This is a genomic window from Niabella digestorum, from assembly GCF_036409055.1.
GTDB classification, from domain to species: domain Bacteria; phylum Bacteroidota; class Bacteroidia; order Chitinophagales; family Chitinophagaceae; genus Niabella; species Niabella composti.
Genome location: NZ_JAZGLY010000005.1, coordinates 1 through 115,343, shown reverse-complemented (window position 1 = coordinate 115,343; position 115,343 = coordinate 1). Strand labels below are relative to the sequence as shown.

The 115,343-nt window shown below is 40.7% G+C and carries 90 protein-coding genes, 2 tRNA genes and 1 pseudogene (1 of these 93 running past the window's edge); 57 read left to right on the top strand and 36 right to left on the bottom strand.

The window, feature by feature from the left end:
• The 3 genes from V2H41_RS09910 to V2H41_RS09900 form a co-directional block, all read right to left on the bottom strand.
• Positions 1-647 carry the start of a RagB/SusD family nutrient uptake outer membrane protein gene (locus V2H41_RS09910; protein WP_330974997.1) on the bottom strand. It extends 832 nt beyond the left edge of the window, so the window shows 647 of its 1,479 coding nt (coding positions 1-647); the start codon lies at positions 645-647; the stop codon falls past the left edge of the window.
• A gap of 18 nt (positions 648-665) precedes the next feature.
• Positions 666-3,803, bottom strand: coding sequence for a SusC/RagA family TonB-linked outer membrane protein (locus V2H41_RS09905; RefSeq protein WP_330974996.1), 3,138 nt, complete (start codon positions 3,801-3,803; stop codon positions 666-668).
• 207 nt (positions 3,804-4,010) lie between these two features.
• Complete coding sequence (locus V2H41_RS09900; RefSeq protein WP_330974995.1) at positions 4,011-8,123, bottom strand: hybrid sensor histidine kinase/response regulator; 4,113 nt, start codon at positions 8,121-8,123, stop codon at positions 4,011-4,013.
• 295 nt (positions 8,124-8,418) lie between these two features.
• Between V2H41_RS09900 and V2H41_RS09895 the strand changes: the two genes are divergently transcribed.
• Positions 8,419-8,862 (top strand): hypothetical protein, encoded by a 444-nt coding sequence (locus V2H41_RS09895; protein WP_330974994.1) that lies wholly within the window; start codon positions 8,419-8,421, stop codon positions 8,860-8,862.
• 8 nt (positions 8,863-8,870) lie between these two features.
• On the opposite strand, the gene flxY is transcribed toward V2H41_RS09895, so the two are convergent.
• On the bottom strand, positions 8,871-10,181 hold the full coding sequence (gene flxY / locus V2H41_RS09890) for a flexirubin biosynthesis putative acyl-CoA ligase FlxY (RefSeq protein WP_330974993.1): 1,311 nt from the start codon (positions 10,179-10,181) through the stop codon (positions 8,871-8,873).
• A 160-nt stretch (positions 10,182-10,341) separates the two neighbouring features.
• Between flxY and V2H41_RS09885 the strand changes: the two are divergent.
• The 3 genes and pseudogenes from V2H41_RS09885 (at position 10,342) to V2H41_RS09875 (ending at position 13,798) form a co-directional block, all read left to right on the top strand.
• A pseudogene (locus V2H41_RS09885) lies at positions 10,342-11,790 on the top strand (circularly permuted type 2 ATP-grasp protein).
• Positions 11,791-11,884: 94 nt separating this feature from the next.
• Complete coding sequence (locus V2H41_RS09880; protein WP_330974992.1) at positions 11,885-12,583, top strand: alpha-E domain-containing protein; 699 nt, start codon at positions 11,885-11,887, stop codon at positions 12,581-12,583.
• A gap of 225 nt (positions 12,584-12,808) precedes the next feature.
• The gene (locus tag V2H41_RS09875) at positions 12,809-13,798 is read left to right on the top strand and encodes a transglutaminase family protein (protein ID WP_330974991.1); all 990 of its coding nucleotides are present in this window, start codon (positions 12,809-12,811) and stop codon (positions 13,796-13,798) included.
• 15 nt (positions 13,799-13,813) lie between these two features.
• On the opposite strand, the gene V2H41_RS09870 is transcribed toward V2H41_RS09875, so the two are convergent.
• Positions 13,814-16,078: a hypothetical protein gene (locus V2H41_RS09870; RefSeq protein WP_330974990.1), complete on the bottom strand. Its 2,265-nt coding sequence runs from the start codon at positions 16,076-16,078 to the stop codon at positions 13,814-13,816.
• 205 nt (positions 16,079-16,283) lie between these two features.
• On the opposite strand from V2H41_RS09870, the gene V2H41_RS09865 reads away from it, so the two are divergent.
• Positions 16,284-16,964, top strand: coding sequence for a response regulator transcription factor (locus tag V2H41_RS09865; RefSeq protein ID WP_330974989.1), 681 nt, complete (start codon positions 16,284-16,286; stop codon positions 16,962-16,964).
• 37 nt (positions 16,965-17,001) lie between these two features.
• On the top strand, positions 17,002-18,051 hold the full coding sequence (locus V2H41_RS09860; protein ID WP_330974988.1) for a sensor histidine kinase: 1,050 nt from the start codon (positions 17,002-17,004) through the stop codon (positions 18,049-18,051).
• A 7-nt stretch (positions 18,052-18,058) separates the two neighbouring features.
• Here V2H41_RS09860 and V2H41_RS09855 read toward each other — a convergent pair whose 3' ends face one another.
• A complete protein-coding gene (locus V2H41_RS09855; protein WP_330974987.1) occupies positions 18,059-18,880 on the bottom strand; it encodes a DUF3108 domain-containing protein in 822 nt (273 codons plus the stop codon).
• Positions 18,873-19,874, bottom strand: coding sequence for a lysylphosphatidylglycerol synthase domain-containing protein (locus tag V2H41_RS09850; protein WP_330974986.1), 1,002 nt, complete (start codon positions 19,872-19,874; stop codon positions 18,873-18,875). Before V2H41_RS09850 ends, V2H41_RS09855 begins: the two co-directional genes overlap by 8 nt.
• A 25-nt stretch (positions 19,875-19,899) precedes the next feature.
• On the opposite strand from V2H41_RS09850, the gene ruvC reads away from it, so the two are divergent.
• The 5 genes from ruvC (at position 19,900) to atpH (ending at position 23,339) form a co-directional block, all read left to right on the top strand.
• Positions 19,900-20,457 (top strand): crossover junction endodeoxyribonuclease RuvC, encoded by a 558-nt coding sequence (ruvC, locus tag V2H41_RS09845; protein ID WP_330974985.1) that lies wholly within the window; start codon positions 19,900-19,902, stop codon positions 20,455-20,457.
• A gap of 197 nt (positions 20,458-20,654) precedes the next feature.
• Complete coding sequence (gene atpB, locus V2H41_RS09840; RefSeq protein WP_330974984.1) at positions 20,655-21,785, top strand: F0F1 ATP synthase subunit A; 1,131 nt, start codon at positions 20,655-20,657, stop codon at positions 21,783-21,785.
• A gap of 40 nt (positions 21,786-21,825) precedes the next feature.
• Entirely contained in the window at positions 21,826-22,077 is a 252-nt protein-coding gene (gene atpE / locus V2H41_RS09835) for an ATP synthase F0 subunit C (protein WP_330974983.1), read from the top strand.
• Between the two features lie 162 nt (positions 22,078-22,239).
• Positions 22,240-22,734: a F0F1 ATP synthase subunit B gene (gene atpF, locus V2H41_RS09830; RefSeq protein WP_330974982.1), complete on the top strand. Its 495-nt coding sequence runs from the start codon at positions 22,240-22,242 to the stop codon at positions 22,732-22,734.
• Positions 22,735-22,775: 41 nt separating this feature from the next.
• Positions 22,776-23,339 carry an ATP synthase F1 subunit delta gene (atpH, locus tag V2H41_RS09825; protein WP_330974981.1) on the top strand — a complete coding sequence of 188 codons (564 nt, stop codon included), beginning with the start codon at positions 22,776-22,778 and terminating at the stop codon, positions 23,337-23,339.
• 83 nt (positions 23,340-23,422) lie between these two features.
• On the opposite strand, the gene aqpZ is transcribed toward atpH, so the two are convergent.
• The 3 genes from aqpZ to hemH all read right to left on the bottom strand — a co-directional run bounded on the left by aqpZ (position 23,423) and on the right by hemH (position 25,896).
• Positions 23,423-24,142 (bottom strand): aquaporin Z, encoded by a 720-nt coding sequence (gene aqpZ / locus V2H41_RS09820; RefSeq protein WP_330974980.1) that lies wholly within the window; start codon positions 24,140-24,142, stop codon positions 23,423-23,425.
• 109 nt (positions 24,143-24,251) lie between these two features.
• Positions 24,252-24,815: a CopD family protein gene (locus V2H41_RS09815; protein ID WP_330974979.1), complete on the bottom strand. Its 564-nt coding sequence runs from the start codon at positions 24,813-24,815 to the stop codon at positions 24,252-24,254.
• A gap of 34 nt (positions 24,816-24,849) precedes the next feature.
• Positions 24,850-25,896, bottom strand: coding sequence for a ferrochelatase (hemH, locus tag V2H41_RS09810; RefSeq protein ID WP_330974978.1), 1,047 nt, complete (start codon positions 25,894-25,896; stop codon positions 24,850-24,852).
• A 316-nt stretch (positions 25,897-26,212) separates the two neighbouring features.
• On the opposite strand from hemH, the gene hemA reads away from it, so the two are divergent.
• The 11 genes from hemA to V2H41_RS09755 all read left to right on the top strand — a co-directional run bounded on the left by hemA (position 26,213) and on the right by V2H41_RS09755 (position 38,673).
• Positions 26,213-27,454, top strand: a complete 1,242-nt coding sequence (gene hemA, locus V2H41_RS09805) for a glutamyl-tRNA reductase (protein WP_330974977.1) — start codon at positions 26,213-26,215, stop codon at positions 27,452-27,454.
• Positions 27,454-28,404: a hydroxymethylbilane synthase gene (gene hemC / locus V2H41_RS09800; RefSeq protein WP_330974976.1), complete on the top strand. Its 951-nt coding sequence runs from the start codon at positions 27,454-27,456 to the stop codon at positions 28,402-28,404. The genes hemA and hemC overlap by 1 nt, the downstream gene beginning before the upstream one ends.
• A 64-nt stretch (positions 28,405-28,468) precedes the next feature.
• Positions 28,469-29,155 (top strand): uroporphyrinogen-III synthase, encoded by a 687-nt coding sequence (locus V2H41_RS09795; RefSeq protein WP_330974975.1) that lies wholly within the window; start codon positions 28,469-28,471, stop codon positions 29,153-29,155.
• Entirely contained in the window at positions 29,155-30,198 is a 1,044-nt protein-coding gene (gene hemE / locus V2H41_RS09790; RefSeq protein ID WP_330974974.1) for a uroporphyrinogen decarboxylase, read from the top strand. Before V2H41_RS09795 ends, hemE begins: the two co-directional genes overlap by 1 nt.
• A 31-nt stretch (positions 30,199-30,229) precedes the next feature.
• Entirely contained in the window at positions 30,230-31,168 is a 939-nt protein-coding gene (hemF, locus tag V2H41_RS09785) for an oxygen-dependent coproporphyrinogen oxidase (protein WP_330974973.1), read from the top strand.
• Positions 31,169-31,220: 52 nt separating this feature from the next.
• Positions 31,221-32,210: a porphobilinogen synthase gene (hemB, locus tag V2H41_RS09780; protein ID WP_330974972.1), complete on the top strand. Its 990-nt coding sequence runs from the start codon at positions 31,221-31,223 to the stop codon at positions 32,208-32,210.
• Between the two features lie 50 nt (positions 32,211-32,260).
• Positions 32,261-33,625 carry an oxygen-independent coproporphyrinogen III oxidase gene (gene hemN / locus V2H41_RS09775; protein ID WP_330974971.1) on the top strand — a complete coding sequence of 455 codons (1,365 nt, stop codon included), beginning with the start codon at positions 32,261-32,263 and terminating at the stop codon, positions 33,623-33,625.
• A 9-nt stretch (positions 33,626-33,634) separates the two neighbouring features.
• Positions 33,635-34,168 carry an STM3941 family protein gene (locus V2H41_RS09770; RefSeq protein WP_330974970.1) on the top strand — a complete coding sequence of 178 codons (534 nt, stop codon included), beginning with the start codon at positions 33,635-33,637 and terminating at the stop codon, positions 34,166-34,168.
• Positions 34,169-34,199: 31 nt separating this feature from the next.
• Positions 34,200-35,492: a glutamate-1-semialdehyde 2,1-aminomutase gene (hemL, locus tag V2H41_RS09765; protein WP_330974969.1), complete on the top strand. Its 1,293-nt coding sequence runs from the start codon at positions 34,200-34,202 to the stop codon at positions 35,490-35,492.
• Positions 35,493-35,561: 69 nt separating this feature from the next.
• A complete protein-coding gene (locus V2H41_RS09760; RefSeq protein WP_330974968.1) occupies positions 35,562-38,303 on the top strand; it encodes a family 78 glycoside hydrolase catalytic domain in 2,742 nt (913 codons plus the stop codon).
• A 58-nt stretch (positions 38,304-38,361) separates the two neighbouring features.
• Positions 38,362-38,673 (top strand): c-type cytochrome, encoded by a 312-nt coding sequence (locus V2H41_RS09755; RefSeq protein ID WP_330974967.1) that lies wholly within the window; start codon positions 38,362-38,364, stop codon positions 38,671-38,673.
• A gap of 64 nt (positions 38,674-38,737) precedes the next feature.
• Here V2H41_RS09755 and V2H41_RS09750 read toward each other — a convergent pair whose 3' ends face one another.
• The 3 genes from V2H41_RS09750 to V2H41_RS09740 all read right to left on the bottom strand — a co-directional run bounded on the left by V2H41_RS09750 (position 38,738) and on the right by V2H41_RS09740 (position 40,099).
• Positions 38,738-39,388, bottom strand: a complete 651-nt coding sequence (locus V2H41_RS09750; protein ID WP_330974966.1) for an NAD(P)-dependent oxidoreductase — start codon at positions 39,386-39,388, stop codon at positions 38,738-38,740.
• 38 nt (positions 39,389-39,426) lie between these two features.
• Positions 39,427-39,837 carry an Rrf2 family transcriptional regulator gene (locus V2H41_RS09745; RefSeq protein ID WP_330974965.1) on the bottom strand — a complete coding sequence of 137 codons (411 nt, stop codon included), beginning with the start codon at positions 39,835-39,837 and terminating at the stop codon, positions 39,427-39,429.
• Positions 39,838-40,024: 187 nt separating this feature from the next.
• Positions 40,025-40,099, bottom strand: a tRNA-Val gene (locus tag V2H41_RS09740).
• Between the two features lie 203 nt (positions 40,100-40,302).
• Here V2H41_RS09740 and V2H41_RS09735 point away from each other — a divergent pair.
• Both V2H41_RS09735 and smc read left to right on the top strand, forming a co-directional pair.
• A complete protein-coding gene (locus V2H41_RS09735; RefSeq protein WP_330974964.1) occupies positions 40,303-41,799 on the top strand; it encodes an APC family permease in 1,497 nt (498 codons plus the stop codon).
• Between the two features lie 198 nt (positions 41,800-41,997).
• Positions 41,998-45,531: a chromosome segregation protein SMC gene (smc, locus tag V2H41_RS09730; RefSeq protein ID WP_330974963.1), complete on the top strand. Its 3,534-nt coding sequence runs from the start codon at positions 41,998-42,000 to the stop codon at positions 45,529-45,531.
• Between the two features lie 126 nt (positions 45,532-45,657).
• On the opposite strand, the gene V2H41_RS09725 is transcribed toward smc, so the two are convergent.
• Positions 45,658-46,350, bottom strand: a complete 693-nt coding sequence (locus V2H41_RS09725) for an outer membrane beta-barrel protein (protein ID WP_330974962.1) — start codon at positions 46,348-46,350, stop codon at positions 45,658-45,660.
• A gap of 218 nt (positions 46,351-46,568) precedes the next feature.
• Here V2H41_RS09725 and thrS point away from each other — a divergent pair, with 218 nt between their 5' ends.
• The 6 genes from thrS (at position 46,569) to V2H41_RS09695 (ending at position 58,643) form a co-directional block, all read left to right on the top strand.
• The gene (gene thrS, locus V2H41_RS09720) at positions 46,569-48,506 is read left to right on the top strand and encodes a threonine--tRNA ligase (RefSeq protein WP_330974961.1); all 1,938 of its coding nucleotides are present in this window, start codon (positions 46,569-46,571) and stop codon (positions 48,504-48,506) included.
• A gap of 358 nt (positions 48,507-48,864) precedes the next feature.
• Positions 48,865-50,193: a TolC family protein gene (locus V2H41_RS09715; RefSeq protein ID WP_330974960.1), complete on the top strand. Its 1,329-nt coding sequence runs from the start codon at positions 48,865-48,867 to the stop codon at positions 50,191-50,193.
• Positions 50,194-50,215: 22 nt separating this feature from the next.
• Positions 50,216-51,349 (top strand): efflux RND transporter periplasmic adaptor subunit, encoded by a 1,134-nt coding sequence (locus V2H41_RS09710; RefSeq protein ID WP_330974959.1) that lies wholly within the window; start codon positions 50,216-50,218, stop codon positions 51,347-51,349.
• 135 nt (positions 51,350-51,484) lie between these two features.
• The gene (locus tag V2H41_RS09705) at positions 51,485-54,634 is read left to right on the top strand and encodes an efflux RND transporter permease subunit (RefSeq protein WP_330974958.1); all 3,150 of its coding nucleotides are present in this window, start codon (positions 51,485-51,487) and stop codon (positions 54,632-54,634) included.
• A gap of 247 nt (positions 54,635-54,881) precedes the next feature.
• Positions 54,882-55,502 carry a translation initiation factor IF-3 gene (gene infC / locus V2H41_RS09700; protein ID WP_330974957.1) on the top strand — a complete coding sequence of 207 codons (621 nt, stop codon included), beginning with the start codon at positions 54,882-54,884 and terminating at the stop codon, positions 55,500-55,502.
• Between the two features lie 453 nt (positions 55,503-55,955).
• Complete coding sequence (locus V2H41_RS09695; protein ID WP_330974956.1) at positions 55,956-58,643, top strand: 4-alpha-glucanotransferase; 2,688 nt, start codon at positions 55,956-55,958, stop codon at positions 58,641-58,643.
• A 51-nt stretch (positions 58,644-58,694) separates the two neighbouring features.
• Here the strand turns inward: V2H41_RS09695 and deoC are convergent, their stop codons facing one another.
• Together deoC and V2H41_RS09685 are read right to left on the bottom strand one after the other, a co-directional pair.
• Positions 58,695-59,363 (bottom strand): deoxyribose-phosphate aldolase, encoded by a 669-nt coding sequence (gene deoC, locus V2H41_RS09690; protein WP_330974955.1) that lies wholly within the window; start codon positions 59,361-59,363, stop codon positions 58,695-58,697.
• 165 nt (positions 59,364-59,528) lie between these two features.
• Positions 59,529-60,764 carry a disulfide oxidoreductase gene (locus V2H41_RS09685; protein WP_330974954.1) on the bottom strand — a complete coding sequence of 412 codons (1,236 nt, stop codon included), beginning with the start codon at positions 60,762-60,764 and terminating at the stop codon, positions 59,529-59,531.
• A gap of 262 nt (positions 60,765-61,026) precedes the next feature.
• On the opposite strand from V2H41_RS09685, the gene V2H41_RS09680 reads away from it, so the two are divergent.
• Positions 61,027-62,619 (top strand): M20/M25/M40 family metallo-hydrolase, encoded by a 1,593-nt coding sequence (locus V2H41_RS09680; RefSeq protein WP_330974953.1) that lies wholly within the window; start codon positions 61,027-61,029, stop codon positions 62,617-62,619.
• Positions 62,620-62,704: 85 nt separating this feature from the next.
• On the opposite strand, the gene V2H41_RS09675 is transcribed toward V2H41_RS09680, so the two are convergent.
• Positions 62,705-63,238 carry a hypothetical protein gene (locus V2H41_RS09675; RefSeq protein ID WP_330974952.1) on the bottom strand — a complete coding sequence of 178 codons (534 nt, stop codon included), beginning with the start codon at positions 63,236-63,238 and terminating at the stop codon, positions 62,705-62,707.
• Positions 63,239-63,410: 172 nt separating this feature from the next.
• On the bottom strand, positions 63,411-65,939 hold the full coding sequence (locus V2H41_RS09670) for an ATP-dependent Clp protease ATP-binding subunit (protein ID WP_330974951.1): 2,529 nt from the start codon (positions 65,937-65,939) through the stop codon (positions 63,411-63,413).
• 185 nt (positions 65,940-66,124) lie between these two features.
• Between V2H41_RS09670 and V2H41_RS09665 the strand changes: the two genes are divergently transcribed.
• Both V2H41_RS09665 and V2H41_RS09660 read left to right on the top strand, forming a co-directional pair.
• Entirely contained in the window at positions 66,125-66,508 is a 384-nt protein-coding gene (locus V2H41_RS09665) for an STAS domain-containing protein (protein WP_330974950.1), read from the top strand.
• Positions 66,509-66,537: 29 nt separating this feature from the next.
• Positions 66,538-67,446, top strand: coding sequence for a ribonuclease Z (locus tag V2H41_RS09660; protein WP_330974949.1), 909 nt, complete (start codon positions 66,538-66,540; stop codon positions 67,444-67,446).
• Between the two features lie 2 nt (positions 67,447-67,448).
• Here the strand turns inward: V2H41_RS09660 and V2H41_RS09655 are convergent, their stop codons facing one another.
• Together V2H41_RS09655 and mnmA are read right to left on the bottom strand one after the other, a co-directional pair.
• Positions 67,449-68,201 carry a hypothetical protein gene (locus tag V2H41_RS09655; RefSeq protein WP_330974948.1) on the bottom strand — a complete coding sequence of 251 codons (753 nt, stop codon included), beginning with the start codon at positions 68,199-68,201 and terminating at the stop codon, positions 67,449-67,451.
• Between the two features lie 62 nt (positions 68,202-68,263).
• Positions 68,264-69,367 carry a tRNA 2-thiouridine(34) synthase MnmA gene (gene mnmA / locus V2H41_RS09650; protein ID WP_330974947.1) on the bottom strand — a complete coding sequence of 368 codons (1,104 nt, stop codon included), beginning with the start codon at positions 69,365-69,367 and terminating at the stop codon, positions 68,264-68,266.
• Positions 69,368-69,611: 244 nt separating this feature from the next.
• Between mnmA and V2H41_RS09645 the strand changes: the two genes are divergently transcribed.
• The 4 genes from V2H41_RS09645 to V2H41_RS09630 all read left to right on the top strand — a co-directional run bounded on the left by V2H41_RS09645 (position 69,612) and on the right by V2H41_RS09630 (position 73,749).
• A complete protein-coding gene (locus tag V2H41_RS09645) occupies positions 69,612-70,058 on the top strand; it encodes a single-stranded DNA-binding protein (RefSeq protein WP_330974946.1) in 447 nt (148 codons plus the stop codon).
• Positions 70,059-70,379: 321 nt separating this feature from the next.
• A complete protein-coding gene (locus V2H41_RS09640; protein WP_330974945.1) occupies positions 70,380-71,468 on the top strand; it encodes an Ldh family oxidoreductase in 1,089 nt (362 codons plus the stop codon).
• Positions 71,469-71,629: 161 nt separating this feature from the next.
• The gene (locus V2H41_RS09635; RefSeq protein WP_330974944.1) at positions 71,630-72,952 is read left to right on the top strand and encodes an aspartate kinase; all 1,323 of its coding nucleotides are present in this window, start codon (positions 71,630-71,632) and stop codon (positions 72,950-72,952) included.
• A gap of 122 nt (positions 72,953-73,074) precedes the next feature.
• Positions 73,075-73,749 (top strand): alpha/beta fold hydrolase, encoded by a 675-nt coding sequence (locus tag V2H41_RS09630; protein WP_330974943.1) that lies wholly within the window; start codon positions 73,075-73,077, stop codon positions 73,747-73,749.
• Here V2H41_RS09630 and V2H41_RS09625 read toward each other — a convergent pair.
• Positions 73,746-74,174 carry a CBS domain-containing protein gene (locus V2H41_RS09625; protein ID WP_330974942.1) on the bottom strand — a complete coding sequence of 143 codons (429 nt, stop codon included), beginning with the start codon at positions 74,172-74,174 and terminating at the stop codon, positions 73,746-73,748. The two genes, V2H41_RS09630 and V2H41_RS09625, sit on opposite strands and share 4 nt — an antisense overlap.
• A gap of 67 nt (positions 74,175-74,241) precedes the next feature.
• Positions 74,242-75,396 carry an aminofutalosine synthase MqnE gene (mqnE, locus tag V2H41_RS09620; protein ID WP_330974941.1) on the bottom strand — a complete coding sequence of 385 codons (1,155 nt, stop codon included), beginning with the start codon at positions 75,394-75,396 and terminating at the stop codon, positions 74,242-74,244.
• A gap of 289 nt (positions 75,397-75,685) precedes the next feature.
• On the opposite strand from mqnE, the gene V2H41_RS09615 reads away from it, so the two are divergent.
• On the top strand, positions 75,686-76,930 hold the full coding sequence (locus V2H41_RS09615; protein ID WP_330974940.1) for a nucleoside permease: 1,245 nt from the start codon (positions 75,686-75,688) through the stop codon (positions 76,928-76,930).
• 132 nt (positions 76,931-77,062) lie between these two features.
• Entirely contained in the window at positions 77,063-77,383 is a 321-nt protein-coding gene (gene trxA, locus V2H41_RS09610) for a thioredoxin (RefSeq protein ID WP_330974939.1), read from the top strand.
• A gap of 113 nt (positions 77,384-77,496) precedes the next feature.
• Here trxA and V2H41_RS09605 read toward each other — a convergent pair whose 3' ends face one another.
• A complete protein-coding gene (locus tag V2H41_RS09605; protein ID WP_330974938.1) occupies positions 77,497-78,732 on the bottom strand; it encodes an S-adenosylmethionine:tRNA ribosyltransferase-isomerase in 1,236 nt (411 codons plus the stop codon).
• A gap of 321 nt (positions 78,733-79,053) precedes the next feature.
• Between V2H41_RS09605 and mraZ the strand changes: the two genes are divergently transcribed.
• The 13 genes from mraZ (at position 79,054) to ftsZ (ending at position 96,161) form a co-directional block, all read left to right on the top strand.
• Positions 79,054-79,503, top strand: coding sequence for a division/cell wall cluster transcriptional repressor MraZ (gene mraZ / locus V2H41_RS09600; protein WP_330974937.1), 450 nt, complete (start codon positions 79,054-79,056; stop codon positions 79,501-79,503).
• A 37-nt stretch (positions 79,504-79,540) separates the two neighbouring features.
• On the top strand, positions 79,541-80,518 hold the full coding sequence (gene rsmH / locus V2H41_RS09595; protein ID WP_330974936.1) for a 16S rRNA (cytosine(1402)-N(4))-methyltransferase RsmH: 978 nt from the start codon (positions 79,541-79,543) through the stop codon (positions 80,516-80,518).
• A 28-nt stretch (positions 80,519-80,546) separates the two neighbouring features.
• Positions 80,547-80,891 carry an FtsL-like putative cell division protein gene (locus V2H41_RS09590; protein ID WP_330974935.1) on the top strand — a complete coding sequence of 115 codons (345 nt, stop codon included), beginning with the start codon at positions 80,547-80,549 and terminating at the stop codon, positions 80,889-80,891.
• Positions 80,892-80,960: 69 nt separating this feature from the next.
• Positions 80,961-83,093: a penicillin-binding protein gene (locus V2H41_RS09585; protein ID WP_330974934.1), complete on the top strand. Its 2,133-nt coding sequence runs from the start codon at positions 80,961-80,963 to the stop codon at positions 83,091-83,093.
• Positions 83,094-83,135: 42 nt separating this feature from the next.
• Positions 83,136-84,599: a UDP-N-acetylmuramoyl-L-alanyl-D-glutamate--2,6-diaminopimelate ligase gene (locus tag V2H41_RS09580; RefSeq protein ID WP_330974933.1), complete on the top strand. Its 1,464-nt coding sequence runs from the start codon at positions 83,136-83,138 to the stop codon at positions 84,597-84,599.
• Positions 84,600-84,673: 74 nt separating this feature from the next.
• Positions 84,674-85,945, top strand: coding sequence for a phospho-N-acetylmuramoyl-pentapeptide-transferase (gene mraY / locus V2H41_RS09575; RefSeq protein WP_330974932.1), 1,272 nt, complete (start codon positions 84,674-84,676; stop codon positions 85,943-85,945).
• Positions 85,946-85,948: 3 nt separating this feature from the next.
• The gene (gene murD, locus V2H41_RS09570) at positions 85,949-87,337 is read left to right on the top strand and encodes a UDP-N-acetylmuramoyl-L-alanine--D-glutamate ligase (protein ID WP_330974931.1); all 1,389 of its coding nucleotides are present in this window, start codon (positions 85,949-85,951) and stop codon (positions 87,335-87,337) included.
• A 40-nt stretch (positions 87,338-87,377) separates the two neighbouring features.
• Positions 87,378-88,700 carry an FtsW/RodA/SpoVE family cell cycle protein gene (locus tag V2H41_RS09565; protein WP_330974930.1) on the top strand — a complete coding sequence of 441 codons (1,323 nt, stop codon included), beginning with the start codon at positions 87,378-87,380 and terminating at the stop codon, positions 88,698-88,700.
• Positions 88,693-89,787 (top strand): undecaprenyldiphospho-muramoylpentapeptide beta-N-acetylglucosaminyltransferase, encoded by a 1,095-nt coding sequence (murG, locus tag V2H41_RS09560; RefSeq protein WP_330974929.1) that lies wholly within the window; start codon positions 88,693-88,695, stop codon positions 89,785-89,787. The genes V2H41_RS09565 and murG overlap by 8 nt, the downstream gene beginning before the upstream one ends.
• 42 nt (positions 89,788-89,829) lie before the next feature.
• Positions 89,830-91,236, top strand: a complete 1,407-nt coding sequence (gene murC, locus V2H41_RS09555) for a UDP-N-acetylmuramate--L-alanine ligase (protein WP_330974928.1) — start codon at positions 89,830-89,832, stop codon at positions 91,234-91,236.
• On the top strand, positions 91,233-92,681 hold the full coding sequence (locus V2H41_RS09550) for a cell division protein FtsQ/DivIB (RefSeq protein ID WP_330974927.1): 1,449 nt from the start codon (positions 91,233-91,235) through the stop codon (positions 92,679-92,681). The genes murC and V2H41_RS09550 overlap by 4 nt, the downstream gene beginning before the upstream one ends.
• A gap of 65 nt (positions 92,682-92,746) precedes the next feature.
• Positions 92,747-94,117, top strand: coding sequence for a cell division protein FtsA (gene ftsA / locus V2H41_RS09545; RefSeq protein WP_330974926.1), 1,371 nt, complete (start codon positions 92,747-92,749; stop codon positions 94,115-94,117).
• Positions 94,118-94,292: 175 nt separating this feature from the next.
• Entirely contained in the window at positions 94,293-96,161 is a 1,869-nt protein-coding gene (gene ftsZ / locus V2H41_RS09540) for a cell division protein FtsZ (RefSeq protein ID WP_330974925.1), read from the top strand.
• Between the two features lie 84 nt (positions 96,162-96,245).
• Here ftsZ and V2H41_RS09535 read toward each other — a convergent pair whose 3' ends face one another.
• From V2H41_RS09535 to abc-f, 5 genes are all read right to left on the bottom strand, one after another.
• Positions 96,246-97,466 carry a DUF2130 domain-containing protein gene (locus V2H41_RS09535; RefSeq protein ID WP_330974924.1) on the bottom strand — a complete coding sequence of 407 codons (1,221 nt, stop codon included), beginning with the start codon at positions 97,464-97,466 and terminating at the stop codon, positions 96,246-96,248.
• Positions 97,467-97,664: 198 nt separating this feature from the next.
• A complete protein-coding gene (locus tag V2H41_RS09530) occupies positions 97,665-97,958 on the bottom strand; it encodes a hypothetical protein (RefSeq protein WP_330974923.1) in 294 nt (97 codons plus the stop codon).
• A 365-nt stretch (positions 97,959-98,323) separates the two neighbouring features.
• Positions 98,324-98,743 carry an SH3 domain-containing protein gene (locus V2H41_RS09525; protein ID WP_330974922.1) on the bottom strand — a complete coding sequence of 140 codons (420 nt, stop codon included), beginning with the start codon at positions 98,741-98,743 and terminating at the stop codon, positions 98,324-98,326.
• 63 nt (positions 98,744-98,806) lie between these two features.
• Entirely contained in the window at positions 98,807-99,289 is a 483-nt protein-coding gene (locus V2H41_RS09520; protein WP_330974921.1) for a BON domain-containing protein, read from the bottom strand.
• A gap of 92 nt (positions 99,290-99,381) precedes the next feature.
• A complete protein-coding gene (abc-f, locus tag V2H41_RS09515) occupies positions 99,382-101,382 on the bottom strand; it encodes a ribosomal protection-like ABC-F family protein (protein ID WP_330974920.1) in 2,001 nt (666 codons plus the stop codon).
• 48 nt (positions 101,383-101,430) lie between these two features.
• On the opposite strand from abc-f, the gene V2H41_RS09510 reads away from it, so the two are divergent.
• Complete coding sequence (locus V2H41_RS09510) at positions 101,431-102,051, top strand: DUF3347 domain-containing protein (RefSeq protein ID WP_330974919.1); 621 nt, start codon at positions 101,431-101,433, stop codon at positions 102,049-102,051.
• Positions 102,052-102,060: 9 nt separating this feature from the next.
• Positions 102,061-102,133: transfer RNA gene (locus V2H41_RS09505), tRNA-Lys, on the top strand.
• A gap of 75 nt (positions 102,134-102,208) precedes the next feature.
• On the opposite strand, the gene V2H41_RS09500 is transcribed toward V2H41_RS09505, so the two are convergent.
• The 3 genes from V2H41_RS09500 to V2H41_RS09490 all read right to left on the bottom strand — a co-directional run bounded on the left by V2H41_RS09500 (position 102,209) and on the right by V2H41_RS09490 (position 104,844).
• The gene (locus tag V2H41_RS09500; RefSeq protein WP_330974918.1) at positions 102,209-102,871 is read right to left on the bottom strand and encodes a metal-dependent transcriptional regulator; all 663 of its coding nucleotides are present in this window, start codon (positions 102,869-102,871) and stop codon (positions 102,209-102,211) included.
• Positions 102,872-102,966: 95 nt separating this feature from the next.
• Entirely contained in the window at positions 102,967-103,527 is a 561-nt protein-coding gene (locus V2H41_RS09495; protein WP_330974917.1) for a PhnA domain-containing protein, read from the bottom strand.
• A 21-nt stretch (positions 103,528-103,548) separates the two neighbouring features.
• Positions 103,549-104,844 carry an HAD-IB family phosphatase gene (locus V2H41_RS09490; RefSeq protein ID WP_330974916.1) on the bottom strand — a complete coding sequence of 432 codons (1,296 nt, stop codon included), beginning with the start codon at positions 104,842-104,844 and terminating at the stop codon, positions 103,549-103,551.
• Positions 104,845-105,139: 295 nt separating this feature from the next.
• Here V2H41_RS09490 and V2H41_RS09485 point away from each other — a divergent pair, with 295 nt between their 5' ends.
• Positions 105,140-105,493: a hypothetical protein gene (locus V2H41_RS09485; RefSeq protein ID WP_330974915.1), complete on the top strand. Its 354-nt coding sequence runs from the start codon at positions 105,140-105,142 to the stop codon at positions 105,491-105,493.
• A gap of 90 nt (positions 105,494-105,583) precedes the next feature.
• Here V2H41_RS09485 and pdeM read toward each other — a convergent pair whose 3' ends face one another.
• From pdeM to V2H41_RS09465, 4 genes are read right to left on the bottom strand one after another with little or no spacing between them, the layout of a single operon-like run.
• A complete protein-coding gene (gene pdeM / locus V2H41_RS09480) occupies positions 105,584-106,222 on the bottom strand; it encodes a ligase-associated DNA damage response endonuclease PdeM (RefSeq protein ID WP_330974914.1) in 639 nt (212 codons plus the stop codon).
• A 3-nt stretch (positions 106,223-106,225) separates the two neighbouring features.
• Positions 106,226-108,682 carry a ligase-associated DNA damage response DEXH box helicase gene (locus V2H41_RS09475; RefSeq protein WP_330974913.1) on the bottom strand — a complete coding sequence of 819 codons (2,457 nt, stop codon included), beginning with the start codon at positions 108,680-108,682 and terminating at the stop codon, positions 106,226-106,228.
• Complete coding sequence (ctlX, locus tag V2H41_RS09470; RefSeq protein ID WP_330974912.1) at positions 108,683-109,609, bottom strand: citrulline utilization hydrolase CtlX; 927 nt, start codon at positions 109,607-109,609, stop codon at positions 108,683-108,685. It abuts the gene before it with no gap.
• 32 nt (positions 109,610-109,641) lie between these two features.
• Positions 109,642-111,081, bottom strand: coding sequence for an arginine deiminase family protein (locus V2H41_RS09465; protein ID WP_330974911.1), 1,440 nt, complete (start codon positions 111,079-111,081; stop codon positions 109,642-109,644).
• A 153-nt stretch (positions 111,082-111,234) separates the two neighbouring features.
• Here V2H41_RS09465 and V2H41_RS09460 point away from each other — a divergent pair, with 153 nt between their 5' ends.
• Complete coding sequence (locus tag V2H41_RS09460; protein WP_330974910.1) at positions 111,235-112,134, top strand: DMT family transporter; 900 nt, start codon at positions 111,235-111,237, stop codon at positions 112,132-112,134.
• Here V2H41_RS09460 and V2H41_RS09455 read toward each other — a convergent pair whose 3' ends face one another.
• A complete protein-coding gene (locus V2H41_RS09455) occupies positions 112,135-113,442 on the bottom strand; it encodes a dihydrolipoamide acetyltransferase family protein (protein ID WP_330974909.1) in 1,308 nt (435 codons plus the stop codon). It abuts the gene before it with no gap.
• Between the two features lie 383 nt (positions 113,443-113,825).
• Here V2H41_RS09455 and V2H41_RS09450 point away from each other — a divergent pair, with 383 nt between their 5' ends.
• Positions 113,826-114,722, top strand: coding sequence for a glycerophosphodiester phosphodiesterase family protein (locus tag V2H41_RS09450; RefSeq protein ID WP_330974908.1), 897 nt, complete (start codon positions 113,826-113,828; stop codon positions 114,720-114,722).
• Positions 114,723-115,343 lie beyond the last annotated feature (621 nt).

Below are 115,343 nucleotides of genomic sequence, written 5' to 3'. Positions count from 1 at the left end.
GGTTTGGCGGCAGCTAAGTCGGTTTTGATCTGATTCCATACATCTTCTTTCGGAGCGCGTACGGCCACATCAAAAGCCTCCTGATAAGACTCCACGGTTTTGGTAATTAACGGAACGTCTCCAAAATTGATCACTAGAGAGAAATAGTAGTAGGCTCTTAAGAAATAGCTCTCACCTAATAATTGGTTTTTTCTGGCGGTGGAAATTCCTGTTATTTGTTCTATGGAAGGATTGGTCAAATGTCCGATGGCAATGTTCAGCCTTTTGATGCCTTCATAGTTGTATTTCCACAATCCGTTTGGACCACCATTAGATGCTGTGAAGGTAAAGTTGTTGATCTCGTCCATCCAAGGTTGGTCTCCATCTGATACCCATTTTTTCTCCATATCGTCGGAGGCGATATCGGACAACACTATATCGTTTTGAAATACCAAGCCGCCGGCCCAATCCCACTCTCCTAAAATGTTTAAGGTATTGGCCAGCATCTTATACGAAGATCTTACTGCCGTTTCTACAGTTGTTTGTGTGGGAGTGGTATTAGCTTGTTCCTGTGTTAGAAGACCTATAGATTCTGATGTAAGTTGTTTTTTGCAACTTGTTGTAAGCATGCAGGTGATAATGCCTATATATATGTAACTTCTTTTCATTGCTGTTAGTTTGAATTGTTAGAAATTGAATCTAGCTCCAAGAATAAATCCTTTCAATTGCGGATAGGTCCCCTGATCTTTTAATAAAGTAGATTCAGGGTCCAGACCACTATATTTTGTGAAGGTGAGCAGATTTTGTCCAGAGAGATACACACGGCACTTATTGAGATTAAGTTTATGGATGCTGAAAGTATAGCCCAGTTCTATGTTTTTCAAACGCAGATAAGAAGCGTTTTCTACAAAGATGCTGGAGATTTTGCTACCCCCGTTATCATTAAAGGTCAATCTTGGCGTAGTATTAGTGGAACCTTCGCCGTTCCAAGAATCCAGCACAGCTGTTGTGGAGTTGAACGGACGTGTGTCATAGTTCAATATTTGTTTCAAATCATTGTATCTATGCACCCCTTGTACACCTTGGAATAGGAACGAAAGATCGAAGTTTTTGTACGATGCATTGAAATTGAAACCGTAGAACAGCTTAGGAATATTGTTACCCAGCACCACACGGTCGTTATCGTCGATTTGTCCGTCATTGTTTACATCTCTGAATTTGATGTCGCCTGGTTTAGCACCGTTGGTGTTGCTGAATAAATAGTTGTCGATTTCGCTTTGATTTTGATAGATACCTACAAACTCCAGTCCGTAGTAGGAGTTAATTGCATAACCGGGTAATGTAATGGTTCTGCTGTTATTGTCGATAATATTGGGTACAAATTCGTAAAGTTTATTTACGATATTCTTTTGTGTGGTAACATTGGCACCTATTTCGTATCTAAATGCATGCTGTCTATTACTGCGATATAATATGGCAGCTTCAAAACCTTTGTTAGTGACTACTCCTGCATTTACATAAGTAGGCTGAATTACACCTACTGATACGGCCGGCAACGGGACTGCCAACAAAATGTCTTCAGTACGTTTGTGATAGTAGTCGGCTGAAATGAAGAGTCGGTTGTTAAAGATGTCTAAGTCGAAACCGATATCGGTTTGCTTGGTAGCTTCCCATTTCAAGTCGGGGTTGCCGTAGCGGATGATATTGACAACTCCACCCACTTGTGATACTACGGTTTGGTAAGCATCATTCGGAATTTCCTGATTACCGGATACACCCCAGCTTGCTCTTAACTTTAGGTTGTTGATCCAGTTAGCAGATTGCATAAAGTCTTCTCTCGAAACTACCCATGCTGCTGCAATAGACGGGAAAAACGCCCATTTATTGTTAGGTCCGAACTTAGAAGAACCATCAGCACGTAGTGTTCCGTTCAGGTAATATTTGTTATCGAGACCATAGTTGGCCGAAGCAAAGAAAGACATCAACGCCCAGTTATTGGGTTGTGTACCACCGTTCCAGAGGCCGGTGGTAGTATTACCGTAGTCTAAGAATCTGAATGCCGGATCATCCTTATCAAAGTCGATTCTGCTACCACTTAAATTGTCTTCTTTGTTTTTGATGTATTCGTGACCTAGCAGCACATTCAAGCTGTGTCTGTCTTGTAGTAGTTTCTGATAGTTTAAAGTGTTACTGATAACCAATGTACTTACCTGACTTCTTAATTCTACCAAGCTGTTAGGTCTGTTCTGACGTCCCATACCGGCATATTGACCGCCACCCCCATCATCATCACCGAAGTTGGGATAGAAGGCTTTGTTATGGAAGAAGATAATGTCTCCGCCATAGCTAGAACGCAGTTTTAATGATTTGTCAGGCAGAAAACTGTATTCCAGATATGCATTTCCGAAGTTTCTAAAGTTTTTGAGTTTATTGTCGGTATAATGTACTAAAGCAATAGGGTTGGCTGTAAATTCAAAATAGTTTTGCGCACCATTCCAACGTCCACCGTTGGCAGCCAGATTTTGTGCATAGAAAGGCAAATCGGTAAAAGGATCTGATGCTTTATATGTAGGATCAGATGGGTCTTTATATACAGAAATTACCGGTGGACGTAATAAAGCATGCCTGATGATACCGGGTGCATCGCCACTGGATGAAAGTTTATCTTGTGTAGCATTGATCAACTGAAAATTGACGCCTGCGCTTAACCTATCGGTTATGTTAGCATTGATATTGGCGCGCATATTGAAACGCTTGAAAGCGTCGTTTTTCTTTATAATGATACCATTGGCATAATAGTATCCTGCCGATAAGTAGTATTGTACTTTGTCTGAGCCTCCACTAGCCGAAACGTTCAGTTTGTTCGATGTACCGGTAGTGAAAAGTTCATCTAGCCAGTTGGTATTAGCATAATTGCCTGATGCTTTTAATGCTGCATAAGGACTGGTAGCTGCAGGATCATTTCCGGCGGTATTGTGCCAAGCTATATCTTTTACGGTTAAATATTGTTCGGCATTGAGCATTTTCGGCAAGCGAGAAGGACGGGTGATGCCTGTATAATAGTCTACCACTACATTACTTTTCCCTTTGCTACCCCTTTTGGTGGTAAAGATTACCACACCATTTGCCGCTCTTGAACCATAAATGGCAGTGGCCGAAGCATCTTTTAATACCGACATGCTTTGAATGTCGGCGGGATCCAAAAATGTGAGATTTTTGGTAGGAACGCCATCGACAATATATAGTGGATCTACATTACCTATGGTTCCAATACCGCGGATGCGGATTTCGATAGCATCTCCCGGCTGTCCGGTGCTACTTTGAATCATTACCCCGGATACCTGACCTTGTAAGGCTTGGATTACATCTGGAGACTTGGTTTTTTGTAGATTGTTAAGATCTACAACCGTTACGGAGCCCGTTACACTGGCCTTTTTTTGCGATGTATACCCCATTACTACCACATCGGTAAGGGCTCCGCCGGTAGGAGCTAAGATAAAAGTGAAACTATTGATGTTTTTTATTGGTGATTCGTAAGGATTATATCCTACATAATTGATAACTAATGTGTTGTTTTCGCTAGCTGTAATAGTGAAATTTCCTTCGGCATCGGCCACCACCGTTTGAGCCGTTTCTTTAATAGAAATGGTAGCCCCGGCCAATGGTTCGCCGGCAAGGTTGATTACTTTTCCACTAAGCTGATTGTTGGTAAACTGAGCATACATTGAACCTCCTGTCAAAAGCATTATGGCTAATAATACTTTTTGCAACAGGGAATGCAGGTGCATTTTTGCGAGAAAACAGATTCCAGTTTTTCGTTTCATATGCGTGTTTTAGAAGTTATCGTTATGGTTACTCCCTCTAGCAGCTTTACGGCAAGCCGATAGTTAGGTAAGATGTGAAGCCTCCAAGATACGGGTGGAGACAAGCATCGTTATGTGACATCAAACCTACGAACGAGGCCAGTGGGCAGCACTGTACTATGATATCAAATTACTGTACAATAGTATCAATATGTGATAATCAATGATTTATGCCTTATTTAGGAATTTTTCTCTGTATTCATTTGGAGATAGTTGATATTTCTTTTTAAACTCTCTGAAGAAATAAGACTGGTTATTAAAACCTGTTTGATAGAAAATATCCGCAACGGGAAGTTTGGTGGTTTGAAGTAACTTGGCCGCTGTGGTCAATCTTACATTTTTGATAAATTCATTTGGAGTCATGTTGCTGAGGCTTTTTAATTTTCGGTAAAGCTGCATGCGACTCATACACAATTTTTTTTCCAGGAATTGTGCATTAAGATCGGGGTCGATTAAGTGATCTTGTATGATTTCATATACTTTCATTAAAAAGGCTTCGTCTTCGTTCTGAAGCCCCAGAGTTTTAATGTCTGCACCTAGATTGTTTTCTTTTAAAACCGCATGAACTTTTTTTCTATATTCGATAAGTTTTTTGACACGTATCAATAAATGTTTGGGATTGAATGGTTTAGGGATATAAGCATCGGCTCCGGCATCATAACCCTGTAGTTGTTGTTCATCGGTACTTTTAGCTGAAAGCAGGATAACGGGGATATGACATATCGCATTCGTGTTTTTGATAATATTACAAAGTTCCAACCCGTCCATTTGTGACATCACAACGTCGGAAATGACCAGAGCAGGGCGGTATTGATGTATTAAATGAAGGCCTTCCGAACCGTTTTCTGCTTCGTAAATATGATAATGCTCTTTTAAAATATCCCTTAGCAGATAGCGTATTTCGGCTTCATCTTCCACTATAATAATAGTGTCCTTATCTTCTTCAACAATGGTGTTGAGAACAGTATTTTTATTGATACTAGTAGGCGGTTGATAATGGAGCTGCTTTTGCGAGCGTGTAAGAATGTTATATAAATAGGAAGGTTGTACATTATCGGATAATAAATGAATATGGTCAGCTTCCTGTATGGGAAGGTTTACTTCAAAGCATACTCCGTCTTCTTTGTTATAAACGCGAATTGAGCCCTCCATTAAGTCAACGAGTTGTTTGGTAAATGCTAAACCAATGCCGGTGCCGAATCTGTCGGTGTGATTTTTTCGGTCGTATGATGTGTAGAAAAGATCGAAAAGTTTTTGTACCTGCTCGTTGTGGAGTTGTATGCCCGAATTAAACACAGAAATGTGCAGCTGCTTGTTAATTTTTGATGCTTCGAAACGGATACTTTCGTGGTCCGGTGTGTATTTGAATGCATTGGATAAGAGATTGAATACGATTTTTTCTATTTTATCCTTATCCAGACCTCCCTGAATATTTTCTTCAATATGATATTCGTAATGAAGTTGTTTATTATCGCTGATGGGCACAAAAGGTTCAGCAAGGTTTTTCAACAATGCCGTGATATCTATATAATGAATGTCTTTTTGAAAGTAGGGTGTTTCAATTTTTCTGAACTCAAATAATTGTTGCAGCAGATAAGTAAGCTTGGCTGTCTGTTGTTGAATCAGATTTTTGTAAAAAAGGTTTTTACGATGTTCGTTAGAGTCTGCGCCGGTATCATTTTTTTTGTCCAATATGCGATCAAAACATCCCATAATGATGGTGAGTGGTGTTTGTAATTCGTGCGCAATGTTTGTAAAAAAGCTGATTCTATTTTGGTGAATTTCTTCTTCTTTAGCTCGTTCTAATTTTTCTTTTTCGAGTTTATGTTTTTCGGCAATGCTATCTCTTCTATATTTATAAATGGTATAAACAATAGCCGCTACTACGATGCTGTAAAGAAGTAATGCCCAGTTGGTGAGCCACCAGTATTGTTTCACGGTGAGTTGTAGAATTTCTTTTTCTTCCGACCAAGTGTTTTCGCCGTTGCTCCATTTGACTCTTAATTTGTAACTACCTACCGGAAGATTGCTGTAAGTGATTTTAACCGTTCCTTTTTCGGTATGCCAGCTTTTATCATATCCTACCAGTTGATAGCTGATGGCGCATTTTTCGGCTTTGTCAAAGTTGATGGGTTTTAGACTTAGTTCGAAATAATTACTTTTTCGTTCCAATTGCTGAGAGATAAAACCGAAGGTAGTTTTAGGAGGAATGACGAGCAGTTTGTGCGGGTTATCTGCAACACCACCTAAAATCAGATTATTGATTAAGAGATTGGGCAAAAATGGGTCGGAATGGATTTCGGCAGGATCGAAGTTGTTGAATCCTGCAATTCCGCCGAAAAAGATTCTATTGTTTTCATTTTTCCATACGGAGCCATCGGAAAACTCACTGCTTTGCAACCCATCCGATTCTTGATAAGTAATGATGATTTTACCTAGCTGAGTAATTTTGGCTATTCCTTTATTGGTACTAATCCATATATTGCCCTGAGCATCTTCGGTAATACCATGAATCGTATTGTTGGGCAGTCCTTCTTCTTTACCCAATCGGATAATTTCTGCTCGATCTCGGAGTGTTTGCGCATTCTTCAACAGATTTAAACCATAGCTCGTGCCCACCCAAATATTTCCTTTGGAATCGTTATAGACGTACAGTACATCGTTATTGGATAGGGCTTTGTCTTCGGGAACACGAGTGAATTCTTTAAATAGTTTTCGTTGTTTGTGAAACAAGTTCAAACCTCCGTATCGGCAGCCTATCCATAAATAATCATTACCGCCATCAGCAATAGTATAGATGATGTTGTTGATGGGCCCTTTTTCGCTACCGTTGGCTACGAATTTCTCATAGCGAGCAATACTGATTTTACTATGCTGAATGTTGAATTTGATATGGATGAGACCGTAGCCGCTAGTGCCTAGCCATAGAGAGCTATCCGTATCTTCAAAAATGGTGTACACCGAACCGAAACTGCCTATCTGTTCATGACCCTCGATGTCTTTCCATTTATAAAAGCGGTTGGAGGGTTTATGAAAAATACCTAGCCCTAGCGCATCGCTTCCTATATAAATTAAAGGGTAATAACGGCTGGCTTTGAGCGCATATACCGAGTTGTTGTCTAATTCGGAAGGATAAGAAAAGGTTTTGTATGCCGATTGTTGTAAGGTAGGAGAAGTGGCAAAGTCTTTTAAAACAATGATGCCTTTTCCTTTTGTTCCTACCCACAAATCGTTGTCTTGCTGGCAAAATGTTCGCACGGGAACATTGTAAGGGATGTTCAAATTGGTAAAGCTGATTAATCCAAATGCTTGCGAGCGTGGTGTAATCTTTAATATTCCGTTGCCATCGGTACCTATCCAAAGCGACCCGTCTTTATTGCTGCCAAATGCTGTTATTTTTATTTCGCTATAAGTGCGAGTTAAATCATTCATGTAAGACGAAGCTCTAAAAGTACTGTCATATACGGCAAATCCTTTTTCAGCCCAGGAAAACAGATAATGTTGCTTGTAATAACCAATGGCATTAATGTAGTCTGGTATGATTAGTTTTTGTAAGAGTACATCATTGTGATATATGTTCAGAAATTTATTGGCATCTGTTACAAATAATTTATTCTCTACGATAAAACAATTTTTTATGCCTGACAAAACATGTTTGTGTTGTAGCTGATGGTTGTTAATGGCGAACGTGTGAAGTGTGCCTTCCGTGTTTAAGAGATAAAGATGCGAGCCCTGCGTCAACAGTTTTACTGGTTTTCCGTAATGCACAGGAACTTTGATGGGAATAAATTCTAGTTTTTGATTGTCATAAAACAGTAAACCCTGTCTGGGGCTGTATGCATATATCAGATTATTTTCTCTATTAACAGCAAGACCATATTCGTGTTCGCTTAAGCTTTCATTAGGGTTGGTGTTATAAAAGTAATTATATATAACTCCTGTTGTTTTATTAAGTCTGGATATTCCTCCTATTGTAGTAATCCATATATTATTAGAGGCATCTTCCTGCACATATTGTATTACGTTATGGCTAATACCTGAATGATTTTCTGGTCTTGCATAATTGACATGTTGAAATGAGGAACCGTCGTAATAGTTCAGTCCATCCCAGGTACCTATCCACAAAATCCTATCCCTATCTATAAATAAATGATTAATGGCACTGTTGGAAAGCCCATTTCGATTATCGTATTGTTCTATATTAAATACTGGATTGTGAGCATAAGTCAGTGTGAAGGTACACAAGCATATAACCATTACCCAAAAGCATCTCTTTCTCATTGCAACCGTTTATCTGCTACAATTTAAATAAAATACAGAGTATAAAAAAGTGCATTGTTTGTCAAATAAATAATATCACAAATAGCTTAATAACTATTTCTTCAATAATAGTTCTATTCGCTATTAGTCGATACTTAATTAATCGCTGACTGTACTAAACAGGTCGCCTGAGTGATTCGAGTGTATCTTGGATATATTATAGTTTCTTCTATGTCAAAAAATAAATCAATTTTTTGGGGTTTCACTGCAGCAATCTGATTCGGCTGTCCGTCTTTAATTGTAAAATGCTATGAATATGAAAAACGGATTTCTTTTATTACTGTCGTATGTTGTATTAGTCGGTTTTGCATGTGGAACTAAGTACAGAAATGTAATAAGCAGCGACGAGCGTCTGATGATTAATAACAATTTTTATAAACAGGCAGAGAGTGACTCCTATAGTATTGATGATGTAAAGCTGACGGATAATACGCTTTCTGTTACTATTACTGCTAACTCCTGTAACGATGCCTCTTGGGAGGTGAAATTGTTAGACTCTGACCGTGTGGCCGAATCTGCACCACCTCAACGCTATCTAAAGCTGTATTTTAAATTGCAAGAGAGTGGCGATGAGCCGTGTGATAAAGATAAAGTTTCTCGTACCTACAGTTTTAATATCTCTTCCCTAAAGGTAAAAGGATATAAACACCTTCGTTTAAACCTGCAAGGTTATAAAGAGGCTATTGATTATAAGTATTAATTATACAGCTATACCTGCTGCGTAGTTTTTCGTTTGTCTACAAATTTTACGGGTTTTCTTACGCCATCAGGAAATTGCATTTTCTGCATTGTGTCGGCATCGACAACTTTGATATGTGGTGTTACACGCAACTTGGCCTGTAGGTAGGCTTTGATCTTGTTTAGTGTTTCTTCCTGATTATCGGTAGGAACAATGTGTAGCAACACCTCGTCGGTGCCGATTTCATTACTATAAACTTCTACAACGTATTCTTTAACCGCATCGGTGCGATGAATAATTTCAAAAAGTGCCGGTGCAAAAAGGGTGGTTCCTTTGTACTTAATCATCTGCTTTTTACGGCCGATAACTGGAGACAGTCTTAAAGTATGACGCCCGCAAGAGCAGGGCTCGTTGTAAGCAATGCAGATGTCGCCGGTTTTATATCTCAACAAGGGTATACCTTCCACTCCTAAAGTGGTAATAGTTACCTCGCCCGGTTCACCGTAAGGGACCTGCTGTCCTGATTCGTCCAAAAGTTCAACAATCAGTAGTTCGGGATTCAGGTGTCCGCCTCTTCCTGCTTCACATTCGGTAAATGCCGTCTGCATTTCCGTAGAGGCGTAGGTAGAAAATAGCTTGATATTCCATTTATCGATAATTTTCTGATGCAGTATATTGGGCTGCAGTTTTTCGTCGCGGATATTCTCTCCAATACATATAGCTTTCTTTACTGAAGTTTTGTTAACATCAATCTGATGTTCCTCTGCATATTGAATGAGTTTGATGATAAATGACGGCACTGCAACAATGGCTGTAGGTTTTAAACGTTCAATGGTTTCCCATTGTAACGATGGGACGCCTGGTCCTACCCGTACTACACCCGCTCCCAGCTTTCTGATACCACTGTAATAAGCCATGCCTGCCATGAACTGACGATCCAATGTCAGCATTAGTTGATATACGTCCTCAGAGGTGCCATTGGCACAAACAAAGGAACAATACTCATTATAGGCGAGACGCTGTAAATCGTTTTCGGTAAGGGCAACCGTTACCGGACTTCCTACAGTGCCGGATGTAGCTGTATATTCTATAATCTTATTTCGAGGTACACATATAAATTGTTCGTTATGTAATTGCAGATGTTCTTTTTCGGTAGGAGGAATATGAACAAGATCTTCTATAGTTTTTATTTTCTGTATCGCGATGTTATTTTCCTCAAACAGTTTTTTGTAAAAAGCTGAATGGGTATTCAGATAATTAAGTAAATCTCCTAGCCTTTGCTCTTGATAGGCTTTAATTCGGGATGCAGATTGAAATGATATAGCTAGCAATTCATTCATTCGCCAAACCTACAAAAATTACCGTATTAAACTTGCTTTTGCAATATGCTACATTAGATTATTTTATATATATTTATAGGGCGGAAATTAATCTGTATCTCAACCTGTGAAATGTGAGTTTGCTTGTATTGGGTAATTTGTTAATATAAACTACGAGCTTATGACAATTCCTAAAATTCTAGAGTCTTACAATCCACAAGAAGATATATGGGATGAGCTAATGGGGGAGGATGGTGTGCGCCCGATATATGAGCAGTTCGTAAGATCCATTGAGGGTATTAGTCATGAGGAAATGGAAGGAAAGGACGATCTCGCCAAAAAATTATTTATGACTCAGGGAATAACTTTTACCGTTTACAGCGATAGGGAAGGGGTAGAAAAAACTTTCCCCTTTGATATTATTCCCCGCGTTATCTCGTCCGAGGAATGGAGTGTAATAGAAACAGGCATCAAGCAACGGCTAAAGGCACTTAATATATTCTTGAAAGATATCTATCATCAGCAGTTTATCATCAAAGATGGTATTATCCCTTTAAAGCTTATTTACTCCTGCCCCTTATTTCTATGAGAGATGATGTATGTGGATGTGCCCTTTGATATTTATTCCCACATTGCGGGGATAGACTTAGTACGCGATGCCGATGGAAGTTTTTATGTTCTGGAAGATAATTTGCGAACGCCGTCGGGAGTTTCGTATATGCTGGAAAACCGAAGTATGACCGTACGCATTTTTCCTGACCTTATTCCCAAAAACAATGTGCGCAGTGTAATTGAGTATCCTTCTTTTTTATTGAAAAATTTGCTCGGGTTGGCAAACCGACAAACTAGTAATCCCACAGTTGTATTGTTAACGCCTGGCGTTTATAACTCTGCTTATTTCGAACACACCACACTCGCACGTCTGATGGGAATTGAGTTGGTAGAGGGGCGTGATCTTGTGGTGGAAAATCATCATGTATACATGAAAACTACCGCAGGTCTGAAGAAGGTAGATGTAATTTATCGCCGTGTAGATGACGATTTTATGGACCCGCTCGTGTTTAGGCCTGATAGCATCTTAGGCGTACCGGGTATTTATTGGGCTTATCGTAAAGGTAATGTAGCAATTGTAAATGCGATGGGTAATGGAGTGGCCGATGATAAGGTCGTTTATGCTTACGTACCCGAAATGATTCGCTATTACCTAAACGAAGAACCTATTCTTAAAAACGTTCCCACATATGCATTGGATGTTCCCGAAAACCGATCAATGGTTTTTGCCAATATGGATAAAATGGTGATTAAAAAAACCAATGAGTCGGGAGGTTACGGAATGTTGATAGGTAACAAAGCCTCGGAGGAGGAAATGGAAACTTACAAAAAAGCCATTCTTGAAGACCCCAGAAGTTTTATTGCACAACCTATCATTAATTTGTCTACTTCTCCTTGTTATATCGATGGCAAAATGCAGCCGCGTAGGGTAGATTTGCGCCCCTTTGCGTTGTATGGCCCTGATGGTATTAGTATTGTACCAGGAGGTCTTACTCGTGTTGCATTAAAGGAAGGTTCCTTAGTAGTAAACTCTTCTCAGGGAGGTGGTAGTAAGGATACTTGGGTATTGGGAAGCTAATAGTATCATTTATACAATCATTCACTAATCGAAATTTTAAAAATCACTTATGTTAAGTCGTGTAGCAGAGTCGGTATTTTGAATGGCCCGCTATATGGAAAGAACTAATGGTCTGCTTAGGGTATTGCGTACGAATTACGTGGCTTCGCAAGATGAGATTAAACAATATAACTGGAGATCGGTTTTGCAGACTTATGGTTATTTATCTCCATCAGAGATGGAAACCATCCAATATAACTCACGAGCAGTGCTGGAATATGTGATGCTTGGCAAAGAAAACGAAGCTTCGTTAATCAATAGCATTACCCGATCCAGAGAAAATGCAAGAGCGGTTCAGGACCATATCACCAAGGAAATGTGGCACAATCTGAATGCCTATTACCTGCTCATTAGAGAACCTAGTATTCGTCAAACTATTCAGTCCGGCGATCCTATAACTGCTTTAGATGCATTGATCCGACATAGTTTGTTATTGTACGGCACTATTGATATTACTATGTCTAGAGGTGAAGCATATAGTTTTTTAAATGTAGGACGTTTTGTGGAGCGTGCTATCATTATTACCGATGTGTCGGATATTAAACTGAAAGAGGTAAACTATAGATTAGATGATGAATTAACGCTCCCTTCGCTAAGGTACCTGTTGTATTCTCTATCGGGTTATGAGGTGTATCTCAAGACTTCGAGAGGCATAATGACTCCTGATACTATTATGAAACAGGTATTTTATGATGAAAGCTTTGTACACTCTATACTTTATTGTATGTCTCATATCAGTCGTTATTTTAAGTGACTAGAGGGACAAAGTATTCCGGAAAGTTTTACACATCTGGATTTTCTAATCGGGAAGGCGTATAATAATCTCAAGTATAGTACTTGTGATTTGAAAGGCGGAGTCAGTATTGGAGCTTTGCTGAATCAAACTCGATCAGATCTATATAATATTGCTATTGCTTTTAATAAGCATTATTTTGGCTACAATTAACCCTAGTAATAACATTGATCAAATAAATTGCCTATGCCGGCTTATAATGTAAAGCATATTACTCGTTATTCTTATGGAAACCCAGTGGTAGAGTGCGCGAATCAAATCAAACTATACCCCATTAACGATGGTTTTCAAAATGTACTTAGGCATAAGATAACGATTACTAAAAATCCGAATGTAGAAGTGTTTACCGATTTTTTCGGTAATCAGGTGGGCGTTTTTACTATTGTAGAGCCACTCTCAGAGTTGCAGATTGTGTCCGAAGCAGAGGTTGTAACACACGAGATTCAATTGCCGGAGATTGAGAGTCCAGCTGATAAACAATGGGGTTTGTTGCGCGAAGCTTGTGAACGTCTACCTTATATCGACTTTTTGCAAAAAGAACACCTGGAAGAAGAGGAAAATATTAAAAGTTTTATTCACTCTTTATATGACGAACAAAGAACACCTTTTGAAAACGCCCGTATTTTTTCGGAATACATTTTTAAAAATTTTGAATACAAAAAAGGTGTAACTAGTGTGGAAACTAGCGTTGATGAAATATGGAGGTTAAAAGCCGGCGTGTGTCAGGATTTCGCCCATTTTCTCTTATGGATATTAAGGTACATAGGTATTCCTGCACGCTATGTAAGCGGATATATTTGCCCCAAAGATCATGAGTTTAGAGGCGAGGGTGCAACACATGCATGGGTAGAAGCTTATGTGCCTGATTATGGATGGGTGGGATTAGATCCTACTAATAACTGTATTGCCAGTGACCGACATATCCGATTGGCTGTAGGTAGAAATTTTTCAGATTGCACTCCTGTGAAAGGAACTTATAAAGGCTCTTCCGATCATGTACTTGAAGTATCGGTATCTATTTATAACAAAAAAGAAGTCGCCGAGGCCGGCGACGTGGTAGCCAATCCTATATTTGCTTACAGATCGTCAAATCTTACCGATACTTCTTTAAAGGAAAAGAAAAACTCTTACCGATATTATATGGAGCAAATACAGCAACAACAGCAACAACAATGAATACCGCTTGTTGTGTTACACATCTTCCCCTGTTTCTTTTTTATAAGCTTTTATAAAAATGGCGCCTAGGTTTTTATATGGAGGAATATAGTCTTCAAATCCAGCTACATTCGCACGCATTTTAAATTCTTTCCAAAAGGGGATCCATTCTATATCTTTCCCGTTTCTGAGTTTTTCAGTAAGCAACAGGAAGAATGGTTTGTTGATGGCAGTACGTCCTATTTGTTTGGAAGCGATAATATGCGCATCATCCGATTTTTTAAGAATAGAATCGATAAGATTAAAACCTCCGCATGATCCCATAAACACTACTTTGGAATAGGGCGACATATAGCCGATTGTTGTTTCGGCATAATAGCTATGACCGCGGTGAATGGTAACAGTAGGTCGTAAATTATTTTCTTCCAAATAAGCATTGAGTGATCGCTGCGCCTGGTCGTCAAGTCCTTTGTTTTCATCCAGCGGTCTGTTGGCATAAATAGAAACAGGTTTTCCTTTAGCAGACTTTATAACCACCCACTCTTTATTGCTTCCGTCGATTTTCCAATTACTATTGGCAAACATGTTAACAAATCCGTTGAAGATATTGCGTCCATCACTATCTCCATAAAAGAACACTTGGCAAATAACTTCCCCGTTTTCATTTGTAAGGGATGAGAAAGGAACACTATACACCGGAGGAATACCTAGTTCGGCAGTAAGGTTAATCTGATTGGTAGTGTCTGCTGATAAAAACAGTTTGTATAAAATATCGTATATAGCGATGCCTTTTTTATTACCTGCTGTTTTATTTCTTTCCAAATTATCTTTGATATTGGCAAGCATTTCTGTGGCCACTTCAGGCAATTCTTCTGCAATGCTGGCATAAGAATCTGCTACATCCACACCGTCCTCTACGCCATCGGTTTTTTCTAATCCACTTACAAATGCTTTCATCAGCTCATGCGCATCTGCTGGATTGGAAAAGGTACTCAGAAAGTGCTTCAGTGTATTATAGGATGCTGCTTGGCTGATAAATTTTCTATAATGATCGAAGTGTAATTTTTTCAATAACTCGTCGCCTTTATTTTCAGCTTTACGCATCATAAGTGGATACACTCCGTTGGTGTAACTGCTAGTATAAATGAGCCCATGCGTTAATACTGCTACATAGTACAGCTCTTCGGCTGTGAGCGGTTGAATACTGCGGAAGCGAACGGCATCGGGCAGTTCGTGCAGTCCGTTGATTTTTGCAACAAATTCGTCCTTAGCTTTTTGTTCCAGCTTTTTGGTAAGGCTGGCAAATTCTATAGCAGTATCACCTTTTAATGCACGTTCTGTATATTCTATTTGTGTTTGTACCAGTAGACGAAAGTATTTTACAGGGTCATTTTTTACATTGTCTATATCTTCAATAGTAATTTTCCCTTTTACGATATTGTCCAGAAAGGGAAAATAAAATTGTCCACCTTTGCTAGGATTACGCGCTATATCTACCACAGTTTTGATAAAAGGGTCGTCATCAATATTCTGAATGCGGTAGCTGAATCGATTATTCGATTGCGCATAATCATACAAGAGCCGTGGGTTATTATGGCCTATCACTTTTATAAGGCTGTCGGTAAAAGGTGCATCCGGATATTCTTTTAAAGCAGCAAAGGTTTTTTCGTCAGAAACTCCGGCTGTTTTTAGAATCATGATATTGCGAACATCAGGATAGCCCGGATTGTCCTTAAATATTCGAGGGAGTAATACGGTAGTAGCTACTTCATAAGAAAGTGGTTCGATAAGTGGTGCGATGGATTTTTTGTGTACATCGGCAAGTATCAAATCTTTATAAGTGGCAATTATTTGGGGTAATTGATAAATAGGCGCCTGTTTGCTTCGCGCAGTGGTTTTTACATGCTTTAGTATTTCGGTTATCCCATTCAGATAATGGGCTTTTAAGCGCGCATCAATGGTATCGTTAGATTCTATTTCATATTGCAACCAGTCCACTTTTTTTATAGCGGCTTCCGTAATAGCCTCATTCAGTTTTGCATCTTTCGAAATCTTAATGGTTTTGTCTGCTACCCCGTCTATGGCAAGAAGTGCCAGTTGTTCTTTGTCAACTTTTTCATGCATCAATTGCCGGGTGATGGGCACTGTATAAGCAGGAATTGTATCAACTACTACCTGAACAGGTTGTTCTTTCTGATTCTTTTTTCTTTTTCTGCGCTGAGCATCCGCATTTATGGTAAATAGCAATAGGACGAGAAATGGTATAAACTTTTTCCAGGTAATATTCGATAATAACTTCATAGCACTTGGTACAATGGTCTTTTATAAATGTAACATTAGGTAAATCATGCATATACAAGCAATAATTGCGCCGTTTTTTTTAAAAAGTATACAAAGTTGCTTAGAGATGCTTTATTAATTTTTTATTAAGTATGGTGTTGAATCACAGCGTTTTTTTCGGTTTTATATAAATTACCACTACGTTTGCCTTAAATTATTATTTTTAATGGATACTAAAGGCCATAAAATACTAATTGCTGACGACGAGCTCGACATTCTGGAAATCTTATCCTATAATCTGGCTAAAGAGGGTTACGAGGTAATTACAGCTAGTAATGGTGATGAAGCCATAGATAAGGCCATGAAGCATAGGCCCAGCTTGATTATTCTGGATATGATGATGCCTAAAAAGAATGGCGTACAAGTTTGTCAGATTTTACGGGCACAGGAGCAGTTTAAGGACACATTGATTATGTTTTTAACAGCACTGAATGATGAACTGACGCAAATTAGAGGATTAGAAACCGGTGCTGATGATTATGTGAGCAAGCCTATAAGTCCCAAAGTATTGTTGAGCCGTGTGGCTGCATTATTACGGAGGGTGCAGAAAGAGGTCTCCAGCAAGATTATTAAAGTAGCTAATATTACAATCGATCCCGAGCGGTTTATTGTGCTGGTAGATGATCGGGAAGTGGTGTTAGCTAAAAAGGAGTTTGAGCTACTCTATTTGTTGGCTCTAAAACCCGGCCGCGTATTTCTTCGAAACGAAATTTTAAGCGCCGTTTGGGGTAATGATGTAATTGTAGGTGATCGAACTATTGATGTTCATATTCGAAAAATACGTCAGAAGCTGGAGTTAGATTGTATTACTACGGTGAAAGGAGTGGGATACAAATTTGAAATATGAGCTTCCATTACGATATATACTGAATGCGTTTAATGAAATGTTAAGTACAAAAAATTTATCACCTAAGCAATTGGCTTTTTATACCGCATTGGCACTTTCGCTGCCGGTAAGCATCTTGTTGTATATTATAGAACAGCGCTGGCTTCTGGCATCAGCTTCTTTTTTTGTGCTATTGGTAGGAGGGTATGCGCTCATTTCTTTTGTACTGCATAAGTTTATCTATCGTAAAATAAAGCTAATTTATAAGCTTATTTATCAAACAAAGGCTACCAAGCGGGAGAAGATGTATTATAAATATATTCTCCCCAAAAAAAGTATTGATGAAGTAGCGGATGATGTAGAGGCATGGGCCCAGGAGAACCAGAAGAAGATGGAGCAGCTAAAGGCCAATGAAGCTTTCAGAAGAGAGTTTCTGCAGAACCTTTCTCACGAATTCAAGACTCCCATTTTCGCCATACAAAGTTATGTGGATACGTTACTACAGGAAGATTCAGATGACCCGACACTGCGCAAAAAATTTTTGCAAAAGGCAGCTAAGAATATAGAGCGGCTGACGGGATTATTAAACGATCTGGATGAAATATCGCGTTTGGAGCGGGGGGAACTGATATTAAATAAAACAAATTTTGTGATTCAGGATTTGTTGAAAGATGCCTTTGAAAGTATTTCCATACATGCCGAAGCCAATAATATTCGCTTCAATATTAAGAAAGGGTGCGACACACCCGTGGTGGTGCATGCCGACAAGGAAAAAATTAGACAGGTTGTTATCAATCTCCTCGAAAACGCCATTCGTTATGGTAAGAAAAACGGTACTATCAAAGCCGGTATCTACATAACAGATGATAAGCGCATACTGGTAGAAATCAGTGATGACGGTATCGGCATTCCAGAAGAGTATCTCTCTCGTATTTTCGAGCGATTTTATCGTACCGACAAAGGGCGTAGCATGTATGTGGGCGGTAGCGGTTTAGGCCTTGCCATTTGTAAACATATCATCGAAGCCCACGACCAAACCATTCATATTCGCAGTACACCAGGTGTGGGCACCACAGTAGGATTTACTCTGCACGCCAAAAAAGATTAAATAGTGATTAAAGTTTCTGAATTAGCGCGGTCATAGGATTGCGCAGGTTTTCAAAGCTGGTCATATCTATTCTTACTTTTCCTACGATAATGGGACTTTCTACTCTTACCGGCACTTTGTTAGCATCGTCGGTTACCCAAACCACCATTTTGTCATCATCTTTAAAAATAGTACCCTTAATAGTTGAGGGTTTTATTTTGATGGTTTTGAATTTTCCGTACTTGGTAGTAATTGTTTCTTTACCTAGGTATCTTACATAAATCGTGTGCATTTCATTATCAAGAAATACTTTAATAGGTATTTTATCCGAAGGTTTCAGTAAATCGTAATTAATATTACGAGCCCAGAAAACGGCGCTTACTACATCGTGCGTACATTCTGGGATTTTAAATACTCCTTCACTGCTAATAGCTGTATTAGCCGTGCGGTTAAAACTTACATTTTGATACTTTTTATAGCCACCTTCGTTGACATTTCGTACGAACTTTAATGGTAGTAGGGTTTCTGTGTCAATATAAGTTTCATAAATATCTTTAGCCTTATAAGCCCACTCATAGGATGGTAAGGTGTGCCCTTCACCTACTATATGATAAACATCGCGCCCGTTCAATTTTTCCTGGGTGGTAGTGAACGATCCTGCACCGGCAGCTACGTTAATTAATTTTGCAGCTGTATAGTACACTATAAAGCCCACCTTTTCTCCTGCTTTGAAAGATGTATTGGGCAGGCTACAGTTCGTGTTTATTTCACGAGATGCTTCTGGTGCTTTGCTTCCACTGGCAACAATCACGAGTGATAGCAGTAGTATTGATAGTCTAATTTTATTCATGTTTGTTTCTATCCTTAAGAATATTTTTAATGCCGAGGATTAATATACTTCCTATGAGAGCGGGAATTACCAAATTAATAAGCCACACGCTCAATGAGGTAAGGCTGATGCCCAAATGATTAGAGCTGAACAACCCCACCAACCGTATACTTAATTCGTTTTTTAGTCCTACATCCGTAAAAAGAGCTATTGTGGGTATGGCAGTCATTACTAGAAACATCACACTAATGCTCATCCAACACTCAAAAACATTAATCTCAACACCATACAATTTAAATAATAAAAAATATTGTAAGCTAAAAATTACGAATCTTCCTATAGATAATGACAAAAACCTTACCAGCAAAGTTGCATCTACATGTTCTACAGCTTCGGTTATCCACGAAAATTTTTTGAATTGTGGCAAGTTATCTATGATTCTGACTAACCAAGGTAGTCTAAAATAGAACAATAATAGTATAATAAGCGCTAAAACAGAGCTACTTAGAACAGTATTTACAAATATTGTAGATAATAGGTCCGATTTCGTTAATGTATTCTTAAGAAAGAAAAGCGCCAACGCCCCCATGAGTATGGTTACTATCAATTGGCTTATGTTGGCAACAATAGTGAGTGAAATAGCCTTAATTCGTTTCCCATCGTCCATATACAGCACGCGTCCTACGTAATCTCCCAGACTATTAGGCGTACTAATAGAAAAAGCAACGCCCGAGAAAACAGCTTTGAACGCTTTTCCTAGGCTGATATCCTGCACACGCCTTACTGCAAGCATCCATTTGTACGACTCCAATCCCAGATTGACGGGCATCAACAGAATGGCAGCAATCAGGTAAGCGATTTCAGGTCCGGTAAATGCATTTTTTATATGTTGAAGGGCAGTGCCTATATCTTCCTGAGCGCTGATTTGTTTATAAATAGACCATGCCAGCCAGATAAACAATATCGGCCCCAGGAAGTAGTTGACGAATATTTTGATATTTTTGTTCAGCTTCACAGTGGTAGGTAAAAATAATACCTGTTTGCAACAATCGAATAAAATAATATTAGGCATCGACCCCGGTACCCTCATTATGGGGTATAGTGTGATTGAGTGTTCCCAAAAAAAGATACGCTTGTGCGAAATGCACGCGCTGCGCTTATCCTCCAATAAGAATAACTATGAGCGTTTGCATCTCATTTACGAAAAAGTGCGGGAGCTGATTGCTCTTTATAAACCTCATGAATTTGCCATCGAAGCGCCCTTTTTTGGCAAAAATGTGCAAAGCATGCTAAAGTTGGGACGAGCACAGGGGGTAGCGATTGCTGCAGCCATGCACAGCAATCTTCCTATTACCGAGTATTCTCCTCGTAAAGTAAAGCAAGCCGTTACCGGAAACGGTAATGCCAGTAAGGAGCAGGTATGGAAAATGCTACAGCAAATGCTTTCCATCGAGGAACTTCCTCAATATTTTGATGCTACAGATGCGCTAGCCGTTGCAGTTTGTCATTTTTATCAGTATTCATCCCCCATTCCGCAAGTTGCTGGCTTTAAAGGCTGGGAAGATTTTATCAAGAAAAATCCGGATCGGATAAAATAATAAATATGATATTTTAATTTTTTATTATATTTTCGTCTCATTGGGAGATATAGGATAATAATCTCATGATTTTAGGATGATTTCCTGTTTTGATGACTACTTTTATGCAGTTGGATGAAAGTTTTGAACATTTTCGACCGTTAAACTCATCAACTTTCCCATACTCCCCTTATCTTTGCGCCAAAATTTAGCAGAATATGGGATTAAATGGCTTCAAATGCTTTATAGTAGCGGCTTTCAGCCTTTTTTTTGTATTCGGTCAAAATGTGGCTTTTGCGAGTGAAGAGGTTTCTGCAGAGGCAGCAGCCGAACATGGAGCCGCTGGAGGCGAAGAGAAGTTTAATCCCGGTGAGGTAATTCTGCATCACATTGCCGATGCTCATGAATGGCATTTTTTCACAATCAAAAAAGCTGACGGTTCAGAATTTCATGGAACACTTCCATTGCCTGTAATCGTATACTCTCCGCAGCGTGGGCTAAGCATGTTTATGTCATCAGCTTTTCATCACGGAACGCACGCTCACAATGGCTACAAAATCGACCATGGAAAGATTGTAGCAGTAGATGCTAATGGCAATATTGACGAATCTGTTAAGGTGTACGATTTCTCCATGACCAAGAACGTGGTGCAAATGATTATAGCCCTGATCGTACTGGTGTGGTTGCTGACTTCAATGGCTAAAAAATATGCGAAGGGACAAGGCGTGAGCTCTGCACCCAAAGGTCTTCAAAATGCTATTGAGCCGGTAATTACTTTTGTAAGAGATGATATTGCTAAGGCCAATCTGGGGCCCAAATACCAGAAATATTTGCCTTATCTGCTCACCGTTTTCTTCTTTATTTTAATCAACAATATATTCGGCTTGTTGCCGGGAGCAGCCAACGTTACCGGAAACATTGCCTTTACTGCAATGTTGGGTATCATTTCCTTCTTTGTGATTCTGTTTAGTACTAACAAGCATTACTGGCAGCACATTTTCTGGTTCCCTGGTGTACCACTTCCGGTGAAGTTTTTAATGATGCCTGTGGAATTGCTTGGAGTATTTACTAAACCCTTTGCGTTGATTGTCCGTCTTTTTGCGAACATGACTGCAGGGCACATTATTATTCTGAGCTTTATCAGTCTGATATTTATCTTTACTGAAATGAGCAAAGTGGCCGGAGTTGCTTTCACTCCGGTATCCATTGCCTTTGCAGTGTTTATTTACCTGATTGAAATTTTGGTAGCGTTCATTCAGGCCTATATTTTCACCAATCTGACTGCTGTGTTTATAGGAGGAGCAATTGGTGACCATCATCATGATGAAGAGGGGCACGATCATCATTAATGCGTTTTTAATTTTTAATCATATATAAAATCAAAGAATCATGGATTTATTAAACACTTTGTTGGAAGTAAGCGGAAGCTGGTCTCACTTTGGTGGTGCCGTAGGTGCTGGCTTAGCTGCCATCGGTGCAGGTATCGGTATCGGTCAAATCGGTAAAGCTGCTACCGAAGGTATCGCTCGTCAGCCAGAAGCTGCTAACGACATTCGTGGTGCTATGATCCTGACTGCTGCCTTTATCGAGGGTGTTGCCCTGTTTGCGGTAATCGCAGGTTTATTGGCAGTGTTGAAGTAATCATTTCACCCAAAAAATTACTGCACCTTAAGCACAGGGCGGCGGGTGCGGTATTTTTAAAGAATTTATGAATTACAGCTGTAATCCCTAGTTGCAGCGTATATATACATCAACTTTTTGTTCGTGGTAACCCTCACGAACTTTTAAAACAGAAATTAGTATATGGAATTGCTTACTCCCAATCTAGGCTATTTTGTATGGGCTTTGGTAGCCTTCATCGTAGTGTTTTTGATTCTTAAAAAATTTGCCTGGAAGCCCATTCTGAAATCACTGAATGATCGCGAACAAAACATTGCCAATGCCATTGCCTCTGCTGAGAAAGTAAAAGCCGAAATGGCACAAATGCAAAGCGAAAACGAAGCTTTGCTGGCTAAAGCGCGCGAAGAAAGAGCTCAGCTGTTGAAAGAAGCTCGCGAAACCAAAGAGAAAATCATCAACGAAGCTAAGGAGCAGGCTAAGGCTGAGGCTGCAAAAATTATTGCAGATGCCCAACAGGCTATCAATGCTCAGAAAATGGCGGCTCTTACTGATGTGAAAAACGAAGTAGGTAAACTCGTGATTGAAGTGAGCGAAAAAGTGTTAAGAAAAGAGTTGAGCGAACAGAACAAGCAAGAAGAGCACATCAACGGACTAGTGGAAAGCATTAAGCTGAACTAGTATCCATTCTTCAAAAGATTCATTGAAAATATTAAATAAAAATGCTTAATCCACGTTTAGCATACAGATACGCGAAGGCTTTATTGGAGATTGCTGTAGAGAAGGGACAGCTCGAAGAGGTATTTCAGGATGTGCAATGGCTGAAAGCTATTTGCAAAAGCAATCCTGATTTTGTGAGCCTATTGCGTAGCCCTATCATTAAAGCTGATAAAAAGCAAAAAATTGTAGCTGCTATTACCGATGGTAAGGTGAATCCGATTACACAAGGATTTATAAGACTGCTAATATCTAAAGCTCGTGAAGCGGTTTTACCTGAAATTCTAGGTGAATTTGTCAATCAGTATAAAGCTCATAAGAATATAAATACTGTAACTTTAACTGCTGCAGTTCCTGTAAGTGATAGTGTGAAGGAGAATATTGTTGCGCAGGTAAAGAAAGTTGCCAATATCGAAAATGTGGAGTTAGAAGAAAAGGTAGACCCAAGTATTATTGGGGGATTCGTTTTGCAACTGGGGGATCAAATGGTAGATGCGAGCATCGCTTACGATTTGCGCGAGGTGGCTAAACAATTTAACAACAACGATTTTATTTATAAGGTTAGATAACACGAAGATAATAGGTACAAGAAAAATCCCGTATTTCTCACATACGGGATTTTTTATTGGCAATGGATAGGAGATGTGATTAATTAACTGTTTGCTTCGGTATCGGAACGTTGTAACAGATACTTATAAATTAATCCTCCTACAATACCTCCTAGGATCGGCGCTACCCAAAACAGCCAAAGTTGTGACAGTGCTGTACCTCCCACAAACAAAGCTTGAGAGGTAGAACGAGCGGGATTTACCGATGTATTGGTAATAGGAATGGAAATAAGATGGATTAGTGTTAAAGCTAGGCCTATGGCAATACCTGCAAATTTGCCATTAGCCCATTTATCTGTAGCTCCCAAAATGATAATAAGGAAAAACGCCGTTAACAAAAACTCGGCAAGGAAGGCAGCCCCAAGGGAATAACTTCTGCCGTGATAGCCAGGCATGTCATAAAAATTGGTTGCAAATGCTCCCGGCCCTTCTTTTGAAAAAGCTCCCGCCCCGTTTAAAATGATGTACAGAGCACCAGCTGCAAGGATGGCCCCAACCAGTTGGGCAATAATGTAAGGTAGCAGTTCTTTTGCAGAAAACCTGCCACCGGCAAGCAATCCAAACGATACGGCGGGGTTGAAGTGTCCTCCGGAAATGTGGCCTACAGCATAAGCCATAGTTAGCACCGTTAAGCCAAAGGCAAGTGATACGCCAAGCAATCCGATACCGATGTCGGGTACACCAGCAGCAAATACAGCGCTACCGCATCCCCCAAATACGAGCCAAAATGTGCCGAATACCTCGGCGAAAAGTTTTTTACTCATAGTTATAAGATTTTGTTTATATTCTTAAAATTAAGAATATTCTAAAATATGGTAGTAATATATGTGGGTTGATATGAGTAACTATGAGGGTGCGCCCGTTGTGAGTAATTTATTGTGCGGATTTATTACGAATGCGCTTGTAGATTTTAATGGCCAGCATTAATGCAATTACCAGTAGTGCGGTTCCTACCAGTCCCCAGAACAGACTGATGCCTTGTTTCACTACGACCAGCATTACGATGCATATTAGAAAAATAGTGGCTAGCTCATTCCACATGCGTAATTGCTGGGAGTTCAGTTTAAAAACACCCTTTAGTTGTTGTTTAAATATAACATGAGTGGCAATGTGATAAGCGTAGAGAAAAAGTACGAGGCATAATTTTAGCGTCAGCCATATGCCCTCTGATTTAAAAAGCAGATGAAACCAACCACCTTTAAATAAAACGGTCAATCCCAATAGCAAAGTGAGAATAGCCGAGGGCCAGGTAATACCATACCAAAGTCTTTTCATCATGATGCCAAACTGTGTTTGCAGTACAGTTCGGACTGCTACAGGCTGTGTATTGGCTTCTACATTATAAATAAGTAGCCGCGGCATATAAAAAAGTCCGGCAAACCAAGTTACCACAAAAATGATATGTAGGGCTTTGAGGTATAAATAGGCACTAGACATCCTGCAATAGCAATTTATGGACGGGTAAATTACACTATTTTATCACATTTTCGAACGGGCGTTCAATCGCTTCTTCTATGAGCTGTAACAAAGTGGTTACCCACAGCTCGTTTGTGTTCAAACAGGGGATATAGTCGTATTTTTCTCCGCCACTTTCCAGAAACTCCTCCTTGCCTTCTTGTTCTATTTCTTCCAGTGTTTCCAAACAGTCTGATATAAACGAAGGGCATACGATTTTCAGCTTTTTTACTCCTTCTTTGGGTAGTTCCTCCAATCTCTCTTGGGTACTGGGCAACAGCCAGGGATCACGCCCCAAGCGGCTCTGAAAAGCTACGGCCCATTTATCGCGGCTGAGACCGAGTGCTTGAGCTGTGAGTTTCGAGGTTTCTAATACATGATGACGATAACAGGTAAGATGCGATTCCGGGTCGTCGCAACATTTTTCAGGATCTTCAAGATCATGTTGTACACCCTGTTTACCGGTTTTGTATATATGTGATACCGGAATACCGTGATAGCTGAAAAGCAACTGATCGTATTCGTCGCTCAGATAAGGTTGGATACTTTGCGCCAATGCATGAATATAAGCAGGGTGATTGTAGAATGGAGGAACTGTTTTCAACTTAAAACTATAGCGATATTTAGCATGAATGGTTCGCATATACTCCACAGCTGTTTCCCAGCTACTCATGGCATAGTGAGGGTATAGCGGCACAATGATCACTTCTTCCAGATCCGGATTTGTTGCCAGCAAATTGTCGTAAGCAGTTTTAGGATGTGGCTTACCGTAACGCATAGCAATTTCTATGGGATATGTAGTCTTGGGCTCCAGAGCTTCTTTTAAGCGACGCGTAAGTACAATGAGTGGTGAGCCTTCTTTCCACCATATGGATTGATAGGCTTTTGCCGATCTGCCTGCTCTGATGGGAGTGATAATACCCCGTACCAGCAATAAGCGAAGCAAATAAGGCTTGTCGATTACGCGTTTATCCATCAAAAACTCATCCAGATATACTTTTACGTCTTTTCTACTTGTAGAGTCTGGAGAACCTAAGTTTAGTAAAATAATTCCTCTTTTCATTATTGGCTAAATGTGCTTATGCAACCGGATATCCTTTTATAACTCTTTCTTATGGGTGATGATGTCATCGGGAAGCATTTGGCCATAAAAATATACGGCTCAATAATAATATGATGACATACGAGGCGCAGGACAGCCAAGGTTTCATTGCATAGTGTAATAATTTTTGCGAAGGTACTAAATTGTTCTTTCTCCTTGGTGATTGGGAATTTCATGATCTTGGTCAGGAAAAACGATGATATTGATGATTATGACTTCTACATGACAATATTATGACGATGGAATAAAGAAGCTTCTATACTTTTGCACCACTCACATGTCTGCGGAAGAATTTCATATTTCAAAACAGGTGCTTGATAGGTTTTGTGTAGCGGGCATCAACTATCTTAAAGCTGATGTTGCGACACGTGGTCTATTTTCCATCAACAACGAAGGATTCGCCCAGCTTGCCAAAGATGCTAAAGCTGCAGGAATCAAAAGTGTTTTCGTTTTATCTACATGTAATCGTACAGAAATTTACGGTTTTGCCGAGTCGGTGATGCAGTTAGTACATCTGTTACTGAAACATTGTAAGGCCGACGAAAAAACGTTTTTCGAATATGCTTATTTGAAAAACGGCAATCATGCGTTGCAGCATCTTTTTCGTGTAGCGTCAGGACTGGATTCGCAGATTCTGGGTGATTATGAGATTCTCGGTCAGATTAAAAAATCCGTAGATCTGGCTAAAGCCCATGGCGTGATTGGCCCTGTGATGGACCGTACACTCAATTTTGTGTTTCAGGCTTCTAAAAAAATTAAGACTGATACCGAGCTGAGTAATGGTACGGTTTCTGTTTCTTTTGCGGCTATCGAATTACTGCAGGCGATTACACATATTAATTCTAAAAAAATACTGGTGATAGGCGCCGGAAAATTTGGTGCCAATGTGTGCAGAAATCTGATTACTTATTTTCCGGGTGTAACGGTAACTGTGATGAACAGAACCGATGAGACCGCCTCGGCTTTGGCAGCATCCTGTGGCATTCATTTTCTGGGATACGATAAAAAACAGGAAGCCATCCGTCAGTCGGATGTGGTGATTGTATGTACGAATGCCAACGAGCCTACTATCTTACCCCAACATTTTGCAGAAGGGGAGGAGCAGCTGATTCTGGATCTTTCTGTACCGGCTAATGTACATCCCGCCGTAAAGCAGATTAAGGGTAAGCGTGTAATTGATGTGGATGAAATTTCCACCGAAATATTGGACAAAACCCTGGCGCGCCGCCGAGCAGAAGTGCCTAAGGCCGAAGCAATCATTGAGTACTACACCCAAGAGTTCTGGCAGTGGCTAAAAGATTACAGGTATGTACTCCATTTAAAAACTTGGAAGAGTAAGTTACAGGAATTGGATCGTTTACAATTGCATACCTGTGAGTTTGCTAAAGACGCTTTATTAAAGCAGCAAACCGAAAGAGCGCAAAAAGCAGTTAAAAAGCTAGCCGTTAACCTTAAGACCAAAAATGATAAGGGCTGCCAGTTTATCAATTTGATTAATGATTACCTGCAAATGTCCTGATGCAAACCAATCATATCCGAATAGGAACACGCGATAGTCAGTTGGCCGTATGGCAGGCCTCACTCGTTAAACGTTTACTGGAACAGAATGGCCATAAAGCCGAGCTGGTTTATATTAAAAGCGAAGGCGATATAGACCTGACCACCCCTTTGTACGCTATGGGGGTACAGGGCGTATTCACGCGCAGCCTCGATATTGCATTACTGAACAATAAAATCGACATTGCTGTTCATAGCATGAAGGATGTTCCGGTGCAATTACCTCAGGGGATTGTACAGGCTGCTGTATTGAAAAGAGCCAGCCATAGGGATATATTGGTACATGCTGGTAGGCTGAGCGAGGATACTATCCGCATATTGAAAGCAGGCACTCCTTCCGAAGAAGCTTTTATCATTGCTACCAGCAGTATTCGTCGTAAAGCACAATGGCTCCACCGTTATCCCAATACTACTATAGAAAATCTGCGCGGCAATGTCAATACACGTTTGCAAAAAGTAGCCCAAAGCCAATGGCATGGGGCTATATTTGCTGCTGCAGGTTTGGAACGCATTAGTCTTCGGCCAGAAGAGAGTTTGGACCTGGACTGGATGCTACCCGCCCCTGCACAAGGTGCTATTATGGTAGTTAGCCAAGCAGATAATAATTACGCATTGGAAGCTTGTGCTCCCCTTAACGATGTGCCTACTGCTGTTTGTGTAAAGGCAGAGCGTGATTTTTTAACTGCATTAATGGGGGGATGTTCTACTCCTATCAGTGCGTTGGCACAAATGAAGGAAGATAAAATACTTTTTAAAGGCAATATTGTTACACCTGACGGTAAAGAAAAAGTTGAAGTAGAAAAGATCTTTAGTTTGCAAGAGGCAACACAAGCAGGAACTATTGCGGCTACGGAATTATTAAAATATGGCGGTAGTAACATAGTGAACAAGCTATCTGATAATCCGCATTAAGTATAGTTTTGGATTAGTTGTAGGGGTATTTAGGAAACGAATCTGCATAGGAATATTATTGTAGGTGCTTCACAAAATTGGAAAAGCATTGATGGATGTATTAAGCACAAGAATGCTGGAACCTGTATTGTTGCAGGATGCTCAAGCAAAAGGAATACGAATAGACTGCATTCCTTTTATTGAGATACGCCATCGTTCAACTTCGGATATTGTACAACAACTAGGGGATCTTAATTCCCGAGATATTTTCGTATTTACCAGTCAGCATGCTGTACATGCTGTGATGGAACTGATAAAAAACTTGTATAATAAAACCTATTGCATTGAGGGAGTGACAGCAGATACTGTACGTAAGACTACCCTGAATATTCGTGCCACGGCCCCGTATGCAAAAGAGTTGATTAAGTTGATTGAAATCGATCGAGAAGCACACTATTACTTTTTTTGCGGGGATAAAAGACTGCCCACTATTCCGCGATTCTTACAGCAAAATAAGCTTCGCTTTTCGGAGATCATCTGTTATGAAAATATCGCTGTTCCTCAAAAACTGCACAAGCAGTACGAAGCTATCATGTTTTACAGTCCATCCGGTGTGGAAAGCTATTTTTCACTGAACACTCCGCAGCCTAGTCAGAAGTACTATTGTATAGGCTCCACAACCGCTCAGGCTTTGTCGAAATATTGTAAGGAAAATATTATCATCGCAGAAAAACCGGAGATCCGTGCGATGCTTGAAAAAATAAACGGATAATGAGAAGAGACAGTAATTTGAAAAATGATTTATTAGTAAGAACCTTATTAGGCGAGCAAACCGAACGTACTCCAGTGTGGATGATGCGTCAGGCCGGGAGATATTTGCCCGAGTATATTCAGTTGCGTGAAAAATACTCTTTTTTTGAAAGATGTAAAACCCCGGAATTAGCCTGCGAAATTACACTGCAGCCGGTGGATATTGTGGGTGTAGATGCAGCCATATTATTCTCAGATATTCTGGTAGTACCTGAGGCCATGGGTATGGAAGTGCAGTTGATTGAAAAGCTTGGTCCGTTATTACCACAACCAATCAAAACTACACAAGATTTAAACAGGATTTGTGTACCTGATGTTCACGATCGTCTACATTATGTGTTTGATGCCATTAAGCTAATTAAAAAAGAATTGAATGGACGCGTTCCTTTGATTGGTTTTGCAGGAGCTCCGTGGACCTTGCTTTGCTATATGGTTCAAGGAAAGGGAAGTAAAACTTTTGATGAAGCTAAGGGGTTCTGTTATCAGCAGCCTGAGCTGGCGCATCAGTTATTGCAAATGATTACGGATACCACTATCGCTTATTTGAAAGGTCAAATTGCAGCAGGTGCTGATGTGGTGCAGGTCTTTGATAGCTGGGGCGGATTATTAAGTAAAAAAGATTTTGAAATTTTCTCATTGCAATATATCAGACAGATTGTGGCGGCGGTGAATGATGAAGTGCCTGTTATCATTTTTGCCAAAGGTGCATGGAGTTCTTTGCCCGAAATGGCTGCTGCCGGTGCACATGGATTGGGTATCGATTGGTGTATTGAGCCGCAAATGGCACGACAACTGGCGGGTAATAATGTCGCATTGCAGGGGAATTTTGATCCTGCTAAACTGCTTTCACCTATACCTGTAATAGAGAAAGAGGTAAAACAGATGTTACAGGCTTTTGGACCTGGTAAACATATCGCCAATTTGGGACATGGTATTTTGCCGAATATACCGGTAGAGCATGCCAAAGCTTTTGTGAACACCGTAAAGGAATATTGCTTTCAGTAAAAAGTATAGGTATCGCAACAAATTACAGAAAATGAAACACGAAACATTTAGAGAGAGATGGGTGCAATACATATACGGTCTTCAGCAGACAATTTGTGATGCACTGGAACAGGAAGATGGAGCGGCCAAATTTAAGGCCGATAAATGGGATCGTGATGAAGGAAAAGGCGGTGGAGGCATATCTCGCATTATGGAGAATGGCAATGTTTTTGAAAAAGCCGGAGTGAATATTTCAGCAGTATACGGAAGCTTGAGTGAAAAAATGAAGCAGGTCTTAAATCTGCCTGCCGCTGTTGAGGATGGTGAGTGGTTTGCCTGTGGTCTCAGTTTAGTATTGCATACACAAAATCCTTTTGTACCTGCAGTACATGCTAACTGGCGCTATTTTGAACTAACCGATAAGGATGGAAAAATAATAGATCGCTGGTTTGGAGGTGGTGCCGATATCACGCCTTACTATTTGTTTGAGGAAGACATCTGCCATTTTCATGGTGCTTTTAAAAATGCTATAGAACCTTTTGGTGAAGATTTGTATCCGAAGTACAAGCAACAATGCGACGAGTATTTTAGTAATAAGCATCGTGATAATGAGATGCGTGGATTAGGCGGTGTGTTTTATGATCATCTGCGAATGAAAGATGAAGCAGAAGCGGAACGTTTGTTCGATTTTCAGCAGGCAAACGCCCGTGCATTTCTAGAGGCCTATCTGCCTATTGTGAAGAAAAGGAAAAATACACCTTACACCACAGCACATAAAACATGGCAGGAAATTAGACGCGGTCGGTATGTAGAGTTTAATTTACTACATGATAGAGGAACAGTATTTGGGTTAAAGACGAATGGTCGTACAGAAAGTATTTTGATGAGCCTGCCGCCCACCGTGAAATTTATTTACAATCATCAGCCGGAACCGGGCAGTGAAGAAGCAAAACTGCTAGATGCTTGTCGCCATCCGAAAGACTGGGTTTAATGTGCTGCGTAATGAAACATCTATCATTTGAAAAATAAAATACTTACATAAAATGTATCTTCAAAAACGCAATAGAATACTCCGTAAATCAGCAGCTATCAGAAGCCTAGTTGCTGAAACAGTATTAACACCCAATGATTTTATTGTTCCCTTATTCATTGATGAAGGTGAAAATATAAAAACAGAAATTCCATCTATGCCGGGTTATTATCGGTATAGTCTCGATCTTATTATTCTGGAAGTTAAGGAATTATGGAAGCTAGGAATTAAGTGTGTGTTATTGTTTGTAAAGGCCAAAGATGAGGTTAAGGATAATACAGGTAAAGAAGCTTGGAATCCTGATGGTCTCATGCAACGTTCTATTAAAGCCATTAAAGATGCTGTTCCGGAAATGTTGGTGATGACTGATGTGGCATTGGACCCTTATTCTATTTATGGGCATGATGGTATTGTAGATATGGAGAAGGGTGTTATTCTAAATGATCAAACTGTAGAAGCATTAACACTCATGAGTCTTTCACATGCCGAGGCCGGAGCAGATTTTATTGCACCCAGCGATATGATGGATGGTCGTATTGGCGCTTTCAGGAAAGCATTGGAAGAAAATGGCTATACGGATGTCGGTATCATGAGCTATAGTGCAAAATATGCCAGCTGTTTCTATGGACCATTCAGAGATGCGTTAGATAGCGCTCCCGGATTTGGCGATAAGAAAACATATCAAATGAACTATGCCAACCGTATTGAAGCTATCAACGAAACCCTGCAAGATGTAGAACAAGGGGCAGATATTGTGATGGTAAAGCCGGCTATGGCTTACCTAGATATCATTCGCGAAGTGAAAAATGCTGTGACCATTCCTGTTTCGGCTTATCATGTGAGCGGCGAATACGCAATGATTAAAGCAGCCGCAGCTCGAGGTTGGGTGGATGAAAATAAAGCAATTATCGAAAGCCTCACTGCCATTAAGCGCGCTGGCGCAGATTTGATTGCTACTTATTTTGCCAAGGATGCAGTGAAATTGTTGTCAGAAAATTTATAATGAGCTGTACAGCTACGGCTTTGTATATTGAATATATGCGCTAATGAATTATGGACGCTCATCTTATCAATAAATACAATATCCCGGGGCCTCGATATACCAGTTATCCTACTGTTCCATATTGGGATACGGATTTGTTTACTGTTGATAGATGGATAGATACTTTACAAAGAAGTTTTGCCGAAACTAATAATAACTCAGGCATTAGTGTTTACATCCATCTACCTTTTTGTGAGAGTCTTTGTACATTCTGTGCCTGTCATAAGCGTATTACCAAGCAACATAATGTTGAGGCGCCTTATATCGATACATTGCTAAAGGAATGGCAAATGTATTGCGATGTATTAGGTAGTCGTCCTCAAATAAAAGAGCTGCACTTAGGCGGAGGTACTCCTACATTTTTTAGTCCCGAAAATTTAAAAAGACTTATCGAATCTCTCTTTGCATCGGCAGATATTGCAGCTCAGCCCGAATTTAGTTTCGAGGGGCATCCTAATAATACTACTCAACAACATCTAAAAGCGTTGTACGAATTGGGATTTCGCCGAGTGAGTTTTGGTGTGCAGGATTATGATCCCCGTGTGCAAAAAACTATTCATCGTATTCAACCTTTTGAAAAAGTAAAAGAAGTCACCGAGGCAGCTAGGAATATCGGTTATGAAAGTATTAGTCATGATCTGGTGTTTGGATTACCACATCAGACTTGGGAAAGCATGAAGAACACGATTGAAAAGACTAAGCTGCTTCAACCCGACCGAATTGCATTTTACTCGTATGCTCATGTGCCTTGGATTAAGGGAGTGGGACAACGAGGATTTGGCGAGAACGATCTTCCTTCGGCAGAATTAAAGCGTGCTTTGTACGAGCGAGGAAAGAATTTACTTGAAGAGAAAGGATATGTGGAAATAGGAATGGATCATTTTGCTTTGCCTAGCGATAGCTTGTATAAGGCTATTCAAAACAAAACGCTCCATCGCAATTTCATGGGCTATTCCTCATCATACACTCAGGTGATGATTGGGTTGGGCATGTCTGCTATTAGTGATAGTTGGTATGCATTTGCGCAGAATGATAAGTCTGTGGAAGCTTATACAGCTCGCGTAAAGGAGGGTAGATTGCCCGTATTTCGAGGCCATATTTTAAGCGAGGAAGATCTTGTAGTACGTAGGCATATCTTAAATATCATGTGCAATCTGGAAACATCTTGGAAGGAAAAAGCAATGCAGCTACCCGAAATTCCCCAGATTGTGAACCGCCTTCAAGAAATGCAGCAGGATGGACTAGTAACGTTGAAGAAAGATGGATTAAAAGTTACAGAAGCAGGAAGAGGATTTGTGCGGAATGTTGCTATGGCATTTGATCTGAGGTTACTTAGAAAACAACCCGAAACCAGAATATTTTCAATGACGGTATAAACTAAGTATATGATTATTGAAATACCCATTAACAAATCTAAAGCAGCAAAACAGCTGATTTTATTTTCGTTATTACTATTGCTCTTTGTTATAATGGTTGTGCAGCCACAACTGTTTGTGAAAGGAACGAAGTATGGTTTTGTAAAGATAACCGGCTTTATCGGCACTTTTTTATTTACGATTATTACCGCTATTTTGGCACAAAAGGTATTTAATAAAAAACCAGGATTGATAATCGATAATAACGGTTTTGTCGATAACTCGCTTGGCGTAATGTTTGCAAAAGTGCTTTGGAGAGATGTAACAGAAATCAAGCATGTGCAAGCCTCAGGAGAAAACTTTATAGTGATATACATAAAAGAACCCGAAAAGTATATAGCCGAAGAACGGCATTCTTTGAAAAGAAAAATGCTGGAGTTGAATTATACAACGCTAAAAACGCCCATAAACATAGCCGCCGGTAAGTTGAAGGTTGATTTTAATGAGTTGCTGAACATGATGAAAAGAAAATACGAGGAGTTTGGTAAAGAAATTGCAAACTAGCTGATTTTATAATTGTAAAAAGAACATTGATATGTATAGTTACGAGACAAGTAAGGCTTTGTTTGAAAGAGCACAGCATTCTATACCCGGAGGCGTTAACTCTCCGGTACGTGCTTTTAAAAGTGTAGGAGGCACACCGTTATTTATAAAAAAAGCCAAGGGCGCTTATTTGTATGATGAAGATGGCAATCAGTATATCGATTATATCGCTTCTTGGGGCCCGCTTATTTTAGGGCATGCTTATGAGTCAGTTGTAAAAGCTATTCAGGAGCAAGCCACATACTCCACCTCATATGGTGCACCTACGGAGCTTGAAATAAAAATGGCAGAGCTGATAAAATCACTGGTGCCAAATGTGGATTTGATTCGTATGGTAAGTAGCGGTACTGAGGCTTGTATGAGTGCACTGCGAGTGGCTAGAGGTTATACAGGCAGAAACAAGTTTATTAAATTCGAAGGATGTTATCACGGCCATGCCGATTCTTTTCTGGTGAAAGCGGGTAGTGGTGTAGCAACTTTCAATATACAAACAGTGCCGGGTGTTACTGCCGCCATAGCAAACGATACGTTAACCTGCGCTTATAACGACCTCGAAGCGGTAAAGCGTCTGGTTGCAGAACATCCTAATGAAATTGCCGCAATTATTGTCGAGCCAGTGGCGGGCAATATGGGCTGTATTTTGCCTCAGCCGGGCTTTTTGGAAGGATTGCGTCAGATTTGTGATGAAGAAAAGATTGTGTTGATTTTTGATGAAGTAATGACCGGTTTTCGCTTAGCTTTAGGTGGTGCACAGGAAAGATTAGGTATTAATGCCGATTTGGTAACATATGGTAAAGTAATTGGTGCGGGTATGCCAGTAGGTGCTTTCGGTGGAAAAAGAGAAATAATGGAAGTGGTTGCGCCCTTAGGTAATGTATATCAGGCAGGCACATTAAGTGGAAATCCTATAGCAATGATCGCCGGGTATACTTTGTTATCTGAGCTTAAAAACCATCCCTCTCTGTTACAGGAATTAGATACCAAAACAAAATATCTAAAAGATGGGTTAGACAAAGTTTTGAGCGAATGGGGGCACCCTTATACTATTAATCATTTTGGTAGTATGATTAGTGTCCATTTTAGCAATAAGCCTGTTACCGATTTTGCAAGTGCGGCAGCATGTGATATTGAGTTGTTTAAAAAGTTTTTCCACGCTATGTTGCAGCGGGGTGTTTATCTACCGCCTTCTGCTTTTGAAAGCTGGTTCCTTAATAATGCATTGAGCTACGAAGATCTGGATAAAACGATAGAGGCAGTACGTGAAAGTCTTAAAACAATATCTTAATAATAACGCAGCCGATATAAGTGTGATGCCTAATTTTGTCACTTATATGGGTATTCAAAAATATTAGTTGTGCGTTATATTACGATTGCTTGCCTGTTACTACAGAGTTTTATTTTATTAGGTCAGTCCTTAAGGGTCACCGCGCTACATTGCGAGTATGTGATTACTCCTTTGGGAATCGATGTCCCGCAGCCCGTACTTGGCTGGAAATTGGAAAGTGATCAATACAATAAATCGCAATCAGCTTACGAAATAGAGGTGGCATCATCCCTACAATTAATTAATCAAGGGAAGGCTGATATGTGGCGTTCAGGAAAAATAAAATCTCGGCAAAGTATTGGTATTGTTTATCAAGGCCGCACCCTGACTTCTTTTTCCAGATATTATTGGCGTGTTAGAGTGTATGATGAAAAGGGGTTGGCATCTGGATGGAGTGATATTACTTGGTTCGAAACGGCAATGCTTCATGCCACTGATTGGAAGGCGCACTGGATAAATGATGGTAAAAAGATCCCGGAAAAGGATGAAGATTTTTACAAGGAAGACCCCATGCCGGTATTCAAGAAAGTGTTTACAACAGATAAACAGATTCGCTCTGCACGTCTATATATCACCGGTGCCGGATATTACGAAGCGTATCTCAATGGTAAAAAAATAAGTGATGATGCACTAACGCCCGGTTGGACCAACTTTGATAAGCGCATCTTGTATAGAACCTATGATGTAACAGCGTTAGTAAGCTCCGGTAAAAATATCATAGGTGTGCAAGTGGGCAACGGCTGGTATAATCCACTACCGATGCGTTTCTGGGGCAAATACAATCTTCGCGATGCATTAACAACAGGTCGCCCTTCTGTAATAGCTCAGTTACGGATAATGTATGTAGACGGTACGATAAGTGAGATTATTACAGATCATAGCTGGCAATATCAGGAGGGGGCTGTGATAAAGAATAATGTATACCTAGGAGAGACTTATGATGCACGCAATGTTACCCAATGGCTCTCTGATACTGAAATGCACAATGGCAAACAGGCTATGGTTGTTGAGGGCCCTAAAGGCAAACTAGTGGCTGACCTACAGCCCCAAGTTAGAGTAAAAAGAATTGTTAAACCCGTTGCCATTAATGAGGTATCAAAAGGAGTATATGTTGCAGATATGGGAGAAAACTTTGCAGGTGTCGCTCAAATCAAAGTAAATGCGCCGCGCGGAACCCGTATATCGCTACGTTACGGCGAGGATGTGTATAACGATGGACAGTTGAATGGTATGACGACGGTGGCAGGACAGATCAAAAAAGGAAACGGAGGACCAGGCGCTCCCCCTATAGCTTGGCAACAAGACTGTTATATTGCTGCAGGAAATGACATTGAGGTATGGAGTCCAAGATTTACGTTTCATGTATTTCGATATGTAGAAATAAAGGGATGGCCTGGAGTTCCTACTCCTGACGATATTAGCGGACTGGTTATGCATGCCGACGTATCTGTTAGCGGTGCGTTTGAATGTTCAAATGACTTATTTAATAAGATACAAGAAAATGTACTGCGTACTTTCAAAAGCAACATTTTCAGTGTACAGTCTGATTGTGCAGGAAGAGAAAAATTTGGTTATGGTGGAGATCTGTTTTGTACACTAGAGTCTTTCTGCTACAATTTTGATATGCATAATTTTTACCGAAAAGTATTGCAGGATTTTGAGGACGATCAACGCCCTTTAGGGGGTATACCCGAAACGGCTCCTTTTGTAGGCTTACATGATAAAGGGCCGGGAGATCAATCAGGGCCTTTAGGCTGGCAACTCGGATATCCCTATCTTGTAGAGAAACTGTATGAATTTTATGGGGATAAAAGAGTAATTGAAAAACATTACGCTTCTTTACAAAAACAGATTGCTTTTCTAGAAAAAAATGCTCGCGATTTTTTGTATGACGAGGATATCAGCGATCATGAATCTCTGGAAGAAAAACCGGAAGCCCTCACAGCTTCTTTATTTTATTACCATCATGCTATGTTGATGGAACGTTTTTCCCGCTTATTAGATAAAAATACAGATACAGAAAGATATGCCCGGCTGTGTGCACAAATTAAAGAAGCCATTCTGCATAAATTTTATAAAGGAGATGGTGTGTTTGATAATGGTACACAGGCTGCACAGATTTTCCCACTATGGTACGATATCATTAATACAGATGAAAAAAATCAGATTAGGGATAGAATGAAGGAGGCTTTTGAAAAAAAACAAAATCATGTGCATACAGGCATTTTTGCTACGAAAATGATGTTTGATGTAATGCGCAGGGAAAATGAACAGGAATTAGCTTACACTATCGTCAATCAAAAAGACTATCCAGGTTGGGGGCATATGATTGAAAAAGGGGCAACTACTATATGGGAAACCTGGAAGTATTCCGATAATGTATACTCACAAAACCACCCTATGTTTGGTTCCGTTACGGAATGGTTTTATCGCTCTATTTTGGGAATTAATGCTTCTGAACCGGCCTTTAGGAGTTTTAGTATAAAGCCTTTTATTGCTGATGATTTGAATTATGCTAAAGGCTATTATGACAGCCCTTATGGAAGAATTATTTGTGATTGGAAAAAAGAGCGTAATGATTTTATTTTAAAAGTTTCTGTTCCTGTCAATACAACGGCGTTGATTTATCTGCCTTGCCATGCTCAATATGCGCAACATGTAAAGGAGCTGATAACCAGTAATGTGCCCTTAAAGTATGTAAAGCGTGAAAAGAAATATCTGGTATTTAAAGCGGGTTCAGGAACCTATCAGCTACGAAGCATTCTAAAATGATGGGTAATATTTTCATAAATGGTGCACTTTTTGTATTAATACAATAAAGCCATGATTTATGAAACACCTATTCGTCATTCTAGGTATTGCTTTCGCGGTAGCTTGTACTCCTAAAGCTACTCCCGCTGCTACAGATGCAATCATTCCTACTTCGGAAAATGTTAGTAAAGACGCTGAAGTGATTAATGCTGGAAGTGTTATTTTCAATAATCAGTGCACTAAGTGTCATAAGCCCAAAGATGAGGCAGTAGCTTCTAAAACATTTGAAGAGCTGCGTCCAATATTGGCTTCTATGGTTAAAAAAGCTCGTTTAAATAGTGAGGAAGTGGACCAAGTGACAGCCTATGTAAATGCTCATGCAAAAAAATAGTTCGGTTTTTGAAAGAGGTATAAAAAACGACCTCATGATCATGAGGTCGTTTCATAAATCTGTTTCAATATGCCGCAGTAAAGCGTTGTCTTATAAACTGACCTTTCTCTAATTCATCGACTAATACAACCGCAACATCTTCCACTGATATTATACTGCGTCCGTTTTCATCAAATACCGGATTTTCTGTATTAGTTCGGTAACTGCCTTTTCTTTGTCCTGCTGTCGTGGGATTCATTTCTATAGCAGGAGAGAAGAAGGTCCAGTCCAGTGTGGTATTTTTTTTAATTTCATTTAGATAATCTCGCGCCGCTAATGCACCAGGTTTAAAAGCTGCAGGAAAATCTGGACCATCTACAATTTGTTTGCCGTCAATATACAAACTACCAGCACCTCCTACAACTATTAGTCTTTTAATACCCGCTTTTTCTACAGATCTTTCAATAATGCGTGAACCTTTAAGAAAGTCATCATACAGATTAGGGTTATCCCAGCCCGCATTAAATGTACTGATTACGGCATCAGCACCTTTTAGTTTTTCTATTAAATCATCTTCTGCGTATACATCAGCGCTGATCGCCTGAATTTTTTCATGCTGAGGAAGTTTTGAAATATCTCTAGCAATGGCTTTTACTGTATAACCTCTGTTTACTAATTCTGTAACTACTTTAGAACCTACAAATCCTGTAGCTCCGATAACTGCAACTGTGCTCATATGTAAATATTTAATAAGTTTTATACTTGATATAAATGTTATCCGAATTTCCGGGTAAATTCCTTTAATGTATATTGTTTCAAATATTGGACAACTGTTTGGTCAATTTGATTGTACAGTTTGTCTAGCTCTTTATTAATATTTTTGCCAACAGGACATTGAGGATTGGGGTTTTTATTTTTTTTGCCCAATAGGTCAGTGTGGCTTATAGCTGTAAATACTTCCGACAGTAAGAGGTCCTTATCTTTTTTAGCAAGTCTGCAACCTCCGTCCTTACCCTTTAACGATTCTACCAGACCTGCTTTCTTGAGTGCGGCTATTTCACGTCTCACTACCACCGGATTTACACCAATACTGCCTGCGAGCCATTCAGAAGCTATCCATTCCTCCTTATGTTTTGAGAGCAAAACAAGAATATGGATCGCTGTGGCAAATCGAGTATTGTTCATGAGATAAAAATACTGCAATTTTTTAAATGTAACAATTATTGTTACATTTTGGATGGTTAATCATAAACGCTGTAAAAAATGTCGTAGGAAGTAAAGGGCAATGCAGTGAGGGAGATAAAAGAAACAAGATGTTTGGGGGTGTGATTATAAACAAAAAAGCAGCTACAAATTGTAGCTGCTTTTTGAGTGGGAGTTGACGGACTCGAACCGCCGACCCTCTGCTTGTAAGGCAGATGCTCTGAACCAACTGAGCTAAACTCCCGTTATCTGATCCCATGCTCTCAAACGGGAGTGCAAAGATAAGGGAACAAATATCTACTTTCCAAAAAAAATCTGGGAAAATTTTTACATTGAAATGAAAGTTTTTTAGGTCTCGTAATACAGCATTTTGAACCTACAATTCGGCTTAAATATTTTGATTTTAGTAATTTCATCTTATCTTGTCTGTTATAACAAATCTTCAATATGTCTGCAGAAAAACTCAAACAGTCTCTAAGCCTTTTTGATGGAACTATGATTGTGGCTGGTTCCATGATTGGTTCCGGAATCTTTATCGTAACAGCCGACATGGTACGGAATGTGGGGAGTGCCGGCTGGTTGATTGCATTATGGATATTAACCGGTGCCATGACCGTTTTTGCTGCTATAACATATGGGGAGTTATCTGCAATGTATCCTAAAGCGGGCGGACAGTACGTGTATCTTAAGGAGGCTTACAATCCGTTTACGGGTTTTTTGTACGGATGGAGCTTTTTTTCTGTTATACAGACGGGTACCATCGCTGCCGTAGGAGTCGCATTTAGCAAATTTGCCGGTTATTTTATTCCAGCGCTTACTATGGCCGATGAAAATATTATTTTTCAGATAGGAGATTGGTTTAAGTTATATCCGGCGCAGCTAGTATCTATAGCATTGATTATTTTTCTTACCTATGTAAATACGCGGGGTATTCGGGAGGGCAAATTGATTCAGTCAATATTTACGCTTGCTAAATTGTTCTCGCTATTTGCATTGATTGTATTCGGCCTACTAATGGCGGCCAAGGTCGATATATGGAATGCCAATTGGGCTACCGGTTTTGATTTTAAGTTTACCGAGCCTGTAAGGGACGAGTCGGGCAGTCAGATTGGCTGGTCGGTATTTAAAGAGCCGGCTTCTATATTCTTAATGATCGGATTGATAAGTTCTGCTATGGTGGGATCCGTATTCAGCAGTGTGGCCTGGGAAAACGTCACTTTTATTGCCGGTGAAATAAAAAATCCTAAACGTAACGTGGGGTTGAGTCTTTTTCTGGGAACCCTAATTGTTACCATTGTATATGTGCTTACTAATGTAATGTACATTGCTGTATTGCCTTTATTTCCTGAAGCATCGGAAGCTGCTGCTGCCTTCCCTACCGAATCCGCAACTCCCAATGTTGCATTTCCGCTTCAGGATCGTGTAGCCACAGCGGCAGCATCTAACATTTTTGGGGTATATGGTACGGCTATTATTGCGGTAATGATTATGGTTTCTACATTTGGATGTAATAATGGATTGATTCTCACTGGAGCAAGAGTCTTTTATACGATGGCTCAGGATAAATTATTTTTACCTCAGGCCGCCCAGTTGAATAAAAATGCCGTACCTCAATGGGCACTCTGGGCTCAGGGCATCTGGGCTAGTATTCTTTGCCTAAGTGGCAAGTACGGAATACTGCTGGATTATGTAGTATTTATTACACTGGTGTTTTATATTCTTACAATTATCGCTGTATTCAGGTTACGCAAAAAACGTCCCGATGCCGAAAGGCCTTATAAAGCTTTCGGTTATCCGGTTATTCCTGTCATTTACATATTAATGGCCGGAACTATGGCGCTAGGACTGCTGATTTATAAACCGACCACTTCATTGGTGGGATTACTCATAGTACTGGTAGGCGTACCCCTCTATTACATCGCCATGCAAAAGCAGAAAGCCTAGCGGATTTTTATAATATATTAGGGGAAACTGCAGCAAAAGCAGATGGAAATGTAGAAACGCTACCTGTTGTTTATCAACTTTTAACGTTTGGATAAATATTTTTCCACAACCTTCCTATGCTTTCTGTGTATAAAACGAATGAATCGCTACCGTTACATAGTATATATTCGCCCTTACAATTAAAAAACGTTTTAAGCCGTGAGATTAAAGAGTCTGGAAATAAAAGGTTTTAAGAGTTTTGCTGATAAGACCATCGTGAATTTTGACCAGAATGTTACAGGTATTGTGGGGCCTAACGGATGTGGGAAGTCGAATATCGTCGATAGTATCCGTTGGGTAATTGGCGAACAGAAGATTAGTGCCTTGCGTAGTGAAAACCTCGATAGTCTGGTCTTCAACGGCTCCAAAACCCGTTCTGCTAGTGGTGTGGCTGAGGTGAGCCTCACTTTTGAGAACACAAAAAACCTCTTACCTACCGAATTTAATACGGTTCGTATTACCCGTAAATTTTATAAAAGCGGCGAAAGTGAATACCGTCTGAACGACGTACAATGTCGTTTAAGAGATATTCAAAACCTGTTTATGGACACAGGGATCAGTACCGATTCCTATGCCATCATAGCATTGGATATGGTGGATGATCTGATCCGTGATAAGGATAACAGCCGCCGCAAAATGCTGGAGCAGGCTGCAGGTATTTCTATCTATAAAACCCGAAAAAAAGAGGCTAAACAAAAGTTAGATGCTACTGAGCAGGATTTGAATCGTATCGAAGACCTACTTTTCGAAATCAACAACCAGCTCAAAGCGCTCGAGAGCCAAGCTAAAAAAGCTGAAAAATATCACGAAATCAAAAAGGAATATCGTGAGGTGAGCATTGAGTTGGCTAAAGCGGCACTAGAAGGTTTTAATCTTACTTATAAGGAACTGACCGAGCAGCAAGAGGTTGAGAGCGAAAAAGTACAACAACTGGAAGCTGAGCTGCAGGCCCAGGAAGCCGCATTGCAGGAGGAGAAAGACGCTTTTGTAGAGAAAGAGCGCGCATTGCAAAGTATGCAGCATGCTTTTAATGAGTTGCAGCAAAAAGTACGCACCAAGGAAGGCGACAGAAATCTGGCGGTACAGCGTCTGCAATATCTTAAGGAAAAACAAAACAGCTTACAAGAATTTCTGGATAAATCCGATGCCCAGTTAAAAGGTATCAGAGAAAGCATTGTTTTTACCGAGCAACAGATAGCAGAAGAAGAAAAAGCCTATCAAGGTTTGGTAGAGCAGCTGGAAAATTATAAAACAGAAGTAGAAGAGAAACGCGGGGTACTGGATTCAAGGCGTAATGCACTTGATGAAATGCGCCTAGAGAATCAACAAATACAGCGCAGCCAATTTGATGCGGAGAAGAAAGTAGCTATCGCCGATACTTCTATTCAGAACCTGCAGCACACCATACAGCAAATTGAGCAAGAGATAGAACAGCGTGCAGCTACATTTGAGACCCTCGAGGCGGAAAAATTACAAAAAGAACAATTGCTCAGCGAGCAAAAACAATCGTTGGAACAGTTGCAGGCGCATTATGAGTATACAAAGGAACAAATTCTGCAAACCCAGCAAATATTGGATGCGTTGCGTAATGAACTAGCCGAAGAAACCCGTAAGCTGGATGCCAAAAAGAATGAGCATGATTTGTTGAAGAGCATGATTGATTCCATGGAGGGCTATCCGGAAAGCGTGAAGTTCCTGCATCGCAATAAAGATTGGAATTACAATGCTCCGATATTATCGGATATTATCTATGTAAAAGAAGAATACCGTACAGCTCTCGAAAATGTACTGGAACCATATCTGAACTACTATATTGTGGAAAACCTACAGCAGGGAATGGAAGCCGTGCATCTGCTGGATAATCATAAAAAAGGCAAAGCCAACTTCTTCATACTAGATAAAATTCATGAGGCAGTTAGCGGATCCCCTACGCATACATTGGAAAATGCTATTCCGGCTTTAAGTGTTGTAGAGGTGGATGAAAAGTATAGTAATCTTGCCAGACACCTTCTAGGTAATGTATTTATAGCAGAAGGCGAGGAGGCTTTGAACAATTCCAACGGCTTTATTGTGATTGAAAAGAGTGGTCGTTATGTAAAAGGTAAGCATACACTTACCGGAGGAAGCGTGGGGTTGATTGAAGGAAAGAAAATCGGACGCGCAAAAAATCTCGAAAAACTACAGCAAGATATTGCTGCACAGGAAGCAGTAGTGCAAGAGCTGAAAACAAAAATTCAGACAAAACACAATGAGGTAATTGCTTTTAACGAGGATTTGAGAGAAAACGCCATAAAGGAAACCGAAAAAGCTATACAGGAACTATCGAACCAGGTGTTCTCTCTTCAAAATAAAATGGAGAATATTCAGGCACAGCAGAGTGCAGCCCGCAACAGACTGGACGACCTGAATGAGCAATTGCAGCAAACCCAAGCTTCGGTGGAGAGTGTGCGCCGCGAACTGCAGGAGTACAATGAAATGCTACAGCAAAATGCCAATAAGCTTTCTGAAACAGAAGAAGCTTTTCGTTCTGCACAAGGCGCCCATGAAGAAGCACTGAGCTACTACAATGAGTTTAATCTGAATGTTACACGTCAGCAAAGTAAAATCAATGCTCTTAAGCAGGAGCTGACATTTAAATGCAATCAGCTTGAAGAGCTGGAAAAGCAAATAGAACAAAGCACGCAACAGCTTTCCGGTACCAACGAGAACATCGCTCAGAATGAAGCTGCATTAGTAGCTGTTGAAGAAGAGCTGCAACAGTTAATGCAGGCACGAGAAGAAGATAAAAAGGTGCTGGATGATGCAGATCAAGCTTATTACAGTTTGCGCAATCAGCTAAATGAAAAAGAAAGCGAACTGCGGCAGAAGGCTAAGGAAAAAGAACAGGCAGAGCATTTGCTGATTGCTATAAAAGATAAGCTGAATGAGTTGAAATTACAACTAGCAGGAACAAAGGAGCGCTTGAATGTAGAGTTCAAAATTCAGCTGGAGGACATACTGGACGAGGCACGTACTACCGAAATCAGTGCAGATGAGCTGCAAGAAAAAGCCGATAGGCTGAAGAAACGTCTCGAAAATCTGGGTGAAGTAAACCCCACAGCTATTGAGGCTTTCACCGAGATGAAAAAGCGCTATGAGTTTATCGTAGAACAAAAGAACGACCTCATTAATGCTAAAGAGAGTTTATTAAAAACAATTGAGGAGGTAGAGTCTACCGCCAATCAGAAATTTCTGGATACTTTCAATCAGGTGCGTGAAAACTTTAAAAAGGTATTTAAATCGTTGTTTACTGAAGATGACCAGTGCGATTTGGTTCTTGAAGATCCGGATAACCTAGCCGAAACAGGTATTGATGTTATTGCAAAGCCTAAGGGTAAAAGACCTACATCCTTAACGCAGCTGAGCGGAGGAGAAAGAACCCTAACTGCTACCGCACTGCTCTTTGCCATTTATCTTATCAAACCGGCTCCATTCTGTATTCTGGATGAGGTGGATGCTCCACTGGACGATGCCAATGTGGGTAAGTTTACCAATATGATCCGTGAATTCAGTAACAACTCGCAATTTATTATAGTAACGCACAATAAAACTACTATGAGTGCCGTTGATGTGATATATGGTGTAACCATGCAGGAGCCTGGGGTAAGTAAGTTGGTGAGTGTAGACTTCAGGAGTTTGGCTGAGGCAGGGTAGTATGTGATGATGAGAAAATTGTTTTTTGTTTGTCTAGCTATAGATTAAAAGAATAAAGCCGCCTATTATCATATGGCGGCTTTTTGAATTTTCATGGATAAGTAAGTATATGGTAAGAAGTTTTAGTTAATGATGTTTCATTTTACTTTTCCAGCTCTTGATAGCCTCAGGAGTGATAGTAAAGCCCATACTCACACCAATATTGCGATGAGTGAAAGAAGAGGCGGCATCGTCTTCATATTTGTTTTCTACTAACCCGTGATAGTAGCTGATATCATGATTGACGTATAGCCCGTTGGTGATTCTAATAGTAACCCCTAACAAACCACTAGCCCCAGCATCTACTTTTGTGCTCATAATTTTTGTGGTTTTGAATCCGACAAAGGCTTCTTCATCTTCGTCCAGCAAGTAGCTTTTACCACCCACCAGAAATCCTACTAAGCCACCAATACCTATTCGAGGTCTGACCCTATTTGCCTGATCCCCGAAAGTAAAAATGGCATTCAGCGGAAGGCGTATATAATTCATACGCTGTACGGCTTTGCCCCCTTCTGTATTATTGTCTGATTTAAATGTAAAACCTTCTGTACTAAAAAAGCTACCTATTCCTATTCCTACATTGTCGCTTACATTGAACAGTGCCGAACGTCCCACCTGTACAGTGGGATGAAAAGCTCGCTTAAAAGCATCACTACGATTACCCACCGTCCAGCTATGGCCAATCATCACTTTATCGCTGATGGCAAATCCACGTTGTTGTGCTATGACCGCAATGGGCAAGCATAATAATAGCATTGCGGGGTAGAGGGGTTTTTTCATGATGTTTAATTGAGTCGTTCTTTTTTGTATTGACAAAATCATGCCAGATTTGCCTTCAAGCGAAAAGAAATAGCTGATGACTATGGTATTTTTTTAATTTATTTCTCATAAAATGTTCTCCAGAAAAAGGGGATATCTTCAAATCTCTAAAAATCCAGCCGCTTGCCAAATAGTTTTAGTATTTTAGCAAACTTTTTTAAAAACTGATATCGCAGGTTATGATTACAATCACTTTTCCGGATGGTGCCAAGAAAGAATTTGAGGCTGGAATAACTGCGCTGGATATAGCTAAATCTATATCAGAAGGATTGGCACGCAAGGTGCTTGCAGCTAAAGTTAATGGTGAAGTATGGGATGCAACACGCCCAATTAATAATGATGCGGAGTTGCTGTTACTGACGTGGGACGATACGGATGGTAAAAAAACTTTCTGGCACTCTTCGGCACACCTTATGGCAGAAGCCGTGGAAGCTATGTTCCCTGGAGTGAAGTTTTGGGTGGGACCCGCCTTGGATTCAGGAGGGTTCTATTACGATATGGATTTGGGCGACAGAAAACTGTCAGAAGAGGATTTGGCTGCACTGGAAAAGAAAATGAATGAATTGGCCAAAACCAACAGTCCTTATGTGCGTAAGGAAGTCCCTAAAGCAGATGCTTTAAAATATTTTACCGAAAAAGGTGATGAATATAAGCTAGATCTGATTGGCAATCTGAACGATGGCGAAATCACCTTCTATACACAAGGTAATTTTACCGATTTGTGTAGAGGACCGCATATACCGCATACAGGCTTTATTAAAGCCATTAAGCTTACCAATGTTTCCGGTGCATACTGGAAGGGGGATGAGAAGAATAAGATGCTTACTCGTGTATATGGTATTACATTCCCCAATCAGAAAGAATTGGATGAATACCTAGCCATGCTGGAAGAAGCTAAAAAGCGCGACCACCGCAAGCTAGGAAAAGAGCTGGGCATCTTCACCATGGATGAAATGGTGGGACAAGGATTACCCTTATGGTTACCAAATGGAACCATAATTATTGAGGAGCTCGAAAAGCTGGCTAAAGAAACTGAAGAAGCAGCCGGCTATAAAAGAGTAGTGACCCCTCATATCGCTAAGGAAAGCATGTACTTGACTAGTGGTCACCTGCCTTATTATGCCGATAGTATGTATCCACCCATGGAACTAGATGGGGAGCGATACTATCTAAAAGCCATGAACTGTCCGCATCACCACCGCATTTTTGCTTCGGAGCCTAAAAGCTATCGTGATTTACCGTATCGTATTGCAGAGTATGGTACCTGCTATCGCTATGAGCAAAGCGGAGAATTATTCGGACTGATGCGCGTGCGTTGTCTGCACATGAACGATGCACATATCTATTGTACCAAAGAACAGTTTGCTGATGAGTTTCGTGCGGTAAACGATATGTATCTGAAGTATTTTAAGATATTCGGTATTGAAAAGTATGTGATGCGACTGAGCCTTCACGATCCTGAAAAGCTTGGACAGAAGTACATCAACGAGCCTGAACTCTGGAAGGAAACAGAAGAGCTTGTTCGTAACGTGCTTATAGAAAGCAATATTCCTTATGTTGAAGTGAAAGGTGAGGGTGCTTTCTATGGTCCTAAAATTGATGTACAGATTTGGAGTGCCATCGGACGGGAGTTTACCTTAGCTACCAATCAGGTAGACTTCGCGCAAGGACGCAGATTCAATCTTACATTTACCAATCAGAATAACGAACCGGAAGTGCCGTTGATTATACATCGTGCACCGCTGGGTACTCACGAACGTTTCATTGGCTTCCTGCTGGAGCATTATGCAGGAAAGTTTCCGGTGTGGCTGGCCCCCGTGCAAGTAAAAGTGTTACCCATTAGTGACAAATTCCTTCCCTATGCACAGGAGGTACAAGGCAAATTAAGGGCTGCTGGCGTACGGGCCGAAGTAGACGACCGCAATGAAAAGATTGGTAAAAAGATTCGTGATACCGAATTGTACAAAGTGCCTTACATGCTCATTGTAGGTGAAAAAGAAATGAGTGAGAATAAAGTATCTGTACGTAGACAAGGTAAAGGAGATGCGGGAGCAAAAAGTGTAGAAGCATTCATGAACGAAATTCTCATTGAAATAAAAGAAAAGCGCAACAACTAATGCATATAGCCCGGTATTTAATACCGGGCTATTATTTTGAACAATTTAACGAAAACTGTGTTAAATATTCGCCCCGGTGTAGGTGCAAAGGATGTAATGATCATCATTAGCCCTCTTTGCAGGTCGTAGAGAAAATATTTTGCAGGGCGCAATATCGGAGCCAAAAGGGCGTCTAAGCCTATTATCTCCACCACCAGCGTTTTCTTGCCTTCTGAAAAAGTACTTGGTTAATTGTTAGGGAGTTAAACAAAACTCATGTTTTGCTGTTAATGTTTGTTTTGCCGTGCTAGACGTGTTGGCAGCAAAATGAGACAGGTAAATTATGTTTTTTATGTTTTATTGTTTAGAGAAGCGACTCATGATGAGAAGAAAAACACTGCTGCTTTTGCTCTTTGTACTTTCGATAATAAGTACGAAAATACATGCACAAAACAGCGAAGAACCTCCATTAAATGATGCCACGCTTTCGGCACTAATTGATTACGCATTGGAGCATCAGCCTGCAGTTAAAAAGGCTACCATTGATCAAGAAATCACCGATCTGCAGGTAAAGAACAAATTGGCCGACTGGTATCCTCAAGTCAACTTCAACTACAATTATCAGCGCAATTTTCAGTTGCCGGTAAATATTGTGGATGGTAATTCTATACGTTTTGGAGTTGATAATTCATCAGCTTTGCAATTCACTGCTACACAAAACATCTTCAATCGTGATGTGCTTTTGGCTAGTCGCACTAAGGATGATGTGCGCTTTATTGCAGAAAAGCAGGTGGAAAATGCTAAGATCAATCTTGTAGCAAATGTTTCTCGTAGTTTTTATGATCTGCTAGCAACACAGCAACAATTAAGAATTACGGAAGAAAATATTGCAATGCTGGCGCGGAGCTTAAAAGATGCGCGTGCGCGTTATGATGCAGGAGTAGCAGATAAAACCGATTACCAAAGAGCCACTATTGCTTTAAACAATGCACAAGCTTCGAAACGCGCCATTGAAGAAGCATTACGAGCTAAGTTGGCTAATCTGAAGTATCTAATCAATTATCCGGAAGACAGAGAGTTAACCCTGCAATACGATAGTGCTACACTGGAAAATGAAATCTATTTGGATACCTTATCTACGGCAGTTTACACCCAGCGCGTAGAGTATCAACAACTGCAGGCACAGCTAAGATTACAGGAAGCGAATGTTAAGTATAACAAATGGAGCTATATTCCTTCAGTATCTGCCAATGGTGCATATATTCGCAACTTTCAGAACAATGCCCTAAGCAAGCTTTACAGTCAAGGATTCCCTAATTCTTATGCTGCACTTACTTTGGGCTTCCCCATATTTCAAGGTGGAAAAAGGAAGAATAATATTTCGATAGCACAAAAACAAGTTGAGCAAACACGTTTGGATATAGAAAACTTTACCAATCAGGTAAATAGTGAGTATCAATCCGCCTTAGCTCAGTACAAGGCGAGTATGGCCAACTATCTGGCTTTAAAGGAAAATATGGAGCTGGCCGCTGAAGTACACCGTATTATTGAACTGCAGTACAGAGAAGGAATAAAAACCTATCTGGAACTGATTACTGCGCAAACCGATTTAAGAGCTGCCCAGATTAACTATTACAATGCTGTTTACAGTCTGCTTAGCAGTAAAATTGATGTCCTAAAAGCTCAGGGTGCTATTAATGTTAAATAGAACTAAACTAAAAAATAAACTGATGAAAAGAGTTTCGATATACGCGTTTCTATTATTGTCTCTGATAGCCTGTAAAAGTAAACAACAACAGCAGGGAGCTCCACAGAATGCACCTGTTCCTGTTACGGTAATGCAGGTTACCGAGAGTGGTATTGCAGCTTATTATGATGAGTATCCCGGTATACTTGTCCCTCTGAACGAATCTGAAATTAGGCCTCAGGTCACTGGTTATATTACGGGTATTTTTTTCAAAGATGGAGATAAGGTTGTAAAAGGACAAAAGCTTTATAGCATTGATCAGCAAACTTACGATGCTAATTATCAGGCTGCACTGGCTAATATTGCGCTTCAGGAAACCAATCTCCTGAAGGCAAAAAAAGACGCCGAGCGTTATCATGCTTTAGACAAGCAGGACGCAATTGCAAAACAACAGGTAGATTATGCTGATGCAGCACTGGCAGCTGCCGAGAAACAATTGGCCGCTGCAAAGGCGCAGGCAAATGCGCTTAAGGCCAACGTTAGTTACTCGACCATCTATGCACCTTTTACCGGTACTATAGGTATTTCTAAAGTGCGTGTAGGAACATCGGTGGTGGCAGGACAAACCGTGCTGAATACTATTTCTACCGATAATCCTATGGCGGTAGATTTTGCAGTAGATCAGAAAGAAATTATGCGGTTTGCCAAACTGCAAAATTCAAAGGATATTATCGATTCTACCTTTTCTCTAGCTTTTGGTAATGATATATATCCGCATTATGGGAAGGTGTATACCATGGATCGTGCTGTAGATCCGCAAACCGGTACTATTAAAGTTAGACTTGTATTTCCTAATAACCAGCAGCTACTAAAGGCAGGTATGAGTTGCACTGTAAGAGTACTGAATATGGCGAACTCCAGATCCATACTTATACCTTATAAAGCAGTAACCGAACAATTAGGTAGCTTCTTTGTGTATGTTGTAGAGGATGGTAATAAAGTAACACAACGGAAAGTTACATTGGGTAAACAGCTTGGTACCAATATTCTAATTAAGGATGGATTACAGGCAGGGGAAAGTATCGTGGTAGAAGGTGTGCAGAACTTGAGAGAAGGTTCGCTGATTACTACTGATACTACCGGGAGCAGCCCCGGTGCTACTCCTGCAAAGAAATAATAAAAAATCACTGATAACCGGGTAGTAGAACCTATCGGGTTGTCTTAAGCGCAGAAAAGCCCTCCTATGCTTTAGTGTTTTTTTAGAGGAGCATGGAATCAACAAAGTCATTAAACTTAAACTATTAGCGTTTTCATGATAGCTGATGTATTTATAAAAAGACCGGTAACCGCTATCGTCATATCGATTGTTATTGTGCTAGTGGGGATAATTTCTATATTGACCCTGCCTGTGGCACAGTATCCTGATATTACACCGCCTACAGTACAGATCTCTAGTAACTTTATCGGTGCCGATGCAGAAACGGTGGAGCAGACCACCACCACTGCTATTGAAACCCAAGTGAATGGTACTCCCGGCATGACTTACATGACCAGTAACAGTACCAGTAGTGGACAAAGTAGCATTACGGTAAATTTTCAGGTAGGTACAGATATCAATATTGCAACGCTCGACGTGCAAAACCGTGCTAGTGTTGCGGAACCTACTTTGCCTGATGCGGTAAAACGATTGGGTATAACAGTACGTAAGCGTAACCCTAGTATTATGATGGCTCTTGCGTTTTACTCACCTAATGGTACGCATGATGCCACTTTTATCGGAAACTACGTAAACCTGTACGTTAAAGATGCGCTGCTACGTGTGAAAGGTGTAGGAGATATTTTCTCGCGGGCGGATGACTTTAGTATGCGCGTATGGCTCGATCCTACCAAAATGGCGGCATTGGGTATTACACCTGCCGAGGTAAATGCGGCATTACAGGAGCAAAACCTTCAAACAGCTGCTGGTACGATCGGCGGTAATCCACAAAGTAGCGAGCAGATATTTGAATACAGTCTGCTGACAAACAGCCGTATCAATACTCCCGAGCAATTTGAAAACATTATTGTTCGTACACGCCCATCCGATGGAAGCATCGTATATCTAAAAGATGTTGCTAAAATAGAACTAGGTAAGTTCGATTATAATGCTAATGCATTTGTAAGTGGTAAGCCTGCAGCCTTCTTGCTAATTTATCAGGCTCCGGGTGCCAATGCGCTGGATACTTACAAAGGCATTATGGAGGCTTTGGATAGACTAAGGCCTAGTTTTCCTAAGGATATCGATTTTAAAATTCCTCTCGAAACTGCAACAGTGGTACAGATATCCATAAACGAGGTATTGCACACGTTTATGGAAGCCTTGGTGCTCGTGGTATTGGTGGTATTCTTATTCTTGCAAAGCTGGAGAGCAACGCTTATTCCTGTACTGGCTATTCCGGTGTCATTGATTGGGACGTTTATATTCTTCCATCTGCTTGGCTTTACGATCAACACGCTTACGTTATTTGCATTCGTTCTAGCTATTGGTATTGTGGTGGACGACGCTATTGTGGTAGTGGAAGCCATTCAGCATAATATCGACAGTCGGGGTATGTCGCCAAAGGATGCAACCATCACGGCCATGAAAGAAATTTCTGCTCCTGTAATAGCTATTGCGCTAATATTGGCAGCTGTATTCATTCCTGTTGGCTTTATTCCGGGTATTGTGGGTAGATTGTATCAGCAGTTTGCGATCACCATTGCGGTATCGGTGTTATTGTCGGCTTTTGTGGCATTGTCGCTTACTCCGGCATTAAGTATGCTGATGTTGAAGCCCACTGCAACTTTAAAGGAGAAGAAAAACTTTCTGGACCGCTTTTTCGATAAGTTCAATGACTGGTTTGCTAAAGTAACGCGTGGCTATACGAAAAGTGTGGGACGCTGGATTAGGAAGACGCCTTATGTAATTACATTGTTAATACTGGTAGTGGTTACCATGTTCTTCCTGTTTAAAATAAAACCTACAGGATTTATTCCTACTGAAGACGAAGGTCGTTTGTTTGTGACTTACGAGATGCCTGAGGGAACCAGTACCACGCGCAGTATTGCAATGATTAAAGACATTATGACCCGCATCGAGGAGATCCCTGAAGTAGATGTGGTAGGAGGTTTGGCTGGTCTCAATATTATCAGCTTTAGTAATAAATCTAACGTGGGTACCATGTTCGTTAAGCTGAAATCATGGGAACAGCGCAAAGGTCCCAATCAGGATGTAAATGCGGTGATTGCAAAAATCACGGCAGCTACACGGGATATTAAAGAAGCCAGAGTGATGCCTATTGCGCCTCCGGCGATACCTGGACTAGGACAAACTGCAGGTTTCACATTCCAGCTACAGCAAGTAGGTACTACAGACGATGTAAAGCAGTTTGAAGCAGTTGCAAATAAGTTCTTGCAACAGCTTAATGCGCATCCTGCTATTGGAAGGGCTTACACCTTCTTTAATGCTCGCACCCCCAGTTATCAGGTAAGTGTGAATAGAGAGATGGCGAAAAAAATGGGTGTAAGTGTAGCAGAGGCATATACCACACTGGCTAATTTCCTTGGAAGTAGTTATGTAAACGACTTTAATATTTACGGTCGCAACTTCCGAGTAGTCACACAAGCGGATTATGTTTACCGCGGTTCTTTAGATAACCTGAAGGACTATTACGTACGTAATAATCAAGGCAGTATGGTGCCGTTGGATCTACTGGTTACCACTAAACTGATTGAAGCGCCGGCAGTAATATCTCACTTTAATATTTATCGTTCAATTGAAATTAACGGAACTCCTCAGGAAGGTTATAGTAGTGGTCAGGCGATCGAGGCTTTGCGCGAAGTCGCTAAAACGCTACCTGCAGGATATGGATATGAGTTTTCAGGTATGAGCCGTGAGGAAATTGCTGCTGGAGATCAGCAAACCATGATATTTGCTATCTCGATCATATTCGTATTTCTTTTCCTAGCGGCCTTATACGAAAGCTGGTCCGTTCCTTTTGCCGTATTGTTAGCAGTACCTATTGGTGCCTTCGGATCTATCTTGGCGCTTACTTTCTTGCCCAAGCTTACTAATAATGTGTATGCCCAGATCGGATTGATTACTTTGATAGGTTTGGCTGCGAAAAATGCCATTTTGATTGTAGAGTTTGCCAAAGAACGGGTGGATAAGGGACTCGATGTGGTGCAGGCTACTTTACAGGCGGTAAGATTAAGGCTGCGTCCTATTATCATGACATCTCTGGCATTTATCTTAGGGGTAGTGCCATTGATGATGGCTAGCGGGGCCGCGTCTGTCAGTCGTCGTACTATTGGCTGGACGGTATTTGGTGGTATGATGGCCGCCACCTCACTAGCCATATTTGTAGTGCCGGTGCTGTATGTGCTGATTACGAAGATTAGTTACGGTAAAAAAGTGATAAAGGCTCATGAGCCAGAAGAGTAATGTAGAGGCTTAAGGTTGATAAAAAGCTCGAAATCATTCTACGATTTTGAGCTTTTTATTATCATCACATATAAAAATAAGCGCACTTATTATTTCTTATAATTATGTGAAATAAAAAATTGCATGAGTGAGTTTTATTCACAATCTTTGCAAAAAATATTTTAACTTGCCTAATCCCATAAGGCAATAAAATAAACAATATTTCCAACTTCTGTATGGGAAGAAGTTGCTTGAATTAAAAGATTAAATGGCTGTACCACAAAATCCAAATTTTAATCGTCCTTCTTTCGGAGGCGGACAGTTTGGTGGAAATAAACAGAACAAAGTGAACTTTAGGAATCGTTTACCTCAGAAGGAAACATTACATCGAATTAATCACAACATCAAGGCTCCACAAGTGCGCCTGGTGGGCGATAATGTGGAGGTAGGGATTTATCCTATTCAAGAAGCGTTAAAAATTGCACAACAGCAGGAATTAGATCTGGTGGAAATTTCTCCCACTGCAGATCCTCCTGTATGTAAAGTAATAGATTACAATAAGTTCCTTTACGATAAGAAGAAGAAAGAAAAGGAAATTAAGGCCAAAAGTAAGGTCACCGAGGTAAAGGAAATACGCTTTACGCCCAATACGGACGATCATGACTTCGACTTTAAAGCAAAACACGCAGAAGGTTTCTTGAAAGACGGTAACAAAGTAAAGGCCTACGTGCAGTTTAAAGGACGCGCAATCCAGTTTCAGGATAGAGGCCAGTTACTGCTTTTAAAGTTTGCCGAAAGATTGGCGGAGTTTGGAACCTTAGAAAGCATGCCTAAACTGGAAGGGAAACGCATGCTAGCCATGATTGCTCCCAAATCCAAGAAAAAGTAAAATCTTTATCATAACTCTCTCAGCCGAAAGCATGCCGCTTTCGGTTTTTTGTTATCCTAAGAGCAATAAAGTTGGATGAAGTCCTAACATAAAAAGCCCCGCTTGAAAAGCGGGGCAGATATAGAAAATTACTTTAATCGATTGTTACTGATTAGATGATATCCATTGCCTTTACAAAAAAAGTTGTTACGAACGGCAATATCAGCGTAAGCCAGGGCCAATGCGCAAAACATGCGAACAGAAATGCTGCAGTAGAAACCAGGAATAAAATCCACATTAACCCTTTATTTTTTGTACCGGTTGACATAGCTTATCTTTTTGCCTGCAAATGTAATACATACTGCCAATATATTTGCACACTAGGCGATTGAAATTTTATTTTAAAAATAGGGTCGGAAGACCTATTTTCGTCTTTTGTGTACTATATACACAATATTCTAATGCTTGTTATTGATGAAACTTTTTTTCTACATCAGGTATCACACACATTTTGGAGAAAGCCTTTTTATTACAGGAAATGCTGCTGAGTTGGGCGGTGGTAGGGATTTGATAGAGATGCATTATTTTAATCAAGACTTCTGGCGTATAGAGCTGGATATCGATGTAACTACCCTTGATGAAAAACCTCTAGAGTATAAATATGTATTTAAGGGTACAGACGGAGAACTGGTGCACGAATTCCGTAATAGGACGATCTATCTGAAGCAACACAACGTTTCCACGTTGAAGATTTTCGATATGTGGAATTATTCCGGCGCTTACCCAAATGTATTTTACACCGATCCTTTTCAGAAAATATTATTGCCCTCACGAAAAGCAAGTAAGATTGAGTTTAAAAAAAACATCACCCATATTTTCAAGGTTAAGGCTCCCTTATTAGGTAAGGATGAGGTAGTAGGGCTATTAGGCGATAACGAAGTATTACACCAATGGGATGAGGAGCACCCTTTATTGTTGCAATTTGATGGTTCCTCCTGGGTGAGGGGAGTAGACTTGAGTAGAGCTGCTTTCCCCGTATCATACAAATATGGTGTATACAATAAAAAAACAAAACGATGGTTGCGTTATGAGGACGGTGAAAACCGTCGGTGCTTTGAGCATGCTGCTTTAGGAGAGCAAATTCTTGTGCAGGATGGATTTATCAATCTTCCGCATAATACTTGGAAGGGTGCAGGAGTAGCCATTCCGGTATTTAGTCTCAGAAGTAAAAAGGGATTAGGTATTGGTGAGTTCAGCGATTTGAAGCTACTTACCGACTGGGCGGTTACTACCGGATTGCGTCTGATACAAATCTTACCCATAAACGATACTACCGCTACTCATACTTGGAAAGATTCTTATCCATATGCGGCAATATCTGCATTTGCTTTGCACCCGATTTATATCCATCTGGATGCCCTCCTCGGCAAACAGCATAAGGAGGAGCTTTTGTCTAAAATTAAAGCTCAAAGAGAGGCCTTAAACAAGCTGGATGCAGTAGATTATGAAGCGGTATTACAGTTTAAACTCGACATACTCAAAGCGCTTTTTAAAACAGAAGGTGATGCATGCCTGCAATCACAGGAGTATCAATCTTTCTTCCAGCAGCATCAGTATTGGTTGATGCCCTATGCTGCTTATTGTTATTTGAGAGATAAATATCAGTCTCCGGATCCTGCTACCTGGAGCACACATAACGTGTATAGACCGGAAGAGATTGCCTTGTTCTTTAAGCCTGAACACGAAGGATATAAAGAAGTGTTGCTGCATTGTTATATTCAGTATCAGCTGCACCTACAACTGTTAGATGCTGTACAGTACGCGCATCAAAAAGGTGTAATTATTAAAGGTGATATTCCTATTGGTATTTATCGTTACGGCTGCGATGCTTGGGTAGAGCCAGAATTATATAACATGCAGCTGCAGGCTGGGGCACCACCTGACGATTTTGCCACCACAGGCCAGAACTGGGGGTTCCCTACTTATAACTGGCCCCGTATGCAGCAGGATGATTTTGCATGGTGGAGGAAGCGTTTTAGGCAAATGAGCTTGTATTTCGATGCTTTTCGCATTGATCATATTCTGGGTTTTTTCAGGATATGGAGTATTCCTATCGATGCTGTGCAGGGGATCATGGGCCACTTTGACCCTTGTATTCCGGTGCATGTAGATGAGTTTGCCGAGCGAGGTATATGGTTCGATTATGAAAGATTTTGTAAGCCTTATATTACTGACGAGGTGTTGCAGGAAATTTTCGGTGAACGAGCAGAAGAAGTCAAACAGAATTTTCTGAAGAAACATGGTCCGCGGGAGTATCAGCTTCTGCCGGAGTTTGATACCCAAAGAAAAATAGAAGCATGGTTCTCCGATAAGGATGGAGAAGCTGCGCATTCAATGCGGGAGGGTTTATACTATCTGGTAAGTAACGTACTTTTATTCGAGCAGGAAAATTCGGATAAAAAAGAATTTCATTTCCGTATTGCGCTGGATAAAACAACGTCATTCCGACATCTGCAGCCTCATATTAGAGAGCAACTGTGGGATTTGTATATCGATTATTTCTATCGTCGCCAAAATGATTTATGGCGAAAAGAAGCATTGAAAAAATTACCCCAGCTTAAAGCGGCAACAAATATGCTAATATGCGGTGAGGACCTAGGAATGGTGCCCGATAGTGTGCCCGGTGTGATGCAACAGTTGGGGATACTAAGTCTAGAGATTCAGCGCATGCCTAAGCAGTGGGGTGTGAGTTTTTTCAACCCGGCCACAGCACCTTATTTATCCGTTGTTACGCCTTCTACGCATGATATGAGCACTATTCGAGGCTGGTGGCAAGAAAACAGAAGTATTACGCAGCAGTTTTATAATACGGAGCTTGAGCAGAAAGGAGAGGCGCCATACTTCTGTGAGCCATGGATTAATAAAGCTATCGTATTGCAACACCTACATGCTCCAGCTATGTGGAGTATTTTTCAGTTGCAGGATTTATTGGGCATGAGTGCATCACTACGTAGGGAAAATCCTGAGGAAGAACGCATCAATGTGCCTGCCAATCCACATCATTACTGGCGTTATCGTATGCATATCACGCTGGAACAACTCTTGAAGGAAAAGGCGTTTAATGAAGAGTTGAGAGGGTATGTACTGAATAGCGGCAGATAACTACTATTGAGAATCTATTATGTGAAATTAGAGATATAAACAAGGGAGTTATTAATAACTCCCTTGACCTTTACCGCCTTCTACAATGGCTACACTGGCACTACATCCCAAACGTGTAGCCCCGGCTTCAATTAATTCCTTGGCAAATTTGTAATCTCTTATACCGCCACTAGCTTTTATTCCAACCTGGGCAGGTAAATGTTGTTTAAACAGTGTTACAGCATGTATGCTGGCTCCCTTCTCAGCATAGCCCGTCGAGGTTTTTAAATAGTCAATGCCGGAAGCACCATACAGCTCGCAGCATTTAATAATCTCCTCGTCTGTAAGCACTCCACTTTCGATAATAATTTTGATGACTTTGTTTTTCTCTTTTATAATAGGTGCCAGTGCCTCGATTTCTTTTTGAAGATATACCCAATCGTTATTTTTCAAAGCAATTAGATTGATGACGATGTCCAACTCATCAGCCCCGTCTTCAATTGCTTGATACACCTCGGCTTTCTTGGCAGTTATTGTTGAATAACCGAATGGGAATCCTATAACTGTACAGGTTTTTACGGTACTGCCTTCCAGCAATGCTTTGGTCTGCTTTACGAATGGTGGAGGTACGCATGCCGAGGCAAACTGATATTGCCGGGCTTCGTTACACACTCGCTCAATATCGCTTAATAAAGTAGTGGGTTTTAAAATGGTGTGATCTATGTAAGTGTTCAACTGCATTGTAGTCTGAATTTTACATCAAAAGTACAGTAACCTGTGGAATGATCTTAATAAACTTTCTGGAGCTAAGGGCTCATAAAAAGAGAGTGAAAAATCCTGATCTGAAAAGACCGGAATTCTCACTCTCTCCTCTAAAAGTCTATTTAAAAAGTACGTCTAAAAAAGTTAATCCTGTATTGTTGCCTTTATCACTTTTGAAGCAGTGGTCGTGCCATCGATATCCACTTGTATAATGCGTACAAAAACATTCTTCTTATTCGAAATGATAGTTTGATCATTTCTTGTGCAGGCTACTGATGCGATGGTAAGCGTCAGCAATAGCACTCCGAATATCCATTTGTTTCTTCTGCCGAATAACAATGCGCCCAAAAAGGCTATTACGCCAAGTCCGATGAAAGTATACCTGTTACCGGTAGTTGCAAACTGATAGGTGATAGGAATATCAGAGTTGTGGTTAGCTGCTTTGGATTTTACGGTGCCGATGGTTTTGAAGTTTTTTCCATCTTCCGATACCTGTATTTCAAAGTAGTCATTGTTTTTTTCCGATAGTGTTTGCCAGTGTACTTGAAGGGTAGTGCCGGAAATAGCCGCACTGATGGTCCCAAATACTACAGGAAGTGTTACATTGTCTAACCATTTAAAATCACCAATAGATACTGCAGAATTAATGTCGTTACGATTGCCTCTGATAATGTGTGTCATTACTACACTATCTACATACACGTTAGGGTTAACTCTGAAAATGATCGTGCCTTTTTCGTTGTCTACATCACGTAAAGAAGGATCTAGTACCTGCCAGCCATAGGATTCACCCCAAACACCATTTCTGCCTCCATTAAAATTGGCTATAGTTACAGGATCTCCTGCAGGATCAGTAGTTTGCACAAAACTAGTATCAGGGTCATACACATCCAGGGCAAAGACAAAATCAACTAAGGATCCGTTGCTATATACCTTTACCTCTATGGAGTCGTAAGGATTGTCTACATCGTTAATGATAAATGAGAGACCTTTAGGGCGGGTAGGGCTAGTTGTAAAGTCGGCTACTACATTTGATCTTCCGCCATCACAATTGCCACCATTGGCTGTAGAATTACGTGCTATAGCTAATGGGTAACCTGATGTTGAGGGGAAGTAACCATTATTATAACAGAAAGTAGGTCTCCTAAATGCTGCAGGTTGGTTTATTGAAATGGTGCCTAGGTCTGTATCAAGGCAAGGTGCCTCAAGACGTAAGTAAGGTCTTATTGTTACTCCATCGGGTGCGGTTTTAGCTGGTAACACAGGATCTGTGGACTGACAAGATTGTGGTCCTGGAGAGGGGAAGGTCATCTGCGAATACGCGCAGAAAGATTGCAATAAAATTATTGCACAGCCAATTGTTTTTTTCAATAATTTCATAATCGACTACGGTTTTGTTTAAAAATACTTAGCTGGACGAAGTTATTTCAAACTGGGAGTGCAGCTTTTTTTTTTCGTTGAGTTCCGCAGGATTTTCGACGAGGAGGAATATTTTTACGCCCAATGAAAAGCTGAGCACAAGAAATTTGCATTAACACTAGATTAACCAACACTGTTATGTGAAGGTTGAAAATATTTGATGAGATACGTTTTTCAGATTGTATAAATCACTTTCGTATTTTAGTATTTAAATACAAACCCTATGCGCAAATTCAAGAAATTACTAGTTTTCCCTCTAGCATTTTCGCTTACAATAGCGGTTGCTCAACGGGGGAATGCTCCTCAGTTCAGAGGTGGAGCCTCCCAGATTAAGTATCCAATCGTAGAAGCTATCGTAAAAGAAGCTAATGAAAACTCTCAATTGGAGCAATTGGCTCATGAATTACTCGATGGAATTGGTCCTAGGCTCGTGGGTACACCTGAAATGCAACAAGCTGGAGACTGGGCTATTGAAAAGTTTAAAAGCTGGGGCATAGAAGCTCATAGCGAAAAATGGGGTGAATGGCGTGGATGGCAGCGTGGCCCCGCTCATATCGACATGATTTACCCTCGTGTGAAATCTCTCGAAGGTATGCAGCTGGCTTGGAGCCCTGGAACTAATGGTAAAACAATAACTGCCGAAACCATTATTTTACCTTATTTTCAGGATTCGCTTGCGTTTCAAAAGTGGCTACCTGAAGTGAAGGGTAAATTTGTAATGATTTCCATGATGCAGCCTACGGGTCGTCCCGACAAAAATTGGGAAGAGTATGGCACTAAGGAGTCTATCGATAAAATGAATAGAGAAAGAGATTCTCTCACTCGTGCCTGGCAGAAGCGTATTCAAAACACAGGGCATACTTCACGCACATTACCTGTAGCATTGGAAAAAGCCGGTGCACTAGGTATTATTACTAATAACTGGTCAAAAGCTGTAGGAGCGGATAAAATTTTCGGTGCTTATACCAAAAAGATACCTACAGTGAACTTATCGCTGGAAGATTACGGCTTGGTATACCGATTGACTCAGTCCGGTAAAAAACCTAAACTAAGCATGAAGATAGAATCGAAAGATCTGCCTGTGGCACCGGCATTTAATATTATTGCGGCTATAAAAGGAGTGGAAAAGCCTGATGAGTATGTGATTTTATCAGCCCATTTCGATTCATGGGATGGAGCTTCCGGAGCTACCGATAACGGTACCGGTACGCTTACTATGATGGAAGCAGCTCGTATCTTAAAGAAAGTGTATCCCAATCCTAAACGTACTATTCTAGTGGGATTGTGGGGAAGTGAAGAGCAGGGACTTAATGGCTCTCGTGCTTTTGTGGAAGATCATCCCGAGATTGTTGCCAACATTCAGGCTGTGTTTAATCAGGATAATGGAACCGGTCGCGTAACAAGTCTTCAAGGCCAAGGCTTTCTGCACGCTTATGAATATCTGGGCAGATGGCTTACATATGTTCCTCGTGAGGTAAGGCAGCATATCGAAACCAGTTTTCCCGGCTATCCTGGAACCGGCGGATCGGATTTTGCCTCATTTGTTATGGCCGGTGCTCCAGCATTTTCGTTGAGTTCTTTAAGCTGGGATTATGGTACCATCACTTGGCATACCAATCGTGATACATACGATAAAATTGTCTTTGATGATTTGCGCAATAATGTTATTCTTACAGCAGCACTGGCTTATGCGGCAAGTGAAGATCCCGCTAAATCATCAAGAGAAAAAATTGTTTTACCAATAGATCCGTCTACGGGAAAGCCCAGAGAATGGCCTAAACCTGTATCTCCTACAAGAAGAGGTGGTTTAGATTAAACAGTTACTTTACGATTCTAGATAATTAAAAAGAAGGGGGTAATAATGCCCCCTCTTTTTTTAAATTATATATGTATATGGTTTGCTAGCTTATCATTTTTTTATTACGTATATGCTCTCTAACAGATTCCAATTCTTTTTTAGCTTTTTCTAGCTCTTCCTGTGCTTCTTTCAGGTTTTTTTCGAGCTGAGGTTGAATGAGCATGGTCGCCATTTTTACTTGTTCTTCAATTTGTCCTTTGCTGATTTTCGATAATGCATTGTTGAGTTCATCTTTTACGGGTTGTATTTCTTTTATTTTCAGGGCAGATTTTACTTGTACTACGGCCTTCTCGACATTGCAATGAATGATATCCAGATTAATACCTTCTATTGTCCTTGATACCTCAGAAGCGATATCTCGGTGTTTAAGCTCCCTAACCGCCTTCTCCAGTTGGGTTATGGCTTCATTGAGTTCTGCAATCTTTTTATCCCTTTGAGAGGGAATGGTATCGCTGATAGCAAAAAATTTCTGAAAAAATCCAGGAATCATGGGTATCGTCCAGGACGCCAGCGTAAAAATGGTGAACGTGGCCAGTAGTACCACAAACAAAGCTCTGTAAAATTTGAAGTATCGCATAGCAGGTGCATTTTGTTTTTTAGGGAAAATTGACGGGTTAAAAGTACGATGATATTCGTATTATATATTGCTACTTTTTATCTATTATGGAAAGTTTAACAAAAGGAGCGGGTAGAATAAAAAAACACCTCACATAGTACTATGTGAGGTGTTTTTTTATGAGTGGATGTATTTATGCTTCTTGTGTGCTGGCATTTTCTTTTATGGAGAATGTGAGCTTGTCGTTGTCTTTATCCAATTCCACTATTAGCAAATCTCCAGGCTTTACATTCGTATTCAGAATTTCCTCGGCCAAAGGATCTTCCAAGTATTTCTGAATGGCTCTGTGAAGTGGTCTTGCACCAAATTGCTGGTCGTACCCTTTTTCTGCCAGGAAGGTTTTGGTTTCTTCGCTCAGCTCCAGTTTGTAGCCTAGATTTTCCACACGCTTCAATACGCCCTTCATAGAGATATCGATGATCTTGAAGATATCTTCCTGAGTAAGGCTATTGAAGATAACCACATCATCAATCCGGTTCAAGAACTCTGGGGAGAAAGTGCGTTTCAACGCTTTTTCAATTACAGCCTTATGCTCTTTCTCTTCATTGGCCAGCCTAGCTTGTGTAGCAAATCCTACACCGGCACCGAAATCTTTGAGCTGGCGTACACCAATGTTGGAGGTCATGATAATGATGGTATTCTTGAAGTCTACTTTTCTACCTAAACCATCGGTAAGCTGACCATCATCCAGCACCTGCAATAGAATATTGTAAATATCGGGGTGTGCTTTTTCGATCTCATCCAGCAAGATCACACTGTAAGGTTTGCGGCGTACTTTCTCGGTAAGTTGCCCACCTTCTTCATAACCTACATAACCGGGAGGAGCACCAATCAAGCGGCTCACGGTAAATTTTTCCATGTATTCGCTCATATCGATTCTAATCAGCGAATCTTCTGAGTCGAATAAATACTTGGCCAATGAGCGAGCCAACTCGGTTTTACCCACACCGGTGGGACCGAGGAAAATAAAGCTTCCGATAGGTTTCTTAGGATCTTTTAAACCTACACGGTTTCTTTGAATGGCTTTTACCACTTTGGCAATTGCCTCATCCTGTCCCACTACCATTCCTTTCATATCTTCGCTCATCTTGCGAAGCTTCTCAGTTTCGGCTTCCACCATTTTGCGTACAGGTATGCCGGTCATGATGTTGATCACTTCGGCAATATCTTCCTCAGTGATAGGATAGCGTTTATGTTTGCTTTCTTCCTCCCACTGTAATTTAGCGCGTTCCAGTTCTTCAGCCAGTTTCTTCTCTGTGTCACGAAGCGAAGCTGCTTCTTCAAATTTCTGACTTTTGACTACTCTATTCTTTTCTTCTTTTACTTCTTCTATTTTCTTTTCCAGTGCAAGAATATTATCCGGTACGTTGATGTTTTTAAGATGCACACGCGCGCCTACTTCATCCATTACATCGATGGCTTTATCAGGCAGTAGCCTGTCAGTGATGTAACGATCGCTGAGTCTTACGCATGCTTCAATAGCATCATCGGTATAGGTAACACTGTGGAAGTCTTCATATTTAGATTTAATATTCGTAAGTATCTGAATGGTTTCTTCCACGGTAGGCGGATCTACCATCACTTTCTGGAAGCGACGATCCAATGCACCATCTTTTTCGATGTACATGCGATATTCGTCCAGTGTGGATGCGCCAATGCATTGAAGTTCTCCGCGTGCTAACGCAGGTTTAAAGATATTGCTGGCATCCAGCGAACCGCTCGCACCGCCTGCCCCTACGATGGTGTGTAGCTCATCGATGAACAGAATCACATCGCGGTTTTTTTCCAGCTCGTTCATGATGGCCTTCATTCTTTCTTCAAATTGGCCACGGTATTTTGTCCCTGCAACTAGCGAAGCCAAATCCAACGATATTACTCTCTTGTTGAAGAGTACTCGGCTTACCTTTCTTTGTACGATGCGTAAGGCAAGCCCTTCCACGATGGCGGTTTTACCTACACCGGGCTCCCCTATAAGGATGGGGTTGTTCTTTTTACGTCGGCTTAATATTTGAGAAACTCTTTCAATTTCCTTTTCACGGCCTACGATAGGATCCAGTTGTCCGCTCTCCGCGAGTTTGGTAACATCACGTCCGAAGTTGTCCAGCACCGGGGTTTTACTCTTGGTATTACTTTTAGATGTGGTGCTTCTGGACTGTTGCGAATATCTTTTTTCATCTTCGAACTCTTCCTCACCTTCTTCGCCAAATTCTGCTCGCGGATCGTTGGATTTTACAATATCCAGTTCTTGACGGAAAGCATCATAATCCAGATCGTATTGATTCAGAATCTGAGTAGCAATGTTTTCCTTGTTCTTTAATATCGACAACATGAGGTGTTCGGTTTCCACCTGGTTACTTTTCAGCGCTTTTGCTTCGAGCACGGTTACCCGAATCACCTTTTCGGCTTGTTTGGTAAGCGGCAGGCTATTAATATTAGCCATATTCTTACCGGTTTTATCTTTTATGGCCAGTTCTATTTCTTTGCGAAGCTCACCAATATCGATATTAAACCCTTTCAGAATTTTGATAGCAGTATTATCACCTTCCCGTATTAAACCTAACAGGAGGTGTTCTGTGCCAATGAAATCATTCCCAAGCCTCAACGCCTCTTCTCTGCTGTAAGAAATAATTTCTTTTACCTGGGGTGAAAAATTATTATCCATATTTTGTAGATAAAATGATCAATTACAATATTAACAAATATATTTGGTACTGGTTTGCGTAATTTGTAAACAGTAATGCTAATCTTTAATCGTGTTAATTATTAGACGCATTTTGCGGCTAAAAGAATGCATATTAAAGATAGTTGCATTTGCTCCAAATTTGTAAACCTTTTTTATAGTTATTTATGGAAGTCAAAATAGATACCAAAGAGAAATTTCACGTCATCACGCCAATAGTGTCGGAGCTTTCTGCTACAATGGCAGATCAAATAGATAAAATTTTGTTACCTTTTTTGCAGGAAAATATTAAAAATGTGGTGCTGAATCTGGAGCAGGTGCAGCATATGGATAAGGCCATAGCGGAGCAACTTATTCACATTCAGCAACAATTCTATGAAAATAATGCTTCATTTGTATGCTGTGCATTAGGCGAAGCAGTGGAAGCATTTTTGGCAGATTGTGAACTTTTGGAGCTCTTAAATGTTACGCCCACCGTAAGCGAGGCCGGCGACATCGTAAATATGGAGGAAATCGAAAGAGAGCTATTAGACAGTGACTTTTCGGAATAATGGTTGCAAATAACTTTAAATAGAAAAGCATGTTTGGTGTTACAATACTGGGAAATAATTCTGCGGTGCCGGCTTTTGACAGGCATCCGACCAGCCAAGTATTGACATTAAACAATCGAAATATACTGATTGATTGCGGCGAGGGTACTCAAATACAGCTTATCAAATATAAAATCAGACGTAGCAGAATTTCACATATTTTTATTTCACATCTTCATGGGGATCATTATTTCGGGCTGATTGGTTTAATTACCTCTTTTGCACTTTTAGGTCGTCAACAGCCACTTACCATAGTAGCACCTGACCCACTACAACGAATTATCGAACTGCAATTGCAAGTTGCAGATACCAAACTGGGTTTTGAGCTTAACTTCATTACCATAAAAGAAACTGGACCTTTATTACAGTTGCCCGATGTAGAGGTGCGTTGTTTTCGTACCGATCATCGCATCGAGTGCTACGGATTTGTATTTAAAGAAGTACGCAATCTGCGCCGTCTAAATATTGAAAAGGTAAAGGAGTATAATATTCCTCTCAGTTTCTATGATAATCTACAAAGGGGAGAGGACTACAATGCTAATGACGGTAGTATTATCGCAAACGCAATACTAACAACACCTGCTCCAAAACCCAGAGTGTATGCTTTCTGTGCTGATACCCGATATGATGAACGAATATTAGAGCATATCCATGGAGCAGATATGATTTATCATGAAACCACGTATCACGATGCGCTAGCGCAGATGGCAACAGAACGCTTTCATTCTACAACCAAACAGGCAGGGCGAATTGCTCAATTGGCAGGCGTAAAAAAACTGCTGATTGGTCATTTCAGCAGTAAATACGATTCATTAAAAGAGTTTGAAATCGAAACGCGTGAAGTGTTTCCGAATACGGATTTGGCATTAGAAGGGGTGAGTTATCTAATACCTCAGTAGGGTTAATTGTGATGAATCATCCACATTGTAATGCCAAAGCCGATGTAATGGGCTTCAGGATTATCAGAACCGCCTGCTCCCTGATATTCGTAGAGTTGAAAGTCTTTGTACACTAGGCCGATTCCTTTGGCGTATTTTTCTACAGAGCGTTCTTTAAAGCCAATACTTGTTTGAGGTGTAGGGGGAATATTCAGGCTTTCATCACGCTGTTCCACCGTCCATACATTTTCATAATGCTGCCCTTGAATATCTTCATTGCCGAAACTGGCATAATAAAAGTCCCAAGTATTCATGTCATATCCGGTACTCATTTCAAACAGCTGCTGATAGGGTGCAAAAGGCAGCTGGCTATTACCTTTCCATGAAAAATCTTGCCGCAGGGGTGCCTGTAGATTTACAACCCGAAGGTTATTGTCTAACGTTTCCACTTTTCGTGAAGATGGAATAACTAGATAAGTACCGTTATTCACCCAGGGCCCGGTTGCATTTTCATTGTTAATGAGTCTCTGTACCAGATATGCTTTTTGGCCATTGTCTTCTGTTTCCTGAATCACAGTGTGTTTAACCTGATATTTGTGCACTTCGATTACAGTACCGCTTCTAGCAAAAATGGTAGAGTCTAACCGATACGTTATGGATTTGCCTACTTGCAAGGGGTAGAAATCCTCGATGGAGTCCATTTGCAAAAACTCCTTTTCCTCGCGGCAGGAAGCGAAGAAAAGACATACTGTAAATAAGTACAGAAATGCTCTCAAGAAATAATACACTTTATGCAGGTTAGTTAGTTAATGATTAAAACCGCAAATCAGTTGTAATATTACGACAATCTTCCGGAATGTATCAATCCTCCGCCTATTACATCATCACCTTCATAAAACACGGCACTTTGTCCTGGTGCCACACCTTTAGTGTTCTGATAAAAACGAATTTTTAGTAAATCACCTTCGGGATATAAATTACCCAAGGTGCCCGGGTCCTTATAACGAATTTTGGTTACAGCTTCCATGCCGGGTGTAATACTATCGTATTTTATCAGATTGAATTTATGAACAAAGATTTCGTTTTTGTTCAGGTCTTCTTCATCACCGAGGGTAATGGTATTGCTATCCGGGTCGATGGCGGTTACGTAAGCTGGTTTACCTAAGGCAATATCTAGCCCCTTACGCTGACCTATAGTATAAAAAGGATAGCCTTTATGTTTACCCAGAATATTACCATTTTTATCTACGAAGTTGCCACCGTTAACGCGTTCTTCCAGGCCTTCTACATGTCTTTTCAAGAAACCGCGATAGTCGTTATCAGGAACAAAGCAGATTTCGTAACTCTCACTCTTTTTGGCTAAATCTGGATAACCGTAGTCGATGGCCATTTGTCTGATTTCGCTTTTATGATATTGGCCCAGCGGCAATAGAGTTCTACTCAGTAAATCCTGTTCCAGCCCCCACAGTACATAACTTTGATCCTTGATAGGATCTACTGCTTTACTGATTACATAACGGCCATTTTCATGCTGACGTATTTTAGCATAGTGACCGGTAGCCATATAATCGCATCCTAAAGCATCTGCACGTTTGAGAAGTGCCCTCCATTTAATATGTGTGTTGCACAGCACACAGGGATTAGGCGTACGCCCCGCCAGATATTCATCCACAAAATCCTTTACTACAAAGTCTCCAAACTCTTCCCGTATATCTAAAATAAAATGCGGAAATCCATGTTGTACAGCTGCCATCCGGGCATCATTAAAGCTATCGACATTGCAGCAGCCGGTTTCCTTTTTGCTGCCTCCACTCTGTGCATAATCCCATGTTTTCATGGTAATTCCTACTACTTCATAGCCTTCGTGATGCAGCATAAGGGCCACTACGGTACTGTCAATACCCCCACTCATTGCCACCAAAACTTTCCCTTTCTTGCTCATTTTTGAAAAAATTAATTGACAAAGATACTGAATTTAGGTATTGTGAAATGGGGTGCTCTGTTGGCAACCTTTTGAAAGTTGATAATATTAAAATAAATAATTTTTCATTATAAAATATTGTTTATTTTTAATATTTATCATAGTATTTGTTAACCTATAAAACTTCTATCTTTTTTTACTTAAACAACCGCAATAAAAAAGCTATCTTGCCGTTCAAATTCTAGGAGTACTTAAATCGCGTATTATGATTAAAATGCAAGTTATTGGTAATCTGGGAAGAGATTGCCTTGTTAATAATGTAAACGGAAGAAATGTCATCAATTTTACCGTAGCACATACTGAAAGGTATAGAGACAGCCAAGGAAATAATCAGGAGCGTACTACGTGGGTGGAGTGTGCATGGTGGACAGATAGAACAACCGTTTCGCAATATCTAACAAAGGGTAAACAGGTATATGTAGAAGGACAGCCTGATGTAAGAAGCTTTACAAGAAACGACGGTACAGCAGGTGCAGCCTTGATTTTGCGCGTGCGTGAACTGCAACTACTCGGTGGCAGAGGGGATGCTGCAACGGCACCAGCTACTACGCCAACGGAGGGTACTTCAGCTTCTGATATTACCAATACTTCTTCTTCCAACGCATCTTCGGTTAATGATTTTGATGAACCTGTAGACGATTTACCTTTCTAAAAATGTAGTTTTTTTATATAGAGCTCCGCTTCGCGGGGCTTTTTTTATGAAATTTCTGATAAAAAGCTATTAAAATGGAGCAGTTTGGCATGGTTTATGGCTTATAATCCATTAATAATGTAGTTGTTTACTGCATTCGTTTGTCCTTAGCCGTTGTTCCTATGATATTTCAGGTGCTAGGGCACCTGTATTGCACCTCGATGTCTCGTGCTAACCTTATGTTTACACCTTTTATTATTTTTTATAAACCTGCTAAGGGAGCTTCTATTCTATTATTTTATCCAGAAAGATTTCTAAGCATTTTATTGTTTCTTTGTTGGTATGAGTACGCAATTGTTTAGCTACGAGCGGCTGTTCGATTTTACACGTAAGGTTTTTGAAAGTATGGGTTGCCCGGAAGAGCAGGCAACGTCTGCCACGCAAGTATTACTATCGGCTGACCTTCGGGGGGTGGATTCGCATGGGGTGGCTCGTCTCAGTGGGTATGTGCGGTTGTGGGAAGCAAAAAGAGTTAATGCAACACCTGATATAAAAGTGATCCACGAAACGCCTTCCACTGCTGTGGTTGACGGCGACAGTGGCTTAGGATTAGTGGTGGCGCCTGTTGCTATGGATATTGCTATCCAAAAGGCAAAAGAAGTAGGTACCGGCTGGGTAAGTGTACAAAATAGTAACCACTACGGCATAGCTGCGGCCCATGCCATGAAAGCGTTGGTGCATGATATGATTGGTATTTCGATGACCAATGCCAGTCCGCTGGTGGCACCTACTTTTTCTACAGCCAAAATGTTAGGTACTAATCCTATCTGTGTAGCTGCTCCGGCAGGTTCGCAACCGCCGTTTGTAATGGATATGGCAACCACTACTGCGGCCAATGGTAAGCTTGAAATTTTGCAACGTAAAAACCAGGAAGCTCCCTTAGGTTGGGTACAGGATGCAGAAGGAAACCCTACCACCGACGCCAATATACTCAAAAAAGGAGGTGCTTTATTGCCTCTAGGCGGCGATAGGGAGCATGGCAGTCATAAAGGTTATGCATTGGGAGCCATGGTAGATATTTTCTCAGCTTTACTAAGTGGCGCCAATTATGCACCGTGGGTACCCCCATTTCCGGCCTATGTACCGATGCCCGCGCGTCAACCCGGTAAGGGGATAGGTCATTTTTTTGGGGCGATGCGGATTGATGCTTTTCGTTCGGTAGAGGAATATAAAAGGGATATGGATGACTGGATTAGCGGCTTCCGAAATGCGCGTACATTACCGGGGCATGAAAAAGTGCTCATTCCTGGAGATCCTGAAAGAGAAATGGAGGAGCTAAGAAAAAAAGAAGGCATTCCTTTGTTGGATGCGGTTGTAACGGATCTCAAGCAGCTCGCCGAACGTTTTGACCTATCATTGTCCACTGCTTAAAATATTCTGCATTACAGCAGTGTGTACACCTTTTGTCTTCCGACGGGCTACTGTTTAGGGCTACTTCAGCCCTAATTTCTCTACAATGTTTATAAACTATTGCAACGTATATTTGCAAGCCAATTTTAATTAGGAACACAAAACAACCACATCTTACGATCATGAAAGTAATGAAGTTTGGCGGTACAAGCGTGGGCAAGCCCGAGCGTATGAAACACATCGCATCGCTTTTGAATAAGCAGTCGGAGCCCGCTCTGGTGGTACTTTCCGCTTTGTCCGGTACTACTAATGCGCTTGTTACCATCGGCAATAATATAGCTGCAAATGACAGACATACGGCATTGCAGAATATTAACGCCTTACACGAGCACTATAAAACTTTTATCAGGGAACTGCTTACTGATGAAAAGGCTTATGAGAAAGCAAAGAATATTGTTGAAGAGCATTTCGACTTCCTGCATATTATTTTAAAGATATCCTTCAGCGAAGCGTTGAATAAAGATATCTTGGCGCAAGGAGAGTTATTGTCAACCAAAATATTCTGCTGCTATCTGGACGAAATCGGCGAGTCTTACGCGTTGTTGCCGGCTTTGGAGTTTATGACTATTGATGAGAATGAAGAACCACAATTGGGTAGCATTCGCACTAGGTTATCGAATCTGCTGGAACAACATAAGGATAAACGCGTGCTCGTAACGCAGGGATATATCTGCAGAAATGCGAGAGGCGAGGTGGATAACCTCAAACGCGGTGGTAGCGACTATACCGCATCGCTGGTGGCTGCAGCTATTAACGCATCGGTATGTGAAATTTGGACCGATATAGACGGTATGCATAATAACGACCCGCGTATAGTAAACAAAACTTTTCCAATAGAGCAACTAAGCTTTGATGAGGCAGCTGAGCTGGCCTATTTCGGAGCCAAAATTTTGCACCCGGCATCCATATGGCCCGCCCAGCAATACAAGATTCCGGTAAAGTTGTTGAATACCATGCAGCCCGATGCTAAAGGCACATTGATAACTGGTGAGGCTGCTTCATCAGGTGTTAAGGCAGTGGCAGCTAAGGATAATATCTACGCCATTAAAATCAGAAGTGGTCGTATGTTGTTAGCATACGGATTTTTAAGAAAAGTGTTTGAGGTGTTTGAAAAATATAAAACACCTATAGACATGATTACGACTTCGGAGGTAGCAGTGTCCCTTACCATTGATAATGCTGAGCATCTGAAACATATCGTGAAAGAATTGGAAGCGTTGGGTACGGTAGAGGTGGACGAAAATCAAACGATCGTTTGCGTAGTGGGGCACAATATCAACGAAACCGAAGAAATTATCAAGAAGCTTTTCGGTTCTATCAGAAATATTCCAATCCGTATGGTATCGTATGGCGGAAGCCCCCACAACATTTCCCTACTGGTGGCTGCTGAATACAAAAACCAATTGTTGCAACAACTCAACAGAGGAATGTTTGGTTTAAGCTGATAAGAATTATTTTCACTTATATGGAAAAGCGAAGGAAATATGCCTTCGCTTTTTTCTTTTTAGATTTGTTGTAGACTGGCTATTATTTCTTGGATTTTATTTCCAATAAATGTGACATAATCGTGGAGCATCGGGGATTGCGAAAAATATATTGTATTCCGGGTTTTGGGGCGGATACCAGAATATTCCGAAACCTTACACTGCATAACGCGGAGCTCGTAGGTATTGAGTGGCCGGATCCATTATCTGGCGAAACTTATTCAGCTTATGTACAACGCATGGCTGCACATATTAAGGAGGAAGAGCCGGTAATTATCGGCGTGTCCTTTGGGGGCATGGTTGCATTGGAAATAGCCAGAACCCGAAGAGTAAAACAGGTAATACTCATCTCCAGCATTAAAACCACAGAAGAACTGCCACTTATATGGCGTTGGGCAGGTCGACTCCGAATTAACAGGGTGCTTCCCTTAAATCGCTTGCGTGAGAGTGAAGTATTATATAAACTTGCTAATAAACGATTAGGTGCATTCGCGCCTCAGGAGCAGCAACTGGCTAATCATTATCGACGTCACATGCGTATAAATTATGTGAAATGGGCACTAGAACAGGTGCTGCATTGGAAAAACGAGTATGTTCCGGAAAATATCATTCACATACATGGTAGCGACGATCAAATTTTCCCGGTAAAAACGTCACATCCTACACATATTATCGAGGGTGGTACTCATATGATAGTACTGAATCGTGCAGCGGAAGTGAGTACTATTATTAATGACGCACTTCAAAAGCTGCACTAGCCGTGGATGTAGCTTTGCAGATGATGAATGGTTTCTTTCTGTTGTAATATAGTTTCAGTAACTACATCGCTGATAGAAATAACCCCCGATAATTTATCTCCTTCGAATACGGGTAGATAGCGAATATTTTTATCAGACATGAGCTGCATGCAGCGTTCTACGCTGTCATGGGGACTTACAGTAGGTAAATCTGTAGACATGATTTCCCCCACTGTTGTGTTTTCGGAATGTTTACCCTGCAGAATCACTTTGCGGGAGTAGTCTCGTTCGGTAAGAATGCCGGCATATTTTTCTCCATCCATAACTACCAATGAACCGATATTTTTTTCGGCCATTATTTTAAGGGCATCATACACGGTAGTATGGGTTTGCACGGAAATGATATCGCTACCTTTTCTGGCAAGAATCGAGGATACTTTACTCATGGCCTGGCATTTTTGTATTAGCAATATAACAAAAATGCCGCTAAATGGCAAATTTGAAATACTCTTGTCAATTTAAGGATGCAATATTCACTTCGACGGCAGAGGCTTCACCATAGTCTTTGATAATGTTGTAAAGGGTACCACGTTCTACCGGACGTCTTTTAGCTTGTTTTATAAGATTTACAAGTTCCTCGGTGGTCATGGAAGGATTTTGTTCTTCGGCACCCGCCATAGAGTAAATCTTAGTAGTGTCATCGATAGTTCCATCGATATCATTTACACCGAAGGAGAGTGACAATTGAGCATTTTGACGTCCCAACATGGGCCAGTAGGCCTTGACATGCGGGAAGTTGTCCAAATAAATACGAGCAATGGCATACATCCTCATATCTTCAATCAGAGAGGTTTCGGGTACATGGCTCATGTCGTTGTCCTTATTGCGGAATTTTAGCGGGATGAACGTATTAAAGCCGCCGGTTTTATCTTGTAATTCGCGCAGCTGACGCATGTGATCGATACGGTGTTCAAATTTTTCGATATGACCAAACAGCATAGTGGCATTGGTTTGCATACCCAGTTCGTGTGCTGTTTGATGAATATGTAGCCAGCCTTGACCATCTACCTTATCGGCACAAATCTGTTTGCGGATTTCCGGAGCAAAAATCTCAGCTCCACCACCCGGCAGGCTTTCCAGTCCTGCTTCTTTAAGATATTCCAATCCTTCTCGAACTGTTTTTTTAGCCTTGCGGAACATATAATCCAGCTCTACAGCGGTAAACCCTTTAATATGCAGGTCCGGACGGTGCGCCTTGATTTTTCTTAGTAATTCAGCAAAAAACTCCAAATTCATTTTAGGGTGCACGCCACCTACGATATGTACTTCCGTCACCGGTTCGTTGTCGTATTTGCGAACAATGTCCATCATTTGCTCCAGCGACAGCTCCCAAGCCTCATCGCGGTGTGCATACAAACGGCTATAGCTACAGAAATGACAGGAATATACACAAGCATTAGTAGGCTCAATATGGAAGTTTCTATTAAAATAGGTGATATTGCCATGCTTTTGTTCTCTGATATAATTGGCCAGTGCTCCTACAAAAGCTAAGCTACCGTGCTCGAACAGATAAAGTCCTTCTTCATCACTAATTCTTTGTCCGTTATATACTTTGTCTGCTATTTTCTGTAACTGACTATCGGCGACGGGTAAGGTTTGTATACTCATTAGAATCAATTAATGCTACAAAGATATAACGGATGATAAGTTTATAGGTTTAAAATTTCATGATTGAACTCATATTTCCTCGGAGATCCTTACCTGGATCTGAATTGAGCAGATACTCTTCTGGTGAGGTATGTTTTAAAAATTTATATTCACGTTGAAATATATTAGTTTGTTCACAATTTTTATTTAGATTCGTTGGGCTGCTATATTATTGTACTGCCAAATGCGAGGGCGGCAATGACGTACTTCATATCCACACTGGTTGTACTAAATAAGTAAAATCATCCGTATGTCCATTAAGTTTAGATTGACTATCATTAACTTCCTTCAGTTTTTTATCTGGGGAGCCTATCTTACTTCTATCGGAGGTTACATGTATGCTACTTTGCATTTTCAGGGGGAGGAGATTGGTACGGTGTTTCTGACCCTAGGTATTGCTTCTATTTTCATGCCACCTCTGCTAGGAATTGTAAGTGATAAATGGATCAATGCCGAAAGACTGCTGGGTATTATGCATCTGGTGGGGGCAGCAGCATTATATTATGCTTCTACCGTAACTACACCCACCACCATGTTCTGGGCTATGTTATTGGTGTGTGCAGCTTATATGCCTACCATTTCGCTGAATAATACGGTGTCTTACTATGTGCTGAAGAGTCATGGAATGGAACCGCAAAAAGATTTTCCTCCCATAAGAGTGTGGGGAACCATAGGATTTATTGCGGCTATGTGGCTAACCGATTTATTTCATCTGACACTGACCAAAGGACAGCTACTTTTTGCCTGCGGCAGTTCGATTATTACAGGGCTTTATTGTTTTACACTCCCATATTGTAAGCCGGCTAATACCAAGTCTTCTTCACTGGCCGAGGCTTTCGGGTTGGATGCCCTCAAATTGTTCGGGATTACCAAAATGGCCATTTTCTTTATTTTCTCTATGTTCCTAGGTGCAGCTCTGCAAATCACCAATCAGTGGGGCGTGCCTTTTATCGACCATTTTAAATCTGACCCCGCATATGCGGATACGATTGGGGTGAAATACCCAAATATCTTGGTATCCATCTCTCAAATATCCGAAACCGTGTTTATTGTAACCATTCCTTTTTTCTTAAGACGCTATGGTATTAAAACGGTGATGTTGATGAGTATGGTGGCTTGGTGTCTGCGTTTCGGGCTTTTCGGCATCGGTAATCCAGGTAGCGGACTGATATTCCTGATTTTGTCTATGATAGTTTATGGAATGGCTTTTGACTTTTTCAATATCTCCGGTTCTTTGTTTATCGAAAAAGAAGCACCATCTAATATTAGGGGAAGCGCACAGGGACTATTTATGATGATGACTAATGGAATAGGCGCCATGATAGGTAGCTACGGCAGTGGTTGGATGGTGCAACATTATACAATAGATGGTGTAACCGACTGGTCTTCGGTATGGTTCATCTTCAGCGCTTACGCATTGACCATCGCAGTGCTTTTTGCTCTGATTTTCAAATATCGGCACCAACCGGAGTCTTTTCAGACCGTATCCCATTAAATACCGAGAGGTGGAAAGCGAGGAATTGACATTTTCTTCACAACAAATTGGAGCATTTGCTGTTATTCTTTTGTGCACTTAACTTTGACAGGGTTTTTTAAAACGAATTATCAACTTTAAACTATCTTAATAATGGCAAAAGAATTTACAGATGCTAACTTCCAGACAGAGGTACTGGACTCAGATAAACTGACAGTGGTAGACTTCTGGGCCGAGTGGTGTGGTCCTTGCCGCGCTATTGGTCCTGTTATTGAAGAGCTTGCAAAAGAATACGAAGGCAAAGTGAACATCGGAAAAGTAAATGTGGATGTGAATCCGCAGGTTTCGATGAATTACGGTATTACCTCTATTCCTGCTATTTTGTTTATCAAAAACGGACAGGTAGTGGATAAACTGGTAGGGGCTCAACCTAAGAGCAATTTTGTAAAGAAAATTGAGTCGCTGCTGAACTAGGAAAGTTTTTAAGGTTTTGGGTGTGGAATCTGGATTGGTTCCATATAAAATTTAACCCTCATGGAGTGTTTCTTCATGAGGGTTTTTTCTTTGAGTGAAAGTTTTTGGCATTCTTAATTATTTTTATAACGCCACAATAGATTTCCGTCGCCATAACTTAAAAAACGGAAGTTGTGTTGCAAGGCATAGTCATATACTTTCTTCCAGTCATTGCCGATAAAAGCAGCCACTAATAATAATAATGTAGAAGCCGGCTGGTGAAAATTGGTAACCAATCCTTCCACTACTTTAAAATTATACCCTGGAGCAATGATGATTTGTGTTTTAGCAAGCAGCCGGTCACGATTGTTTTTTTGCATATAGTGTAATAGTGCTTCCAATGCCTCCCCAAGTGTGGGCTGATGCTGTATTTCGTAACACTCCCACTGTGTTAGTATCGGTAGCTGATTATCGAATATATTGGGATGGTGAAGCAGCTTTGTTCCTAGCCAATAGAGACTTTCCAATGTACGCATGGAAGTGGTCCCTACGGCTACTATAGGCGTCTCCCGATGCTGCATTAAGCTTGAGATCAGCGATTGCTTCACTTCAATCCATTCATAATGCATTTCATGGTTTTCCATGATATCGGCTTTTACCGGTTTGAAAGTACCGGCACCTACATGCAGGGTGACAAAGTCCGTTTGTATGTTTCTATCTGCCAAATGGTTTAGTATGTTCTCAGTAAAATGCAGTCCCGCGGTGGGCGCTGCTACGGAACCCTCATGTTGTGCAAAAACGGTCTGATAGCGGGTTTTATCGGCTCGTTCATCGGCTCTCTTGATATAAGGGGGCAGTGGAACATGACCAGCGTAGTGTAATACCTCAGCAAAACTAACCGGACAATCCCATCTTAGCTCAATTACAAAGCAGTCGGTACGTTTTTCAATATATGAAGCTTCGAGAAGGTAATTTTTACCACCTATCTGTAAGGGGAGGGATAAAATCATTCCCGGCTTCCACTTCGATGCACCGCCAATAAGACACAACCATTGCACTTTCCCTACCTGATTCATAGCTGTGGTGATATCGGGGTAGCTTTCGTGCGGTTCCAAACAAAAGATTTCGATGACACCCCCTGTCGGCTTTTGAAATAGCAGCCGCGCTTCCACAACTTTGGTATTATTAAAAATCATTAGTGAGCCAGAAGGGATTTGCTCCGCAATGTTTTTATAGGTACTTTCTTGGATATTTCCATCTCTGTAAATCAATAGCTTAGATTCGTCTCTATGAGCCAATGGGTGAAACGCTATTTTCTCCTCGGGTAGATTATAGGTAAAATATTTTATGGAGAGCAACTTGGGATGCATGTAGAAATATTTAGGTAACGGCAGTTTTTATATACTCACAATAAATGCGACAAATTTCTGGGTTTTTGCACAGGATATCACATTTTTTCCTGTTTTATTCACAGGAAATAATAGTAATACACCTTTTGTGCACAGTAATCCACAGTATATTAACATTCATTTTTAAGATAATTCTTATGGATGCTGTAAAGTCCTTGTCCTATAAGGCTTTGAGCGGGTTTTCATTTGTGGATAAATCAAAAAGGGTAAAATTTGGTCAATAAGTGGGAAAAAGTGTTATTTTGTGTTAAATTAGTAGTATTAATACTGTAAAATCTATTTATGACCGGTTTCCTAGGAGAATTTGAGGCTACAGTGGATGCGAAAGGCCGCTTCCTTTTACCGGCTGGTTTTAAAAAACAGCTGGTAGAGGGGGATACCGAGCGTTTTGTCATAAATAGAGGGTTTGAAAAATGTTTAAGTCTGTATCCAATAAGTTCCTGGGAGCCCATTGCTGAAAAAATTAATGCTTTAAATGATTTTGATCCGAAGGTAAGGCAGTTTAAGCGGTATTTCTTAAATGGTGCTACGCTAGTAGAGCCGGATAGTGCCGGAAGAATATTATTGCCTGCTACACTGAAGGAATATGCGGGCATCCAAAAAGACATCGTGCTGGTGCCTGCCGGCAATAAAATGGAAATCTGGGATAAAGTAAAATATAAAGAGTTCTTTGATGCGTTTTCACCGGAGTCGTTCAGTGATCTGGCTAGCCAGGTAATGACAGGCGGTTGATTGTGATGCCAATTTTTCAAGGTTAAAAGGATAAAAGTTGAAAAGTAAAAAAAATAAAAAGGAATCTGTATCAAAACAAGATTTCTTATCGGCTTCTCAACATGGTGATGTGGCAAATGGATATCATACTCCTGTATTACTGAATGAGACTATAGAAGGGTTGCATATAAAACCGGATGGAGTGTATGTAGACTGTACGTTTGGTGGGGGTGGTCATTCGGCTGCTATTTTAGCTAGGTTGAATGAGCATGGACGATTGTATGCTTTTGATCAGGATGCTGATGCACTTAAAAATGTTCCGGATGATCCGCGGGTAATTTTTATTCAGCAAAACTTCAGGTATATCCAGCGCTTTCTACGCCTTCATAATGTAGAGCAAGTGGATGGAATTTTGGCTGATTTGGGTGTGAGTAGTCATCAGTTCGATGAAGCTGATCGTGGATTCAGTATCCGGTTTAATGCAGAGTTGGATATGCGGATGGATAGAAGGCTGCCTGTTACGGCATTCGACATTTTGCAGAAGTATACGGAGGCGGAGTTGCATAAGTTGTTCGAGCGATATGGTGAAGTGACCAATGCGAAAACGCTGGCTAAAAAGATTGTAACGATCAGAGATGTTGTGTCGCTTAAAACAGTTGAAGGTTTTAAGAATGCGCTCCGGGATGTGGTAAAGGGTAATCCTAATAAATATTTTGCGCAGGTGTTTCAGGCATTGCGTATTGAGGTGAATGAAGAGATGGTGGTGTTGCAGGAAATGTTGGAGCAATCGGTAGGCCTTCTTCGAAAAGGCGGGCGCATTGCGGTAATTACTTTTCATTCGGTTGAAGATAGATTGGTAAAACGATTTTTGAAAGAAGGGACATTTGAGGAGCGGGAAGAGCATCCATTTGAAACCGTAAAACGAGAAAAGGTTTTTCAGGTAATAACTAAAAAACCGATTGTGGCTACGGACGAGGAGTTGAGGCGTAATCCTCGCTCTAGAAGTGCTAAGCTGAGGGTTGCAGAGCGATTGTAAATAGAAAATATCCTATCAAAGAATAAACATGTCGGGAAAAAAAGAAATAAAGGTGAGATTGGATTGGAAGAAATGGCTGAACTATCAGTCGATAGTGAAGCAAGTGCCGTTTCTTTTCTTTCTGGCATTCCTAGCCGTGCTCTATATCTATAATGGTCATATGGCCGACAAAACGGTGCGAAAGATAAATGCCACTGCAAAAGAAGTAAAGGAGCTGCAGTGGGAATATAAAAGCCTTAAGAGTGAGGTGATGTTTCGCAGTAAGCCGAGCCAGTTATCAAAGGCCTTGCAGCCGCTGGGCTTAAGCGAGCTAAATGAAACTCCCTACGTGTTGAAGGATTCTCTTGAAAGTTACGTAGTGGATGTTCATTGATTTTGTCGGGTAGTAATAAGTGGTTATTGTTAAATCATTCTTCAATTCGGGGAGAGGGTAGAACAGAATATGGAGATTAAGAAAGACATATTGTGGCGGGTGTATCTGTGCTTTATAGGCATAGTAGTTTTCTCTGTCTTCATTCTGGCAAAGGCTATAGTGATTCAGCGTTTTCAGGGTGATCACTGGCGTAGTATGGGCGATAGCATGCATCAACGTATAGTGGAAATTGCGGCAGATCGCGGAACAATATTTAGTGAAGATGGACAAATGCTGAGTACTTCCTTGCCTCAGTTTAACGTATATATGGATTTTATGGCTGATGGGTTGCGCGAGAAAGATGGAAAGATTTATAAGGAGCATATCGATTCTTTCGCTATCGCCATGGCCAATCACTTTAAGGATAAAACTGCAGAACAGTACAGAAAAGATTTTGATAAGGCATATAAGAAAGGGAATCGCTATTATCCTTTAAAAAAGAGAATTTCGTTTGAGGATTATAAAGCATTGCGCGAGTTTCCGCTGGTACGTTTAGGAAAAAATAAAAGTGGAATTATCATCGAGCAGTCGAGTAAGCGCGTAGCACCTTTTGGATTGTTGGCTAATAGAACTATCGGGTTGAGTCGTGAGTATATCAATAGTGAAGGTAAGGTGAAGAAGATGAATGTGGGACTGGAGATGAGCTATGATAGTTTGTTAACCGGGCAAAATGGTAAAAGGCTTGTTCGGTTTATTGCCGGTGGCGCCGTACCGGTGGAGGGTTTCCAGGTAGAGCCTGAAGATGGTAAGGATATCTACACTACTCTAGATGTAAACATGCAGGATATTACAGAGATGGCTCTGTTGCGCATGTTGCAAGCTGTAAAAGCAGAGTATGGAACGGCTATCGTGATGGAGACAAAAACCGGTAAGATTAAGGCGATTGCCAATCTGGGTAGAAATCCTAACGATACTACCTATTGGGAAAATGATAACTACGCGTTGCGTGTAACTGAACCGGGATCAACGATTAAGATTGTAAGTTTTTTGGCTTCTATAGATAAAGGGGCAGTAAAGCCTGGAGATCTTTTCGAAGTTGGCAGTACCGGTCGCATGCAGGTAGGGCCCCGTCCGATTACCGATGCGCACAGAATGCCCAAGCCTGTAATGACTATAGAGGAATGCATAGCGCATAGCTCTAATGTAGGAATGGGTAAGGTAGCACTGAAAGCATTCGGAAAAGATCCTACAGAGTATAGAAGGTATCTGGATAAATATCATCTGACAACTAAATCGCCCATTGATCTGGCCGCCGTTCCAAAGCCTTATGTGGCACCATTGGAAGTTAACGCCGGAGGGGTGATGAACCTTGTAACTATGGCTTTTGGGTATGCCATTAATGTAAGTCCCATACAGCTGTTGACTCTGTACAATGCAATTGCCAATAACGGCACCATGATGAAGCCTTATCTGGTGAATAGCATTCGAAATAAAGGTGTTGTTGTAAAAGAGTTTCAACCTACAATATTGGAGCGCCAGATTTGTAAACCGGGGACGATAGAGGCTGCTAAAAAGGCGCTGGAGATGGTGGTAACAGAGGGGTCTGGAAAAAATGTATTCAAAGATCTGCCTTTTAAGGTGGCAGGTAAAACTGGTACTGCACAAGTGGCCGATAAAGGAATAGGGTATGCACACAGGATTTATCAGGCCTCATTTGCTGGATATTTTCCTGCCGATAATCCGCAGTATTCCTGTATTGTAGTAATACGTACCAGAGCCGGTTCGGGTTTGTATTATGGTGGGCAATTAGCAGCTCCGGTGTTTAAGGAAATAGCGACCAAGATTTATTCAATGTATGTCGATCGCAAAACTCCTAAAGATTATGAAGGGGATGTGGATAGTGGTCATTATTTCTATGCCGGAAGTACGCAGAATATTAAGAGTGTGCTCAAGTATTTAAATCTGTCCTTTGTGGACTCCATTCAGCAAAACGATTGGGCTACGATGTATGCTGACGATTATCAGCGTATTGTAAGAAAAAATGTAGTGAAAGATCAGCTTATGCCTAATGTGAAGGGAATGACTTTGCGAGATGCGATTAAGTTGCTTGAACAAATGGGACTTCAGGTGAATGTCAAGGGAAGTGGAAAAGTTACAATGCAATCTATTGAGCCTGGTGTTCCTATTAAAAAAGGTCAGGTGGTATCATTAAGCTTAGCCTGATGAAAAGAAGTAAATAAAAATAAATATACAAATACTCATTAAGTGCTATTACAGGATGTTCTATACAAGGTGCGATTGCAGGCAGTAATTGGAAGTACAGAAGTAGAAGTGAAAGGTATTTGTATAGACTCTCGTAAAGTACAGGCCGGATGTGTGTTTATAGCGGTGAAGGGTACAGCGGTGGATGGCCATCAGTTCATTGATAAGGCTATTGAGAGCGGTGCTATTGCGATAGTTTGTGAGCAAATGCCTGCCATAGTTAAGGAAGGGATTACCTGGGTGCAGGTAGAAAATAGTGCAGCAGCAGCCGGAGTGATGGCTCATAACTTTTATGGCTCACCATCTCAGAAGCTAAAACTTGTAGGTGTGACAGGAACCAATGGGAAAACAACAATTGCTACGTTATTGTATCAGTTGTTCTCTTCATTGGGATATAAGTGCGGCCTTATTAGTACAGTGCAGAATTGTATTGGAGATAAGGTGTTAGAGTCGACGCATACTACACCCGATGCCATAAGCTTGAATGCATTACTTGCTGAAATGGTAGATGCTTCCTGCTCTTATGCTTTTATGGAAGTAAGCTCTCATGCCATTCATCAGCATAGAATTGAGGGATTGGAATATGCAGGAGGAATATTCAGCAATATCACTCATGATCACTTGGATTATCACAAAGATTTTGCTGAATACATCAATGTAAAAAAGCAGTTCTTTGACTCCTTGCCTAAAGAGGCTTTTGCCATTACTAATGTGGATGATAAACGGGGCAGGGTAATGGTGCAGAATACAAGAGCAGCCATAAAAACGTATTCCTTAAAGTCTATTAGCGACTTTAAAGGGCGAATTCTAGATAATAACATACTGGGGCTGCACCTTGATGTGGATGGGAAAGAAGTGCACTTTAGGTTAATAGGAGAGTTTAATGCCTATAATCTGCTCGCTGTATATGGCGCAGCTATTTGTCTAGGAGCAGATAAAGAAGAGGTGTTACAACATTTAAGTGTGCTACCTGGCGCGCCAGGGAGATTCGATTACATTATATCGAATAAAGAAAGAGTGATTGGAATTGTGGATTATGCTCATACTCCCGACGCTTTATTAAACGTATTGGCTACTATAAAAAAGCTTCGCAAAGGTTTTGAACAAATCATTACGGTAGTGGGGTGCGGAGGAAATAGAGATAAGGCCAAACGGCCAATAATGGCAGAAGTAGCAGTAGAGCATAGTGATAAAGTTGTATTTACTAGCGATAATCCGCGATTTGAAGATGCTGCAGCAATTATTAAAGAGATGGAAGCAGGAGTGCCGGCCGCCGCACGAAGAAAATATATAGCTATTACCGATCGCAAAGAAGCGATTAAAACAGCTGTAGCCTTGGCAAATAAAGAAGATATCATATTAATAGCCGGTAAAGGGCATGAAAGTTATCAGGAAATCAACGGTGTGAGAAATCACTTTGACGATAAAGAAGTACTGAGCGAAATGTTCGGATTGTTGGACAAATAATATATAGACAAATACAGGAAATGAATAAGGAATGGCCTTTGCAATTTCCGGTTTCATAAAACATCAACGTAATTATGTTATATCATTTATTCGAATGGTTTAAACAGCAGGGTATCAGCTTTCCGGGAAGGAATCTTATGGAGTTCCAGACCTTCAGAATTATGATGGCTGTGCTGCTGGCTTTAATTATTACGTTGGTGTATGGCAAGAAACTGATCAATTTATTGAGGAGAAAGCAGGTGGGTGAAACAGTGCGTGATTTGGGGCTTGCGGGAGAAGAAGCCAAGAAGGGAACTCCCACTATGGGCGGCATCATCATCATTTTGGGGATTATTGTTCCCACTTTATTGTTTGCCCGCTTGAATACAGTGTATGTAATTCTGATGTTAGTAGCAACTGTGTGGTTGGGTATAATAGGATTTATCGATGATTATCTGAAATTAAGAGCAAAGCGCATTGCTCAGCAGCAAGGTATTGCTTACAAAAAAGGAGATAAGGACGGACTGGCAGGATGGTTTAAGATATTAGGACAGGTGGGTATTGGTATCCTCGTAGGTTCGGTATTGTACTTTAATAGTAATGTAAAAATCTGGAGAGAGTATACCGGTAACCCTGCACGACCTGAAGTGATTACAAAAGTAGTGAATGGCACCCCAAAGTATTTTGTAGAATCTAAAGAGCCGATTACTACCATTCCTTTTGTAAAGAGTCACGAGTTTAACTACTCTATTCTATTGCCGGGGGTATTGAAAAAGTATACATGGATATTGTATATACTCATTGTAACATTTATCATCATTGCAGTTTCGAACGGAGCAAATATCACAGACGGGCTAGATGGCTTGGCTTCCGGTACATCGGCCTTAATAGGTGTGATGCTCGGCGTCTTTGCTTACGCTAGTGGAAATTTTGTGGTAGCCGATTATCTAAACATTATGTATATACCCAACTTAGGTGAGCTGTCTATTTTCCTTGCGGCAATGATTGGTGCCTGTGTGGGTTTTATGTGGTATAATTCTTATCCGGCGCAGGTTTTTATGGGCGATACGGGAAGTCTGACACTTGGAGGTATTATTGCGGCCATTGCCATCATTGTACATAAAGAATTGTTGATACCAATTTTCTGTGGTGTGTTTTTGGTGGAGAATCTGAGTGTGATGTTACAGGTGGGGTATTTCAAATACACGAAAAAGAAATATGGAGAAGGACGAAGAATATTTTTAATGAGTCCTTTACATCATCACTTTCAAAAGAAAGGATATCATGAGGCAAAGATTGTTACTAGATTTTGGATTGTGCAAGTGTTGTTAGTGGTGATATGTATTGTGACATTAAAATTAAGATAATAAGTGAGCGCTAGTTCGGATAAGCATATGACTCTTGCTGGTGAAAGCGACCGGGCTCCTGTATCACTCGTGATTTTGGGAGGAGGAGAAAGTGGAGTAGGGGCTGCATTGCTGGGTAAGAAAAAGGGATGCAAGGTTTTTGTATCAGATGCTGGTTCTTTGAAAGATGTATATCGTAAGGAATTGGATGCTGCCGGTATTGAATGGGAAGAAGGTGGGCATGATGAGACAAGAATTCTAAGTGCAGACGAGGTGGTAAAAAGTCCCGGTATCCCAGAAAAAAATGAGTTGATCAAAAAGATTCGTGCGAAAGGAATACCTGTCATCAGCGAGATCGAGCTGGCATACAGGTATAAAGGCGATAGCAAGATTATCGCTATTACGGGAAGTAACGGAAAAACAACTACCACATCACTCATTTACCACATTTTAAAAACAGCAGCAGTAGATGCCGCCCTAGTAGGTAATATTGGTGATTCATTTGCCAAATGTGTGGCCGAAGATCCCAAGCCGGTATATGTAGTAGAGGTGAGTAGTTTTCAGCTGGATGATATTCAGAGCTTCAGACCTGATATAGCCGTGCTTACCAATATTACGGAAGATCATCTAGATCGTTACGATTACAATTTCGAAAATTATATCAGAAGCAAGTTTAGGATCACAGAGAATCAGCGAGCCGAAGATTATTTTATATACAATGCGGATGATAAAATAACCACCCAGTATATCGATCAATTTAAAATTAACTCTAAACAACTATCATTTAGTATGGAACAGGAAAAAGGTGCAGCTTTTATCAAGGACGGCGACATGTATGTTAGAACCGGGGATGATTTTATGACAATGAGCGTGTACGATTTCACGCTAAAAGGAAAACACAATCAATACAACACTATGGCAGGGAGCCTAGCTGCGGCTACAATGGAAATTCGTAAGGAGAAGATTCGCGAGGCTGTGCAAACATTCCAGAATCTAGAGCATCGAATGGAGCACGTGGCAACTATTAGAGGTGTAGAATTTATCAACGATAGTAAAGCAACCAACATTAATTCTACTTGGTTCGCTTTAGAAAGTATGGAAAAGCCCACTATTCTGATATTAGGTGGGGTGGATAAGGGAAATGATTATAATCTTCTGATGGATCTGGTTAAGGAAAAAGTAAAAGCAATTGTATGTCTGGGGCTGGATAATAAAAAAATACATGAAGCTTTTGAAGGGGTTGTTCCTGTAATTGTAGATACAACCAGTGCAGAAGATGCCGTAAAAACAGCGTTCAGCTATGCAGAAAAGGGAGATGTAGTGTTGCTGAGCCCAGGGTGTGCCAGTTTTGATCTCTTTAAGAATTATGAAGACAGAGGTACCCAATTTAAACGTGCAGTAATCGATTTGTAAAAAAAATTGAAACTGATAAATAGAATAACGATAACATTAAATGTCAACAACCGCTGAAATATCAAATACAACCATGGAGGCCGCAGATTGGCACGACAATCTTTCACGCCATACACGTGGCGATAAAGTGATCTGGGCGCTAGTTGTATTGCTGACCCTGGTGTCGCTATTGGCTGTATACAGCGCTACCGGCTCGCTTGCTTATAAGAATTATAAGGGCAATACCGAGGTGTATTTGTTTAAACAGGTTGTTTTCATTTTGCTGGGTTTTGCGGTGGTGTATTTTGCACATAGAGTTAACTATACAATTTATTCCAAATTAGCTAAGTTCCTGTTTATCCTGAGTATTCCTTTACTGATATATACGTTGTTCTTTGGAGTAAAAATGAATGAAGGAAGCCGTTGGATTCGCTTGCCATTTATAAATATGACGATGCAAACTTCGGATCTGGCGAAGCTGGCTTTATTTATGTACCTAGCAAGATTGTTGAGTCGTAAACAGCAAGTGATCAAGAGTTTTAGAAAAGGCTTTTTGCCGGTAATTATACCAATAGGTATTACTTGTATGCTTATTGCGCCTGCCAATCTTTCTACTGCATTGCTACTAGGATTTAGCTGTATGGTATTGCTGTTTATTGGCAGGGTGAATATCAAGCATCTGTTAATAGTGGTGGGCCTAGCTGCAGTACCAATTGCCATGCTCATCATTGCTGCCGTTGCCCGTCATGCATCAGAAGCTAATGAATCAGTAGTAAGGCAGGAAGTGGTGGAAGAAGTGGAAGGTGGAGAGAAGAAAACCCATCCGCTTTTTGTAAGAGTCAATACTTGGGTAGGCCGTGTGGAGAATTTTATATATGGAGGTAAGGAGGCTGATAATGATGAAATGTATCAGGTAAATCAGGCAAAAATTGCTATTGCGAAAGGAGGATTGTTGGGAGTTGGTCCCGGTAATAGTACAACACGTGATTATCTACCACAGGCTTATAATGATTTCATATTTGCCATTATTATAGAAGAGTATGGACTAGTGGGAGGCGCATTTCTAGTATTCGTATATATCGTGTTTCTGTATCGATGTATTAGAATATTTAAGAAATGTCCGTTTGCCTTTGGCGCATTTCTGTCAATAGGACTGAGTTTTACGCTAGCAATACAGGCTTTTTCCAATATGGCGGTTACGGTAAGTCTCTTTCCTGTAACAGGTGTGACACTGCCGCTGGTGAGCATGGGAGGATCCAGTTTTCTGTTCACGTGTCTGGCTATCGGAATTATTTTGAGTGTGTCGAGAAATGTAGAAAACCTGCAAGCGGTAAAAGTAAATACTCCATCCGTCGAAGATAAAAACGAAACGTCCGGTGAGTAAAAAAATTATCATAGCAGGAGGTGGTACTGGCGGGCATATCTTTCCCGCTATAGCTATTGCGAATGCATTAAAGAAGCATCAACCGGATATTGATATCCTTTTTGTAGGAGCAAAGAATAAAATGGAGATGGAGAAAGTGCCGCAAGCAGGATACGAGATAAAAGGAATAGATATTGCTGGATTTAACAGAAGTTCTTTGATAAAAAACATCGGCTTACCGTGGAAGCTTATCAAAAGTTTCTTACAAGTAAGAAGGATTGTCAAGGATTTTCGTCCTAACGCTGTAATAGGAGTAGGGGGATATTCTACTTTTCCGGTGCTGAAGTATGCTCAACGACAGGGTATTCCCACTTTCATTCATGAGTCGAATTCCTTTGCTGGCAAAGCCAATAAAATGCTGGCAAAGGGTGTGGTGAAAGTATTTACCGGAACAGATGGAATGGAAAAGTTTTTCCCAGTAGAAAAGATAATGGTAACCGGAAACCCTGTGCGTAGCCAAATTGTGAACTGCCATACTATAAGTCAAAATGAAGCGTTGGAATATTTTGATCTGGAGCCGGGAAAAACAACGCTGCTGGTAGTAGGAGGAAGCCTGGGAGCACGGTCAATTAATGAGGCTGTGTTGGCAGGAGTCAACGATTTGCTCAAAGCGAATCTTCAGCTTATTTGGCAAACTGGTAAAACTATGGCAGCCGATGCAGCACAGGTTGCTGCCGAGCACAAGCAGGTTTGGGCAAATGAGTTTATTCGTGAGATGGAATATGCCTATGCCGCAGCGGATGTCATCATTGCTAGAGCAGGCGCTATGACAGTTGCGGAGGTATGTGTGGCTGCTAAACCTACCATTTTTGTGCCATACCCCTTTGCTGCAGAAGATCATCAAACAGCCAATGCTAAGCAGCTGGTAGATAAAAATGCAGCATTAATGGTGAGTGATGCCGAAGCAAAAGATAAAGTGGTAAAGATGGCCATTAAGCTGGCGGCTGATAAAAGTAAAAGGTTGGAGATGAGTCAGCAGCTTGAGAAGCTGGCCATTATTGATGCAGATGAACGTGTGGCTAAGGAAGTTTTAAAATGTATTGAATAAATATGAGGCTCGCTTGAAAAGTGAGTGTGTTATGAACAATCAATGAGTGGCAATAAAAAAAATATCGATGCTATAAAGAGCCTGTATTTTATAGGCATTGGTGGCATAGGGATGAGTGCTATTGCCCGCTATTTCTTATCAAAAGGCAAAAAGATAAGCGGGTACGATAGAACAGAAACAGCAATTACGAAGCAGTTGCAACAGGAAGGTGCGGATATACATTATACAGAAGATGTAGATCGAATACCTAAAGATGTGGATTATGTAGTATATACTCCGGCTATTCCAAAGGATCACAAAGAGTTGGTGTTCTATCGTGAAAACGGGTATCCGGTAGTAAAACGTAGCGATATTTTACAACTTATAACTGAAAGTTCTTTTAATATATGTGTAGCGGGCACTCATGGTAAAACCACTACATCTACCATGATTGCACATCTGCTCAGGCATAGCGGTTATGGATGCAATGCTTTTCTCGGAGGGGTATCGGCAAATTACAATACAAATTTTTGGAGTGATAAGAGAAATGTATGTGTGATAGAAGCTGATGAATACGACCGTAGTTTTTTGAAGCTTAGCCCTGATATGGCGGTGGTTACAGCAGTGGATGCAGACCATCTTGACATTTATGAAACGGAGGAGAATGTCAAAGAAGCCTTTCGAGCATTTGCTGCAAAGGTGAAACCCGGTGGTGTATTGCTGAAGAAATTTGGTTTGGATAGAGCACTGGGTGGTGAACAAGCACTAAGCTATAGTCTACAAAATGATAGTGCAGTAGTGTATGCAGAAAATATTGTACTTCGAAACGGAGGATATCAGTTTGATGTAGTGCTGCAAGATCGTAGAATATCCGGAGTAGAGCTGTTCATGGGAGGCATGCACAATGTAGAGAATATGATAGCTGCAATTGCCATTGCTGCCCATTTGAATATTGAGGACGATAAAATCAAAGAAGCTGTTAGTTCTTTTAAAGGCGTAAAACGCAGGTTTGAGTATGTTATTCCACCTGCAGTAAATGGAAGCAAGAGCACACCGGTGTTTATTGACGATTATGCTCATCATCCGGAAGAATTAAAGGCCTTAATCAACGGAGTGCGCACCTTGTTTTCAGGAAGAAAGTGTACGCTTATTTTTCAACCGCATTTGTACAGTCGCACTAGAGACTTTGCAGATGCTTTTGCTGAGGTGTTGGGAATGGTGGATCATTTGATTCTCTTGCCAATTTATCCCGCAAGAGAACTGCCCATTGAGGGCGTGGATAGTAAAATGATTTGGGATAAAGTAAAACTAGATGCAAAGTCGCTAATGAGTAAAGAGGAACTGTTGAGTTGGATAGATAGCAAGTTTGCAAAAAATATTGATAAAGAATTCGGGGAAGTACTCGTAACTGCAGGTGCTGGAGATATTGATAAACTGGTAGATCCTATAAAGCAAATCTTAGTGAAGTGAGAAGAAAAAGAGCCATAAAAAGAATGCTTTTGACCCTCATGTGGTTGGGTGTTGCTGTTGGAATGGGCAGCATCATTTCCGCTGCCATGCGCATTCAGGAGGAAGGGATTTGTAATGGCTATCAGATTAAGATTAATGGATTTAGGGAGGACTTGCTTTTTACCTCGGAAAGTCAGATAGAGAACCTTTTAAAAGCTGCGGCTAAAGGTGAGATAAAAGGTCAGCGTATGGCCGAATTAGATCTGGCTCAGATTGAGGATTTGTTGGAGCAAAGCTCATGGGTGTACAATGCAGATCTTTATTTCGATAACAATAGTGTCCTGCATGTGGATGTCACCGAGCGTAAACCGCTGGCAAGAGTATTTACGGAGGAAGGAGCTTCTTTCTATATCGATGAGGCTGCGAAACAAATACCCTTATCCGATAGAATTACATTGGATCTTCCCGTGTTTACCGGGTATCCTTCAAAGAATACCTTGAATGCAGTTGATAGTACTTTGATACAGAACGTAATCGCTACAGCCTCCTTTATTAATAGCGATCCTTTCTGGAATGCGCAGGTAGGACAAATTAATATCAGTAGCTGCGGTGTGGATTGCTGGAAAATGGAAATGATTCCCGTGGTGGGAAATCATAAAGTGGATTTAGGTGATGGAAGTGATATTGTGTCAAAGTTTCATAGACTCTATCTTTTTTATAGCCAGGTATTGAGTCGTACAGGATTTGATAAATACAGAAAGATTGATGTGCAGTACGATGGTCAGGTGATCGGCGTAAAAGATCATTATACGAAAATCGACTCTATTCAACTTAGAAAGAATATCGAAAAATTGTTGCAGGAATCTAGACATACTAATGAATTGTTGGAAGTGGCACCGCAGGTGGGTTATGATGCGATTATGCCATTGGATTCTCTTTCCAAAGCAGAGGGGCTGTTAGAGGAAGAGCCTGAAATAGTAAGTGCTGCAGAAAATGTTGCGCCGGCCAAGGATAGCGCTAATACATCCACCACACCTAAAGCCACAGTGCCACCTGTTGTGAAAAAGGAAGCTGATGGAACTAAAAAAGAAGAGAGAAGTGTAAAGGAAGTGAAACCAGCTGCTACTACAAAACCTGTAACGACCAATAAATCTGCAGTTTCTAAAAAGGCAGACGAGGTTGCAAAGAAGGAAACAGGTAAACGGAATGTGCTGTCGCAAGCTGCTGCGGGTAATACGAATAAATCTGTTGCAGTGAAGAAGGCGGATTCAAAAAATACATCTGCTAATAGTACTAAGAAAACAGAAGCTTCAAAAACTGAATCAAAAAAGCCAGTAACAAACAATTCGACGGCAACGAAAGCGGCCCCTAAAAAAGATGAGGGCAAGAAAAATGTATTACTGAGAGCCGAAGAAACGAAAAAAGCAGATACTAAGAAGACAACAAGTAGCGGAGCGAGACGATAAGTGAGGTGCAATAAAATCTTAAACGATTCAAAAACTAAAATAAAAACAACTAAAAACGATATACTATGAATTCCGAACAACCCATTATTGTAGGCCTTGATATTGGAACCACAAAGATTGCTGTTATAGCCGGCCGAAAAAACGAATTCGGTAAGCTGGAAATATTAGGCTTTGGAAAAGCCAACAGCAATGGCGTAAAGCACGGACAGGTGCTCAATATTGACGAAACCATAAAAGCAATCAAGCAGGCTGTAGAAAATTGTCTTGCGTTGAATCCCAATTTAAGCTTCAACGAAGTGTACGTTGGAATTGCCGGCCATCATATCAAAAGCCTTCAAACACGTGGCGACATTGTTCGTGATAATGAAGAAGAAGAGATTACTCAGGCCGAAGTAAACCTGCTGATTAATAATCAGTATAAAACTTATGTGCCACCAGGGGATCAAATTATAGATGTCATTCCTCAGGAATTTACAGTGGATAATATGCCCAATATCATTAAGCCTATTGGTTATAGTGGAGTAAAACTGGGCGCTAATTTCCACATAATTACAGGCGATAAAAATGCCATACGGAATATCAACCGTAGTGTAGAAAAAGCAGGTTTGCGTACAAAAGACTTAGTGTTGCAACCATTAGCATCTGCCGCTGCAGTAATGGCTCAGGAAGATCTGGAAGCTGGCGTGGCTATTGTAGATATTGGCGGTGGTACTACTGATCTTGCCGTATTTGCAGATGGTGTACTACGTCATACAGCGGTTATTCCTTTTGCAGGGGAGAATATTACTAATGATATTAAAACTGGACTTGGCGTACTGAAAAGCCAAGCAGAGCAAATGAAAACGCAATTTGGTAGTGCATTAGCTAATGAGGCAAAGTCTAATGCATATATCACCATACCTGGATTGCGTGGTATGCCTGCCAAAGAAATCAGTGTCAAAAATCTGGCTAACATTATTCAGGCTCGCATGAGTGAGATTCTGGATTTTGTGACTTATCATTTAAAGCAAATCGGAATGGATCATCGTCAACTGAACGGCGGTGTTGTGCTTACAGGCGGAGGTTCGCAATTAAGGCATTTGATTCAACTTACTGAGTACGTTACAGGCTTGCCTGCTCGTATTGGCTTGCCCAATGAGCATCTGGCAGCTGGTCATATTGAAGAGCTGGCGAAGCCTACATATTCAACCTGTTTAGGCCTAATACTTAAGGGTTACGATGATTTTGAAAATAACCGTAAGGTATTTGAAAAGAATTTTATTAATGTAGAAGTTCCCGGTGGTTTGAAGAAAGCACAGGAAGAGGGTGTAGAGAGTGAGGAAGCTAGTGCGGAAGCTCAAACTCCCGCCCGTCAGCCACTGAAAGACTTCTGGTCAAAATTTAAAGACGGAATTATAAAAATATTTGCTGAGGAGGAAGATAGTCATTTGCAATAAGTCTTCAGAGAGTTCTTGGAAATAGATCTTTACATTATTCAAATGCTATAGCCTTAAGCCTTTATCCCTTCTCCAGCATTCCTTTAAAGAATGTATGGAGAGGGGGTAACAGGTACCGTGAACTTACTAATCCATTTATAAAACTCGTGCGCGTAGCGTACCTAAATTCTAAATTATGATACAGTTTGATTTACCTAAAGAGCAGTCTTCTATCATTAAGGTGATAGGTGTTGGTGGTGGAGGCGGTAACGCTGTAAACTACATGTTTAAGCAAAATATAGAAGGCGTCAATTTCATTATCTGTAATACGGACGCACAGGCGTTGGCACAAAGCAATGTACCTAACCGTATTCAATTGGGGCCACAACTTACCGCAGGTCTCGGGGCCGGGGCTAATCCGGAAATTGGCCGTCAGGCTTGTGAAGAATCTCTAGAAGAGATAAGACGCATTCTGGAAGTAAATACCAAAATGGTTTTTATTACCGCAGGTATGGGTGGTGGAACCGGTACTGGAGGCGCTCCTATTATTGCTAAAGTGTGTAGGGATATGGGCGTGCTTACAGTAGGGATCGTTACCATGCCTTTTGCATATGAAGGTAAAAAACGCCAACAACAAGCAGAAGAGGGCATTAAGCAGCTCAGACAATACGTGGATACCTTACTGGTGATTAGCAACGATAAACTCCGTCATCAGTTTGGCAACCTAAGAATGCGTGAAGCTTTTGAAAAAGCGGATAACGTATTGGCCACTGCAGCAAAATGTATCACCGATGTTATTAACAGTACGGGTCAAATCAACGTAGACTTTGCCGATGTATGTACTGTAATGAGAAATGGCGGTGTAGCTATATTGGGTAGCGCTACTGCATCCGGTGAAAACCGTGCTCAGCGCGCAATAGAAGAAGCACTTAATTCGCCACTTCTGAATGATAACGATATCCGTGGTGCAAAATGGATTCTTATCAACATTAATTCTGCCGAAGGCGAACACGAGTTTACAATGGATGAAGTTGAGATTATTCAATCTCACCTACTCAGTCAAGCCGGTGAAGATACCGATGTTATTCTGGGTATGGGATATGATAGCTCTTTAGGAGACCAAATAGGTATTACACTTATAGCTACAGGATTCGAAAATAAAGATACGTTTGTAAAGCCGGTGCTGAAGAAAGGAGAGCCTGAAGAAAAAATAGTAATGACGCTGAAGCCATTAAATGAAGAGAAGTCGTCTGTTGAAGTAATAGCTCCGGTTACAGAACCTGCAGAACCTTTGACACCTGTTACAGAACCTGTTTCACTTGAACTACAGCCGGATCCGTTGGCACCGAAATTGGTTGAGGAAATTCCTTTCATGGATGCACCTATGCCTACAGTTGAGGATGTGGTTAATGAAAATGAAGAGACTCATTATCTGCTGGGAGATGAGAACAGTGATGCTCAGTTTGCCGCGGCTGAACAGATGTCACAGGATGTTCCTGTAACGGATAAGGTAGAAGAAATATTCAAGTCTCCTTCAGTTCCGGGAGATCGTGTATTCCAATATCCGAAATTGAATGAAGAAGCCACCGATGCTCTCAAAGCCGAGCCTGTAAGAAGCTATCTTTCTAAGCCGGTAAACATATATGCTGAAGAGGATCATACTGATGCAGAGCAACCTCAAGAGGAACAAGCTCAGGAAACCGAAGGTGCTGAGATGACTATGTTTGAAAAGCCTGAGGTGACAAACGAGTATACGTCCTTTACTCAAACTACCGACAGAAATGAGAGAAGCAATTCTGCGAGCTTGGAAGATATGGAGATGCAAAAGCGCAGACAGATAGAGCGTATTCAGAAATTGCGTAATCTTTCTTATAATGTAAATGCCAATAATCCTACTGATGAGTTTGAGAATGTGCCCGCATATATCAGACGTAATATAGAATTGCGCAATTATACATCACACGTAGAAAGCTATTATAGCAAGTTTGAGGTATCATCTGATGATAAAAATCAAGGTCAGATTAATACGTTGAATGCCTTTTTAGATGGGGAAAAACCAGACTAAGTGCTGGTGCGGGATTCAGGTTTGTAAGTTTTATAGTTGTTGCCCCTTACGTTTACGTAAGGGGTTTTTCTTTTATGATGGAGTCTATTCGCTGTCGTCGTAGTCCAAGAGATTCAAATCTACATTTTCTAATCCACTGATGCCATCTATGGATCCCCTAATATGTGTGGCATTTAATAAGATTTTTTCGAGTTGCTTTTCACGTGCTTTCCAAAGACGTTCCATAGCATCGCGCTCTTTCTGGATGCTCATTTTCATGCTCAGAAATCCTTCGCGTATGGCATTCCATTGCTCGGCAAATTCGGGGCTGGTAAGGTAATTGTAAAGCATGGTAATTTTATCACCCTTATTTTCATGGGTTTTTACAGCCTTATAGATGCGTAATATGCCGTCGCGTAATACTGCCGCCAGAGCTTTGGCTTCTACAAAACTGCAAATCCAAACACCTTCCTTTTCTCCAAAGCTGCTCATGTCTTTCGGATAGCGGCGGGTTACCAGTATCGCTACATCGGCTCCTATTGCGCGCATGTCTGCTTTTAGTTTTTCAATCCAGTCAGCACTAAAATTTTCAGCACGTTTACTTTCCCAGATGATTTTGCCACACTCCGCTCCCAGCTGATTCCTTACGATTTGTATACAATCGGCACCTCTTACACCTTTAGCTACTTCCTCTATTTTGTCAAAGGGGAATGCCGCGCTTAACATTTCTTCCAATGCCAGCTCTTGGCTTTCTCCCTGCAATTGCATGGAGCCCTGTTCGGCTTTGCGCTTCATTTCTTCGGCCAGCTTTTTCTGATCCTCCAACTGCTTTTCCAGCTCTCTCAACTTTAGTTGATATTCTGTTTCCTTTTGGGCGCTCTTTTCTGCCTCTACTTTGCGAAGATGATCGATAAGTTTTTCTCTCTCTTCGCTAAGTTTTTTTTGCAATGTAAGTTCTAGTTCGGCTTCTTTATTTTTCAGTTCCTGTTGCTGTTTTAGGAGTTCAATCTCTCTTTGTCGGGATATTCTAAGTTTTTCTTCATTCTCCTGATTGGTTTTTTGGAGGAGGGCCAGTTTGTGCTCAAAGTCCGAAGCAACATTTTTCCGTACTTGTTCCTCTAGTTGTTTTTGCAACGCATTTTTCTCCTGCTGTAGTTTATGTTGCCATTCTTGTTCCCGCTTTTGTAGTTCGGCTTGATACTCTTCATTTTTTTTCTTCTGCCATTCTGTAACCTTGGCGCGCAATTCCCGCTCCACCTCTTCGCGTATGGCATCAGTAGGCTCAAATTCGGTACCACAACCAGGACATTTAATCTTTTGCGACATAATAGTATTTTATTATCAAACGTACATGAATTTTTTGATTCATAAAATAGGGAAAATATCAAGACAGCGTGCATCGATAACCTCGGTTTGTGTAAGGGGAGTATTGCAAATAGGTGCGGTGGTGTCTAAATAAAAAAAGCGATAGTCTTTCTTAAGAAAGACTATCGCTTCATGCTTAAATCCAGAAGAAAGAAGTATTTACGCTTCTGTTTCTTCTGTTTTTATAGCCTGCTCTCTGTTTAAGAGCTCTCTGTTTGTAATATAAGAATGATTGTGGAACTGCATTACAACAGCAGTACCCAAATTAGTCTTACGTACATCTACTTTTGCATTAGGACTACTTTCTGTTGTATCAGGAACACTCACAGTAGTATCAGCAGGTGCTGCTGTGGTGTCTGTGGGTGTGGATGTAGTGTCTACTTGAGCCATTACAGTTCCGGCAAAGAAAGTTGCTATTACTGCTAATGCAAGGTTTGAGGTGTGTCTTTTCATTTTTCAAGGTTTTAAGTTAACTAATAAATTTTGTTCAGAGATATTCTACTTACCGTGGTACGACTTTAATAAGGAAACAAAGCATATACCAAAAAGGACTTTATAGTGTTTAAAAAACACAAATGTTTCGTTAAGATAATTTAAAAACGCTTGTGCTGTGGAATGCTGATTGGGGTTGAATTTCGGGCTAATGTGCTATTATTTAAGAAGCTACGTATAGCGGATGCTTTATAAAAAATGCGCTTAGAAAAAAATCAAAAAGTCGAAAAAAAATTTTTATGTAATGATCATACAACATCGACAACGATGACAATAAAAATGCCTTGCTGACAGCAGCAAGGCACTCAAAAAACATATATTGCTGATTAAGAGACGGGTTCGAGATATTGCGAATAAGCATATCCTTCTACACCATCTTTTGTTCGTACAGATGACCAAAGTTCGTTGGGTTGGCTAATCAGGGTAAGGATTTCACCTTTAGCTGCTTTACCAATGATGGGCTGATCAGTGCCCGGTCCCTTTCGGATATTTAAGTTAGTTTCTTGCGTAATAACTCTTACTTGGCTACCGACTTCCGCTCTGGCATTTACATTCAGCACTAGATCGCCGCTTGAGTAGTTGAGATCTATTTGATTATAAATATCCCATAATTGATCTTTTATAGTTCCATTAGGAGCATCTCCATCGATGTAAAGAATACCGTCTTGTTCTCTTACGGAAAGATTTGCTACACCAGCAGCATTGGCGGCATCTATCAGTGCCCGGTATTTTTCTTGTAGTGCCATATTTTTTAGTTTGATTGACGAATAAGTATTTTTTAATGGTACGGCTGTTTAAGGATTTCTTTTTTATTTGATGGTCAGGCCGGTATTATCGACTTTTTTAGGACGGGTGGCATTTATCTTTTGCATCAATACCTTAAGCTCATCTTTTTGTACTTCTCCGGTAAGTGTTACAACACCGTCATTAACAGTGGCCGAAACGCCTGGATGATCTTTAATAGCGTCTTGTACGGCAGTAGTAAGCGGGTCGTCCGCAGTGATTTGTACGGGTGCTGGTGGCGGAGCTACCGTTGTATTGTTTACTACGCTCTTAATTCCTTTAATGTCTTTTAATGCTTCTTCTGCTGCGACCTGAGAAGCGGGGTTGCTTACCTCTCCCGATAGGGTAGCAACACCATTCTGTACGTCCACTACAATACCTGAAAAATCAGGATTAGTAGCTAGTACTGATGTGATTTCTGTTTGAAGGTCGGCATCACTTTTCCCTTTGCAGGAAGATAACGCCAATGCGAATGCAATGATGGCAATGAACGTTAGTAGGTTTTTCATTGGTTAGTGATTTTAATTATTAAATAAACGAATACAAACTTATTCATCAATTATTGTGCCTAAGCTGTATACTTGTTATGAGCAAGCAGTTTTTAGCGCTTTAATTGCTCCTCTAGTTCAAGTAGCAAAGAAAAGATTTCTTCGTACTTTTTTTCAAGCTGCGCATTTGTTTCTACAGCAGCCTTGTACTCCCGTTCTAAATTTAGGAATTTTTCTTTATCAGCATAGATGGCGGGATCGGCGAGCTGCTCCTCCAGTTGTTGGAGCAGGGATTTATTTTTATTAAGCGCCTCTTCAACCTGTTGAAACTGTTTCTGCTGTTTTTGAAGCTCTTTTTTGTGCTCTTTATTAATAGGCTGATTGCGTGTAGGGGTAGGGCTAACGGATGCTTTGTCTTCGTTTTTGGGGGCAATGGGATTGTTTTTTGCTGAAAATGTGGTGGCTTCAGACTGGCGTTGTTTGGCAATGTGTTCATTCCAGGCTACCCACTCATCATATCCTCCTTTGAATTCCTTGATTTTATTATCTACAATTTCCCATATTTTATTTGCAGTCTTTGAAATAAAATATCGGTCGTGGCTAACTAAAATAAAGCTCCCCTCGTATTTGCGCAGCGAATCGATAAGTAGTTCGCAACTATGCATATCTAGGTGGTTGGTAGGTTCGTCGAGTAGTAGGAAATTGGCTTTACTTACAATCGTTTTGGCCAGTGCTACTCGAGCTTTTTCACCACCACTTAATACTTTTATTTTCTTATCGGCATCATCTCCGCTGAACAAAAAGCAGCCCAATAGGTTTCTCAGTTCCAGTTCTGTCATCTGGCTGCCGCATTCTTTCATCTCCTCAATAATGGTATTCTCTAGATTTAACGCCTCCAGCTGGTGTTGGGCATAAAAACTACCTTCGACATTGTGTCCCCATTTTCTTTCTCCTGTAAAGGGTTCGGTACCTGCTATAATTCTCAGGAGCGTGGATTTACCTTTACCGTTGGCCCCTATCAATGCTATTTTATCCCCTCTATTAATTTCGGCCTGTGCATTTTCCAGAATAATATTACTGCCGAACGATTTGGAGATGTTATTCAATTCTACCAATACTTTCCCCGGTGTTTTATCTACCCTGAAATTGATTTTTAAATCAGGCCTATCCACACGTACTTCTTCAATACGCTCGAGTTTATCCAGCTTTTTAATAAGGCTTTGGGCCATAGCAGCCTTGGTAGCTTTGGCCCTGAAGCGCTCAATCAGTCGTTCACTCTGGCGTATATAGTCTTGCTGATTTTCGTAAGCTTTTTGTTGTTGTTCCAGGCGTAAAGCTTTCTCTTTTTCGTAATAATCGTAGTTGCCATTGTAAAAGTGCAGTTCTTTCTGATACAGCTCTACGATTTTAGTGACCATACGATTTAGAAAATATTTATCGTGGCTGACGATTACCACCGCTCCCTGATAATGCTGTAGGTATTTTTCTAACCATTCAATGGAAGGGAGATCGAGGTGGTTGGTAGGTTCGTCCAGCAACAACAGGTCGGGTTGTGCTAATATCATTTTAGCCAACAACACACGCATACGCCATCCGCCGCTGAATTCCTTATACGGGCGCTTTAAGTCGGTATTGGAAAAGCCAAGCCCTTGTAATACTTCTTCTGTTTTATGATGGATATTATAACCGCCTAACGTTTCCAGTTCGTGCAGTTTATTGGAATAATCTTCCAGTATTTTTTCGTCGCCGGTGTTTTCCAGTTCTTTTCCTAGGGCTTCAATTTCCTTTTCCAGCTTCAATACTCTTTCAAATGCACCTAAGGCTACCTGAAGAATAGATTCATCCGTATCGAAGCTCAGCAGGTCTTGATGTAGATAACCAATGCTGGTATCACGACCTTTTTCAACAGTTCCGGCCGAGGGAGTATAGTTTCCGGTAAGTAGTTTGAGGATAGTGGACTTGCCGGTACCATTGTAACCAATTAGGCCTATGCGTTCATTAGGCTGAATATGCCATGTTGCATTCTTGACAATAGTTCTTGCCCCAAATTCAAAAGTCACATTTTGTAAACCTGCCAGCATAATGATTAATTTTACTACTTTTGATAGACTCAAACCTGCAAAAATAACAATTGCCGGGTTTAATTAGCGAGGATAAAAATCATGAAAAGACTATTACTATTAGTAGTACTTGTTGTAGCGGGATTTGTGGTATACAAGTACGCTATAAAAAAAGAAGACAAGGCCGATAAATCCCCAACGGCAAACGCGTTGGCCGTGAGCGCCCATAGCGATGCTTTTAATCAGTCTATAAAAAATATTCTAGATGCATACTATGCCATGGCGGATGGATTTGTTCAATGGGATAGTAGTTTGGTTAATAAAAATGCTGTATCATTGCACGTCGCTTTGGAAGGGTTGGATCTGGAAGAATTGAAGCAGGATACTCTTATTTACGAAACGGTTACCATGCCGTTAGAAAATGCAAAAGCTAGTGTGGCTGCGATTTCTGAAGTAGATGATTGGGATACCAAGCGGAAGCAACTGCAGGATTTGTCTGAAAATTTGAGGATGCTGCTGATTACCATCAAATACGATCAAGGAACTGTTTATTGGCAAGAATGTCCAATGGCGTTTGAAGATGGGAGAGTGGGCAATTGGTTGAGTAAGGAAGAGAAGATTGCCAATCCTTATCTCGGCAATCAGCATCCTAAATATGGTGCTACAATGATTGATTGTGGAGAAACCAAAGAGACTATTAATTTTGCAGAGAATTCAAAGTAGCATAACGTTGACTCCTTAGCTCAGTTGGTAGAGCTACTGACTCTTAATCAGTAGGCCCAGGGTTCGAGTCCCTGAGGGGTCACTATAAACAAAATTATCAAAGTAAAATAGCTGGGAAGATAGCCGGCTATTTTTTATCAAGTTGTGATAAATGGCTTTATACCGTCACTAAGAGATTTTCCGCAAACTTCAAGCTTACTACCGATCTTTTACCCTTCACCTCTATTTCCATAGAGCCGTCAAATTCTTGTCGACCGAGGACTTTGATTTTACTACTCAGTCCTAGGCCTACTTTTACTACATATTGAAGAAATGTAGCGCTATTATCTTTTACAGCCACCAGCTTGCAGGTTTTACCTACCTCTACCTGCGACAACGTATAGCGGGAGCTGGGTCTCAATTCGCCCTTGGCATTAGGTATCGCATCGCCATGAGGGTCGTACTCAGGATATCCTAAAAATTTTTCTAGCTGGGCGATAAGCTTAGGCGATCGAATATGTTCCAATTGCTCGGCTACCTCATGTACTTCATCCCAGGTAAACTGTAGTTTATCGTACAAAAAAGTTTCCCATAGGCGATGTTTGCGTACAATTTCAATAGCGTGTTTTCTTCCTTGTTCGGTAAGAGAGATTTTTTTGTATTTCTCGTAGCTGATGAGATTTTTTTCTTTCAGCTTTTTAAGCATATCATTGGCTGTAGCCGGCTTCACATCAAGCGTAGCGGCCAATTTGTTGGTACCGGTACCTTCTTTATCCTCACCTTCTTCCGTTATGTGGAATAGTGCTTTTAAGTAATTTTCTTCTGCCTGTGATAGTAACATAGGATAAAGATAAATAGGATTGGCCAAACTCCGCTTAAGGGCGGCCTTCCAGCCACTTCAAATTACATCAAAATTTGCTTTCTCCCGAGCGGTAATTACCCTTTCTTTACGTATTTGGTAAGAATGACGATGGTCTGGTCGTTAATTTTTCCTTCAATTTGTTCCACATTGTCCGCAACCAGCCGTATTCTTTTCACTACTGTGCCTTTGGGAGCTGAGAAATTAGTGCCTTTTACGTCCAGTGCCTGAGTAAGCACTACCGTATCGCCGTTTTCTAGTTTATTTCCGAAGCTATCGCGATGTACCTCTTCTACTTCAAAAGCGCTAAGAGCCCACTGTACTATATTTTCATCCACTTCTATGGAGTTGATGATGTCGGCAGCCCAGTCCTGATCCTTATAGGTGTGTAAAATTCTATAGCTTAAAGCCTGAATAGGAGGTTCGGGATTCCAAATGGTACCTTCCAGAAAGCGCCAGTAAGTACCGTCTCCATTCTGTTTTTCCAGTTCTTGTAAACATTTGTCGCAAAGCGCTACCTGATGCTCGATGTTGTCGTCCGATTTGGGACTAACAGTATATTCATGAACAGCGGTCTCTGAAGTACAAAGTTCGCACATACCCTGTGCGCGCTCGGATAATTTGTTGTTGAGTGCCATCGGTAGTATTTAAATATGGTGTTAATACAAAATTCTAAATTGAATAGTGTGTTCGATATTTTTTAGTTCTTTCAGTAATTTCTTATCGTAATCTTTGTTGATATCGGTGATTACATAGCCTACCATATCATTGGTCATCAGGTATTGGGCGCTGATGTTGATGCGATGCTTAGCCAAAATAGTGTTGAATTCGGCCATGACACCCGGCAGATTTTTATGAATGTGAATAATTCGATGTGCTTTGCGTACCGCAGGTAATTGCAAGGATGGAAAGTTGCTACTGCTGTGGATGGCCCCTTTATTAATAAAATCTACCATGCGTTGTGCAATAGCCTCGTTTTTAGTCTTGCCATTTTTGTTGTCAAATACTACTATGCCGCGTTCGGTGCATTGAACAAGAGGCAGATCGTGTGTAGCATTGCCGTAATATCCGATGGCTTTCAGTCGTGAAAACTTCTTTATCACTTTCGCATCAATACCGGAAGAAGCAGCAATAAGTAGCATGCCTGCCTGATAAAAGGTTTTATCATCTACTTCTTCCTTTTTATATACTGTAAATCCTTCTTCTTGCAGTAACGCATAATTTTTCTTAGGAACATCTCCTACAATGATGGTAATGATCCTGTTTTTGGGATAGGAGATAGCTCCGGGAATTTTATTAATATATAGAAATTCGTCAAAGCTGGGAGTAACGTGATCTGCTTTAGCGGTAACGCTTTTTCTTGCGATATTTTCGGTAAAGGCAAAGAATTTTTTAATCAGTCCGCACTCGCGTAGCTGAAAATCGGAATAACCGTCGCCGATACCGTACAGCTCACCCTGCAGATCCATCTGTTGGAGCAGCTTTACTTTTCCGCCTTCTTCACTGAGAGGATTAGACCGGTCGTATCCGATGATTTTTCCGTTTTTATCAAACTCAAAAGTATTGGCGTATACGTTTTCCTTTTTAATATGAAATTTCTTCACAACCGGGATGATAAATTCTTTGAAACCGCCGGATACGATCAATACATCATCGGCATGCTTTTTAAAAAACGCTGCGTTGCGAGAAAACGACTTGGAAACTTTAGTTCGCAAGTGAGCAATGAGCTTCTTGAGATGATCTTTATTGGCTTCTAGCAGTTTTACGCGTTGTGCTAGGCTCTCGGAAAAGGAAAGCTTTCCCTCCATAGCCATGTTGGTATAATTTTCAATTTTTTTGTAGATCTCTTCGCGACGCGGATGGTCTTTCAATGAAATGCGTGCCAGTTCGTCTAATGCTTCTACCTGTGTAAAAGTACTATCGAAGTCGATGATGTAATACTTTTTTTGCTTCATAAAAGGCGTTACTGAATTCCTTTCTGTTAATTGTTTTTGTAAATCCTCCTACTTCGGCTAAACCAGCCAAAAATACCAGCAGGGCGGTTTTGGGTTGCAAAAGTACGGTGTATTAATAACATAGCACTTTTTAAAGACGTTTAATCTTAAAGAAAGTCTAAAGAAAAGCTGGTAAAGTGTTTAATTTTTTAAAAAAATAGGGCCGATTACCAGAATCTTACAAATCCGAGGAAAGTGGTCCGATTTGTGCACTATTAGGAGTATAATATTTATTTAATAACCAAAATTTTAAAATATGGAAAAACGCCAAGAAATGACCACTCTAAGCCAGGTGATGGAAAAGTTGCGCCAAAGAGGCGTAGATAATGAAATTCGCATGAATGAAAATAAAGAAATGAAATCTGAAAAATCCGGCAAGGTATATCAGCCGGAGGATCTAATTATTTTCCGCACTTTCAGATTTGAAGGCGATTCTAATCCAGACGACAATGCCGTTTTATATGTATTGGAAGATAAAGATGGCGAGCTGGGATATATTATCGATGCTTACGGTGCTTACAGTAGCCATGAGGGAAGCGAGTTTGACGACTTTCTAAAACAGATTAAAGTAGAAGACCGAGAAGAACAGGAGCTTTTCGAACAGGATTAAGGAATATGCCAGTATATGAAAACTGCCATAAGTTGATATATTGATTCAATGTTGATTTTTTCTTTTTTAGCTTGTATCAAAAGGATGGAACTAAGCCCGATAAACAGATTCGTTCCCTATTACATAGTATCTGGTGTTATTACGATTCTTATATCCTGTGAATAGTCCGGTAAAAGTACTAAAAGCAGGTAGTATAAGGTGGTGAGAGGATACAACGAAACAAGGGAGTCGTAAAGATTGCCGGGCTTTTCCTATAAGTTGGTATCCCGGATGTAAATGTCCGGCTATAATAAAGCGATTGTTATCAGGCTCCGGCAATTCGTGAGTGATAACAAAGGGAGCTGCTACAAATTCTTTTGATGTTATCTGTATATCTAATTGCTCGTAATTGATATGGAGTAGTTTGTCATGATTGCCCGGAACTAGAATAAATGATATATCAGCGTAGTATTCACGCCATTGCTGAAAGATGTTGATATCAGTATTCAGATCGTGATGAAACATATCGCCGGCAATAATCAGCTTTTGAGCTTTGTACGTTTCGATAAGCTTCCCTAATCTTTTCAAATCATCGTGCAATACCGTCGAGGGGATTGGAATACCGTGAGACCGGAAATACCCCGTTTTCCCCAAATGCAAATCAGCCAGGAATAAAGTCCTTTCCTTTGGCCAGTAAGCAGCTCTTAATGGCGATAGAATTAATACTTCGTTATTGCAAATAATTTCCACGTACTAACGATGCGCTTTTTTAAATGCTTCTTCCTGCATTTTCCTCACTTTTACGTCCAGTTCTTCACTGCTCAGATTTTGTCTGAGGCTATCCACTTTTATCGGGAAACTTAAAGGAGTAAATGTTTTAGTATTAACAACAATGATAGCACTTTGTTGAATGCGTTGTAGTGCTGCGGCTAAGCGCACTTCTTCTAATTGCTGATAAAAAACCTCTTCATATGCCTGACGCATCAATAAATTCTGCGAGTCGTATTGCTCAAAGATTCTGAAAATAAGACCAGAGGAAGACTGCAGGTTTTTATCGCTTTTGTACTTGCCTGCATAGTTCTTCATTACCAGTCCGGCAATTACTGCGATGTCTCTAAATTTTCTTCCCGCCATTTCAGCAGCGTTGATGCTATGGGCAATATCAGTCGTGAGATTTTCGGTAGAAAAAAGCGTGTTCAAGTCTATCTCCTCCAAGGGTGTAGGCTGGTCACTTAATAACTCAAATCCGTAATCGTTCATGGCCATCGAAAATGTGATGGGGCGAATCTTGCTGATACGATAAGCAATTAAGGCGCTCATTACTTCATGCACCAAGCGACCTTCAAATGGGTACATGAATACATGATGCCCATCTCGGGTATGCGTGAGTTCGATTAAAAATTCATCGTTTCGAGGAATATGAGAATAGGCTTCCTGATACTGGAACAGCGGTTGTAACTTTTTGAGTTCTTTTTCTTGTGCAGAGGGCTGTAAAGCTTGATTAAATTTGCTGCGTAAAATGGCGCTTAGGTCAGATGATAAAGGTAAACGGCCACCTAACCAACTGGGTGTAATGGCTCTCTTGGCTTTGCTTTTCTTTACGAGAACCGTCATGTCTTTAATCATGACAAACTCTAGAATTTTGCCGGCTAAGCCGAAAGTGTCGCCGGGATTGAGGCGAGATATAAAATACTCCTCCACCATACCGATATATCCACCTCCGATGAATTTCACTTTTAACATGGGGTCGCTTACAATTACGCCTAGGTTCATTCGGTGCATCATGGCAATGCGGCGGTTTTTCACTTTATAAACGCCGCCCTCGACAATTACTTTTTGAAAATCTTCATAAGCGGAGAGTACCTCTCCCCCCTGGGTGATAAAACGTAATATCCATTGCCATTCTTCAGGGAGTAGATGAGTAAATGCATAAGTTTGTTGAACCTGTTCAAATACTTCTTGCTCTTTGAAACCTTCGCCTACAGCTAATGTCACCAGGTATTGTACCAGTACATCAAAAGTTTGAACCAATGGGGTGCGACTTTCAATAATACCGTTTTGAGCTGCCTCATTTAAAGCTGCGGCTTCTACCAGTTCGAGCGAGTGTGTAGGCAGAAAATAAATTCTGGAGGTTTCAAAAGGAGAGTGGCCGCTACGTCCTGAACGTTGCAGAAATCGTGCTACGCCTTTGGGAGAGCCGATTTGAATAACAGTATCTACCGGCCTGAAGTCTACGCCTAAATCTAGCGAAGAGGTGCAAATTACGGCTTTCAATTGTCCGGTATGCAGTCGATCTTCAATCCATGTACGTAACTCCATATCAATAGAGCCATGATGAATGGCCAGTTGCCCTGCAAGATCCGGAGCTGCTGTTAGCAATACTTGATACCAGAGTTCGCTTTGCCCACGCGTATTGGTAAAGATGAGCGTAGTACGGCTTTGATGAATGATGGGTACAATTTGCTCCGCCATTTTTGTACCCAAATGTCCAGCCCAAGGTAATATTTCTATTTCATCAGGAATAATGGGTATAATTTCCGTTTTCTTTTTATTCTTAGATCGTACAATTGTTTTAGGCGTATCCTTATAAGGAATGAGTACTTCCAAGGCTTCATCAATATTACCGATAGTAGCGCTAATACCCCATATACGTAGATTACTCGTAAGAGCTTTCAGACGTGAGATGGCAAGCTCGGTAAGTACGCCTCTTTTGCTACCCAGTAGCTCGTGCCATTCGTCTGCTACAATACATTTAAGATGTTTGAAATAAGTAGAGTTGTTTTTTTGTGCAAACAATAAGTGCAAACTTTCCGGAGTGATGATCAATACCTCCGGCATTTTTTTAGTTTGTTTTTGTCTTTCTTTTGTGCTTGTATCGCCGTTTCTCACCCCTACTTCCCAATCCAGTCCTATTTGTTCCAAGGCTTCCCGCATCGCCCTGCCCAAATCTTTTGCTAGGGAGCGTAGCGGTGTAATCCATATCAATTTTAATCCCTCACCATATTCCTCTGGTTTGTTTAGATAATCGATGATTAATGCTAGAAACACCGAAAAGGTTTTCCCGAATCCTGTAGGAGCGATAACAAGACCGGAATATCCCTCATGATATTTTTGCCAGCTCTCTTGCTGAAATGCAAAAGGTGTATTGCCTAAAGATTGAAACCAATTCTTGATAATCGCGTATCCCGGTGTGGACTGAATACGTTTCATTTAGTGAGCCGGATCGGCGGTTTTGGGTGTCAAAAATATTTCAGCCATCATGCAACGTGCACTGCCACCCCCATGCGCTTCGATGGTGGCTAAAGGAGCATGAACAATGGGATTGAAAGATCGTAAAAAATCACGCTGCTCGTTGGTCAGAATATGATACGCTTGCGAAGACATTACGAGCAAAGGCTCTCCGGAGTTGTTGTGTATCTGGAGCATGTTACCTGCAAAGTGAAACATTTGTTCCATGCTGATTTCGACGATGGATTTTCCTGTTTCTGCAAATTGGCTGAGCAGCATCTGTCTTTGCACATCGTCTTTTATGGCTTCCAAACAGATTACTACATATTCATCAGCTATACACATCATCACGTTGGTATGATAAATCTCTTTACCCTTTTTATCATAGGCCTCAAATAGCACTGGCCTATACCCCATAGCATCGCAAAAGTCGTATAAGACACTGGGGCTAGTACGCGGTGAAAGACATGCATAAGCCAGTTCAAAGTCTCTGTCCAGTACCATACTTCCAGTTCCTTCTAGGAAGAGATCTTGTCCCTCGTAATGCGTAAGGTCCAATGTAGTGCGTATATGAAACCGCTCTTTGATTACATCCAATACGTTTTTGTCACGTTCCACGCGTCGATTGAGGGCAAACATCGGGTAGAGTGCTACGGTGCCGTCTTCATGAAATGAAATCCAGTTATTGGGAAAGATAGAGTCGGGGGTATGCGGTTCGTTCGTGTCTTGAACGATAGTAAGATTGACGCCGTTTTGTTGTAATACTTCAGCAAAATGGTCAAACTCCTGCAATGCCTTGGTTTGAACATCTGTGGCGGAAGTTTCTTGCTGAAAGACATTGTTAACGGCCGTTTGGGGATTATAACCAAAGGCAGCAGGTCGAACCATCAATATATGTGATGTAGTCATTTCTTGCTTATCGTTTTTTGAAAGAGTCTTTATTAATCTATATCATCTCTCAGTAAGGGCATACTCATGCAATGGAATCCTCCGCGAGCACGCGAAAGTTCTGCCGAGGGCATTACAATAAATGTATTGGTTATTGCTTGAGGAGTGATTTGGTCGTTTTCCAATTGTTGTAATAGCTCCGTAACATGAATGATGTTGAAGCCGGCTTTAGCGAAAGCTTCTATGGTTTTATCGTTGCGATCGTAACCAAGAACTACTCCTTCTTTCAATGCTAGCAGGTTGCAACTATCAGTCCATTGTTCGCGTACATCAAATGGGAATTCGTTGTTGCCTGAGTAAATGAATTTTACTTTTTCGTCACAATTCAGATCGTTTTTACTAATGTCTATTAAAAGATCTTCCAGCGTATCAAAATATATCGGATCTGAAGGGGCTTTTCTTTTGAATTGAATAATTTGAATAGACTCTTCTTTTTGTCTGCTGTCAAGTGCTTTTTGAATATCATCTGCATCTTCCTTTTTTACATGCTTTTTTGAAAACTTACCTAGCATTACCCACATGTTTCTTTTTACCTGTGTGAAAATGGTATCGATATGCATGTAGTCGCGCTTCGCCGGAATTTTGATAACGGATACTTTCTCAACTATATTTTTTTCGAATAATATTTTAATGGCGAGATGTGCGGCCTCCAGGCTGGTTCTTTCGCTAATGCCTATCAATACATGCGAAGAGCTCACAACCATAATGTCGCCTCCTTCCAATGTTACCCGTTTTTCGGCAGAGTCGGAGGGTAGCAGGAAATGTTGTGGTATCTCCGGAAGCTCGATGATTTTATCCTGATATTTTTTGAATAAAGGATGATTATAGAAGATATACTTCATTAATAATGCTTCGCGGGTGCGGGCTTGCTTAGCCGGTTTGTTGAGTAAGATATGGTCGTTAATAACGATACCTATATCACGTGTAAAAATAAAATTTGGTACCGGAGGAAACAGCATTTCATTATCGGTAGTGCCGGCAATAAAAACATTAGCTAAATCTTTTGCCGGAAGTTGCATCAATTGTTCGTGTACTCGATAGCTACAGTTCTCTATAGCACATACCGAAGCTATCAGTCGGGCTTTAATGTCTTTGTCTTCCAGAATTTCTGCTAATAACCATTCGATCTCTATGACATTAGAAGATTTATAAAATTCCGAACTGGCAGGTTTGAAAAAATCATAGTTTTTTTTAGGATCGTCTATTTCAGAGAGGCGTCCTTTGATTTTCGTGGGATCCAGAAAATATAATAACAGTTTAATGTAATAATCGTATTCCTTTCTACGGATTGTTTCTAGGTGTACGATGTCTTCAAAAAGCCAGTCTTGGGCCTTAGAAGGTACTACCTTCCCCAATCCGCTATCGGGGCTGTGAACCAACAGTTTTCTTAAAGTGCCGATTTCTGAAGTAACACGAATATTATCTGAAGCCATATAATTAAGTTTGCGGTGCAATCAACGGATTATATACATCCCTACAGGGATTTTTTCAAATTTACTGGGTTTTAGGCTGGTTAAAAAAGAATTATTAAGAATGTAATTGTACCTCGTGCCGGTGTATTATTAATTTATCTACCTTGCGCCGTTATGAAAAAATCATTTCTGCAATTGCATATTGCGGTATTACTGGCAGGATTTACAGGGATATTGGGCAGACTAATCACTTTAAACGAAGGGCTGATTGTTTTTTATCGTTTATGCATTACTGCAATTACGCTTTGGATACTTTTTTATCTGACGAATAAGTTGCAGCATATTTCCAAAAAAGACATGTTGCAGTTATCGGGAATTGGATTTCTCAGCTCCCTGCATTGGGTGTTTTTTTATGCTTCCATCAAATACGGCAATGTGTCTATTGGGCTGATTTGTTTATCGGTGATTAGTTTTTTCTCGGCCATCTTAGAGCCTTTAATCAATAGGGTGCGTATCAACACTACCGAATTGTTGTTTGGAATGATGAACGTAGTAGGTATTGCGCTGATTTTTCATTTCGATACAAGGTATAAATTGGGTATTGCATTGGGCCTGATAGCGGCATCTTTTGGTGCATTATTTCCCATTTTTCTGAAGCTGAAGATGACACGTATCAATATGCAGACGGTGTTGACGTGGCAAATGACTGGAGGCTTTCTCACCTTTTCGCTTTTGCTTCCTTTTTATTTGAAAGTTTTTCCGGTGGGAACCATACTCCCCTCAGCTAATGACTGGATGTGGCTGTTTGTGCTCGCTTGGCTATGTTCCGTGATAGCTTTTCAATTTTCTATGAATGCTCTTAAAAAACTATCTGCTTTTACGGTAAACCTTTCTTATAGCCTTGAACCTATCTATGGTATTATTATGGCGTTTCTTATTTTTAAAGAAAACCATCATATGAGTTGGGGGTTCTATCTGGGATTAAGCATTATCCTACTCACCCTTACTCTGCACACCTTATTGCTGAGACGAAGGTATCAGACTCAGAAAAACGTTACTGTTGTTAGGGAATAATTACAATTCCCTGGGTTGAAAGTTTTCCAGTTCTTTCGCAACGGCTGTAACAAAAGTGGCTCCTAGGCTACCGTCAATTATTCGATGATCATAGCTCATGCTAATGTACATCATATGTCTGATGGCAATGCTGTCACCGTGAGGGGTTTCTACCACTACAGGACGTTTCTTTATGGCGCCCACAGCGAGTATTGCCACCTGTGGCTGATTAATGATAGGAGTACCCATGAGGCTTCCAAAAGTGCCTACATTGGTGAGTGTAAAGGTACCACCCTGTGTATCCTCGGGTTTTAGTTTACCATTGCGTGCAGCCTCGGCGAGATGGTTTACCTGTTTGGCTAGACCTACCAAGTTCAGCTGGTCTGCATTTTTAATAATGGGTACAATAAGATTGCCGTTTGGCAGGGCAGTAGCCATGCCTATATTGATGTCTTTTTTTACGATAATCTTGTCACCTTCTACCGAGCTATTGATAAGCGGAAATTTCTTAATGCATTTTACAATAGCTTCAATAAATAATGGCATGAAGGTGATTTTGGTGCCTTCTCTTTTTTCAAAGTCCTTCTTGATAGATTCACGCCATTGCACCATGTTGGTGACATCGGCTTCGCTAAAACTTGTTACATGAGGGCTGGTATGTACACTACGCACCATGTGTTCTGCTATCAACTTTCTCATGCGATCCATCTCAATGATCTCCACATTTCCACTGCTATAAGTGCGGCTGATAGCCGGTGGGGTGAACTGTTGTGACGATGTTTCGCTCACCGCCGGTTGAGATTGTTTTTGCTTGCGATTGGCTACGTAATTGAGTATATCGTTCTTGGTGACTCTTCCTTCGGCGCCTGTTCCCTCAATATTTTCTAACTCGCTTAGTGAAATGCCTTCGCGTGCTGCAATGTTAAGCACAAGAGGAGAGTAGAATCTGGAGCCGCTGCTTTTGGTTTTGGGCGCTGTTTTTATTTCGCTGGATACAACTTCGGCGGTTGTTTCCTTGATTGTTTCTTCTGTAGCAGATGGGGTAGAAGAGGCAAATGTATTTTGCTGTGGTGCAGCATTATCGTCGCCTTTGGTTTGAATTCTGGCGATAACAGTATCTACCGGCACTACATCATTTTCTTTATAGAGGATTTCTACTATGGTACCTTCGGCTGTACTGGGTACTTCACTGTCTACCTTATCAGTTGCAATATCTAATACTGGCTCATCTACTTGTACAGGATCGCCTACGTTTTTGCGCCATTTTAAAATCGTAGCTTCCATGATACTTTCGCCCATCTTGGGCAATATAAGGTCAACAATTGCCATCTTAATATCCGTTTTTATTCTTTAACCCAGTTGCAGTTATGCCCGCATCCTAGTTTCCTCATACATCCTTCGGAGAACATAGTTAAGGCAAAGCTGCTACTACAAAAGTAGGGAAATGGAATTTAAACAATTTATCTGGTTTTGTATTCATCACCGGATACAACAGTACATATATTTGTGTATTGTAGTATGGTGTTGAAAGGTTCAAATTTTTTTGCGCTCAAACCAAAGCATTCATGAATGTTTATTAGTTTTGACTATTGCCTTAGTTTTATATTGAACTTTAGCGAATAATAGAGTTGTAAGATAGACCTGTAATTGCTGCCAATGATAATATTGCTTAATAATATCTCTTTAAATATCCCACAATCATCATTTTTAAAATGAAGCAGACCGTTTCAATTTTCGGATTACTATTTTTACTGATTGGCTCCATTGCTGCGCAAACCAGAGTAGAACAGATTCGAAGTAAATTGTTTAACCCCAACAACCAAACAGTATTGGTAGTAGCGCATCGCGGCGACTGGAGAAATGCTCCTGAGAATTCATTGCAGGCTATTGAAAATGCCATTCAGATGGGGGTAGATGTAGTGGAGATTGATGTTCAGAAAACCAAAGATGGAAAGCTTATTCTGATGCATGATGCCACACTTGATAGAACTACAACGGGTAAAGGAAAGGTACGCGAGTGGGTGTTGGACTCCATTAAAACCCTTAAGCTGAAAAACGGGGCAGCTATTAGAACTAAACACCAAGTACCTACACTGGAAGAAGCTTTATTGGTAGCAAAAGGAAGAATCATGCTTAATTTGGATAAAGCTTATGACTATTTTGATGAAGTGTATGAGCTGTTGGAAAAAACAGGCACTACCAACCATATCATCATGAAGGGATCCAAATCAGTGGCACAGGTAAAGCAGGAGTTTGGCAAATATCTCGACAAGGTTATTTATATGCCCATTGTAAATCTCGACCGTCCCCATGCGATGCAGATGATTCAGGATTTTCTCACAGAACTGAAGCCCGTAGCCTTTGAGTTGCTGTACGTCTCCGACTCTAATTCTATTGTCAAAGAGGTATCCGCCCTGCTCAAAGGCAAAAGCTTGGTGTGGTATAATACATTGTGGGACACTATGGCCGGAGGACACGATGATGATATGTCGCTCGAAAATCCTGATAAAGGTTACGGTTATCTCATCGATACTTTAAATACCCGCATTATTCAAACGGATAGACCGGCCTATTTGCTAAATTATTTGAAGCGCAGAAAGCTGCGTTAATTAATGTTTACGCACGCGCAGCCTATAAAATTTTAGTAGGAGAATTTGGTTGTACATATCTCTTGGTATAGAAGAATAGTGGCGCTTACTCACTGGTGGTTTGATAGCGACATATATACTTTTGATGTATAGCGAATCGTTAGTATGATATAACAGCATTGCAAATTTTTTATTCAGAAATTCAAATTCATGTTTGCTGATATCAAATAAAGTATTACCTTTGCAGCCCCTTCTAAATAAGAAGCGGTTTTCACTGAAGCTCTTTAAAAATTCTTCGAAAAAATTTGGTGGTTTGAGAAAAGGTTATACTTTTGCAACCCCAATGAAAACGAGGGTTTCACAATAAGTTCTTTACACGAAAATTTGATAATTTTTTTCTTAAAAAGTTTGGTGGTTTGCAAAAAGGTTATACTTTTGCAACCCCGATTAGGAGGGGGTGACTGAGAGGGTCACCGAAGTTCTTCAAGTTAGTTCAATTTTAGATATAGCGTTACAGGCGCGCTGGTGGTTCAAGTCCACTGATATCGGCAAGAAGACAGATGCTGAGCTTTATAGTTCTGTCATTTGTGAAGTTCTTTGAAAGGTTGGAAACAATAGCACCGAGTTCAAATGTAACAGTTT

What these genes read in the sequence shown, in the direction of transcription:
- V2H41_RS09905 (WP_330974996.1), bottom strand. Translation starts at nt 3,803, where the DNA reads ATGAAACGAAAAACTGGAATCTGTTTTCTCGCAAAAATGCACCTGCAT.
- V2H41_RS09900 (WP_330974995.1), bottom strand. Translation starts at nt 8,123, where the DNA reads ATGAGAAAGAGATGCTTTTGGGTAATGGTTATATGCTTGTGTACCTTC.
- V2H41_RS09895 (WP_330974994.1), top strand. Translation starts at nt 8,419, where the DNA reads ATGAAAAACGGATTTCTTTTATTACTGTCGTATGTTGTATTAGTCGGT.
- flxY (WP_330974993.1), bottom strand. Translation starts at nt 10,181, where the DNA reads ATGAATGAATTGCTAGCTATATCATTTCAATCTGCATCCCGAATTAAA.
- V2H41_RS09880 (WP_330974992.1), top strand. Translation starts at nt 11,885, where the DNA reads ATGGAAAGAACTAATGGTCTGCTTAGGGTATTGCGTACGAATTACGTG.
- V2H41_RS09875 (WP_330974991.1), top strand. Translation starts at nt 12,809, where the DNA reads ATGCCGGCTTATAATGTAAAGCATATTACTCGTTATTCTTATGGAAAC.
- V2H41_RS09870 (WP_330974990.1), bottom strand. Translation starts at nt 16,078, where the DNA reads ATGAAGTTATTATCGAATATTACCTGGAAAAAGTTTATACCATTTCTC.
- V2H41_RS09865 (WP_330974989.1), top strand. Translation starts at nt 16,284, where the DNA reads ATGGATACTAAAGGCCATAAAATACTAATTGCTGACGACGAGCTCGAC.
- V2H41_RS09860 (WP_330974988.1), top strand. Translation starts at nt 17,002, where the DNA reads ATGTTAAGTACAAAAAATTTATCACCTAAGCAATTGGCTTTTTATACC.
- V2H41_RS09855 (WP_330974987.1), bottom strand. Translation starts at nt 18,880, where the DNA reads ATGAATAAAATTAGACTATCAATACTACTGCTATCACTCGTGATTGTT.
- atpB (WP_330974984.1), top strand. Translation starts at nt 20,655, where the DNA reads ATGGGATTAAATGGCTTCAAATGCTTTATAGTAGCGGCTTTCAGCCTT.
- atpE (WP_330974983.1), top strand. Translation starts at nt 21,826, where the DNA reads ATGGATTTATTAAACACTTTGTTGGAAGTAAGCGGAAGCTGGTCTCAC.
- atpF (WP_330974982.1), top strand. Translation starts at nt 22,240, where the DNA reads ATGGAATTGCTTACTCCCAATCTAGGCTATTTTGTATGGGCTTTGGTA.
- atpH (WP_330974981.1), top strand. Translation starts at nt 22,776, where the DNA reads ATGCTTAATCCACGTTTAGCATACAGATACGCGAAGGCTTTATTGGAG.
- aqpZ (WP_330974980.1), bottom strand. Translation starts at nt 24,142, where the DNA reads ATGAGTAAAAAACTTTTCGCCGAGGTATTCGGCACATTTTGGCTCGTA.
- V2H41_RS09815 (WP_330974979.1), bottom strand. Translation starts at nt 24,815, where the DNA reads ATGTCTAGTGCCTATTTATACCTCAAAGCCCTACATATCATTTTTGTG.
- hemH (WP_330974978.1), bottom strand. Translation starts at nt 25,896, where the DNA reads ATGAAAAGAGGAATTATTTTACTAAACTTAGGTTCTCCAGACTCTACA.
- hemA (WP_330974977.1), top strand. Translation starts at nt 26,213, where the DNA reads ATGTCTGCGGAAGAATTTCATATTTCAAAACAGGTGCTTGATAGGTTT.
- hemC (WP_330974976.1), top strand. Translation starts at nt 27,454, where the DNA reads ATGCAAACCAATCATATCCGAATAGGAACACGCGATAGTCAGTTGGCC.
- hemE (WP_330974974.1), top strand. Translation starts at nt 29,155, where the DNA reads ATGAGAAGAGACAGTAATTTGAAAAATGATTTATTAGTAAGAACCTTA.
- hemF (WP_330974973.1), top strand. Translation starts at nt 30,230, where the DNA reads ATGAAACACGAAACATTTAGAGAGAGATGGGTGCAATACATATACGGT.
- hemB (WP_330974972.1), top strand. Translation starts at nt 31,221, where the DNA reads ATGTATCTTCAAAAACGCAATAGAATACTCCGTAAATCAGCAGCTATC.
- hemN (WP_330974971.1), top strand. Translation starts at nt 32,261, where the DNA reads ATGGACGCTCATCTTATCAATAAATACAATATCCCGGGGCCTCGATAT.
- V2H41_RS09770 (WP_330974970.1), top strand. Translation starts at nt 33,635, where the DNA reads ATGATTATTGAAATACCCATTAACAAATCTAAAGCAGCAAAACAGCTG.
- hemL (WP_330974969.1), top strand. Translation starts at nt 34,200, where the DNA reads ATGTATAGTTACGAGACAAGTAAGGCTTTGTTTGAAAGAGCACAGCAT.
- V2H41_RS09755 (WP_330974967.1), top strand. Translation starts at nt 38,362, where the DNA reads ATGAAACACCTATTCGTCATTCTAGGTATTGCTTTCGCGGTAGCTTGT.
- V2H41_RS09750 (WP_330974966.1), bottom strand. Translation starts at nt 39,388, where the DNA reads ATGAGCACAGTTGCAGTTATCGGAGCTACAGGATTTGTAGGTTCTAAA.
- V2H41_RS09745 (WP_330974965.1), bottom strand. Translation starts at nt 39,837, where the DNA reads ATGAACAATACTCGATTTGCCACAGCGATCCATATTCTTGTTTTGCTC.
- V2H41_RS09735 (WP_330974964.1), top strand. Translation starts at nt 40,303, where the DNA reads ATGTCTGCAGAAAAACTCAAACAGTCTCTAAGCCTTTTTGATGGAACT.
- V2H41_RS09725 (WP_330974962.1), bottom strand. Translation starts at nt 46,350, where the DNA reads ATGAAAAAACCCCTCTACCCCGCAATGCTATTATTATGCTTGCCCATT.
- thrS (WP_330974961.1), top strand. Translation starts at nt 46,569, where the DNA reads ATGATTACAATCACTTTTCCGGATGGTGCCAAGAAAGAATTTGAGGCT.
- V2H41_RS09715 (WP_330974960.1), top strand. Translation starts at nt 48,865, where the DNA reads ATGATGAGAAGAAAAACACTGCTGCTTTTGCTCTTTGTACTTTCGATA.
- V2H41_RS09710 (WP_330974959.1), top strand. Translation starts at nt 50,216, where the DNA reads ATGAAAAGAGTTTCGATATACGCGTTTCTATTATTGTCTCTGATAGCC.
- V2H41_RS09705 (WP_330974958.1), top strand. Translation starts at nt 51,485, where the DNA reads ATGATAGCTGATGTATTTATAAAAAGACCGGTAACCGCTATCGTCATA.
- infC (WP_330974957.1), top strand. Translation starts at nt 54,882, where the DNA reads ATGGCTGTACCACAAAATCCAAATTTTAATCGTCCTTCTTTCGGAGGC.
- V2H41_RS09695 (WP_330974956.1), top strand. Translation starts at nt 55,956, where the DNA reads ATGAAACTTTTTTTCTACATCAGGTATCACACACATTTTGGAGAAAGC.
- deoC (WP_330974955.1), bottom strand. Translation starts at nt 59,363, where the DNA reads ATGCAGTTGAACACTTACATAGATCACACCATTTTAAAACCCACTACT.
- V2H41_RS09685 (WP_330974954.1), bottom strand. Translation starts at nt 60,764, where the DNA reads ATGAAATTATTGAAAAAAACAATTGGCTGTGCAATAATTTTATTGCAA.
- V2H41_RS09680 (WP_330974953.1), top strand. Translation starts at nt 61,027, where the DNA reads ATGCGCAAATTCAAGAAATTACTAGTTTTCCCTCTAGCATTTTCGCTT.
- V2H41_RS09675 (WP_330974952.1), bottom strand. Translation starts at nt 63,238, where the DNA reads ATGCGATACTTCAAATTTTACAGAGCTTTGTTTGTGGTACTACTGGCC.
- V2H41_RS09670 (WP_330974951.1), bottom strand. Translation starts at nt 65,939, where the DNA reads ATGGATAATAATTTTTCACCCCAGGTAAAAGAAATTATTTCTTACAGC.
- V2H41_RS09665 (WP_330974950.1), top strand. Translation starts at nt 66,125, where the DNA reads ATGGAAGTCAAAATAGATACCAAAGAGAAATTTCACGTCATCACGCCA.
- V2H41_RS09660 (WP_330974949.1), top strand. Translation starts at nt 66,538, where the DNA reads ATGTTTGGTGTTACAATACTGGGAAATAATTCTGCGGTGCCGGCTTTT.
- mnmA (WP_330974947.1), bottom strand. Translation starts at nt 69,367, where the DNA reads ATGAGCAAGAAAGGGAAAGTTTTGGTGGCAATGAGTGGGGGTATTGAC.
- V2H41_RS09645 (WP_330974946.1), top strand. Translation starts at nt 69,612, where the DNA reads ATGATTAAAATGCAAGTTATTGGTAATCTGGGAAGAGATTGCCTTGTT.
- V2H41_RS09640 (WP_330974945.1), top strand. Translation starts at nt 70,380, where the DNA reads ATGAGTACGCAATTGTTTAGCTACGAGCGGCTGTTCGATTTTACACGT.
- V2H41_RS09635 (WP_330974944.1), top strand. Translation starts at nt 71,630, where the DNA reads ATGAAAGTAATGAAGTTTGGCGGTACAAGCGTGGGCAAGCCCGAGCGT.
- V2H41_RS09625 (WP_330974942.1), bottom strand. Translation starts at nt 74,174, where the DNA reads ATGAGTAAAGTATCCTCGATTCTTGCCAGAAAAGGTAGCGATATCATT.
- mqnE (WP_330974941.1), bottom strand. Translation starts at nt 75,396, where the DNA reads ATGAGTATACAAACCTTACCCGTCGCCGATAGTCAGTTACAGAAAATA.
- V2H41_RS09615 (WP_330974940.1), top strand. Translation starts at nt 75,686, where the DNA reads ATGTCCATTAAGTTTAGATTGACTATCATTAACTTCCTTCAGTTTTTT.
- trxA (WP_330974939.1), top strand. Translation starts at nt 77,063, where the DNA reads ATGGCAAAAGAATTTACAGATGCTAACTTCCAGACAGAGGTACTGGAC.
- V2H41_RS09605 (WP_330974938.1), bottom strand. Translation starts at nt 78,732, where the DNA reads ATGCATCCCAAGTTGCTCTCCATAAAATATTTTACCTATAATCTACCC.
- mraZ (WP_330974937.1), top strand. Translation starts at nt 79,054, where the DNA reads ATGACCGGTTTCCTAGGAGAATTTGAGGCTACAGTGGATGCGAAAGGC.
- V2H41_RS09590 (WP_330974935.1), top strand. Translation starts at nt 80,547, where the DNA reads ATGTCGGGAAAAAAAGAAATAAAGGTGAGATTGGATTGGAAGAAATGG.
- V2H41_RS09585 (WP_330974934.1), top strand. Translation starts at nt 80,961, where the DNA reads ATGGAGATTAAGAAAGACATATTGTGGCGGGTGTATCTGTGCTTTATA.
- mraY (WP_330974932.1), top strand. Translation starts at nt 84,674, where the DNA reads ATGTTATATCATTTATTCGAATGGTTTAAACAGCAGGGTATCAGCTTT.
- V2H41_RS09565 (WP_330974930.1), top strand. Translation starts at nt 87,378, where the DNA reads ATGTCAACAACCGCTGAAATATCAAATACAACCATGGAGGCCGCAGAT.
- murC (WP_330974928.1), top strand. Translation starts at nt 89,830, where the DNA reads ATGAGTGGCAATAAAAAAAATATCGATGCTATAAAGAGCCTGTATTTT.
- ftsA (WP_330974926.1), top strand. Translation starts at nt 92,747, where the DNA reads ATGAATTCCGAACAACCCATTATTGTAGGCCTTGATATTGGAACCACA.
- ftsZ (WP_330974925.1), top strand. Translation starts at nt 94,293, where the DNA reads ATGATACAGTTTGATTTACCTAAAGAGCAGTCTTCTATCATTAAGGTG.
- V2H41_RS09535 (WP_330974924.1), bottom strand. Translation starts at nt 97,466, where the DNA reads ATGTCGCAAAAGATTAAATGTCCTGGTTGTGGTACCGAATTTGAGCCT.
- V2H41_RS09530 (WP_330974923.1), bottom strand. Translation starts at nt 97,958, where the DNA reads ATGAAAAGACACACCTCAAACCTTGCATTAGCAGTAATAGCAACTTTC.
- V2H41_RS09525 (WP_330974922.1), bottom strand. Translation starts at nt 98,743, where the DNA reads ATGGCACTACAAGAAAAATACCGGGCACTGATAGATGCCGCCAATGCT.
- V2H41_RS09520 (WP_330974921.1), bottom strand. Translation starts at nt 99,289, where the DNA reads ATGAAAAACCTACTAACGTTCATTGCCATCATTGCATTCGCATTGGCG.
- V2H41_RS09510 (WP_330974919.1), top strand. Translation starts at nt 101,431, where the DNA reads ATGAAAAGACTATTACTATTAGTAGTACTTGTTGTAGCGGGATTTGTG.
- V2H41_RS09500 (WP_330974918.1), bottom strand. Translation starts at nt 102,871, where the DNA reads ATGTTACTATCACAGGCAGAAGAAAATTACTTAAAAGCACTATTCCAC.
- V2H41_RS09495 (WP_330974917.1), bottom strand. Translation starts at nt 103,527, where the DNA reads ATGGCACTCAACAACAAATTATCCGAGCGCGCACAGGGTATGTGCGAA.
- V2H41_RS09490 (WP_330974916.1), bottom strand. Translation starts at nt 104,844, where the DNA reads ATGAAGCAAAAAAAGTATTACATCATCGACTTCGATAGTACTTTTACA.
- V2H41_RS09485 (WP_330974915.1), top strand. Translation starts at nt 105,140, where the DNA reads ATGGAAAAACGCCAAGAAATGACCACTCTAAGCCAGGTGATGGAAAAG.
- V2H41_RS09475 (WP_330974913.1), bottom strand. Translation starts at nt 108,682, where the DNA reads ATGAAACGTATTCAGTCCACACCGGGATACGCGATTATCAAGAATTGG.
- ctlX (WP_330974912.1), bottom strand. Translation starts at nt 109,609, where the DNA reads ATGACTACATCACATATATTGATGGTTCGACCTGCTGCCTTTGGTTAT.
- V2H41_RS09465 (WP_330974911.1), bottom strand. Translation starts at nt 111,081, where the DNA reads ATGGCTTCAGATAATATTCGTGTTACTTCAGAAATCGGCACTTTAAGA.
- V2H41_RS09460 (WP_330974910.1), top strand. Translation starts at nt 111,235, where the DNA reads ATGAAAAAATCATTTCTGCAATTGCATATTGCGGTATTACTGGCAGGA.
- V2H41_RS09455 (WP_330974909.1), bottom strand. Translation starts at nt 113,442, where the DNA reads ATGGCAATTGTTGACCTTATATTGCCCAAGATGGGCGAAAGTATCATG.
- V2H41_RS09450 (WP_330974908.1), top strand. Translation starts at nt 113,826, where the DNA reads ATGAAGCAGACCGTTTCAATTTTCGGATTACTATTTTTACTGATTGGC.